100 protein-coding genes, 5 tRNA genes and 2 pseudogenes (2 of these 107 cut by a window edge) are annotated in these 113,768 nt (G+C 71.6%); 34 read left to right on the top strand and 73 right to left on the bottom strand.

The features are described 5' to 3' along the window. On the top strand, positions 1–2,998 hold the 3' portion of the coding sequence (locus AC07CM_RS26580; RefSeq protein ID WP_478878942.1) for a tetratricopeptide repeat protein. Its footprint begins 35 nt before the window's first position; the window shows 2,998 of its 3,033 coding nt (coding positions 36–3,033); the start codon falls outside the window, past its left edge; its stop codon occupies positions 2,996–2,998. A gap of 6 nt (positions 2,999–3,004) precedes the next feature. On the opposite strand, the gene AC07CM_RS26575 is transcribed toward AC07CM_RS26580, so the two are convergent. Next, positions 3,005–4,732 (bottom strand): DAK2 domain-containing protein, encoded by a 1,728-nt coding sequence (locus AC07CM_RS26575; protein ID WP_478878941.1) that lies wholly within the window; start codon positions 4,730–4,732, stop codon positions 3,005–3,007. 260 nt (positions 4,733–4,992) lie between these two features. Between AC07CM_RS26575 and rpmB the strand changes: the two genes are divergently transcribed. After that, positions 4,993–5,178 carry a 50S ribosomal protein L28 gene (gene rpmB, locus AC07CM_RS26570; protein WP_009190838.1) on the top strand — a complete coding sequence of 62 codons (186 nt, stop codon included), beginning with the start codon at positions 4,993–4,995 and terminating at the stop codon, positions 5,176–5,178. A gap of 88 nt (positions 5,179–5,266) precedes the next feature. Here rpmB and thiD read toward each other — a convergent pair whose 3' ends face one another. Together thiD and AC07CM_RS26560 are read right to left on the bottom strand one after the other, a co-directional pair. Then, positions 5,267–6,052 carry a bifunctional hydroxymethylpyrimidine kinase/phosphomethylpyrimidine kinase gene (gene thiD / locus AC07CM_RS26565; protein ID WP_478878940.1) on the bottom strand — a complete coding sequence of 262 codons (786 nt, stop codon included), beginning with the start codon at positions 6,050–6,052 and terminating at the stop codon, positions 5,267–5,269. Further along, positions 6,049–7,014: a thiamine-phosphate kinase gene (locus tag AC07CM_RS26560; RefSeq protein ID WP_478878939.1), complete on the bottom strand. Its 966-nt coding sequence runs from the start codon at positions 7,012–7,014 to the stop codon at positions 6,049–6,051. Before AC07CM_RS26560 ends, thiD begins: the two co-directional genes overlap by 4 nt. A gap of 204 nt (positions 7,015–7,218) precedes the next feature. Here AC07CM_RS26560 and AC07CM_RS26555 point away from each other — a divergent pair, with 204 nt between their 5' ends. Next, on the top strand, positions 7,219–7,452 hold the full coding sequence (locus tag AC07CM_RS26555) for an Lrp/AsnC family transcriptional regulator (RefSeq protein WP_003997603.1): 234 nt from the start codon (positions 7,219–7,221) through the stop codon (positions 7,450–7,452). Positions 7,453–7,472: 20 nt separating this feature from the next. Then, positions 7,473–7,991, top strand: a complete 519-nt coding sequence (locus AC07CM_RS26550) for a DUF3515 domain-containing protein (protein ID WP_478878938.1) — start codon at positions 7,473–7,475, stop codon at positions 7,989–7,991. A gap of 27 nt (positions 7,992–8,018) precedes the next feature. Here AC07CM_RS26550 and AC07CM_RS26545 read toward each other — a convergent pair whose 3' ends face one another. From AC07CM_RS26545 to AC07CM_RS26535, 3 genes are all read right to left on the bottom strand, one after another. Then, positions 8,019–9,176, bottom strand: coding sequence for a D-alanine--D-alanine ligase family protein (locus tag AC07CM_RS26545; protein ID WP_478878937.1), 1,158 nt, complete (start codon positions 9,174–9,176; stop codon positions 8,019–8,021). Positions 9,177–9,246: 70 nt separating this feature from the next. Beyond that, complete coding sequence (locus tag AC07CM_RS26540; RefSeq protein ID WP_478878936.1) at positions 9,247–10,257, bottom strand: NAD(P)H-dependent glycerol-3-phosphate dehydrogenase; 1,011 nt, start codon at positions 10,255–10,257, stop codon at positions 9,247–9,249. Further along, a complete protein-coding gene (locus AC07CM_RS26535; protein ID WP_478878935.1) occupies positions 10,254–11,102 on the bottom strand; it encodes a lysophospholipid acyltransferase family protein in 849 nt (282 codons plus the stop codon). Before AC07CM_RS26535 ends, AC07CM_RS26540 begins: the two co-directional genes overlap by 4 nt. A gap of 199 nt (positions 11,103–11,301) precedes the next feature. Here AC07CM_RS26535 and cofC point away from each other — a divergent pair, with 199 nt between their 5' ends. Next, positions 11,302–11,940, top strand: coding sequence for a 2-phospho-L-lactate guanylyltransferase (cofC, locus tag AC07CM_RS26530; RefSeq protein ID WP_478878934.1), 639 nt, complete (start codon positions 11,302–11,304; stop codon positions 11,938–11,940). Between the two features lie 147 nt (positions 11,941–12,087). Beyond that, the gene (locus AC07CM_RS26525) at positions 12,088–12,291 is read left to right on the top strand and encodes a hypothetical protein (RefSeq protein WP_478878933.1); all 204 of its coding nucleotides are present in this window, start codon (positions 12,088–12,090) and stop codon (positions 12,289–12,291) included. A gap of 71 nt (positions 12,292–12,362) precedes the next feature. On the opposite strand, the gene AC07CM_RS26520 is transcribed toward AC07CM_RS26525, so the two are convergent. The 4 genes from AC07CM_RS26520 to leuC all read right to left on the bottom strand — a co-directional run bounded on the left by AC07CM_RS26520 (position 12,363) and on the right by leuC (position 15,669). Further along, complete coding sequence (locus AC07CM_RS26520; protein WP_478878932.1) at positions 12,363–13,013, bottom strand: HU family DNA-binding protein; 651 nt, start codon at positions 13,011–13,013, stop codon at positions 12,363–12,365. 136 nt (positions 13,014–13,149) lie between these two features. Then, positions 13,150–13,380, bottom strand: a complete 231-nt coding sequence (locus AC07CM_RS26515) for an SCO5555 family protein (RefSeq protein ID WP_478878931.1) — start codon at positions 13,378–13,380, stop codon at positions 13,150–13,152. 265 nt (positions 13,381–13,645) lie between these two features. Beyond that, entirely contained in the window at positions 13,646–14,239 is a 594-nt protein-coding gene (gene leuD, locus AC07CM_RS26510) for a 3-isopropylmalate dehydratase small subunit (protein ID WP_478878930.1), read from the bottom strand. Positions 14,240–14,244: 5 nt separating this feature from the next. Continuing rightward, complete coding sequence (gene leuC / locus AC07CM_RS26505; protein ID WP_478878929.1) at positions 14,245–15,669, bottom strand: 3-isopropylmalate dehydratase large subunit; 1,425 nt, start codon at positions 15,667–15,669, stop codon at positions 14,245–14,247. 189 nt (positions 15,670–15,858) lie between these two features. Between leuC and ndgR the strand changes: the two genes are divergently transcribed. Then, positions 15,859–16,575 carry an IclR family transcriptional regulator NdgR gene (gene ndgR, locus AC07CM_RS26500; protein ID WP_009320373.1) on the top strand — a complete coding sequence of 239 codons (717 nt, stop codon included), beginning with the start codon at positions 15,859–15,861 and terminating at the stop codon, positions 16,573–16,575. Between the two features lie 78 nt (positions 16,576–16,653). On the opposite strand, the gene AC07CM_RS26495 is transcribed toward ndgR, so the two are convergent. Beyond that, positions 16,654–17,163 carry a DUF4188 domain-containing protein gene (locus AC07CM_RS26495; protein ID WP_478878928.1) on the bottom strand — a complete coding sequence of 170 codons (510 nt, stop codon included), beginning with the start codon at positions 17,161–17,163 and terminating at the stop codon, positions 16,654–16,656. A gap of 83 nt (positions 17,164–17,246) precedes the next feature. Between AC07CM_RS26495 and AC07CM_RS26490 the strand changes: the two genes are divergently transcribed. Then, positions 17,247–17,891 (top strand): MerR family transcriptional regulator, encoded by a 645-nt coding sequence (locus AC07CM_RS26490; RefSeq protein WP_478878927.1) that lies wholly within the window; start codon positions 17,247–17,249, stop codon positions 17,889–17,891. A gap of 53 nt (positions 17,892–17,944) precedes the next feature. Here AC07CM_RS26490 and AC07CM_RS26485 read toward each other — a convergent pair. The 9 genes from AC07CM_RS26485 to AC07CM_RS26445 form a co-directional block, all read right to left on the bottom strand. Continuing rightward, positions 17,945–18,017: transfer RNA gene (locus tag AC07CM_RS26485), tRNA-Glu, on the bottom strand. Positions 18,018–18,045: 28 nt separating this feature from the next. Next, positions 18,046–18,117, bottom strand: a tRNA-Gln gene (locus AC07CM_RS26480). A 21-nt stretch (positions 18,118–18,138) separates the two neighbouring features. After that, positions 18,139–18,211 (bottom strand) — tRNA-Glu (locus AC07CM_RS26475). 29 nt (positions 18,212–18,240) lie between these two features. Then, positions 18,241–18,313 (bottom strand) — tRNA-Glu (locus AC07CM_RS26470). A 21-nt stretch (positions 18,314–18,334) separates the two neighbouring features. After that, positions 18,335–18,406 (bottom strand) — tRNA-Gln (locus AC07CM_RS26465). Positions 18,407–18,497: 91 nt separating this feature from the next. Then, the gene (locus tag AC07CM_RS26460; RefSeq protein ID WP_478878926.1) at positions 18,498–19,229 is read right to left on the bottom strand and encodes an HAD family hydrolase; all 732 of its coding nucleotides are present in this window, start codon (positions 19,227–19,229) and stop codon (positions 18,498–18,500) included. A gap of 146 nt (positions 19,230–19,375) precedes the next feature. After that, positions 19,376–20,860 carry a glutamate--tRNA ligase gene (gene gltX, locus AC07CM_RS26455; RefSeq protein ID WP_478878925.1) on the bottom strand — a complete coding sequence of 495 codons (1,485 nt, stop codon included), beginning with the start codon at positions 20,858–20,860 and terminating at the stop codon, positions 19,376–19,378. Further along, complete coding sequence (locus AC07CM_RS26450) at positions 20,853–21,638, bottom strand: fumarylacetoacetate hydrolase family protein (protein WP_478878924.1); 786 nt, start codon at positions 21,636–21,638, stop codon at positions 20,853–20,855. Before AC07CM_RS26450 ends, gltX begins: the two co-directional genes overlap by 8 nt. A gap of 275 nt (positions 21,639–21,913) precedes the next feature. Continuing rightward, positions 21,914–22,108 (bottom strand): hypothetical protein, encoded by a 195-nt coding sequence (locus AC07CM_RS26445; RefSeq protein WP_478878923.1) that lies wholly within the window; start codon positions 22,106–22,108, stop codon positions 21,914–21,916. A 573-nt stretch (positions 22,109–22,681) separates the two neighbouring features. Here AC07CM_RS26445 and AC07CM_RS26440 point away from each other — a divergent pair. From AC07CM_RS26440 to AC07CM_RS26405, 8 genes are all read left to right on the top strand, one after another. Then, positions 22,682–26,329 (top strand): sensor histidine kinase, encoded by a 3,648-nt coding sequence (locus tag AC07CM_RS26440; RefSeq protein ID WP_478878922.1) that lies wholly within the window; start codon positions 22,682–22,684, stop codon positions 26,327–26,329. Between the two features lie 9 nt (positions 26,330–26,338). After that, positions 26,339–26,752, top strand: coding sequence for a roadblock/LC7 domain-containing protein (locus AC07CM_RS26435; RefSeq protein ID WP_121890767.1), 414 nt, complete (start codon positions 26,339–26,341; stop codon positions 26,750–26,752). Positions 26,753–26,863: 111 nt separating this feature from the next. Next, positions 26,864–27,262, top strand: coding sequence for a DUF742 domain-containing protein (locus AC07CM_RS26430; RefSeq protein ID WP_009190816.1), 399 nt, complete (start codon positions 26,864–26,866; stop codon positions 27,260–27,262). After that, complete coding sequence (locus AC07CM_RS26425) at positions 27,243–27,818, top strand: GTP-binding protein (RefSeq protein WP_100828422.1); 576 nt, start codon at positions 27,243–27,245, stop codon at positions 27,816–27,818. Before AC07CM_RS26430 ends, AC07CM_RS26425 begins: the two co-directional genes overlap by 20 nt. 380 nt (positions 27,819–28,198) lie before the next feature. Further along, on the top strand, positions 28,199–31,459 hold the full coding sequence (locus AC07CM_RS26420) for a nitrate- and nitrite sensing domain-containing protein (RefSeq protein ID WP_478878921.1): 3,261 nt from the start codon (positions 28,199–28,201) through the stop codon (positions 31,457–31,459). 10 nt (positions 31,460–31,469) lie between these two features. Next, on the top strand, positions 31,470–31,883 hold the full coding sequence (locus AC07CM_RS26415; RefSeq protein WP_003993185.1) for a roadblock/LC7 domain-containing protein: 414 nt from the start codon (positions 31,470–31,472) through the stop codon (positions 31,881–31,883). Between the two features lie 94 nt (positions 31,884–31,977). Continuing rightward, positions 31,978–32,547: a DUF742 domain-containing protein gene (locus tag AC07CM_RS26410; RefSeq protein WP_478878920.1), complete on the top strand. Its 570-nt coding sequence runs from the start codon at positions 31,978–31,980 to the stop codon at positions 32,545–32,547. Further along, complete coding sequence (locus tag AC07CM_RS26405) at positions 32,528–33,109, top strand: GTP-binding protein (RefSeq protein ID WP_009314218.1); 582 nt, start codon at positions 32,528–32,530, stop codon at positions 33,107–33,109. Before AC07CM_RS26410 ends, AC07CM_RS26405 begins: the two co-directional genes overlap by 20 nt. A 226-nt stretch (positions 33,110–33,335) precedes the next feature. On the opposite strand, the gene AC07CM_RS26400 is transcribed toward AC07CM_RS26405, so the two are convergent. The 4 genes from AC07CM_RS26400 to AC07CM_RS26385 form a co-directional block, all read right to left on the bottom strand. Beyond that, on the bottom strand, positions 33,336–33,521 hold the full coding sequence (locus tag AC07CM_RS26400; RefSeq protein ID WP_391325896.1) for an acyl-CoA carboxylase subunit epsilon: 186 nt from the start codon (positions 33,519–33,521) through the stop codon (positions 33,336–33,338). Between the two features lie 57 nt (positions 33,522–33,578). Further along, on the bottom strand, positions 33,579–35,174 hold the full coding sequence (locus tag AC07CM_RS26395; protein WP_478878919.1) for an acyl-CoA carboxylase subunit beta: 1,596 nt from the start codon (positions 35,172–35,174) through the stop codon (positions 33,579–33,581). A 154-nt stretch (positions 35,175–35,328) separates the two neighbouring features. After that, entirely contained in the window at positions 35,329–37,647 is a 2,319-nt protein-coding gene (locus tag AC07CM_RS26390) for a polysaccharide lyase 8 family protein (RefSeq protein WP_478878918.1), read from the bottom strand. A gap of 22 nt (positions 37,648–37,669) precedes the next feature. Then, positions 37,670–38,167: a hypothetical protein gene (locus tag AC07CM_RS26385; RefSeq protein ID WP_478878982.1), complete on the bottom strand. Its 498-nt coding sequence runs from the start codon at positions 38,165–38,167 to the stop codon at positions 37,670–37,672. 275 nt (positions 38,168–38,442) lie between these two features. Here AC07CM_RS26385 and AC07CM_RS26380 point away from each other — a divergent pair, with 275 nt between their 5' ends. After that, the gene (locus AC07CM_RS26380; protein WP_478878917.1) at positions 38,443–39,051 is read left to right on the top strand and encodes a YceI family protein; all 609 of its coding nucleotides are present in this window, start codon (positions 38,443–38,445) and stop codon (positions 39,049–39,051) included. Positions 39,052–39,292: 241 nt separating this feature from the next. Further along, positions 39,293–39,505 (top strand): hypothetical protein, encoded by a 213-nt coding sequence (locus tag AC07CM_RS26375; RefSeq protein WP_478878916.1) that lies wholly within the window; start codon positions 39,293–39,295, stop codon positions 39,503–39,505. Positions 39,506–39,530: 25 nt separating this feature from the next. On the opposite strand, the gene AC07CM_RS26370 is transcribed toward AC07CM_RS26375, so the two are convergent. Both AC07CM_RS26370 and AC07CM_RS26365 read right to left on the bottom strand, forming a co-directional pair. After that, a complete protein-coding gene (locus tag AC07CM_RS26370; RefSeq protein ID WP_478878915.1) occupies positions 39,531–40,898 on the bottom strand; it encodes a hypothetical protein in 1,368 nt (455 codons plus the stop codon). 60 nt (positions 40,899–40,958) lie between these two features. Next, positions 40,959–43,973, bottom strand: coding sequence for a glycoside hydrolase family 3 protein (locus tag AC07CM_RS26365; protein ID WP_478878914.1), 3,015 nt, complete (start codon positions 43,971–43,973; stop codon positions 40,959–40,961). 178 nt (positions 43,974–44,151) lie between these two features. On the opposite strand from AC07CM_RS26365, the gene AC07CM_RS26360 reads away from it, so the two are divergent. Further along, on the top strand, positions 44,152–46,020 hold the full coding sequence (locus AC07CM_RS26360) for a ricin-type beta-trefoil lectin domain protein (RefSeq protein ID WP_478878913.1): 1,869 nt from the start codon (positions 44,152–44,154) through the stop codon (positions 46,018–46,020). Between the two features lie 118 nt (positions 46,021–46,138). After that, positions 46,139–46,741, top strand: coding sequence for a GOLPH3/VPS74 family protein (locus AC07CM_RS26355; RefSeq protein WP_478878912.1), 603 nt, complete (start codon positions 46,139–46,141; stop codon positions 46,739–46,741). Between the two features lie 79 nt (positions 46,742–46,820). Here the strand turns inward: AC07CM_RS26355 and cimA are convergent, their stop codons facing one another. The 5 genes from cimA to ureA all read right to left on the bottom strand — a co-directional run bounded on the left by cimA (position 46,821) and on the right by ureA (position 52,837). Continuing rightward, positions 46,821–48,431: a citramalate synthase gene (gene cimA / locus AC07CM_RS26350; protein ID WP_478878911.1), complete on the bottom strand. Its 1,611-nt coding sequence runs from the start codon at positions 48,429–48,431 to the stop codon at positions 46,821–46,823. A gap of 301 nt (positions 48,432–48,732) precedes the next feature. Further along, entirely contained in the window at positions 48,733–49,350 is a 618-nt protein-coding gene (locus tag AC07CM_RS26345) for a TetR/AcrR family transcriptional regulator (RefSeq protein ID WP_478878910.1), read from the bottom strand. Between the two features lie 18 nt (positions 49,351–49,368). Beyond that, complete coding sequence (locus tag AC07CM_RS26340) at positions 49,369–50,409, bottom strand: agmatine deiminase family protein (protein WP_478878909.1); 1,041 nt, start codon at positions 50,407–50,409, stop codon at positions 49,369–49,371. An 11-nt stretch (positions 50,410–50,420) separates the two neighbouring features. Next, positions 50,421–52,145 carry an urease subunit alpha gene (locus AC07CM_RS26335; RefSeq protein ID WP_478878908.1) on the bottom strand — a complete coding sequence of 575 codons (1,725 nt, stop codon included), beginning with the start codon at positions 52,143–52,145 and terminating at the stop codon, positions 50,421–50,423. After that, positions 52,142–52,837, bottom strand: coding sequence for an urease subunit gamma (ureA, locus tag AC07CM_RS26330; RefSeq protein ID WP_478878907.1), 696 nt, complete (start codon positions 52,835–52,837; stop codon positions 52,142–52,144). Before ureA ends, AC07CM_RS26335 begins: the two co-directional genes overlap by 4 nt. 145 nt (positions 52,838–52,982) lie before the next feature. Here ureA and AC07CM_RS26325 point away from each other — a divergent pair, with 145 nt between their 5' ends. Further along, a complete protein-coding gene (locus tag AC07CM_RS26325; RefSeq protein WP_478878906.1) occupies positions 52,983–54,425 on the top strand; it encodes a cytosine permease in 1,443 nt (480 codons plus the stop codon). A gap of 57 nt (positions 54,426–54,482) precedes the next feature. Here the strand turns inward: AC07CM_RS26325 and AC07CM_RS26320 are convergent, their stop codons facing one another. Next, positions 54,483–55,571: a branched-chain amino acid aminotransferase gene (locus AC07CM_RS26320; RefSeq protein WP_478878905.1), complete on the bottom strand. Its 1,089-nt coding sequence runs from the start codon at positions 55,569–55,571 to the stop codon at positions 54,483–54,485. A gap of 248 nt (positions 55,572–55,819) precedes the next feature. Next, positions 55,820–56,863 (bottom strand): 3-isopropylmalate dehydrogenase, encoded by a 1,044-nt coding sequence (locus tag AC07CM_RS26315; protein ID WP_478878904.1) that lies wholly within the window; start codon positions 56,861–56,863, stop codon positions 55,820–55,822. A gap of 143 nt (positions 56,864–57,006) precedes the next feature. On the opposite strand from AC07CM_RS26315, the gene AC07CM_RS26310 reads away from it, so the two are divergent. Beyond that, a complete protein-coding gene (locus tag AC07CM_RS26310) occupies positions 57,007–58,560 on the top strand; it encodes a purple acid phosphatase family protein (protein ID WP_478878903.1) in 1,554 nt (517 codons plus the stop codon). An 80-nt stretch (positions 58,561–58,640) separates the two neighbouring features. Here the strand turns inward: AC07CM_RS26310 and AC07CM_RS26305 are convergent, their stop codons facing one another. The 6 genes and pseudogenes from AC07CM_RS26305 to AC07CM_RS26280 all read right to left on the bottom strand — a co-directional run bounded on the left by AC07CM_RS26305 (position 58,641) and on the right by AC07CM_RS26280 (position 63,223). After that, the gene (locus AC07CM_RS26305) at positions 58,641–58,772 is read right to left on the bottom strand and encodes a hypothetical protein (protein ID WP_153545374.1); all 132 of its coding nucleotides are present in this window, start codon (positions 58,770–58,772) and stop codon (positions 58,641–58,643) included. Between the two features lie 226 nt (positions 58,773–58,998). Then, positions 58,999–59,145 (bottom strand): annotated as a pseudogene (locus AC07CM_RS26300) (LysR family transcriptional regulator); the annotation flags it as partial. Beyond that, entirely contained in the window at positions 59,129–59,671 is a 543-nt protein-coding gene (locus AC07CM_RS26295) for a GNAT family N-acetyltransferase (RefSeq protein WP_478878902.1), read from the bottom strand. The gene AC07CM_RS26295 and the pseudogene AC07CM_RS26300, both read right to left, overlap by 17 nt. After that, the gene (locus AC07CM_RS26290) at positions 59,668–60,516 is read right to left on the bottom strand and encodes an alpha/beta fold hydrolase (RefSeq protein WP_478878901.1); all 849 of its coding nucleotides are present in this window, start codon (positions 60,514–60,516) and stop codon (positions 59,668–59,670) included. The genes AC07CM_RS26295 and AC07CM_RS26290 overlap by 4 nt, the downstream gene beginning before the upstream one ends. 109 nt (positions 60,517–60,625) lie before the next feature. Next, complete coding sequence (gene pruA, locus AC07CM_RS26285; RefSeq protein ID WP_478878900.1) at positions 60,626–62,257, bottom strand: L-glutamate gamma-semialdehyde dehydrogenase; 1,632 nt, start codon at positions 62,255–62,257, stop codon at positions 60,626–60,628. Positions 62,258–62,296: 39 nt separating this feature from the next. Continuing rightward, positions 62,297–63,223, bottom strand: coding sequence for a proline dehydrogenase family protein (locus AC07CM_RS26280; protein WP_478878899.1), 927 nt, complete (start codon positions 63,221–63,223; stop codon positions 62,297–62,299). Between the two features lie 182 nt (positions 63,224–63,405). Between AC07CM_RS26280 and AC07CM_RS26275 the strand changes: the two genes are divergently transcribed. Further along, positions 63,406–64,611, top strand: coding sequence for a PucR family transcriptional regulator (locus AC07CM_RS26275; protein ID WP_478878898.1), 1,206 nt, complete (start codon positions 63,406–63,408; stop codon positions 64,609–64,611). A gap of 3 nt (positions 64,612–64,614) precedes the next feature. Here AC07CM_RS26275 and AC07CM_RS26270 read toward each other — a convergent pair whose 3' ends face one another. Next, on the bottom strand, positions 64,615–65,190 hold the full coding sequence (locus tag AC07CM_RS26270) for a TetR/AcrR family transcriptional regulator (RefSeq protein WP_478878897.1): 576 nt from the start codon (positions 65,188–65,190) through the stop codon (positions 64,615–64,617). Between the two features lie 111 nt (positions 65,191–65,301). On the opposite strand from AC07CM_RS26270, the gene AC07CM_RS26265 reads away from it, so the two are divergent. After that, complete coding sequence (locus AC07CM_RS26265) at positions 65,302–66,834, top strand: MFS transporter (protein WP_478878896.1); 1,533 nt, start codon at positions 65,302–65,304, stop codon at positions 66,832–66,834. Positions 66,835–66,893: 59 nt separating this feature from the next. Here AC07CM_RS26265 and serA read toward each other — a convergent pair whose 3' ends face one another. The 6 genes and pseudogenes from serA to AC07CM_RS26235 all read right to left on the bottom strand — a co-directional run bounded on the left by serA (position 66,894) and on the right by AC07CM_RS26235 (position 76,943). Then, positions 66,894–68,495 (bottom strand): phosphoglycerate dehydrogenase, encoded by a 1,602-nt coding sequence (serA, locus tag AC07CM_RS26260; protein WP_478878895.1) that lies wholly within the window; start codon positions 68,493–68,495, stop codon positions 66,894–66,896. A gap of 285 nt (positions 68,496–68,780) precedes the next feature. Next, positions 68,781–69,779, bottom strand: a complete 999-nt coding sequence (ilvC, locus tag AC07CM_RS26255) for a ketol-acid reductoisomerase (protein WP_067301141.1) — start codon at positions 69,777–69,779, stop codon at positions 68,781–68,783. Between the two features lie 112 nt (positions 69,780–69,891). Further along, positions 69,892–70,416 carry an acetolactate synthase small subunit gene (ilvN, locus tag AC07CM_RS26250; RefSeq protein ID WP_016432494.1) on the bottom strand — a complete coding sequence of 175 codons (525 nt, stop codon included), beginning with the start codon at positions 70,414–70,416 and terminating at the stop codon, positions 69,892–69,894. 20 nt (positions 70,417–70,436) lie between these two features. Next, complete coding sequence (locus tag AC07CM_RS26245; RefSeq protein ID WP_478878894.1) at positions 70,437–72,284, bottom strand: acetolactate synthase large subunit; 1,848 nt, start codon at positions 72,282–72,284, stop codon at positions 70,437–70,439. A gap of 243 nt (positions 72,285–72,527) precedes the next feature. After that, positions 72,528–75,603 (bottom strand): annotated as a pseudogene (locus AC07CM_RS26240) (putative bifunctional diguanylate cyclase/phosphodiesterase). 386 nt (positions 75,604–75,989) lie between these two features. After that, positions 75,990–76,943 carry a 2-hydroxyacid dehydrogenase gene (locus AC07CM_RS26235; RefSeq protein ID WP_478878893.1) on the bottom strand — a complete coding sequence of 318 codons (954 nt, stop codon included), beginning with the start codon at positions 76,941–76,943 and terminating at the stop codon, positions 75,990–75,992. Between the two features lie 75 nt (positions 76,944–77,018). Here AC07CM_RS26235 and AC07CM_RS26230 point away from each other — a divergent pair, with 75 nt between their 5' ends. Both AC07CM_RS26230 and AC07CM_RS26225 read left to right on the top strand, forming a co-directional pair. Continuing rightward, positions 77,019–78,017 (top strand): aldo/keto reductase, encoded by a 999-nt coding sequence (locus tag AC07CM_RS26230; RefSeq protein ID WP_478878892.1) that lies wholly within the window; start codon positions 77,019–77,021, stop codon positions 78,015–78,017. Positions 78,018–78,102: 85 nt separating this feature from the next. Beyond that, positions 78,103–79,260: a PQQ-dependent sugar dehydrogenase gene (locus tag AC07CM_RS26225; RefSeq protein WP_478878891.1), complete on the top strand. Its 1,158-nt coding sequence runs from the start codon at positions 78,103–78,105 to the stop codon at positions 79,258–79,260. 10 nt (positions 79,261–79,270) lie between these two features. On the opposite strand, the gene AC07CM_RS26220 is transcribed toward AC07CM_RS26225, so the two are convergent. The 7 genes from AC07CM_RS26220 to AC07CM_RS26190 form a co-directional block, all read right to left on the bottom strand. Beyond that, positions 79,271–79,465: a DUF6191 domain-containing protein gene (locus AC07CM_RS26220; protein ID WP_478878890.1), complete on the bottom strand. Its 195-nt coding sequence runs from the start codon at positions 79,463–79,465 to the stop codon at positions 79,271–79,273. Between the two features lie 38 nt (positions 79,466–79,503). Further along, on the bottom strand, positions 79,504–82,548 hold the full coding sequence (locus AC07CM_RS26215) for a helix-turn-helix transcriptional regulator (protein WP_478878889.1): 3,045 nt from the start codon (positions 82,546–82,548) through the stop codon (positions 79,504–79,506). 158 nt (positions 82,549–82,706) lie between these two features. Then, on the bottom strand, positions 82,707–82,898 hold the full coding sequence (locus AC07CM_RS26210; RefSeq protein WP_478878888.1) for a hypothetical protein: 192 nt from the start codon (positions 82,896–82,898) through the stop codon (positions 82,707–82,709). Positions 82,899–83,095: 197 nt separating this feature from the next. Beyond that, on the bottom strand, positions 83,096–83,662 hold the full coding sequence (locus AC07CM_RS26205) for a hypothetical protein (RefSeq protein ID WP_478878887.1): 567 nt from the start codon (positions 83,660–83,662) through the stop codon (positions 83,096–83,098). Between the two features lie 35 nt (positions 83,663–83,697). Then, positions 83,698–84,273, bottom strand: coding sequence for a GNAT family N-acetyltransferase (locus tag AC07CM_RS26200; RefSeq protein WP_478878886.1), 576 nt, complete (start codon positions 84,271–84,273; stop codon positions 83,698–83,700). Continuing rightward, the gene (locus AC07CM_RS26195; RefSeq protein ID WP_478878885.1) at positions 84,251–86,482 is read right to left on the bottom strand and encodes an MMPL family transporter; all 2,232 of its coding nucleotides are present in this window, start codon (positions 86,480–86,482) and stop codon (positions 84,251–84,253) included. Before AC07CM_RS26195 ends, AC07CM_RS26200 begins: the two co-directional genes overlap by 23 nt. Before the next feature lie 203 nt (positions 86,483–86,685). Then, a complete protein-coding gene (locus AC07CM_RS26190) occupies positions 86,686–87,048 on the bottom strand; it encodes a hypothetical protein (protein ID WP_478878884.1) in 363 nt (120 codons plus the stop codon). Positions 87,049–87,231: 183 nt separating this feature from the next. Here AC07CM_RS26190 and AC07CM_RS26185 point away from each other — a divergent pair, with 183 nt between their 5' ends. After that, positions 87,232–88,056 (top strand): methyltransferase domain-containing protein, encoded by an 825-nt coding sequence (locus AC07CM_RS26185; RefSeq protein WP_478878883.1) that lies wholly within the window; start codon positions 87,232–87,234, stop codon positions 88,054–88,056. 52 nt (positions 88,057–88,108) lie between these two features. Here AC07CM_RS26185 and gatB read toward each other — a convergent pair whose 3' ends face one another. The 6 genes from gatB to AC07CM_RS26155 all read right to left on the bottom strand — a co-directional run bounded on the left by gatB (position 88,109) and on the right by AC07CM_RS26155 (position 92,727). After that, a complete protein-coding gene (gatB, locus tag AC07CM_RS26180; RefSeq protein WP_478878882.1) occupies positions 88,109–89,623 on the bottom strand; it encodes an Asp-tRNA(Asn)/Glu-tRNA(Gln) amidotransferase subunit GatB in 1,515 nt (504 codons plus the stop codon). Between the two features lie 16 nt (positions 89,624–89,639). Continuing rightward, positions 89,640–89,879: a hypothetical protein gene (locus AC07CM_RS26175; protein ID WP_020942391.1), complete on the bottom strand. Its 240-nt coding sequence runs from the start codon at positions 89,877–89,879 to the stop codon at positions 89,640–89,642. Continuing rightward, entirely contained in the window at positions 89,876–91,381 is a 1,506-nt protein-coding gene (gene gatA, locus AC07CM_RS26170) for an Asp-tRNA(Asn)/Glu-tRNA(Gln) amidotransferase subunit GatA (protein ID WP_478878981.1), read from the bottom strand. Before gatA ends, AC07CM_RS26175 begins: the two co-directional genes overlap by 4 nt. After that, a complete protein-coding gene (gatC, locus tag AC07CM_RS26165) occupies positions 91,378–91,674 on the bottom strand; it encodes an Asp-tRNA(Asn)/Glu-tRNA(Gln) amidotransferase subunit GatC (RefSeq protein ID WP_351335407.1) in 297 nt (98 codons plus the stop codon). Before gatC ends, gatA begins: the two co-directional genes overlap by 4 nt. Positions 91,675–91,834: 160 nt before the next feature. Beyond that, positions 91,835–92,329, bottom strand: coding sequence for a cupin domain-containing protein (locus AC07CM_RS26160; protein ID WP_478878881.1), 495 nt, complete (start codon positions 92,327–92,329; stop codon positions 91,835–91,837). Between the two features lie 26 nt (positions 92,330–92,355). Then, a complete protein-coding gene (locus tag AC07CM_RS26155; protein ID WP_478878880.1) occupies positions 92,356–92,727 on the bottom strand; it encodes a DUF4267 domain-containing protein in 372 nt (123 codons plus the stop codon). An 86-nt stretch (positions 92,728–92,813) separates the two neighbouring features. Between AC07CM_RS26155 and AC07CM_RS26150 the strand changes: the two genes are divergently transcribed. Further along, the gene (locus tag AC07CM_RS26150; RefSeq protein ID WP_478878879.1) at positions 92,814–93,392 is read left to right on the top strand and encodes a TetR/AcrR family transcriptional regulator; all 579 of its coding nucleotides are present in this window, start codon (positions 92,814–92,816) and stop codon (positions 93,390–93,392) included. Positions 93,393–93,479: 87 nt separating this feature from the next. Here the strand turns inward: AC07CM_RS26150 and AC07CM_RS26145 are convergent, their stop codons facing one another. From AC07CM_RS26145 to AC07CM_RS26125, 5 genes are all read right to left on the bottom strand, one after another. Next, the gene (locus tag AC07CM_RS26145; RefSeq protein ID WP_478878878.1) at positions 93,480–95,726 is read right to left on the bottom strand and encodes a putative bifunctional diguanylate cyclase/phosphodiesterase; all 2,247 of its coding nucleotides are present in this window, start codon (positions 95,724–95,726) and stop codon (positions 93,480–93,482) included. 260 nt (positions 95,727–95,986) lie between these two features. Continuing rightward, positions 95,987–98,182 carry an NAD-dependent DNA ligase LigA gene (ligA, locus tag AC07CM_RS26140; protein WP_478878877.1) on the bottom strand — a complete coding sequence of 732 codons (2,196 nt, stop codon included), beginning with the start codon at positions 98,180–98,182 and terminating at the stop codon, positions 95,987–95,989. A 15-nt stretch (positions 98,183–98,197) separates the two neighbouring features. Further along, the gene (locus AC07CM_RS26135) at positions 98,198–99,205 is read right to left on the bottom strand and encodes a methionine synthase (protein WP_478878876.1); all 1,008 of its coding nucleotides are present in this window, start codon (positions 99,203–99,205) and stop codon (positions 98,198–98,200) included. 54 nt (positions 99,206–99,259) lie between these two features. After that, a complete protein-coding gene (locus AC07CM_RS26130) occupies positions 99,260–99,958 on the bottom strand; it encodes an SDR family oxidoreductase (RefSeq protein ID WP_478878875.1) in 699 nt (232 codons plus the stop codon). Positions 99,959–99,965: 7 nt separating this feature from the next. Next, positions 99,966–100,505 carry an LOG family protein gene (locus AC07CM_RS26125; protein WP_478878874.1) on the bottom strand — a complete coding sequence of 180 codons (540 nt, stop codon included), beginning with the start codon at positions 100,503–100,505 and terminating at the stop codon, positions 99,966–99,968. Between the two features lie 51 nt (positions 100,506–100,556). Between AC07CM_RS26125 and AC07CM_RS26120 the strand changes: the two genes are divergently transcribed. Both AC07CM_RS26120 and AC07CM_RS26115 read left to right on the top strand, forming a co-directional pair. Beyond that, positions 100,557–100,880 (top strand): DUF427 domain-containing protein, encoded by a 324-nt coding sequence (locus AC07CM_RS26120; RefSeq protein WP_478878873.1) that lies wholly within the window; start codon positions 100,557–100,559, stop codon positions 100,878–100,880. Between the two features lie 37 nt (positions 100,881–100,917). Next, positions 100,918–101,700 carry an alpha/beta fold hydrolase gene (locus tag AC07CM_RS26115; protein WP_478878872.1) on the top strand — a complete coding sequence of 261 codons (783 nt, stop codon included), beginning with the start codon at positions 100,918–100,920 and terminating at the stop codon, positions 101,698–101,700. A gap of 3 nt (positions 101,701–101,703) precedes the next feature. On the opposite strand, the gene mnmA is transcribed toward AC07CM_RS26115, so the two are convergent. Then, entirely contained in the window at positions 101,704–102,831 is a 1,128-nt protein-coding gene (gene mnmA / locus AC07CM_RS26110; protein ID WP_478878871.1) for a tRNA 2-thiouridine(34) synthase MnmA, read from the bottom strand. A 60-nt stretch (positions 102,832–102,891) separates the two neighbouring features. On the opposite strand from mnmA, the gene AC07CM_RS26105 reads away from it, so the two are divergent. Beyond that, positions 102,892–103,560, top strand: a complete 669-nt coding sequence (locus tag AC07CM_RS26105) for an N-acetylmuramoyl-L-alanine amidase (protein WP_478878870.1) — start codon at positions 102,892–102,894, stop codon at positions 103,558–103,560. 89 nt (positions 103,561–103,649) lie between these two features. Here AC07CM_RS26105 and AC07CM_RS26100 read toward each other — a convergent pair whose 3' ends face one another. The 3 genes from AC07CM_RS26100 to AC07CM_RS26090 all read right to left on the bottom strand — a co-directional run bounded on the left by AC07CM_RS26100 (position 103,650) and on the right by AC07CM_RS26090 (position 105,671). Beyond that, complete coding sequence (locus AC07CM_RS26100) at positions 103,650–104,819, bottom strand: cysteine desulfurase family protein (protein WP_478878869.1); 1,170 nt, start codon at positions 104,817–104,819, stop codon at positions 103,650–103,652. Positions 104,820–105,197: 378 nt separating this feature from the next. Continuing rightward, positions 105,198–105,473, bottom strand: a complete 276-nt coding sequence (locus AC07CM_RS26095; RefSeq protein ID WP_478878868.1) for a DUF4190 domain-containing protein — start codon at positions 105,471–105,473, stop codon at positions 105,198–105,200. A gap of 30 nt (positions 105,474–105,503) precedes the next feature. After that, entirely contained in the window at positions 105,504–105,671 is a 168-nt protein-coding gene (locus tag AC07CM_RS26090) for a hypothetical protein (RefSeq protein WP_478878867.1), read from the bottom strand. Positions 105,672–105,827: 156 nt separating this feature from the next. Here AC07CM_RS26090 and AC07CM_RS26085 point away from each other — a divergent pair, with 156 nt between their 5' ends. After that, positions 105,828–106,454 (top strand): TetR family transcriptional regulator, encoded by a 627-nt coding sequence (locus AC07CM_RS26085; RefSeq protein WP_478878866.1) that lies wholly within the window; start codon positions 105,828–105,830, stop codon positions 106,452–106,454. Positions 106,455–106,938: 484 nt separating this feature from the next. Here the strand turns inward: AC07CM_RS26085 and AC07CM_RS26080 are convergent, their stop codons facing one another. Continuing rightward, positions 106,939–107,919, bottom strand: a complete 981-nt coding sequence (locus AC07CM_RS26080) for a helix-turn-helix transcriptional regulator (RefSeq protein ID WP_478878865.1) — start codon at positions 107,917–107,919, stop codon at positions 106,939–106,941. Positions 107,920–108,021: 102 nt separating this feature from the next. Between AC07CM_RS26080 and AC07CM_RS26075 the strand changes: the two genes are divergently transcribed. After that, positions 108,022–108,621, top strand: a complete 600-nt coding sequence (locus AC07CM_RS26075; RefSeq protein ID WP_478878864.1) for a TIGR03086 family metal-binding protein — start codon at positions 108,022–108,024, stop codon at positions 108,619–108,621. A gap of 312 nt (positions 108,622–108,933) precedes the next feature. Here AC07CM_RS26075 and AC07CM_RS26070 read toward each other — a convergent pair whose 3' ends face one another. Continuing rightward, a complete protein-coding gene (locus AC07CM_RS26070) occupies positions 108,934–109,794 on the bottom strand; it encodes a thioesterase family protein (RefSeq protein ID WP_478878863.1) in 861 nt (286 codons plus the stop codon). A gap of 175 nt (positions 109,795–109,969) precedes the next feature. Here AC07CM_RS26070 and AC07CM_RS26065 point away from each other — a divergent pair, with 175 nt between their 5' ends. Then, complete coding sequence (locus AC07CM_RS26065) at positions 109,970–111,229, top strand: alpha/beta hydrolase (RefSeq protein WP_478878862.1); 1,260 nt, start codon at positions 109,970–109,972, stop codon at positions 111,227–111,229. On the opposite strand, the gene AC07CM_RS26060 is transcribed toward AC07CM_RS26065, so the two are convergent. The 3 genes from AC07CM_RS26060 to AC07CM_RS26050 all read right to left on the bottom strand — a co-directional run. Next, positions 111,138–111,797, bottom strand: a complete 660-nt coding sequence (locus AC07CM_RS26060; RefSeq protein ID WP_478878861.1) for a trimeric intracellular cation channel family protein — start codon at positions 111,795–111,797, stop codon at positions 111,138–111,140. The two genes, AC07CM_RS26065 and AC07CM_RS26060, sit on opposite strands and share 92 nt — an antisense overlap. Positions 111,798–111,844: 47 nt before the next feature. After that, a complete protein-coding gene (locus AC07CM_RS26055) occupies positions 111,845–113,236 on the bottom strand; it encodes a M1 family metallopeptidase (protein WP_478878860.1) in 1,392 nt (463 codons plus the stop codon). 100 nt (positions 113,237–113,336) lie between these two features. Further along, on the bottom strand, positions 113,337–113,768 hold the 3' end of the coding sequence (locus tag AC07CM_RS26050; RefSeq protein ID WP_478878859.1) for an ABC transporter ATP-binding protein. 1,008 nt of this gene lie beyond the right edge of the window; the window shows 432 of its 1,440 coding nt (coding positions 1,009–1,440); its start codon lies off the right edge, out of view; its stop codon occupies positions 113,337–113,339.

The following is a 113,768-nucleotide window of genomic DNA, read 5'->3' as shown; positions in this document are numbered from 1 at the left end:
GATCACCGACTTCGACGCGCTGCGCAGGGCGATGGCGGAGAACTCCGAGCAGCCGGAGGGCCCGGCACGCAACGCGCGCGCGGAGCGGCTGCTCGCCGAGGCCGAGAAGCTGAACGTCCCGCTCGCCGTGATCGAGGCGCTCGGGCACCAGCTGAAGGTCTACAACTACAGCTCCGAGAAGGACCGGATGTTCGTCCCGTTCGCGCGGCTGCTGCGCCTGTGGGACGAGCGGCCGGAGGACTTCGACGAGTACGAGGCGCACTCGCTGCACTGGGTCTTCAAATGGGTGTCGGCGGGCATGCTGGACCAGCCGCACATCCCGCTCGCCTCGATCGAGAAGTGGCTCGGCGAGATGGAGCACCGCTACCGGCTCGCGGGGCATTCGGAACGGGCCGTGCGCAGCGCGGAGTTCAGTGTGGCCGCGCACGTCGGGGACCTGGCGCGGGCCGAGCGGGCGTATGCCGCCTGGCTGGCCGCGGACCGCGACCGGATGGCCGACTGCCACGCCTGCGAGCTGCACGGGCAGGGCTTCTGGCAGGCCGAACGCGGCCGGGACGAGGAGGCGCTGCGGCTGTGGGGGCCGGTGCTCGAGGGCGAGTACAGCTGTGCGCACGAGCCGCACACGGTCCTCGCCTCCTCACTGGCCCCGCTGCTGCGCCTGGGCCGCCTGGACGAGGCCCGCGCCCACCATCTGCGCGGTTTCCGTCTCGTGCGCCCCATGGAGAGCATGCGGGGCGCCTACGCGGACCACGTGGAGTTCTGCGCGCTGACCGGGAACGAGGCGCGAGGTCTGGAACTGCTCGCCGAGCGGCCGGCGTACTTCACGGACACCGGGCATCCGCGCAGCCGGCTGGACTTCCTGGCCGTGGTGACGCTGCTGATGGACCGGCTGACCGGGCTGGGCCTCGGCGAGCGACGGGTGCCGGGCCCCGCGGGGCGGTCGTGGACGGCGCGGGAACTGGCCACCCACGCGCGCGCGGAGGCCCTGGAACTGGCCGAGCGGTTCGACCTGCGCAACGGCACGCCGCACGTCGGCGACCGTGCCCGCGCGCGCATGGACCGGTCTCCCCTGGTGGAACGGCTGCCGCTCGGCGTCCGCACGGTGCGTTCCGCGCCGGCGCCCTCGGTCACGCCCCCGGCGTCCGAGGCTCCCGGGACTCCGGCAGATCCCGAGACCCCCGAGGCTCCCGGCCGGCCGGACCTGACGGCACTGATCGCCGAGGCACGCCGGCTGTCCGACACCCTGCGTCCGCAGGCCCTGGAGGCCTGGGCGGCGGTCGCGCGGGCCGCCGAGGGCGTCGAACTGGACCCGCTCGACCGCGCGGAGATCGCCGACCACGAGGCGATGGCCCGCGGTCCCGAGGGCATCGACCTGTTCGAGCGGGCCGCGGCGCTGTACGCGGAGGCGGGCGACCCCGGGGAGGCGCTGGCGGCACGCGCGCGTGGCGCGTACGTACGCGCGCTGACGGGCGAGGTCGACGCGGCGCTGACGGCGGTCACCGGCCTGTACGACGAGGCGCTCGCGCTGTACGCCGGGGGGTCCACCGGAGTACGGCAGACGGCGTCGGTGGTGATGAGCCGGGCACGGATCCTCATGCGGCGGGTGCACGAGGAGACGCCGGGCGCGGAGGATCCCACGACGGCCGGGCCCGGCGTCACGGTCCCCGGCGGGGCGCCCGCGGATGCAGAGCAGGCCGTGCGGGAGGTGCTGGCGCTCGTCGACGGGCGCGCGGGCGACGACGTGCGGCCGGCGGCGCGGGCCGCCGAGGCGCGGGCGATGCTCGCCGAGCTGGCCGAGCGGTCCGGGCAGGGCCGGCGGGCGGCACGGCGGTTCCGGCAGGCCGCCGCCGAGTACGTGGGCGCCGGACTGCCGTGGTTCGCGGTGGAGTACGAGGTCCGGGCCGCGGCGCTGGCGCACGACCTCGGCGACTTCGCCGAGGCCGAACATGCGCTGCGGGCCGCCCTGGAGCACGGCGCGCCCTATGTGGAGCCGGCCGGCCGGGCCCAGCTGCATCTGCAGCTCGCCGAGGTGGTCGGCGGCCGGGGCGAGGCCGGCGAGGCGGCCGAGCACGCGCTGGAGGCCGCGCACTGGGCCGACGAGGCGGGCGAGAGCGCGACGCTGGGCGCCTGGGCGCGGCAGTCGCTGGGCGGCTTGCTGCTGCGCCAGGGGCGGTACGCGGAGGCCGCCGAGGTGCTGGAGTCGGCGCTGCCGGACCTGTCCGCCGAGACGCACGGCGACGGGTCCGTCGTACAGGCGCAGTGGTGGCTCGGCGACTGTCTGAGCGAGCTGGGTGAGCACCGGGCCGCCGCCGAACACCGGCTGCGGGCCGCCGAGATCGCCCGGCACTGGCCCGAGCAGCAGGACCACGCGACGCTCGCCCACCTCGCCGCCGAGTCCCTGAGCAACGCGGGTCTGCTCGACGAGGCGGACCGGGCCTACGCGCGCGCGGGCGAGTTGTGGCGGGCGCTGGGCAATCCGCACTTCCTCGTCCGCTCGCTGCGCGCCCGGGCCTGGCTCGCGCTGCGCGGGGAGTCCGGGGCGGAGGGCGCACGGGAGCTGATGGCGGACGCGGTGGGTGCCTGCGAGCGTGCGCTGGAGGCCGCGGCGGACCCGGCGGCGCGGGACCAGCTCGTCGCCGAACTCGGCAACACCCACCGCCAGTTCGGTGACCTGCTGGCCCGCTCGGCGGCCGAGGGGGCGGAGAACTCCGAGGACGACGACCGGGTGATCCAGGGCGCGTTCGAGGCCGCTCTGACCCAGATGGACCGTGCCGCCGAGCTGTTCGGCACGCTCGGCGCGGAGGGGCTGCACAGCCGTACCGGCGCCGAACTCGCCGCGGGCTGGCTGGAGGCCGACCTCGGCCGCCCCGACGCGGCGACGGCACGCGCGCGTGGCGTGCTCGCGGCCTACGGGGGTGCCGACGGGACGGACGAGACCGTCCGGGCGCGGCGGGCGGAGGCGGATCAGATGCTCGAGCCGGACCGGCCGGTGGAATGACCGAGGTCACTCCACGCCGATGAGCAGCAGTGCTCCTTGGCGGCCGCCCCGGTACACCACCGTGTCCACCGCGAGGTAGGACTCGCGCACGCGTGCCTCCAGGTGGTCGGCGACGCCCCCGGGCGCCTCGTCGCCGACGACGAGGGTGACCAGTTCGCCGCCGGCCTGGAGCATGCGGTCCAGGACGGTCTCGGCGGTGGCGGTGACGTCGGGGCCGATCACCGCCACGTCCCCGTCGATCAGGCCCAGCACGTCCCCGGCCTGGCAGATGCCGGCCGTGGTCCAGGACTGGCGTTCCGCGACGACGACCTCGGCGTACCGGGTGGCGCCCGCCGCCGAGGTCATCTGGACGACGTCCTCGTCGAACCGGCGGTCGGGCTCGTGCACGGCGAGCGCGGCGATGCCCTGGACCGCCGAGCGGGTCGGGATCAGGGCCACCCGGATGCCCTCGGCGCGGGCCTGCTCGGCCGCGGCGGCGGCCGTGTGGCGCAGCTCGGCGTCGTTGGGCAGCAGCACGACCTCGCGCGCGTGGGCGCGCCGTACGGCCTGGACCAGCTCACCGCTGGCGGGCGGCTCCCCGGGGCGCGCGAGGACGGCGGTCGCGCCGGCCTCGGTGTACAGCCCGGCCAGGCCCTCGCCGGGCACGACGGCGACGACGGCCCGCTGGGCGCGCTCGCGCGGCGGCCGTTCGCCGCCGGTGTGGACGTCACCGACGCCGAAGTGCGTGATCCGGATCCGGTGGGGCCGCCCGGCCTCGACGCCCGCCTCCACGGCGGCGCCCGCGTCGTCGACGTGCACATGGACGTTCCACAGTCCGTCGCCGCCGACCACGACGAGGGAGTCCCCGAGGGCGTCGAGCCGCTCGCGCAGCCGGGCCACGGCCTCGTCGCCGGACTCCAGGAGATAGATCACCTCGTAGGCGGGGCCTCCGACCTCGGCGCCCTCGGCGCACAGGTCTGCCTCGGAAACGGCCTCCGCGCGCGCGTGCGCGTCGGAAACGGCTCCGGAGACGGCTTCCGGCGCCTTCGGGGCCTCGCGCACCGCGTCCCGTACCGCCTCGCGCGCCGGCTCCCGCAGCGCCTCCCCCGTGAACGCCTCCACCAGCGCCCCCAGCACCGCCACGAGCCCGCTGCCGCCCGCGTCGACCACACCGGCCCGCTCCAGCACGGCCAGTTGTCCCGGGGTCGCCGCCAGCGCCTCCCTGGCCCCCTCGTAGGCGGCCCGCGCGACGGACCCGCAGTCGCCCTCGGCCGTCTCGGCGGCCTCCGCCGCGGCGGAGGCGACCGTCAGCACCGTGCCCTCGACCGGGTGGGCCACGGCCTCGCGGGCGGAGTCGGCGGCGTGCCGCAGGGCCAGGCGCAGCCCCGCGCCGTCGGTGTGGGCGGCGTCGTCCGCCCGTGCCTCGGCCAGCACCTGGGCCATGCCCCGCAGCAGCTGGGCGAGGATCGTCCCGGAGTTGCCCCGGGCCCCTATGAGCGCCCCGTGGGCCATCGCGCGCACGGCGTCCGCGAGAGAGGGCTCCTGCGTGCCCGTCCCGTACCCGGCGAAGACGGCCTCCACGGCGGTCGCCGCGGATTCGAGGGTGAGGTAGAGATTCGTCCCGGTGTCGCCGTCGGCCACGGGATAGACGTTGATCGCGTCGATCTCCTCGCGCGCCCGCCCCAGTGCCCGCAGCGCCAGACCGCACCAGGTGCGCACCGCGAGAGCATCGAGTGTCTGCGGCACCTGCGCCACCTGCGCCTCCCTGAGCTGCTTGGACGTCGGACGCAGCGTAGACCCCGGAGCGGTGTCCTCCGGAAGAGGGCCGGGAGCGGACCCCTGAGCTGCCATGGTAGTTTCGTTGTACGGACGCAGTCGTTGTATGCTGCTCCGGTTGCCCGATCCCGATCGGGCCATTCCCCCTGGCAACGCCACTCAAGATCTCAGGTCTTAGGATCTCGATCCCGGCATGCCGGGATCAACCGTAAGTGCATCTGAAGTCTTTGGAGTGACCCGTGGCTGCCAACTGCGACGTCTGCGGCAAGGGGCCGGGCTTCGGCAACAACATCTCGTTTTCGCACCGCCGTACGTCCCGCCGCTGGAACCCGAACATCCAGCGTGTGCGTACCGTGGTCGGCGGGACGCCGAAGCGCGTGAACGCTTGCACCTCGTGCATCAAGGCCGGCAAGGTCTCGCGCTGACGCATCAGCTGAGCGCGCGGCCACTGCCTGGTCCGCTGCACTGAGCCGGTCCACCTGCGGGTGGGCCGGCTTTTTGCCGTACCCGGGCTCAGGCCCGGAACCGCCACCCGTGGTCCACCGGCCCGATCCCCGCGCCCAGCGCGAACCCGGCCGCGATCGCCCCGGTGACGTACTCCTTGGCCTGCGTGACCGCCTCCGGCACGGTCAGCCCCTTCGCCAGCCCGGAGGCGATCGCGGACGCCAGCGTGCAGCCCGTGCCGTGGGTGTGCCGGTTGTCGAGGCGGGGCGCACGCAGGAGGTACTCGTCGTGACCGTCCGTGAGCAGGTCCACGGCGGCCCCGGACAGATGGCCGCCCTTGATCAGCGCCCAGCGCGGCCCGTACTCCAGCACGGCCGCCGCGGCCCGTCGTAGATCGTCCTCGGACTCGACCCGTACCCCCGTGAGTTGGGCCACCTCGTCCAGGTTGGGGGTCGCCACGGTCGCCACCGGCAGCAGCTTCGTGCGCACCGAGTCCAGCGCGGAGGCGGCGAGCAGCGGGTCGCCGTGCTTGGAGACGCCCACCGGGTCCACCACGGCGGGTGCGTCCGTACCGGAGATCAACTCGGCGACCGCCTCGACCAGTTCGGCCGAGGCCAGCATGCCGGTCTTCACGGCCTGTACGCCGATGTCGTCGACCACGCTGCGGTACTGGGCCCGTACGGCCTCCACCGGCAGTTCCCAGGCGCCCTGCACGCCCACCGAGTTCTGCGCGGTCACGGCCGTGATCACGCTCATCCCGTGCACGCCGAGCGCGAGCATCGTCTTCAGGTCGGCCTGGATGCCCGCCCCACCGCCGGAGTCCGAGCCCGCCACCGTGAGCACCCGGGGGATCATGACTCGATGTCCCCGAAGTGGTCCCAGCCGCCCTTGCTGGTCCAGGGCGCACCGTCGACGGTCACCTGGGGCAGCGCCGAGGGGTTGAGGACCTCGCCGATGACCTTCCAGCGGGCCGGCAGCTTGGCGTCCGGCGGGAAGGTCGCCACGATCGCGTGGTCCTCTCCCCCGGTCAGCACCCACTGCAGCGGGTCGACGCCGACGGCCTGCCCGATGTCGTTCATCTGCGTCGGGATGTCGATCGCGCCGGAGCGGATGTCGATGCGGACCTTGCTGGCCTCGGCGATGTGCCCGAGGTCGGCGATCAGGCCGTCGCTCACGTCGCACATCGCGGTCGCGCCGAGCGCGGCGGCGGCCGGGCCCGCGTGGTACGGCGGTTCGGGGCGCCGGTGGGCCTCCACGAAGGCGCGCGGGGAGCGGAAGCCGCGGGAGAGCACCGCGAAGCCGGCCGCGGACCAGCCCAGCCAGCCCGTGACGGCGACAAGGTCGCCGGGCTGCGCGCCCGCCCGGGTCACCGGCTCCTGGTTGCGCAGGTCGCCGAGCGCGGTGATCGACACCATGATCGTGTCGCCGCGTACGACGTCACCGCCGACCACGGAGGCTCCCGCGACCTGGCACTCGTCGCGCAGTCCGTCCATCAGCTCGCTGGGCCAGGTGACCGGGAGTTCGGCCGGGACGACCAGACCGAGCAGCAGCGCGGTCGGCACGGCGCCCATCGCGGCGATGTCCGCGAGGTTCTGCGCCGCCGCCTTGCGCCCGACGTCGTAGGCCGTGGACCAGTCGCGGCGGAAGTGCCGCCCCTCCAGCAGGATGTCGGTGCTCGCCACCACCCGGCGGTCGGGCGCGGCGACCACCGCGGCGTCGTCACCGGGGCCGACCCGGACCACCGGGGTGGTGGTGAGACGGGAGGTCAGCTCCCTGATGAGCCCGAACTCACCTAGCTCACCCACTGTGCCCTTCATTGCCTCAAGCCCCTTCTGTGCCTGTCCGTGCCCGGTCGCGCGTCATCAGTGTCCCCGATACCGTCTAGGTGACCGTCAACTTCTGTCGTGCCTGCACCCTGGCGCGCAAGCCCGGTTCCCGCAGGTCTCCCCGCGGGGAGCGGCAACGCGATACCGTGGCGTTCCTTTTCCCCACATGATCCTCGTGGCCGCCCTGGAGGTTCCGTGGTACAGGCGTACATCCTGATCCAGACGGAGGTCGGCAAGGCGTCGACCGTCGCCGAGACGATCAGCAAGATCCCTGGAGTGATCCAGGCCGAGGACGTGACGGGACCGTACGACGTCATCGTGCGCGCCCAGGCCGACACGGTGGACGACCTCGGACGCATGGTGGTCGCGAAGGTCCAGCAAGTGGACGGCATCACCCGCACCCTGACCTGTCCGGTCGTGCATCTGTAGCCCCCGTCTACCCTTGGCCGGTGAACATCTTCCGCCACCGGCCCCTCGGCCTGCTCGCGCCCGCGCTCCTGATCGCGGTCGCGGGCTGCTCCTCAGCAGACGACAGCGCCACGGTGGCGGTTCCCAGCCCCGACGCGAGGACGGCGAAGGTGTGCCGGGATCTGCACCGGGTGCTGCCCGAGAAGCTGGACGGACGTGGCCGCGCCGACCCCGAGCCCCGGTCCGCCTACACGGCGGGCTGGGGAAGCCCGGCGATCATACTGCGCTGCGGTGTCGCACGGCCGCCGAAGATGGTCGATCCGAAGGTGGCCGAGGGCGGGGACCCCGACGCCGTGGCGGGCGGGGTGAACGGCGTCGACTGGCTGATGGAGAAGCAGGACGACGGCACCTGGCGGTTCACCACGGCGAACCGCGCGGCCTACGTGCAGGTGAGCCTGCCGAAGGGGATGTCCGGGCAGGAGGAGGGCACCTCGGTGCTCACCGGACTCGCGGCCTCCGTCAAGAAGGCGATCCCCGAGGGGATCGCCTCCATGCGATGACGGTGGTACGCCCCTGCCTCCCGGCGTCTAGCGCAGGCCCGTCGAGCGGCGCAGCGCGGCCTGCACCAGCCGGTCGATCAGCTCCGGGTAGCTGACGCCGGTGGCCTGCCACATCTGCGGGTACATCGAGATCGGCGTGAAGCCGGGCAGGGTGTTGATCTCGTTGATCACGAACTCGCCGTCCTCGGTGAGGAAGAAGTCCGCGCGGACCAGGCCCTCGCAGGAGGCCGCCTCGAAGGCGTCGACCGCGAGCCGCCGCACCTCGGCGGTCTCCTCGTCGGTCAGCGGGGCCGGAACGATGCCGGGCGTGGAGTCGATGTACTTGGCCTCGAAGTCGTAGTACGCGTGCGCGTCCGGCGGCGGGATCTCGGCCGGGACGGAGGCCCGCGGGCCGTCCTCGAACTCCAGGACGCCGCACTCGATCTCGCGGCCGCGCACCGCGGCCTCCACCAGGATCTTCGGGTCGTGGCGCTGGGCCTCGGCGATCGCCTCGTCCAGACCGGAGAGGTCGTCGACCTTGGTGATGCCGATCGACGAACCCGCGCGCGCGGGCTTCACGAACAGCGGCCAGCCGTGCTCGCCGGCGAAGTCGACGATCTTCCGGCGGGCGGCGGACTCGTCCCGCTCCCACTCGCGGGGCCGGATCACCACGTACGGGCCCACCTTGAGCCCGAAGGAGGTGAACACCCGCTTCATGTACTCCTTGTCCTGGCCGACGGCCGAGGCGAGCACGCCCGAGCCCACGTACGGCACCCCGGACAGCTCCAGGAGGCCCTGGAGGGTGCCGTCCTCGCCGTACGGGCCGTGCAGCACCGGGAAGACCACGTCGACCTCGCCGAGCGCCTTGGGCACGGCGCCGGGCTCGCTGTAGACGACCTCGCGGTTGGCGGGGTCGACGGGGAGCACCACGCCGCCCTCGGTGGACTCCGCCAGGTCCGCGACCTCGGGGGTACGCCGGTCGGTGATGCCCATCCGCTCCGGCTCGTCGGCCGTCAGGGCCCAACGGCCGTCCCGGGTGATGCCGATCGGCAGGACGTCGTACCTGGTCCGGTCGATGGCCTTGAGGACGGCGCCGGCGGTGACCACGGAGATCCCGTGTTCGGAGCTGCGGCCGCCGAACACGACGGCCACGCGCGGCTTGCGGAACGGCTGCTCAGGGCTCTGGGGGAGGTTCTCGGTGCTCATATCGCGTTGAGAGTACCCGTTGGTAGAGCCCGGATACAGCGTCGCCGGGCCGCCGAAAGAAGGGCGTCGCTCAGCGTCGCTCGGCCTTCGCGCTGCGCGACATCAGCTCCTTGAGAGCGACCACCGGCGGCTTGCCCTCGTGCACGATGTCCACGACCGTCTCGGCGATGGGCATCTCGACACCGTGCCGGCGGGCCAGATCGGCCACGGACTCGCAGGACTTGACGCCCTCGGCGGTCTGCTTGGTGACGGCGATGGTCTCCTCGAGGGTCATGCCCTTGCCGAGGTTGGTGCCGAAGGTGTGGTTGCGGGACAGCGGCGAGGAACAGGTGGCCACCAGGTCGCCGAGGCCCGCGAGTCCGGAGAAGGTCAGCGGGTCGGCGCCGAGCGCCATGCCGAGCCGGGTGGTCTCGGCCAGGCCCCGGGTGATTAGCGAGCCCTTGGCGTTGTCCCCGAGGCCCATGCCGTCCGCGATGCCGACCGCGAGGCCGATGACGTTCTTGACCGCGCCGCCGAGTTCGCAGCCGACGACGTCGGTGTTCGTGTACGGCCGGAAGTACGGCGTGTGGCAGGCGGCCTGGAGGCGCTGGGCGACCGTCTCGTCGGTGCAGGCCACCACGGCGGCGGCGGGCATGCGGGCGGCGATCTCCCGGGCCAGGTTGGGTCCGGTGACGACGGCGATGCGGTCGGCGCCGACCTTGGCGACGTCGTCGATCACCTCGCTCATGCGCATGGTGGAGCCGAGTTCGACGCCCTTCATCAGGGAGACGAGGACGGTGCCGGGCGCGAGCAGCGGGACCCACTCGGCGAGGTTGGCGCGCAGGGTCTGGGAGGGGACGGCGAGGACGGTGAAGTCCGCGTCGCGCAGGGCCTCGGCGGCGTCCGCGGTGGCGCGCAGGCTCTCCGGGAGTTCGACCCCGGGCAGGTAGTCGGGGTTCGTCCGCGTGGAGTTGACCGCCTCGGCCAGCTCGGGGCGGCGCGCCCACAGGGTGACCTCGCAGCCCGCGTCGGCGAGGACCATGCCGAAGGCGGTGCCCCAGGAGCCGGTGCCCATGACGGCCGCCCGGACAGGCTTGCTCACTTGCCGCTCTCCTCTTCCGCGCCGCTGTGGGAGACCTCGGTGCCGGCCGGCGCGGTCTCCGGCTCGGCGAGCGGGTCCTCCTCGCCCGGCTGCGAGATCCCCCGGCCGGTCTGCGCACGGGTCTTGCGGCGCTGCTCGATCCGCTCGCGGCGCGGGTCGTAGGGGGTCTCGGGCGCCTTCTCGCCGCGGATCTCCTCCAGCTGGCGGGTGACGGCCGCCATGATGACCTCGGTGGCCTCCCGCAGGAGGTCGGCGGTCATCTCCTTGTCGTAGAAGCGGGAGAGGTCCACGGGCGGGCCCGCGAGGACCTGGTGGGTCTTGCGCGGGAAGAGGTGGGGCTTCTTCGCGTAGGGCGGCAGCAGTTCGTTGCAGCCCCACTGGGCGACCGGGATCACCGGGCACTTGGTCTGCAGGGCGACCCGGGCCGCGCCGGTCTTGGCGGTCATGGGCCAGCCGTCCGGGTCGCGGGTGAGAGTGCCCTCGGGGTAGAAGGCGACGCACTCGCCGCGCTCCACGGCGTCGATCGCGGCGCGGAAGGCGCTGAGCGCGTCCGTGCTCTCGCGGTAGACCGGGATCTGCCCGGTGCCGCGCATCGCGGCACCGACGAATCCCTTCTTGAAAAGTCCGCTCTTCGCCAGGAATCGCGGAACCCGTCCGGTGTTGTACTGATAGTGCGCGTACGCGAAGGGGTCCACGTGGGAATTGTGGTTCACCGCGGTGATAAATCCACCGTCGGCCGGAATGTTCTCCATTCCACGCCAGTCCCGCTTGATCAGAACCACCAGCGGCGGTTTGCAGAGGACCGCTGCGAAGCGGTACCAGAACCCGATTCTGCGGCGGGACACGCGGACACCTTCCTCTAGGACTTGCTCCGGGCCCGGGGGCCGCACAAGTGTCGCCCCGGACCGCCGGTCTGTCGAGAACACCGTACGCCCGACCGTCACCCGGCACCGCGCCGGCAGGGAGCTTCGCACGCCTCCCCGATCCCGCCGGGGCGGCCGCCCCGGGTGACAATGACCGCGACTAGAGAGGGGCGGTACGCCGGTGCAGTGGACCTTGGTCATCCCCCTGAAGCCCCTGGCGCGGGCCAAGAGCAGGCTCTCGGACACCGCCGCCGACGGGGTGCGTCCGGGGCTGGCCCTCGCGTTCGCGCAGGACACGGTGGCCGCGGCGCTGGCCTGCCCGGCCGTGACGGATGTGGCGGTCGTCACGGACGACGCCGTGGCCGGCCGGGAACTGGCGGCCCTGGGCGCCCGGATCGTCCCCGACGTTCCGGGCAGCGGCCTCAACGCCGCTCTCACGCACGGGGCGGGCGTCGTACGGGAAACCAGCCCCCGCGCCGCCGTCGCGGCGCTGAACGCCGATCTTCCGGCCCTTCGCCCGCTGGAATTGTCCCGGGTGCTGAACGCGGCAGCCGAATTCCCGCGTGCTTTTCTCGCGGACGCGGCCGCACTGGGCACGACCCTGCTGGCCGCTGTCCCGGACCAGGAATTGCACCCGTCGTTCGGCGTCGATTCCCGGGCCCGGCACCGCGCCCGCGGTGCCACGGAACTCCGGCTCACCGAGGTCGATTCGGTAAGGCAGGACGTGGACACCGGCGACGACCTGCGCGCGGCCCTGGCGCTGGGGGTCGGACGGTACACGGCGGCGGTGTCGGCGGGGTTGCTGATTCCGGGTTCCTGAGGCACCCGGTGCGGGCCGGACCGACGGAACTGCAGCCCCCGAGGCGCGGGGAACCGCGCGACCAGCCACGACGCACCCGCACCCGGCAGCCGTTCGGCGAACACGACGGCGCGACCCCGCACCCCGGCGGGCATTAGGCTGGCCGTCATGCAGGCGACCGCATACACGTACGACCCCGACACCCGCAGCGGGCAGGTGCTGCTCGACGACGGCACCCCGGTGCCCTTCGACGCGGCGGCTTTCGACGCGGGCGGGCTGCGGCTGCTGCGGCCCGGGCAGCGGGTGCGGGTCGAGACGGAGGGTGCCGCCGAGGCCCTGCGGATCACCCTGGTGACGCTGCAGACGTTCTGACGTTCCCCGGAAAACGCCGCGGGCCGGGCTCCCCAGGGGAGTCCGGCCCGGCGTGAATGCCCTGAGCGACCTTACGACGTCGCCTTGCGGGCGGTGGCCTTCTTGGCGGTGGTCTTGCGGGCCGCCGACTTCTTGGCCGGGGCCTTCTTCGCGGTGACCTTCTTCGCCGGGGCCTTCTTGGCCGTCGCCTTCTTGGCGGTGGTCTTCTTCGCGGCGGTGGTCTTGGCGGTCGCCGTGGTCTTCTTGGCGGTCGCCTTCTTCGCCGTGGCCTTCTTCGCGGCGGCCGTGGTCTTCTTGGCCGGAGCCGCCTTCTTCGCCGTGACCTTCTTCGCGGCGGCCTTGGTCGTCTTCTTCGCCGCGGCCTTCTTGACCGTCGCGGCAGCACTGCCGGTCAGGCTGCCCTTGGGCGCCTTCTTGACCGACACCTCACCACCGCGCGGCAGCTTCTTCGACCCGCTCACCAGGTCCTTGAAGCCCTGGCCGGCACGGAAGCGCGGCACGGAGGTCTTCTTGACCCGAACCCGCTCGCCCGTCTGAGGGTTGCGGGCGTAGCGGGCGGGGCGGTCCACCTTCTCGAAGGACCCGAAGCCGGTGACCGAGACCCGCTCGCCCGCGACGACCGCGCGGACGATGGCGTCCAGGACATGATCGACAGCCTCGGCGGCCTGCTGGCGGCCGCCCACCTTCTCGGCAATCGCTTCTACGAGCTGCGCCTTGTTCACGTCTTCCCCTTCGGAGACATCGCCAGAACGAAAGTGTTCAAGCTTTTTCGCACGTTAGGCAGATATATACCGCAAATCAAACACGAAACGGGCTTATCACCCTTGTGCCGCAACGGACTCGGTTGTCCCGGGCTGTTCAGCGGTCCTCTTCGGGGATCCGACCCTCGTCGAGGTCCTTGGTGAACCGCTCGAGCCGCCGTGCCGCGCCGGCGAGATCGTGCTTGGCCGCGGCCGTAATGACCAGCAGCTTCCGGGTCAGCGCCATCCGTACGCCCTCCGGGACTTGCAGTGCGCGCACCCTCGAGTGCGCTTCCTTGAGCTGGTTCGCGACCGCCGTATAGAGCTCGAGTTGGCCGTCGTGTCCCATGCACAGATTGTGCCATCTGGGGCGAGTTGTCGCCTGCGCAGGGTGCAACTGCCGCCTCGGACAGTCGTCCCGGCCGTTTCGGACGCCTCGGCCCCACTGATCGCTTACCCGGCCAACCACCCTCCTAACGTGGGAAGTTGAGTGAGCCGCCGGACGGGTACGGGGCCGTTCGGGTGCAGACATGGCTGTACCCCCAATCGTGGCGATCGGGGGTACAGAGGGGGTGTTGCGATGACCGAAACTCGACTTGTCCGGTCGCCCGGGCTCAGATCTGGAGCGTGCGCGGCTTGTAGGCGGGCCGCTTGCCCTCGTAGGCGGCGATGTCGGCCTCGTTCTGGAGGGTGATGGAGATGTCGTCCAGGCCGTTCAGCAGCCGCCAGCGGGAGTTCTCGTCCAGCTCGAAGGAGGCGGTGATGCCCTCGGCGCGAACCTCACGAGCCTCAAGGTCCACAGTGACCTCAGCAGTGGGGTCCGCCTCGGTCAGCTCCCACAGCGCGTCCACGACCTTCTGGTCGAGAACCACGGTGAGCAGGCCGTTCTTCAGCGAGTTGCCCCGGAAGATGTCCGCGAAGCGGGAGGAGATCACGGCCTTGAAGCCGTAGTTCTGCAGCGCCCAGACGGCGTGCTCGCGGGAGGAGCCGGTGCCGAAGTCGGGACCCGCGACCAGGACGGTGGCGCCCTGCCGCTCGGGCCGGTTGAGGACGAAGGACCCGTCCTTGCGCCAGGCCTCGAACAGACCGTCCTCGAAGCCGTCCCGGGTCACCTTCTTGAGCCAGTGAGCAGGGATGATCTGGTCGGTGTCGACGTTGCTGCGGCGCAGCGGGACGGCCCGGCCGGTGTGCGTGGTGAAGGCTTCCATGATTCTCAGACTCCAGCGGGCGCGGGGGCGTCGGACAGATCGGCGGGCGAGGCCAGGTGGCCCAGGACGGCGGTCGCGGCCGCGACCTGCGGCGACACCAGGTGGGTACGGCCGCCCTTGCCCTGCCGGCCCTCGAAGTTGCGGTTGGAGGTGGAGGCGGAACGCTCGCCCGGGGCGAGCTGGTCGGGGTTCATGCCGAGGCACATCGAGCAGCCCGCGTGCCGCCATTCGGCGCCGGCCTCCTTGAAGACCACGTCCAGGCCCTCGGAGACGGCCTGCAGACCGACCCGCGCGGAGCCCGGGACGACCAGCATCCGTACGCCGTCGGCGACTTTGCGGTCGCGCAGCAGGTCCGCGGCGGCACGCAGGTCCTCGATACGGCCGTTGGTGCAGGAGCCTACGAAGACGGTGTCCACCTTGATGGAGCGCAGCGGCTGACCGGCCTCCAACCCCATGTATTCCAGGGCCTTTTCGGCGGTCAGACGCTCCGAAGCGTCTTCGTACGAAGCCGGGTCGGGGACGGACGCCGAAAGCGGCGCGCCCTGGCCGGGGTTGGTGCCCCAGGTGACGAACGGCGACAGCGCGTCGGCGTCGATGACGACCTCGGCGTCGAAGACGGCGTCCTCGTCCGTCTTCAGGGTCTTCCAGTACTCGACCGCCGCGTCCCAGTCGGCGCCCTCGGGGGCGTGCGGACGGCCCTTGAGGTACTCGAAGGTGGTCTCGTCGGGGGCGATCATGCCCGCGCGGGCACCGGCCTCGATCGACATGTTGCAGATGGTCATCCGGGCCTCCATCGAGAGCTTCTCGATGGCGGAGCCGCGGTACTCCAGGATGTAGCCCTGGCCGCCGCCGGTGCCGATCTTCGCGATGATCGCCAGGATCAGGTCCTTGGCGGTGACACCGTCGGGCAGCTCGCCCTCGACCGTGATGGCCATGGTCTTGGGGCGGGCCAGCGGCAGCGTCTGGGTGGCCAGCACGTGCTCCACCTGGGAGGTGCCGATGCCGAACGCCAGCGCGCCGAAGGCACCGTGCGTGGAGGTGTGCGAGTCGCCGCAGACGACGGTCGTGCCGGGCTGGGTCAGACCCAGCTGCGGACCCACGACGTGCACGACGCCCTGCTCGACGTCGCCCAGCGGGTGCAGGCGCACACCGAACTCGGCGCAGTTCTTGCGCAGCGTCTCCAGCTGGGCGCGGGAGACCGGGTCGGCGATGGGCTTGTCGATGTCGAGGGTCGGGGTGTTGTGGTCCTCGGTCGCGATGGTGAGGTCGAGGCGGCGCACCTTGCGACCGCCGAGCCGCAGACCGTCGAACGCCTGCGGGCTGGTCACCTCGTGCAGCAGGTGCAGATCGATGAAGAGGAGGTCGGGCTCGCCCTCGGCGCGCCGGACGACGTGGTCGTCCCAGACCTTCTCCGCGAGTGTCCTACCCATCGCTTTCCCTCCGGCCGGCAAAGGTGCGCCGGCCCAACTAGAGATCTTGAGGAGGCGACTGCCCGCGCCCCAGATACGGGCGTCCGCCGCCGGGCCCGTTTGGTCCGTGGGCCGTTGTGTCTTCAAGGGTGTCGCAGTCCACGGAAAATTGAACTTGCGTTTCACAGAGTGAGACGCGAGTATCGTTGCATGGACAACAGTAGCGGCGTCGGCGTTCTGGACAAGGCGGCACTCGTCCTGAGCGCTCTGGAGTCCGGTCCGGCCACCCTCGCGGGTCTGGTCGGGGCGACCGGACTGGCACGACCCACGGCTCACCGCCTGGCCGTGGCTTTGGAACACCACCGGATGGTGGCACGCGACATGCAGGGCCGGTTCATCCTCGGCCCGCGTCTCGCGGAACTGGCGGCGGCGGCCGGCGAGGACCGCCTGCTCGCCACGGCGGGCCCCGTGCTCACCCACCTCCGCGATGTCACCGGCGAGAGCGCACAGCTCTACCGTCGCCAGGGTGACATGCGGATCTGCGTGGCCGCGGCGGAACGCCTGTCCGGCCTGCGCGACACGGTCCCGGTCGGCTCCACGCTGACCATGAAGGCCGGCTCCTCGGCGCAGATCCTGATGGCCTGGGAGGAGCCCGAGCGACTGCACCGCGGACTGCAGGGCGCACGCTTCACGGCGACGGCCCTGTCGGGCGTACGGCGGCGCGGCTGGGCCCAGTCCATCGGCGAGCGCGAGCCGGGCGTCGCGTCCGTCTCGGCGCCCGTACGCGGCCCCTCCAACCGCGTGGTGGCCGCCGTGTCCGTCTCCGGCCCCATCGAGCGCCTGACCCGCCACCCGGGCCGCATGCACGCCCAGGCGGTCATCGACGCCGCGGCCCGCCTCTCGGAGGCCCTGCGCCGCTCGGGCTGAGCGCCCGGACACCACCGACGTCACAGTGGAGGGCCTGCCTCAACGCCGCGGCAGGCCCTCCACTGTCCCCCGTCCCCGTCAGACGGTCTCCTGCGAGGCCGGCGCCTTCTGCGCCCGGTACGCGAACCGGTCCTTGGCGTACCGTCCACGCCTCTCCAACGGCACCTGGCCGTGCGCGGCCGCGAGGCCGAACGCCGGCATGTCCCCGTAGATCGCCTCGTAGGACCCCTCCGGCACGACGTACGCCTCGTGCCAGATCCCGACCTGCCCGCGCAGCTTCCCGGCGCGCTCCTTGCGGTTGAGCCGCGCCCAGGCCTTGTGGTGGAAGGCGTCCGGCGCGCTCGCGTAGGCGTAGAGCTTCTCCTTGGACTCCCAGTACTGCACGACGTAGTAGGTCCGCGGTGACGCGGTCAGCAGGACCCGGCTGCGCAGGCCCCGCGCGGGATCCTTCTCCAGCTCCCGCAGCATGCGGAGCATCGCGAGCATCACCGGCAGCCACACGTGAACGGCCCAGAAGCGGTTGATGCGCATGCCGATCAACAGGACGACGACCTCGCCCTTCGCGTCAGCGGTCGTACGGGACACCATGGCCTCGTCCCCCTCATTGGCGAGCGGTGCTATCCGATGGGTGATGATTGGATAGTGGCACTTCCCAAGGAGAGGCACAAGGGATGCGGCTGTCGGAGCTGAGCAAGCACAGCGGTGTGTCCACCGCGACGATCAAGTACTACCTGCGTGAAGGCCTGTTGCCGCCGGGCCGCCAGATCAACGCCACGACGGCCGAGTACGACGAGGAGCACGTGCGCCGGCTGCGGCTGGTACGGGCGATGATCCAGGTGGGCGGGGTGCCGGTGGCGAAGGTGCGCGAGGTGCTCGGGCACGTGGACGACGACTCCCTGGGCCGCTCGATCCGCCTGGGCGCGGCGCTGTGGGCACTGCCGCAGGTGCCGGAACCGGACGAGGACGACGAGTACGTCCGGGCCGCGCACCAGGAGGTCGCCACGCTCCTGGACCGGCTCGGCTGGCAGAACGCCAAGCAGCTCACGTCCGTCTCCCCCGCGTACCGCTCGCTGGTGGTGGCGGTGGCGGCGTTCCGCCGGCTCGGCTACGACTGGGGGGCCGAACAGCTCGCGCCGTACGCGGAGTTGATGCACCGGACAGCCGTCCTCGACCTGGACAACATGGAGACGCACCCGTCGGGGGCGGAGCGGATCGAGTTCGCGGTTCTGGGGGCGATCCTCAACGAGCCGTTGCTGCAGGCGCTGCACCGGCTGGCCCAGGAGGAGGAGACGACCCGGCGGTACGGCTTCGAGTAGCCGCCGCCGGGCACGGCGAAGGCCCTCCGCCTGAGCGAAGGGCCTTCGTCTTGTACCCCCGACCGGATTCGAACCGGCGCTACCGCCTTGAGAGGGCGGCGTGCTAGGCCGCTACACAACGGGGGCGTGGACTCTGCGTTTCCGCAGGTCCGAGCTGGTCTACCTGGACTCGAACCAAGACTAACTGAACCAGAATCAGTCGTGCTGCCAATTACACCATAGACCAATGATGGTTTAGACCAGTCAGTACCCCCGACCGGATTCGAACCGGCGCTACCGCCTTGAGAGGGCGGCGTGCTAGGCCGCTACACAACGGGGGCCCTAGCGATCCCGAGCTGATCGAGATCAGTACCCCCGACCGGATTCGAACCGGCGCTACTGCCTTGAGAGGGCAGCGTGCTAGGCCGCTACACAACGGGGGCTTTGCAGATGAGCTCTGCGAGCTGGCCTACCTGGACTCGAACCAAGACTAACTGAACCAGAATCAGTCGTGCTGCCAATTACACCATAGGCCACTGGAACTCAAGCCCCTGAGGGGATCTCGTTCTAGTTCGCTCCTCCGGTTCCTGGCCTTTCGGCCCGCTCCCCGGCGACGCAGGAAGAACATTACCCGAAGGTGGACGGGGCTCCAAAACGAGTATCCGAGCGCACGAGCGCGGGGAGTTCGGCGAGGGTCGAGATCCGGTGCGCCATCGCGTCGTCCGCGCCCCGCGCGTACACCCCGCCGCGGTCGATCCACACGGACAGCAGCCCGGCCTCGGCGGCCCCCCGTCCGTCGATCTCCGGATGGTCGCCGACGTACGCCACCTCGTGCGGCGGCAGGGCGAGTGCCTCGCAGGCCGCGAGGAACGCCCCTGGTTCCGGCTTGGAGACACCCAGCTCTGCGGCGCACAGCACGTTCTCGAAGCGGTCCAGGAGACCCAGGGTGCGCAGCTTGTGCTCCTGGACCGTGAGGCTGGAGTTGGACAGCACCGCGTGGCGGTGGCTCGTGGCCAGGGCGTCCAGGGCGGGCAGCACGTCCGGGAAGAGCGCCCAGGCGGCCTCGTAGTGGCCGATGTAACGCCGGAACCAGGCGTCGGCCTCGGTGTCGGACAGCTCCGCGTCCAGGAAGGCCCGCACCCGGTCGCGCCGCTGCCCCTCGAAGGAGACCTCCCCCGCCGAGAAGCGCGCCCACTGCCGGTCGGTGATCTCCCGCCACCGCACGAGGGCCTGCTCCGCGCTCGCGTACCCGGCGAGCAACCCCTCCACGGCCAGATGGGCACGCATGCCCTCGCGGTCCGCGCTCGTGTAGTCGAAGAGGGTGTCGTCCACGTCCCAGACCACGGCCCGAATGCTCATGGTCCGAAGGTAACGCCGGGACGGGGCGCGCGTACCGGTTTCCGCGGCCGGGGGCCGGGCGGATGTGACGAGTCCGACGCACGGTGACGGGACGGCGAGGGGCGGCACCCTGGATTCCGGATGCCGCCCCTCGTGAGTGGTGTTCGTTACGCCGCGAGCTGGCCCAGCGCCGCGTCGATCCGTGCCAGCGTCTTCTCCTTGCCCAGGATCTCCAGGGACTCGAAGAGCGGCAGGCCGACCGTGCGGCCGGTGACGGCCACGCGGACCGGGGCCTGGGCCTTGCCGAGCTTGAGGCCGTGGACCTCGCCGGCGGCCAGGACGGCCTCCTTGAGGGACTCGGCGGAGGTCCAGTCCGCCGACTCCAGCTTCTCGCGGGCCGTGCGGAGCAGGGCGTCGGAGCCCTCCTTCATCGCCTTGGTCCACGAGGCCTCGTCGGCGACCGGCTCCGGCAGGAACAGGAAGTCGACGTTCTCGGTGATCTCGGAGAGGACCTTCAGACGGGTCTGGGCGTGCGGGGCGATCGCCTGCCACTGTGCCTCGTCGAAGTCCTCCGGCGCCCACGTGGCGAACGGGGCCTTCAGCCACGGCCGGCAGCGCTCCGTGAAGTCCTTCACCTCGAGCAGGCGGATGTGGTCGGCGTTGATCGCCTCGCACTTCTTCAGGTCGAAGCGCGCCGGGTTGGGGTTCACGTCGGCGATGTCGAAGGCGGCGACCATCTCGTCGATCGAGAAGATGTCCTTGTCGGCCGAGAGCGACCAGCCGAGCAGGGACAGGTAGTTGAGCAGGCCCTCGGGCAGGAAGCCGCGCTCGCGGTAGAGGTTGAGGGACGACTGCGGGTCGCGCTTGGAGAGCTTCTTGTTGCCCTCGCCCATCACGTACGGCAGGTGGCCGAACTCCGGGACCTGCTTGGCGATGCCCAGCTCGATCAGCGCCTTGTACAGGGCGATCTGCCGCGGGGTGGAGGAGAGCAGGTCCTCGCCGCGCAGGACGTGGGTGATCTCCATCAGCGCGTCGTCGACCGGGTTCACCAGCGTGTACAGCGGGGCGCCGTTGGCCCGGACGATGCCGTAGTCCGGCACGTTCTCCGGGGTGAAGGTCAGCTCGCCGCGGACGAGGTCCGTGAAGGTGATCGTCTCGTCGGGCATGCGGAACCGGACGATCGGCGTACGGCCCTGGGCCCGGTACTCCTCGACCTGCTCGGCGGTCAGGTCGCGGCAGTGGCCGTCGTAGCCGGAGGGCCGGCCGGCGGCCCGGGCGGCCTCGCGGCGGGTGTCCAGCTCCTCCTGGGAGCAGTAGCAGTGGTACGCGTGGCCGGCGTCGAGGAGCTTCTGCGCGACCTCCTTGTAGAGGTCCATGCGCTGCGACTGGCGGTAGGGCGCGTGCGGACCGCCGATCTCGGGTCCCTCGTCCCAGTCGAAGCCCAGCCAGCGCATCGCGTCGAGCAGCTGGTTGTACGACTCCTCCGAGTCGCGGGCCGCGTCGGTGTCCTCGATGCGGAAGACCAGAGTGCCCTGGTGGTGCCGGGCGAACGCCCAGTTGAACAGGGCGGTGCGGACCAGGCCCACGTGGGGGTTACCGGTGGGCGAGGGGCAGAAACGGACGCGTACGGGGGAACCGGATGCGCTAGCCACGCTTGACAACCTTGTTGGTGAGAGTGCCGATGCCTTCGATGGTGACGGCGACCTCGTCGCCGACGTTCAGGGGGCCGACCCCCGCGGGGGTGCCGGTGAGGATCACGTCGCCGGGGAGCAGGGTCATGGCCTCGGAGAGGTTGACGACCAGGTCCTCGATGGGATGGATCATCTCGCTCGTACGGCCGAGCTGGCGCTGTTCGCCGTTGACCGTGAGCTGGAGGGTCAGGTCGTTCGCGCGTTCGAGGTCCAGGTCCGTCTCCACCCAGGGGCCCAGCGGGCAGGAGGTGTCGAAGCCCTTGGCCCGGGCCCACTGCTTCTCGCGCTTCTGCACGTCGCGGGCGGTGACGTCGTTGGCGCAGGTGTAGCCGAAGATCACGTCCTTGACGCGCTCGCGCGGGACCTCGCGGCACATGCGGCCGATGACGACGGCCAGCTCGGCCTCGTGGTGCAGTTCCTGCGAGAAGGGCGGGTACTGGATCTCGTCGCCGGGACCGATCACCGAGGTGGACGGCTTGAAGAAGGCGAACGGGGCGTCGGGTACCTCGTTGCCCAGCTCCTTGGCGTGGTCGGCGTAGTTGCGCCCGAACGCCACGACCTTGTTGGGCAGGACCGGAGGGAGCAGCCTGACCTTGCTCAGCGGCACCTTCGTCCCGGACAGCTCGTAGTCCGCGAACGGGATGCCCTTGATGATGTCGAGGACGAGTTCGTCCTGCTTGTCGCCCTCGACCGCGCCGAAGGCGACGTTCCCGTCGATGGAGAACCTGGCGATGCGCACGGGATCCGCGCCCCTCACTGAGAACCGGCGTACTGACGCCCCAGGTTAACCGGTCGGGCCGCCCGGTGTTCGGGCAGTGCGGCGTGGCGACCGGGGCTTTTCCGCGCCGGAAACCGCCGTGACGGGAATTTGGATTCCGGGATTCCCACCTCCCGGGGCGTCCGGCACGATCACCCGGGCGCGACCCCGCGGGCACAAAAAGTGAGCGCGGCCGGGAAGATCGCCGCGGGAGCGTGATCTCCGGGCCGCGCCCGACGGGTGCGGTGCCCGCTCGGCTACGCGCCGGCCTCTGCCACCACGCCGACCGGGACGTCCATCAGGACCGTGCGCCTCGGGTTGGCCGTCTGGGCGGGAAGGTCGGCGGAGTGCTCCGGCAGCTCGGGCATCTGCAGTTCCTCGGCGTCCTCGAGGTGCGCCAGGGTCGTGCGCCGCGGGTTGGCTATCGTGCCGAACATCATCGTCGTCTTCACCGTCGTCGTCCTGTGGCCTCGTGTGGAGTGGGGTTGGCAGAGTCGGTCGTCCTGTAAAGCGTCAGGCTAAACATGTGATTCCCCGGCACGGCCGTGAACTCCCCATGATCTGCGTGTGAGTTTCCTCACGAATCCAGGGGCAAACCGGTCAATTCCGGCCTACAACCCTCTCCAACGAAACGGACATTGGCCCCCTGAAGCCACCATTCCGCTCCTGATCATGCCGACTGGGACACCTGGCGCTCGGCGGCGACTCGCAGAGCTATGCCCGTTTCGTTGGGAATCGCCCCGCACATTCGGTGACGCTGGACCCACGGGGCGTCACGGAGGTCACAGCTCGGGACACGGCCCTTGTTGGAGATCCTGCACTGTGCTGGAATTCCACGGACCGCCGCGGGATCGAGCCGGCGCGCAGGGGGCGCAACGCAGCGCCGAGTGGCGGCGAGATAGGGGGGAACCTGCGCCGGTCACTCAAGACCACCCGGGGGGCGTATTCAGGGCGCTCTCCAAGACGCCGACACCGTGTCCCTCCGTTCGCGCGGAGGGGTGCCTGGTCCAGAGGTTGCGACGCTAGTGCAGGGACGTTTCAAGAGGGATGGCAGCGCTTCGGCGGAGCCGGAGGCGCACGGCGGGACCGACCGCGGTTCCTCGCCCCAGCACGCCCAGAACCCGAACCCGGCCACGTCCGGAGACGGCGGTGAGCGCCCCGGGCACCCCGGCGCGTCCGCCTCGACGGGCCCGGCGGGCCTCACGGGCTCCAAGGCGAAGACCCCGAACCCCACTCCGCCGGTGAAGCCCGCCAAGGCCCCCACCGGCCCCGGATCGCGCATGGCCCTGCGCAACTGGCGCATCTCCACGCGCCTGGTGTCGCTGCTCGCGCTTCCGGTGGTCGCGGCGACCTCGCTGGGCGCGCTGCGCATCGACCAGAACATCACCGACATCCAGCAGCTCGACAACATGAAGCTGCTGACGGAGATGACCAAGCAGGCCACCGAGCTGGCGCAGCAGCTCCAGGACGAGCGCGACCAGTCCGCCGGCCCCCTGGCACACGGCGGCACGGACGACTTCACGGTCAAGGGTCTGCAGGAGAAGACCGACCGGGCCCGCGAGAACTTCCTCAACGCCTCCGAGCAGATCGACGAGGCCAGCAAGAACGGCAACCTCCAGGGTGTCCGCGACACCCTGGTGAGCCTCGCCAACCAGCTGGACGACCTGGCCAAGATCCGCCGGTCCGCCTACCAGTCGAAGAACAACTCGACGCAGACGGTCGAGGCCTACCACCGGCTGATCACCCAGCTGATCGACCTCTCCCAGTCCATGGCGGAGGCGTCCAGCAACCCGGAGATGATCTCCCGCACCCGTGCCCTGGCGGCCTTCTCCAGCGCCAAGGAGTACGCCTCCGTGCAGCGCGCCGTCATCGCCGCGGCCCTGACCTCCAGCAACACCACCAAGGGCAACCTCGCCGACAACGACCGCCTCTACGGCGCGTCGGCGTACCAGAGCGAAAACTCCGAGATCGCGATCTTCCGGAAGATCTACAGCGCCCAGAACCCGGACGAACTCCTCAAGCCGATCGAGGAGAACAACCCGACGATCCAGTCCGCCGACCTGTACGCCAAGCGGACCTTCGAGTCCCGCGACGGCCTCGAGGGCCTGCCGCCGCGCTCGTACCGCGACTGGGTGGACGACAGCTCGAGCAAGATCGAGCAGATGAAGAAGATCGAGCACACGCTGCTCGAGGACATGGAGCAGAAGGCCCGCGAGCTGCGCAGCGCCTCCGAGCGCGACGCGATCATCTCCGGTGTGCTGATCCTGATCGTGCTCGGCATCTCGCTCGTCGGCGCGTTCGTCGTGGCCCGGTCCATGATCCGCTCGCTGCGCCGCCTGCAGGAGACCGCGACCAAGGTCGCCCAGGACCGTCTGCCCGAGCTGGTCAAGCAGCTGTCCGAGTCCGACCCGCAGGACGTCGACACGTCCGTGGAGTCGGTCGGTGTGCACTCCCGGGACGAGATCGGCCAGGTGGCCGCGGCCTTCGACGACGTGCACCGCGAGGCGGTCCGCCTCGCCGCCGAGCAGGCCCTCCTCCGGGGCAACGTCAACGCGATGTTCACCAACCTCTCGCGCCGTTCCCAGGGTCTGATCCAGCGCCAGCTGTCGCTGATCTCCGAACTGGAGTCCCGCGAGGCCGACCCGGACCAGCTGTCCTCCCTCTTCAAGCTCGACCACCTCGCGACGCGTATGCGCCGTAACGGTGAGAACCTCCTCGTCCTCGCGGGTGAGGAGCCCGGCCGCCGGTGGACCCGTCCGGTCCCGCTGGTCGACGTGCTCCGTGCCGCCGCGTCCGAGGTGGAGCAGTACGAGCGCATCGAGCTGGCCGCCGTGCCGACCACCGAGGTCGCCGGCCGCGTCGTCAACGACCTCGTGCACCTCCTCGCCGAGCTGCTCGAGAACGCCACCTCGTTCTCCTCGCCGCAGACCAAGGTCAAGGTCACCGGTCACGCGCTGCCCGACGGCCGCGTGCTGATCGAGATCCACGACACCGGTATCGGCCTCTCCCCCGAGGACCTCGCGGCGATCAACGAGCGGCTCGCCTCGCCGCCCACCGTGGACGTCTCGGTGTCCCGCCGCATGGGTCTGTTCGTGGTCGGTCGTCTGTCGCAGCGCCACGGCATCCGCATCCAGCTCCGCCCGTCCGACTCCGGTGGTACGACCGCGCTGGTCATGCTCCCCGTCGACGTCGCCCAGGGTGGCAAGAAGCCCGCTCCGGGCAAGCCCGGCGCGCCCGTGCCGACCGGTGGTCCGGCCGCCGCGCAGGCCGCGGCCGGCGCGGCGGCCGCCCGCCGCAACAACGGCGGCAGCGGCCCGGGCGGCGCCCTCGGCGGTGCGCCGACCGGTGGTGGACGCCTCGGCGCCGGCCCCGGCCCGCGCGGCCAGGTCGGCTCCGCCCAGGGTCCCCGGGCCGCGCTGCCCGGTGCCGGCCAGGGCGGCCGTCCCGGTGCGCCGGGTGGAGCGCGTGGTCCGCAGGGTCCCGGTGCCCCGCAGCAGGGCCGGCCGGCCCCGGCGGGTGCGGGCGGCTTCGGCGGTCAGGCTCCGGGTGGCACGCAGGGCCTGCAGGCCACGGGTGCCGGCACTCCACAGCAGGACGCCTTCGGCGGTCGCGGCACGGTTCCGCCGCGTGGCGGTCCGCGGGCCGAACTGCCCGGCGGCGGCAACCAGCCCTCGCGCCCGGACTGGAGCGCCGGCGCCCAGGCCCCGCTCTCCCGCGCCTCGCAGGACGCCCCGCGGGGCCATGACGAGCAGGACCCGGCGCACACCGCGCGCATGCCGCGCGTCGACGACCGGCAGGGGCCGGGCTCGACCGCGGAGATGCCCCGCATCGACGCCCAGGGTCCGTCCGCCACGGGCGAGTTCCCGCGTCCCGACCTCGGCGTCGGCGGCTCCACGGGCCAGTTCGCGCGGCCCGGTGCCCCGCAGCAGACCGGCCAGTTCGGCCAGCAGGGCGGCAGCGGTCAGTTCGTCCGCTCCGACGTCTACGGCTCGGGGGCCGGGCAGCAGGACCCACAGAGCACGGGTCAGTTCGCCGCACCGCAGGCCTACGACGCCGGCTTCAACGGCAGCTCCACCGGACAGCACGCGCTGCCCGGCCGGCCGGGCCAGGGCCCGGCGAACACCGGTCCGTTCGAGCGCCCGCAGCCGGGCGGCCGCGGCGACTTCGCCGCCCCGCGCCCGCCGGCCCAGCAGCAGCGTCCGGTCCGGCAGGAGCCGGAGGCGCTGCCGCCGGCCACCAGCCCGGGTGACGGCCGTACCCCGCTGTACGACACGCTGGAGACCAACTGGTTCCACAGCCAGCAGGAACGGCAGCCGGAGAACACCCCGGCACCGGCACCCCAGCAGGCGCCCGCTCCCCAGCGTCCGGCCCCCGCCACCAGCTCCTGGCGCACCTCGCCCAACGACGAACTCGTCCGTCAGGCGGAGCGCGTACGGCAGCCCGCGGCGGGCGGCGTCACCACCTCCGGCCTGCCGCGCCGGGTGCCCCGGGCGAACCTCGTCCCGGGCACGGCTCAGCAGCAACAGCACCAAGCGGGTCCGCAGGTCTCGCGTGCGCCTGACGACGTACGCGGCCGGCTGACCAATCTCCGTCGGGGCATCGCGCAGGGTCGCCAGGCCGGTACCGGCCAGACCGGCAGCTTCCCGAGCCCCACTCACCAGCAGGAGCGTTAGTTGAGTCCGATGAGCCAGGCGGCACAGAACCTGAACTGGTTGATCACCAACTTCGTGGACAACACCCCCGGGGTGTCGCACACGGTGGTGGTCTCCGCCGACGGCCTTCTGCTGGCGATGTCCGAAGGCTTCCCGCGTGACCGCGCCGACCAGCTGGCGGCCGTCGCGTCCGGGTTGACCTCCCTCACGGCCGGGGCCTCCCGGATCTTCGAGGGTGGCGACGTGGCGCAGACGGTCGTCGAGATGGAGCGCGGCTTCCTCTTCCTGATGTCCATCTCGGACGGGTCGTCCCTCGCGGTCCTGGCCCACCCCGAGTGCGACATCGGTCTCGTCGGCTACGAGATGGCACTGCTCGTCGACCGCGCGGGTGCGGTACTCACCCCGGATCTGCGCGCCGAACTCCAGGGCAGTCTGCTCCACTGATCCGCTCCGGCACCACCCATCACACGAAAACACCGTCCGGCCGCCACAATCCCCCCACCGGCCCCGTCAGACGGCACGACTGACCGACTTGCTGTCCCGCCCGGAGGATTCATGACCCCGCCCACCGCCCATCATGATCCGTACGCCGAGCCGTACGGGGACGAGGGCGACCAGCCGCTGGTGAGGCCGTACGCGATGACCGGCGGCCGGACCCGGCCGCGGTACCAGCTGGCCATCGAGGCACTGATCAGCACCACGGCCGACCCGGCAGCGCTCATGGGGCTGCTCCCGGAGCACCAGCGCATCTGCCACCTGTGCCGGGAGGTCAAGTCGGTCGCGGAGGTCTCCGCGCTGCTGGCCATGCCGCTCGGTGTGGCCCGGATCCTGGTCGCCGACCTCGCCGAGGCCGGCCTGGTCGCCATCCACCAGCCGGGTGGCGACGAGAACAACGGCGGCGCTCCGGACGTGACGCTGCTCGAAAGGGTGCTCAGTGGACTTCGCAAGCTCTGACGCGGGCCGGGCCACCACCTCCGCGAAGATCGTGGTGGCGGGCGGCTTCGGCGTGGGCAAGACCACGTTCGTGGGCGCCGTCTCGGAGATCAACCCGCTGCGCACGGAGGCCGTCATGACGTCCGCGTCGGCGGGCATCGACGACCTCACCCACACCGGGGACAAGACCACGACGACCGTGGCGATGGACTTCGGCCGCATCACCCTGGACCAGGACCTGATCCTGTACCTCTTCGGTACGCCGGGCCAGGACCGCTTCTGGTTCATGTGGGACGACCTGGTCCGCGGTGCGATCGGCGCGGTGGTGCTCGTGGACACCCGGCGCCTCGCCGACTGCTTCCCGGCCGTGGACTACTTCGAGAACAGCGGTCTGCCGTTCGTCATCGCCCTCAACGGCTTCGACGGCCAGCAGCCGTACGCGCCCGAAGAGGTGCGCGAGGCCCTGCAGATAGGCCCCGACGCCCCGATCATCACGACGGACGCCCGCCACCGCGCGGACGCCAAGTCGGCGCTGATCACGCTGGTGGAGCACGCCCTCATGGCTCGTCTGAGGTAGCACCCAAGTTCGACATGCCGTACGGCAGTTGCCGTACACCGCTCGGAGCCGGCTGTGGCCTTTGACACGGTCGGCTCCGGTGTTCATAACAGTTCGGCAGAGGAATCGCCGGGCTTCACCACGCGACGCGGTCGAGCGGTGCCGCTGCGCTCACAAACGCCCCGCCTTTTGGCGGGGCTCGCTCTTTATGACCGTTTTATCTAGGGCACCCACGAGGGCTCCTCGCGGGTTTCCACTGTTTGGAAGAGCACCGGATGACGTGCTGGAATGCCTGAACTGCCCAATAGTCAAAGACGTACCCAGTAGTGGTCTGTGGCGAACCGGGCTCTGAGAGACTGCGGCACGACGAAGGTGCCGACCGCCGAGAGGTTGTTGGTCGAGTGAGGCGAAGCAAGAACGGTCCCGAGCCGTCGGCGCGGGGCAACTTCACCCCGCCGCCGCGCGCTGCGGCGCCCACCCCTGTGTCCGGTCCGGAGCCGGCGGCCGCACCCGCGAAGAGCGGCGGCCGTTTCTCCCCGCGCAACTGGCGGGTGCCGACCCGGCTGAACGCGATTCTGCTCATACCCGTGGCGGTGGGTCTCGTCATGGGCGGCTTCCAGGTGAAGAGCTCCATCGACACCTGGCAGGAGGCCCGGGACGCGGAGAACACCGCCCGCCTGGTGCGCGCCGCCCTCACCTACGCCGACGCCCTCGAGAACGAGCGTGACGTCACGGCCGCGCCGATCCTGCTGGGCGACGACAAGGAAACGGTCACCGCCGCCCGCAAGGCCACGGACCAGGCCGCCGACGGCTTCGACCAGGCCGCGCAGAGCATGCCGGACAAGTCCGGTCTGAAGCGCCGTCTGCAGCTGTTCCGCAAGGCGGAGCCCAAGCTGCAGACGCTGCGCCAGGTCGCCTACACCTCCAAGGTGCACGGTGTGCAGACCGAGGAGGGCTACGTCGAGGTCAGCCACCCCCTGATGGAGTTCGCCAACGAACTCGGTCTGGGCACCGGCAACATCACCTCCTACGGCCGTACCGTCTACGCCATCTCGCTCACCAAGGCGGCACTGTCGCTGGAGCGGTCGATCGGCACGCACCTGCTGGTCAAGCCGGGTCCGGACGACCCCAACCTGGCGACGCAGCGCGTCTCCCTGTCCTCGTACGCCTACCTGGAGCGCATCGCCCTGGAGGAGTACCTCGGCGGTGGCACCGACGAGGACGCGCAGAAGCTGACCGACGCGCAGCAGAAGATGAAGACGGACGGCGCCGCGCTGGTCGCGGAGCAGAAGCAGCAGAACCCGAAGTACATCGCGCCGCCGGCCAAGCCCGAGACACTGGTCGGGGCGCTGGTGACGCTCAAGGACACCAGCCCGCTCACGCGTCAGGCGCTCGCCACCAAGGGCATCACCGCCCAGAACTGGTTCGCGGTCAACACGCTCAAGTACAAGGCCTACCGCCAGATCGAGTCGGACCTCGCCGACAAGGCGGTGAACGAGGCCTCGGGCATCGCCGACGACGCCAAGACCTCCGCGATCATCACCGGTGCCGTCGTCGTGGTCGCCCTGCTGTTCGCCTTCATCCTGGCCGGTGCCGTGGCCCGCCAGATGAGCCGCTCGATGCGCCAGCTGCGCAACGCCGCCTTCGGCATCGCCGAGCAGCGTCTGCCGATGCTGGTCGACCAGCTCTCCCGCACCGACCCGGGCCGCGTCGACACCCGCGTCGCACCGATCCCGATCAACTCCACGGACGAGATCGGCGAGGTCGCCCGCGCCTTCGACCAGGTCCACCGCGAGGCCGTCCGGCTCGCCGCCGAACAGGCCCTGCTGCGGGGCAACATCAACGCGATCTTCACGAACCTCTCGCGCCGCAACCAGTCGCTGATCGAGGGCCAGCTGACCCTGATCACCGACCTGGAGAACAACGAGGCCGACCCGGACCAGCTGGAGAACCTCTTCCGCCTGGACCACCTCGCGACCCGTATGCGCCGCAACGGCGAGAACCTCCTGGTCCTCGCCGGCGAGGAACCCGGCCGCCGCTGGGACCAGCCGGTCCCGCTGGTCGACGTCCTGCGCGCCGCCTCCTCCGAGGTGGAGCAGTACGAGCGCATCGAGCTGTCCGGCGTCCCGGAGGCCGAGATCCACGGCCGCGCGGTCACCGACCTCGTGCACCTGCTGGCCGAGCTGCTGGAGAACGCCACCACGTTCTCCTCCCCGCAGACCAAGGTCCGGGTCACCGCGACCCGTCTGCCCGACGGCCGCGTCATGATCGAGATCCATGACAAGGGCATCGGCCTGACGGCCGAGGACTTCGCGGACATCAACCACAAGCTGGCCAACCCGCCGACCGTGGACGCCGCGATCTCCCAGCGCATGGGCCTGTTCGTGGTCGGCCGGCTGTCCGACCGGCACGGCATCCGCGTCCAGCTGCGCCCCTCGGGCGAGCAGGCGGGCACGACCTCCCTGGTCATGCTGCCGGACGCGATCACGCACGGTGGTGGCGCCGAGACGCCGCTGGACCGCGAGGAGTTCACGGTCTCCCAGATCATCCCGGATCAGCAGTTCCAGGGTGAGAGCTTCGGCCAGGTGGCGCCCATGCGCACCGCCGCCGAGCTGGGCTTCGACGACAGCCGGTACTCGGACGTCCCCGACGACATCCGCGGGCTGGACCCCGTGGGCCGCTCCCTGATGCGCGAGGGGCGCCGTGCGGCCCTGGAGGCCCAGAGCCACGGCCAGCCGCAGCAGGAGACCGACGAGCAGGCCGCGTTCCGGGACGAGTTCGACGGACGCCAGGCCTACGACGGCAGCGGCACGGGCTACACCGAGCAGCCCGGGTACCAGCAGCAGACGTACCAGGAGCAGACGTACGAGGAGCAGCAGCACACCTCGTACGAGGAGCCGTACGAGAAGTCGTACGACGAGCAGTACTACGCGCCGAACGGCGACCTGTCGCAGGGCGACGGGTTCGCCCCGAACGGCGGCGGCTACCCCGAGCCCGCGTATGCGGAACCGGCCCAGGAGGAGCCCGCGCCCGCGCACGGCTCCGCGTCCGGCGGATTCGGCTCCTACGAGAGCCAGTCCTACCAGGACGACTGGCCGCAGCAGGACGGCTACCAGAACGGCTACCCGGCTCATTACGCTCCGGAAACGGAATCCCCGCAGGCCGCTGACGGGAGTGAGCGGAACCGCGTAGGCTTCGACCGTCCGGGAACGGCCTCTCCCGCCGCCCACGGGCTGACCGACGCCGGGCTGCCCCGCCGTGGATCGACGGGGAACGGCTCCAGCGGTTCGAGTGCCTCGAACGGCACGGCGCGCGTGCAGCAGGAAGCGCCGGCTCCCGCAGCGGGCAACTCCGGGTTCAACGGCGACAGCGGCTGGCGTTCGGCCAACGACGAGCGCTGGCAGCAGGCCTCGCAGCTCCGGAAGCCCAAGGCAGGCGGAGTGACCGCTTCCGGCCTGCCGCGGCGGGTACCCAAGGCCAACCTGGTCGAGGGCACCGCCGAGAGCACCCCTCAGGGAGGCCCACAGGTCTCCCGCGCCCCGGAGGACGTCCGGGGCAGGCTGAGCAACCTGCGTCGAGGCGTCCAGCGCGGACGCAGCGCAGGCAGTGAAACGAACGGCCAGGGCTTCGGTCCTGACAGCACCTACAACCAGGAGCGTTAGTGTGAGCCCGATGAGCCAGGCGGCACAGAACCTGAACTGGTTGATCACCAACTTCGTGGACAACACCCCGGGGGTGTCCCACACGGTGGTGGTCTCCGCCGACGGACTCCTTCTGGCGATGTCCGAAGGCTTCCCCCGCGACCGCGCCGACCAGCTCGCGGCCGTCGCATCCGGTCTGACGTCGCTGACGGCAGGCGCCTCCCGGATCTTCGAAGGGGGCGCAGTGAACCAGACGGTTGTGGAGATGGAGCGGGGATTCCTGTTCATCATGTCCGTATCTGACGGTTCGTCGCTGGCGGTGCTGGCCCACCCGGAGGCGGACATCGGCCTCATCGGGTACGAGATGGCCCTTCTTGTGGACCGCGCGGGCACGGTCCTCACCCCGGATCTGCGTGCAGAACTCCAGGGAAGCCTTCTCAACTAACAGACGAACGGTGCGTATACGCGTCCCGGGGCCGTAAGGTTTCGGGACGCGGCTCCACACGGATGGGTGCCCGGCACGGTCGGAGGAGGAGAAAGTGGCAACACCCCCAGGCGGTTCGCATTCGGGCAACTGGTCGTACGGCCCTGCCCAGGGCCAGGGCGACGGATCGGCGAACCGGTACAACTTCCCCTCCGCCCCCAGCCACCGGCAGCCGTACGCGCCGCAGGGCCCCGGCCCGTCGCCGTACGACCAGCCGTCGGCCCCGCGCATCCAGCCGGTGCAGCCGCAGCGCCGCCCCGAGCCGGCGCCCGCGACCGCATCGAACAACCCCCTGGTGCGTCCATACGCCATGACCGGCGGCCGGACCCGCCCGCGCTACCAGCTCGCCATCGAGGCACTGGTGCACACCACCGCCGCTCCGCACCAGATGCAGGGCCAGCTGCCCGAGCATCAGCGGATCTGCAACCTGTGCCGGGAGATCAAGTCGGTGGCCGAGGTCTCGGCCCTGCTCACGATCCCCCTCGGCGTGGCCAGGATTCTCGTCGCCGACTTGGCGGAGGCGGGCCTGGTCGCCATCCATCAGCCCGGCGGCGACGAGAACGCCGGTGGCCAGCCAGACGTGACACTGCTCGAAAGGGTGCTCAGTGGACTTCGCAAGCTCTAGCGGCGGTCCTTCCCGCTCCACCACCTCCGCGAAGATCGTGGTGGCGGGCGGCTTCGGCGTGGGCAAGACCACGTTCGTCGGCGCCGTCTCGGAGATCAACCCGCTGCGCACAGAGGCCGTCATGACGTCCGCGTCGGCCGGTATCGACGACCTCACCCACACCGGAGACAAGACCACCACCACGGTGGCGATGGACTTCGGCCGTATCACCCTGGACCAGGACCTGATCCTGTACCTCTTCGGTACGCCGGGCCAGGACCGCTTCTGGTTCATGTGGGACGACCTGGTCCGCGGTGCGATCGGCGCGATCGTCCTGGTCGACACCCGGCGCCTCGCCGACTGCTTCCCCGCGGTCGACTACTTCGAGAACAGCGGGCTCCCCTTCGTCATCGCCCTCAACGGCTTCGACGGCCAGCAGCCGTACAACCCCGACGAGGTGCGCGAGGCCCTGCAGATCGGCCCCGACACCCCGATCATCACGACGGACGCCCGCCACCGCGCGGACGCCAAGTCGGCGCTGATCACGCTCGTGGAGCACGCCCTGATGGCCCGCCTGCGCTAGCGCTGCCGCTCCGGACGCCCTGAAGCCCCTGTCCTTCTCCGTGAGAGAGACAGGGGCTTCGTCATGCGCGCGTCGCCGTCCGCGGCACACGTCGTGGCCGGACGCGCCCCGCGGCGGAGCCGCCGGCCGATTTCGGCCGCGCCCCCTGCGCCGCGCCCCGTACACAGCAGGAAGGGGCCCCTCCATGGTGGAGGGGCCCCTTCGAAAACCCTGGTGAGCGGCGCGCCTAGTGCCAGCTGTGCGGGGCGCGGAAGCCGGGCTCGCGCTCCAGGCGGCGCCAGCCTGCCTTCGGGCGGCCTCGGTGGGCCGGGGCGGCCGGCTGGGCGGCCGCGCGGGCCAGGAGGACGGCCGTGATGGCGGCGACTTCCTCGGGCTCGGCGTGGCCCTTCTCGACGCGGATGTCAGTGTTCATGGATGTCAGTCTCCGTGAGAGAGAGGTCCGCGGGATTGCCGCGGCGGGTCCGCTCGGTTACTGCGGGGGGTTGCCGTGCTTACGGGAGGGCAGGTCGGCGTGCTTGGACTGCAGCATCGCCAGGGACTTGACCAGGACCTCGCGGGTCTCGGCGGGGTCGATGACGTCGTCCACCAGGCCGCGCTCGGCCGCGTAGTACGGGTGCATCAGCTCGGCCTTGTACTCCTTGACCATCTTCTGCCGCATCGCCTCGGGGTCCTCGGCCTCGGCGATCTGGCGGCGGAAGATGACGTTGGCCGCGCCCTCCGCGCCCATCACGGCGATCTCGTTCGTCGGCCACGCGTAGGTGAGGTCGGCGCCGATCGACTGGGAGTCCATGACGATGTAGGCACCTCCGTACGCCTTGCGCAGGATCAGCGAGATCCTCGGCACGGTCGCGTTGCAGTAGGCGTAGAGGAGCTTGGCGCCGTGACGGATGATTCCGCCGTGCTCCTGGTCGACACCGGGGAGGAACCCCGGCACGTCCAGGAAGGTGATGATCGGGACATTGAAAGCGTCACACATCTGGACAAAGCGCGCAGCTTTTTCGCTCGCCTCGATGTCCAGCACACCGGCCAGGACCTGGGGCTGGTTGGCGATGATGCCGACGACCTGACCGTCCAGCCGGGCCAGCGCGCAGATGATGTTGCGGGCCCAGCGCTCGTGGACCTCGAGGTACTCGCCGTCGTCGACGATCTCCTCGATGACCTTGGCCATGTCGTACGGCCGGTTGCCGTCGGCCGGCACGAGGTCGAGGAGGACGTCGCTGCGGCGGTCCACCGGGTCGGACGCGTCCACCCGCGGGGGGTTCTCGCGGTTGTTCTGCGGGAGCAGCGAGAGGAGGTAGCGCACCTCGGCGATGCAGGTCTCCTCGTCGTCGTACGCGAAGTGGCAGACACCGGAGGTCTCCGCGTGGACGTCGGCGCCGCCGAGCCCGTTCTGGGTGATCTCCTCGCCGGTGACCGCCTTGACCACGTCCGGGCCGGTGATGAACATCTGCGAGGTCTCGCGGACCATGAAGACGAAGTCCGTCAGGGCGGGGCTGTAGGCCGCGCCGCCCGCGCACGGGCCGAGCATCACGGAGATCTGCGGGATGACACCCGAGGCCTTCGTGTTCCGCTGGAAGATGCCGCCGTAGCCGGCGAGGGCGCTGACGCCCTCCTGGATCCGGGCGCCCGCGCCGTCGTTCAGGGAGACCAGGGGCGCACCGGCCGCGATGGCCATGTCCATGATCTTGTGGATCTTGGTGGCGTGGGCCTCGCCCAGCGCGCCGCCGAAGATCCGGAAGTCGTGGGCGTAGACGAAGACCGTGCGGCCCTCGACCGTGCCCCAGCCGGTGATGACACCGTCGGTGTACGGCTTCTTCGCCTCCAGGCCGAAACCGGTCGCCCGGTGCCGGCGCAGCTGCTCGACCTCCTGGAAGGATCCCGGGTCCAGGAGCAGCTCGATGCGCTCCCGCGCCGTCAGCTTGCCCTTGGCGTGCTGCGCCTCGGTCGCCTTCTCGCTGGGGCCCGCCACGGCCTGCGCACGGATCTCGTGCAGCTCGGCGACCCGCCCGCGCGCGTCCGTCGGCTCGCCCGTCGGCTCACCCGTCGTCTCTTCCAAAACGGTCATGTAGCGACCTTACGAAGGACACCAAGGAAAGCGAGCCGTCGACTCCGTACAGTCTCCAGGCCGTTTTCCTGGTACCACCGAACAGAACCGGAGCGGCATGCAGCCGTTCCGACTGCTCAGGGGGCGTCGGCGTTGTGGGGAGGCCACAAAGACGTCACCGGAGAGCCACCTGACATTCGTGGGTGGCACATGCCATCCCTGGAGTGACACGGAGCCTCAGACGGCGGTCCGCCGAAAGGACCTCGACGGTGTCGTCGGCCCGGACGACCGAGCGCACGGGACGGTCCCAGACGATCTCCAGCGGCTCGCCCGTGCGGGGCGGCTCGCTCACGCACAGGGTAGCCGTGCGGCCCCGGCGCCGGACCAGCACGCTCGCGCCCGCCGAGGCGGTCAGGCCCCCCACCGTACCGGCTTCCCAGAAGGTGGCGGCGGTCAGACCCGGACCGGGTACGGCGACCGCCTGGCGGCGGGCGTCGTTGGCGAGGACGCGCAGCCAGTGCCGGTCGGCGGCCCGGGCCGCGACCTCGCCGCGGGAGGCGCCGGGCAGCAGGACGTAGACGTAGTCGGCGTCGGCCGGGTCGGTGCCGTGGTCGAGCCAGAGGGTCTGCCAGCGGCGGGTGCGCCGTTCGGCCGTACTGGTGGTGTTGATGTCGGACCAGGCGCCGGTGCGGTCCTCGCGCAGGGTGCGCAGCTCGCCGCCGCAGGGCAGGATCCAGCCGCCGTGGCCCTCCAGATGCGCCCAGCCGGGTCCGCGCGCGAGAGTCCGGGCGCCCCTCTCACCGAGGTTGCGGTTGTCCACGACCGTCTCGACCGGGACGCCGTCGGCGCAGGTGATCCCGGCGCCGAGGCAGACGACCGCGTCGGCGAGGAAGAACCAGGACTTGCGGGCTTCGAGCGTCGACTCCAGACCCTTCAGATGCTGGCCCACGGCCGCGTACTCCCCGTCGCTCGCGCCGCCGACCCAGCGGACGTCCGGCTTGGGGGCGCCCCACTCGCCGCCGGCCCGGTCGGCCAGGCGCCTGGTGGAGACCGTGGTGCCGGGCAGGCGGTACCAGTCCACGGTCGGCCAGTACCAGTCCGTGTACTGGTCGCCGGAGCCCGCCGGCCACCACGAGAGCATGCCCGAGCCGGTGTGCCAGCCGCGCGGGTTCTCGCCGTTGCCGCACTCGTAGTGCGCGATGCGGTCGCCGGCCATGGAGAGTGCGGCGGTGAAGCGGGGGCGGCGGTGGACGGCCCGGTCCATGGCCGGGAAGAGGCGGTGGCCGACGGGCTCGGGGCTCGCGGGTACGGACGAGCCGGCGACCGTGTGCAGCCGGGCGAGGTCGGCGACCCCGAACTGACCGGCCGTCAGGATCGGCGTCACGGTGTCCCGTTCGATCCAGCCCTTGATCCGGCCGTACCAGCGCCGCCGCTCCTCTTCGCTCGCGCCGCCCGCCAGCAGGGCGACGGCCGCGATCAGGGCCTGACCGTGGTAGTGGTCGCTGCGCATGAGGTGCAGGTCGTCGCCGAGCAGGTAACCGCGGCTGATGGCACGGCCGTTGACGCAGTCCATCACCAACCCGTCGTGGATCAGCGGCGCGTAGGCGTGCTCGACGCTGTCCAGGGCGTTCTGCCGGGCGGGGTCGGTGATCTCCCACGGTGACCCGGCGAGCAGGGCGAACAGCCGCCCGAGGCCGTCGAGCAGGACCTGGCCGTAGGTGCCGGAGTAGGCGACCCAGGTGTGCTGGACGAAGGAGCCGTCGGCATGGAGGCCGTCGCCGTGGGTGACGTACGGGAAGACCGGCGAGAGGGCGTCCCGGGCGAGCGCGACGCGGTCGCCCGCCCGGCCGAGGATGCCGCGCAGGGCGACGGAGCGGCACAGGTCGACGCGATTGGCGCCGGTGGAGGTGCCGGAGTAGTCGGTGAGCATCGCGTCCGGGATGAAGTGGTCGACGGCCGCACAGGCACCCGCGACGCGGGCCGCGCCGAGGTGGTCGTACAGGGCGGCCGTGATGTCCATCAGGAGCCGGGGGCTGCCGATCTGCCACTCCCACCAGTTGCCGTAGCGGGTGGTGGCCGGGTTGTAGACGCCGGCGGAGAGGTGGTCGAGGCCCCTGAGCACGTCGGCGAGGAGGCCGTCGTCGCCGGTGGAGCCGGTGCCGGGCTGGACGTACGCCTGGGCCATGGTCCACAGGCGGCCGTAGCTGAAGGTGATACCGGAGGGCGGGTCGAAGGGCAGGCCCGGCCAGAGGGAGCCGGTGGCGGGTGCCATCGCGGCCCGGAAGTCCCGCGCCATCGAACCGAGTTGGGCGAGCCGGGAGGCGTACGGCTCGGCGGCCGGGTCGTATCCGGTGCCGAGGGCGATGTCGAGCCAGCGGCCGCGCAGGGTGTCGCAGTGGTCGGCCGTGGGAGCCGCGTGGGCCCGGGAGGCCAGGCCTGCGAAGAGGGCGGCGGCCAGCAGGAGCACGCGCCGTGTCGGTCCGGTCGCACCCATGTCGCTGGTCACCGCCCCCGGCTCAGCAGCCGCCGCAGTTGTAGTACAGGACGTCCCAGTGGTTGCCCTCGTCGGCATAGATGTTGCCGGAGCCGGACTGGTACTGGGGGGCGCCGTCGCCGCGCAGGCCGATGTAGGTGAAGTTGTTCTTGATGTACGAGGTGACGCAGGTGTTCTTGCCGTAGTCGAGCTTGTAGCCGTTCCAGTGGGAGTAGGTGCCGGAGGCGTGGCCGGTCTCGGTGCCGCCGGTGATGTTGAGGGCGCAGCCGCCGGCCCGCTTCAGGGTCTGGGCGCCCTGCGCGGTGGCGAGGTTGAGCTGCTCGAACGACGTACAGGTGGGGTTGTTGCGGTCGGAGCAGTTGCCCGAGGACGACCAGGTGATGCCGACGTTGCGGAACATCTGGGTGGCGGTCGCATGGCTGATCTTGGTGACGGCGAAGGCGTCGGTGGCGGTGCCGACGACGGCGACGCCCGGGGCGACGACGAGGGCGAGGGCGGTCAGGGCGGAGCGGACCTTCATGACCTTGCTGGCCTTCATGGGGACCCTTCCTGCGAATGGCCGTGCTTCTGTGGGTCGGCTGTGCAGGTGGTGCAAGCAGATGGTGCCCGAGTTCTACGCGCGTCCGAAAGAGGGCGTACACCGACACCGAGTGCGACGATGGCAATACGTTCCGGATGATGTTGAAAACTGAACGGAATGGGTCTACCGTCGGAGTCGTTAAGTTCGTTGAACGTTCAACCGAGTACCGTCGCGGCTTCGGCACCGAAGCCGCACCCGTCCCCAAGGAGCACGTCATGGGCATCTTCGGCCGCAAGGAAAGCACCCCCGCCGCCACCCCGGCGCCGACCGCCGTCAACCCCGACCTGGCCGCGCTGACCGGCGACTACACCATCGACCCGGCGCACACCACGATCGGCTTCGTGGCCCGCCACGCGATGGTCACCAACGTCAAGGGCAGCTTCCAGGACTTCACCGGCACCCTGCACCTGGACGGCCAGGACCCCAGCCGCTCGACCGCCACCCTCGACGTCCGGATGGAGAGCATCGGCACCGGCAACGCCGACCGTGACGGTCACCTGAAGTCCTCGGACTTCTTCAAGACCGACGAGTTCCCGACGATGACCTTCCGCTCCACCAAGGCCGAGGCCCTGGGCGGCGACGACTACCGCATCACCGGCGACCTCTCCATCCTCGGCGTGACCAAGCCGCTCACCATCGACCTGGAGTTCAACGGCGCCGCCAAGGACCCGTTCGGCAACGAGCGCGTCGGTTTCGAGGGCAAGACCGAGATCCTGCGTTCCGAGTGGGGCCTGACCTGGAACGCGGCGCTGGAGACCGGCGGTGTCCTCGTCTCGGACAAGATCAAGCTGAACTTCGACATCTCGGCCATCAGGAACGCCTGAGCCCTGGCCGGTCCGGCCGGACTTCGGCCCGCCGCATCCGAGCGCACCCGCCCTCCACTCCCCCGCGGCAAAGGGAGGGCGGGCGCTCGGCGTTCCTGCGAGGATGCCTGCCATGACGCCGCCCTCGAAGCAGCACGAACAGACGGACTGGGTCCGCCTCACCTCGTACGAGAACCTGCCCGGCCGCCCTCACCCGGCCGCCGTCCTCTTCGCCTGACTGCGGGAACGCGGCATCGACTGGATGCCGTTCACGCAGGAGGAGCTTCGCATCGACCTGATGTGCCGGATCGGTGCCGACGGCCACTGGCACGGCACGCTCGGGCTGAACGTCGAAGCCTGGGCGCTGCGCCGACTCGGGCTCCATCCCGACCAGCCGGCCTCCGTCGTCGGCCCCTCCCCACCCGCCTGGTGGCATGCCGCCGGCGAGCGCTACGCCCGCCCGTACGGCCGTTGAACCGGCAGCGGGTACCAGGAAGGTGTCAGAAGCCTCCCCCGAAGTCCCCACCCCCGCCTCCGTCGCCGAAGCCCCCTCCGTCGCCGAAGCCTCCTCCGAAATCGCCAGGGTCGAAATCCGCGCCGGACATGTCGCCGCCCTCGTAGCCGCCGCTGCCGAAGTCCGCACCGCCGAAGTCGCCGTATCCGGTGCCGTAGTCGGACGCGTACGACGGCGTGGCCATCATGCTGCCCAGCAGGGTTCCGACGAGCAGACCGGGCAGGATGCCGCCGCCGAAGTAGCCGCCCGCCCAGGGGCCGTAGGCCGGGCCCGCGTCCCAGTAGGGGCGGCGGCCGTAGTCGGTGTCGACCTCCCGGATCACCGGGTCGCGGCCGTCGGCCAGGCGGGTGGCGTCCGCCGCGCAGACCGGGACCTCACGCGGGGCGCCGCCGGGCGGGGTCCAGGTGGCGTCGGTGACGGAGGGGCCGTGGCGGGGGTCGAAGAAGCAGGGCGGCCGGCGTTCCGGGAGGGGGCGGCGCTCACGGCGTGCGGCCAGCTGGGTGAGGGAGAAACGGCCGTCCTCCAGGGCCTGGGTGACCGCGCGGACGTCCTCCGGTCTGCGGGCCTCTGCCATGTACTGCTTGGCCTTCTCGTAGGCGTCCAGGGCCCGTTCGTAGTCCGCGCGCATGGCGTCGTCGGCGCCCGCCTCGGCCGGGTGGAAGTCCAGCCGGTCGAGCTCCTCGCCGAAGGCGGTGATGTCCTCGTCGACGACCACCCGCAGGCGGTCCAGGGCGGCCCGCTGCTCCTCGGCGTGGCGTCGGCGGTTGCGGCGGACCAGGGCGTACGCGCCCGCGCCGCCGGCCACCAGGACGGCGCCGACGGTGATCAGTGCCGTGCTCGACATTCCGCCGCCCGAGCCGGAGGAGCCCCAGGACGCGGGGGCGTGGCCACCCATGTTGACCAGGGCGCGGTCGGTGAAGTCGTCGAGCTGGGTCCTGGTGTCCTGGCCCTGGACGCTGCCGACGAGGTTGCGCACCGCGCTGCGCGGGAGCACCGAGGAGTCGGCGCGGGCGTCGAAGCGGTCGCCGAGACGGATGGCGTACAGGCCGGTGATGCCGGTGGCCGTGCGCAGGTCGGAGAAGAGGTTCTGTGTGGGGTAGCCGGCCGGCAGGACCGCGATGAACAGGGGTTTGTTCGCACCCTTGATCTTCTTGGCGAGCGCGTCGGCGTCGGCGGCGGGCAGCTGGGCGGAGGCCGCCGGATCGACGTAGACCGGGCTCTTGCGGAGGGCGTCGGCAATGGTGGAGACGCTGGTGGCCGCCGCCGCGCCGGGGGCCGGCGCGGTCACGAGCACGAGCGTCAGGAGGGCCAGCAGCAGTGCCGGGAGGCTTCGGGTCCGCAGGACGGCCTTCATCCTTCGAAGCTACCCGAAGCCTCCCGGATCCGGTGATGTGTGCGGGCCGGAGGGGTGGGCTCAAGCAGCCCGGTACGCCTCCGTCAGCTTCTGCACCGCCTTTCCGTAGTGGCCGGTCAGCAGGAGGTGGTCCGCGTCGGCGAAGGGCCCCGCCACCGCCTGGGTGATCCGCTGCCCCACCTCGTGCTGGACGATCAGCCGTGCCCTGGCGACCAGCTCCCGCCCGGTCCGGTCGGCGCCGGCCTTCTCGGCCGCCGTCGCCGCCAGGGCGAGCGCGCGCAGGGTCGCCGTGCCGCCCCGCGGGACCGGCGTGCGGGTGGTCAGGCCCCAGCCGTAGGGGAACTGGGGATCGTACGACGGGTCCCCCACGTTGATCGGCAGCTGCGACTCGGACCTCGGCCAGGTGACCGGCAGCTGTCCGGTGAAGGGCCGCCTGCCGTAGAGGACGTCCGCGACGCCCTCGCCCTCGGTGCCGGGCAGCCAAGAGGCCACGAGCGAGTCGATCCCGTCGAGCCGGTCGCCGATCAGCTGCGGGCGCCCGGAGACGATCAGCACGACGCACTTCATGGCCGCGCACACCTTGTCCACGGCCGCCTTGTCGGCGGCGGACAGCTGCAGGTCGTGGCCGTTGCCGACATCGCCGACGCCCTCGGCGTAGGGGGTCTCGCCGACGACGACCACACCGGCGTCGTAACCCCCGGTCGGCGCGGAGGCGTCCTTGGACCAGGTGACGTTCCCGCCCGCCTCGCGCATGCCCTGGAGGATGGTCGTACCGGGAGTGTTGTTCCCGGAGGAGCCCTGCCAGGTGACGGTCCAGCCGCCGGTCTGGTTGCCGATGTCGTCGGCGTTCGATCCGGCGACGTACACCTTCGCGCTCTTCTTCAGCGGCAGCAGCCCGCCGTCGTTCTTCAGCAGCACCTGCGACTCGGCGGCGGCCCGGCGGGCCACGGCGCGGTGGGCCGGGGAGCCGATCGCGGCGGCGCCGCCGGTGTCCGCGTAGGGGTGCTCGAACAGGCCGAGCCTGAACTTCTGGGTGAGAATCCGGGAGACCGCGTCGTCGATCCGCTTCTCGCCCACCCGGCCGGCCTTCACCTCGTCGACCAGCGTCGAGCCGAAGTCCTTGTAGGTGTACGGAACCATCATCATGTCGACACCCGCGCCGACCGCCGTGCGGACGTGGGACGCGTAGTCGCCGGGGAGCTGGTCGATGGCGTTCCAGTCGCTGATGACGAAGCCGTCGAAGCCCAGGCGGTCCTTGAGGACGCCGTTGATCATGTCGGCCCTGGCGTGCATCTTCACCGGGCCCCGCCCGTCGCCGAGCACGTCCAGGGAGGAGTACGACGGCATGACCGTGCCGATGCCCCGGTCGACGGCGGTCCGGAACGGCGCCAGGTGGATGGCCTCCAGCTGCTGCGGGGTGACCTTGGTGACGCCCTGGTCGATCTTGTAGGTGCCCGTGGTCGAGGAGCCGTACTCGGTGCCGCCGTCGCCGACGAAGTGCTTGGCGGTGGCGAGGACCTTGTCGTCGCGGCCGAGGTCCTTGCCGTTCGCGCGGCCCTGGAGGCCCTGGACGACCGTCTCCATCGACTGGACCAGCGCCGGGTCCTCGCCGAAGGACTCGTAGGAGCGGCCCCAGCGCTCGTCGCGGCTCACGCACAGGCAGGGCGCGAAGTCCCAGGGGATGCCGGTGGCCCGCACCTCGGCGGCCGTCACCGCGCCGGTGCGCTCGGCCAGCCGCGGGTCGCGGGTGGCGCCGATGCCGATGTTGTGCGGCATGATCGTGGCGCCGACCAGGTTGTTGTGGCCGTGCACGGCGTCGACGCCGTAGATCAGCGGGATCTGGAAGCGGGTGGCCCGGGCGCGCAGCTGGTAGCCGTCGATCATCTTCGCCCAGGCTTCAGGGGTGTTGGGGGTGGGCGTCGAGCCGCCGCCGGACAGGAGCGAGCCGAGGGCGTACGTCGCGATGTCGCCCCCGGTGCCCACGGCCCCGCGCTCGGCCTGGGTCATCTGGCCGGCCTTCTCCCCCAGCGACATGCGGCTCACGAGATCCGCGACCCGCTCGCGCACCGGCAACTTGGCGTTCAGGTAGGGCAGTCCGTGCGCGTCGATGACGACCTGCGGGGTCTCGGCGGGCGCCTTGGCGCCGCTCACGGTGAGCTCGAGCGGGATCGTCTCGGCGGACTCGGCCGTCTTGTCCCTGAGGGTGGGCACCTCGATGGTCCGCGTGGTGCCGGAGGCCGTACCGGCGGGGAAGGTGAGGGTGCCGGAGACGGGGGTGTAGTCCTTGCCGGGGTCCGCGGTGCCGTCGGCCGCGGTCGCGTAGGTGACGGTCACGGGATCGTCGACGGGCTGCGCGCCGGTGGTGGCGAGGGTGACCCCGACCCTGGCGGTGCCGCCCTCCTTGACGGGGTGGACGGCCGCGTCGGTGGTGACGGAGGCGTGCAGTGACTGGTCGGCCCTGCCGTACAGCTCGACGCCGTCCATGGCGAAACGGCCTTTGACGCCGACCGGGAGCGTGACCGCGTATCCCCACATCCCGGTGAGGCCGAGGACGTGGTCGATGCCGCCGACGGGCTGGTAGTCCGTGCGATAGGTGAAGTCGGTGAAGGGGATCTCGATCTGCTTCCAGCCGGTGAAGTCGTCGGTGAAGGAGGTCGTCCACAGTTCGGAGGCCTCGCCGTTCGCTCCGCCGTCCTTGATCTCGAAGGCGACCTTCTTGCCGTTGTCCTGGCCGTCCCACCAGAAGCGGATGCCCCGGTGGGCGGACCAGTCGTGGGCGGGCTCACCGGCCGCGAAGTCGTGGGTGAACCCGCCGTAGCCGCTGATGTCGTAGCTGCCGGTGAGGACCTTGGCGCCCTCGGGGGCGTCGGAACGCGCGGTCAGTTGCAGGGCGGGCGGGTCGTCGGCGTCGCTCCCCCAGGTGAAGATGCCCTCGGCGGGCTGGGAGGCGAAGGGGACCTCGCCCTCGAAGCGGTCGACGGGGACGGGGGCCGGGTCGTCGGCGGCCCTCGCGGTCGCCCACGGGAGCAGACCGGCGAGGAGTGCGGCGGAGACGAGCAGGGCGGTTCTTCGCATGGACCTTCCCTCGACTCTCATGGTTCACTCATGACTTAGCTCACGGCATGAGTTAACTGGGGGCCCACAGAACCGTCAAGACGCCACGTCAGGACGGTCCAGGGCACTGCTTCCCCCCACAGGGCACTGCTTCCCCCCACATCCGGCACGTTGGCTCTCCCCAGAAGGGCAACGCACCATGAGAAAACCCCTGCGCACGGCCCGGCTGCTGCTCGCCGGCCTGCTGACCACCGCCGGGCTCACGACCCTCGGCATGCCGTCCGCGCACGCGGCCGGTGAGCAGGTCACGGCCTGGCTCACCACAACCGACGACTCCGCCGGACGGCACGTCGTACGCGGACTGCAGGCGCAGACGCCGTTCGCCTTCCAGTCCGGGACCGGCGGCAGCGGCGAGAACATCACCGTGGACGAGAACACCCGCTACCAGACGTTCACCGGTGGCGGCGCGTCCTTCACGGACACCGCCGCCTGGCTGATGAACGGCAGCGGGGTGCTGTCGCAGAGCACGCGGGACGCGACCATGCGCAAGCTGTTCTCGCCGGCGGACGGGATCGGGCTGTCGTTCCTGCGCAACCCGATGGGCGCCTCGGACCTGGCGCGCTACGGATACACGTACGACGACGTGCCGGCGGGCCAGACCGATCCGTCGCTCTCGAAGTTCTCGATCGCGCACGACCTCGCGGACGTCGTCCCGCTGACGAAGCAGGCGCTGCAGCTGAACCCGTCCCTGACGGTGATGGCCTCGCCGTGGACGGCCCCGGCCTGGATGAAGGACAGCGGCTCCCTCAACGGCGGCTGGCTGAAGGCGGAGGACTACGGCGCGTACGCCTCCTACTTCGTGAAGTACCTCCAGGCGTACCGGGACCAGGGCGTGGACGTCTCCTACGTCACCGCGCAGAACGAGCCGACGTGCTGCTCCGGTTACCCGTCGATGAGCTGGAACGCGAGCGGGCTGGCCTACTTCACCAAGAGCGAGCTGCTGCCGAAGCTGCAGGGGGCGGGCCTGACGACGAAGGTGCTGGCGCACGACTGGAACTGGGACGTCTACGACTCGTACGCGGCCCAGACGGTGGACGACGCCGCGGTCCGCAACCACCCCAACTTCGGCGGGATCGCCTGGCACGGCTACGGCGGTGACGTCACCAGGCAGACGTCCGTGCACAACCAGTACCCGACGCTGGACGCGTTCGGCACCGAGCACTCCGGTGGCACCTGGATCGCCGACCAGCAGCGCGAGGACATGTCCAACATCATCGACTACACGCGCAACTGGGCGAAGTCGGTGACCAAGTGGTCGCTCGCGGTGGACCAGGGCATGGGCCCGCACAACGGCGGCTGCGGCACCTGCACCGGGCTGATCACCGTGCACAACGGGGACGGCGCGAGCGGGACGGTGGACTACACGGTCGAGTACTACGACATGGGGCACCTGACGAAGTTCGTCCGCCCGGGTGCCCAGCGGATCGCCTCCACGGCCTCGACGGCCGTGCCCAACGTGGCGTGGAGAAATCCGGACGGCAGCAAGGCGCTGATCGCGTACAACGACTCGTCCTCCGCGAGGTCGGTGACGATCGACTGGGGTTCGCAGCACGCCACTTACTCGCTCCCCGGCAGGACCTCGGCGACCTTCACCTGGTCCGGCACTCAGTCGGGCGGCGGCAGCCGGTCCGGATCCTTCGTGGGCCTGGCCGGCAAGTGCCTTGACGTGGCGGGAGGTTCGAGCGCGAACGGTACGGCGGTGCAGCTCTACGACTGCAACGGCAGCACGGCGCAGCAGTGGACGGTGCAGGGCGACGGGTCGGTCCGGGCACTCGGCAAGTGCCTGGACGTGGCATCGGGCTCGACGGCCGACGGGGCGAAGGTGCAGTTGTACGACTGCAACGGAACCGGTGCGCAGCAGTGGTCGTACAACGCCTCCACGGGTGATGTGGTGAACACGGCGGCCGACAAGTGCCTGGACGTCACGGACAACTCGTCGGCGAACGGGGCACGGGCCCAGATCTGGTCGTGCACCGGAGCCGCCAACCAGAAGTGGAAGCTGCAGTAGGCGGGCCGCGTCCCGCCCGCGGCTGAGCGGGGGCGGCCGCCGTGCTGCGGATCGGCTGCCCTCCGCACATGCTGGTGGTGCGGGGAGCCGCCGCCGACCGTCTGGACGGGAAGCCGACATGACCACACCACAGGATCTGTTCATCGTCAGTACGGACGTCCCCGGCGAGCGTCCGGTGGAGCAGGGCGACCTGTCGCTGGCTCTCGCGGGTGCCGAACTGATCGACCTCCTCGGCGCCCGCGCGCTCACCCTGGAGGACGATCGCATCGTGCCCGGGCCGCCGCTGACCCTGGGTGACCGGCTGCTGGACGAGGCGGGGGCGTCGCTCGCCCGGCAGGAGCCGTACGAGACGGTCGAGGACTGGCTGTGGCGCCGCGGTGAGGGACTGGCCGGGGCCTACCTCGACGTCCTCGACGCACAGGGGCAGCTCACGGGCGAGCGGCGGCACTGGCTGCCGCACCGGACGAAGACCGCCGCGGCCGTCGACACCACGGCGCGGCGCCACGCCACCGACCGGTGGGAATCCCACGAGCCGGTCCTGGCCGGCCTCGCGGCGGCCCTGGGCATCCCGGACGGCGAGCCGACCGCGGAGGGCCTCGGCGACGACGCGGTCGTCACCGTGCTGGCCGCCGTCAACCACGCGCTGACGGAGCTGGAGGGCGTACGGCAGCGGCGGCGCATCGAGAACGCCGCCTTCGACAACATCTGGCGCGCGCCCTGACCACGGGCGCCGGCCACGCGGTCATGTCCCCGGCGGGCCGGACCGCGCCCCCGGGCGGGGGCGCGGCGGCTCGTTCTCGCTACTCCGCCGGCTCCACGCCCGCGCGCAGCAGCCCGTAGGTGTACGCGTCCTCCAGGGCCTGCCAGGAGGCGGCGATGACGTTCTCCGCCACGCCGACCGTGGACCACTCGCCCGCGCCGTCGGAGGTGGAGATCAGCACCCGGGTGGTGGAGGAGGTGCCGTGCACGCCCTCCAGGATGCGGACCTTGTAGTCCACCAGGTCCAGCTTGGCGAGCTGCGGGTAGATCTTCTCCAGGGCCACGCGCAGCGCGCGGTCCAGGGCGTTGACCGGGCCGTTGCCCTCCGCGGTGGCGACGATCCGCTCGCTCTTCGCCCACAGCTTGACCGTGGCCTCGTTGGCGTGGGTGCCGTCGGGGCGGTCCTCGACGATGGCCCGCCAGGACTCGACGTCGAAGTACTTCATCGGCCTGCCCTCGACCTCGGCGCGCAGGAGCAGTTCGAAGGAGGCGTCGGCGGCCTCGTAGGTGTAGCCCTTGAGCTCGCGCTCCTTCACCCGCTCGACCACCCGGCCGACCAGCTCGCGGTCGCCGCCGAGGTCGATGCCGAGCTCCTTGCCCTTGAGCTCGACCGAGGCGCGGCCCGCCATGTCGGAGACCAGCATGCGCATGGTGTTGCCGACCAACTCGGGGTCGATGTGCTGGTAGAGGTCCGGGTCGACCTTGATCGCGGAGGCGTGCAGGCCGGCCTTGTGCGCGAAGGCCGACACGCCCACGTACGGCTGGTGGGTGGAGGGGGTGAGGTTCACCACCTCGGCGATGGCGTGGGAGATGCGGGTCATCTCGCGCAGGTGGCCGTCCGGCAGCACCTTCTTGCCGTACTTCAGCTCGAGGGCCGCGACGACCGGGAAGAGGTTGGCGTTGCCGACGCGCTCGCCGTAGCCGTTCGCCGTGCACTGCACGTGGGTGGCGCCCGCGTCCACCGCGGCGAGCGTGTTGGCGACCGCGCAGCCGGTGTCGTCCTGGGCGTGGATGCCGAGCCGGGCGCCGGTGTCGGCGAGGACCGTGGAGACGACCGCCTGGACCTGGGCGGGGAGCATGCCGCCGTTGGTGTCGCAGAGGATGACGACGTCCGCGCCGGCCTCCGAGGCCGTACGGACGACCGCCTTGGCGTACTCCGGGTCGGCGCGGTAGCCGTCGAAGAAGTGCTCGCAGTCCACGAACACCCGGCGGCCCTGTTCGCGCAGGTGGGACACGGTGTCCCGGACCATCTCCAGGTTCTCGTCCAGCGTGGTGCGCAGCGCCAGCTCCACGTGACGGTCGTGCGACTTGGCGACCAGCGTGATCACCGGGGCGCCCGACTCCAGGAGCGCCTTGACCTGCGGGTCGTCGGCGGCCTTGGCGCCGGCGCGACGGGTGGCGCCGAAGGCGACCAGCTGGGCGTGCTTGAAGTCGATCTCCGCTTGCGCGCGGGCGAAGAACTCGGTGTCCCGCGGGTTGGCGCCGGGCCAGCCGCCCTCGATGAAGCCCACGCCGAAGTCGTCCAGGTGCCGTGCGATGGCGAGCTTGTCCGCGACGGTGAGGTTGATGCCCTCGCGCTGCGCGCCGTCGCGCAGCGTGGTGTCGAAGACGTGGAACGAGTCGTCGAGCTCGCTGGTTGCCGTCTCGGTCATTGGTCTCAAGGCTCCTGATTGTGGATCTTCGGTCTTACCGGAATGACCGGCTCCACCGTCCCCCCAATATTCCCTCGCGCTCCGCCGCCGGCTGCGGATGGGCCGGAAACAGAAAAAACCCCTCGCGGGTGCGAGAGGTCTGCGCGCGGGTCGAGGACGACGGTGGCCACCCGCACCTGGTCGTACGAGGTGGTCACTGCGGACCGGCGCGCCTGCTGCCAATAATCATGGCGAACGAGAGCACGAAGGCAGTCTGGCACAGCACCGCCCCCGGTCCACCGACCGTCTCAGGATGCGGTCCTCAGGTGTCCGGAGTCAGGAGGGCCTGCGCGATGAACTCCCGAACGTGGGAGATCACTTGCGCCCGGTCGGTGCCGCGCAACCCGATGGCGACGTGGATGGAGAAGCCGTCGAGCAGCGCACGCAGCTTCGCGGCGAAGCGGTCGGCGTCGACCGGGCGGAACTCGCCGCGCGAGACTCCCTCGGCGATCAGGGCGACCAGGTCGCGGTGCCAGGCGCCCTCGATGGCGGCCTGCCGCTCGCGGGCGTCGGCGTCGGCGGCGGCGTTCTGCGAGCGGTTCCAGACCTCCAGCCACAGCGTCCAGTGCGGGTCGCGGTGGCCGTCGGGGACGTACAGGTCGACGTACCCGTCCAGGCGCTCGCGGGCGGATCCCGGCCGGGTCAGCAGCCGGCTGCGCTCGGCGCCCAGCCTGCCCTCGCTCCACTCCAGGGTCCGCAGCAGCAGTTCGTCCTTGGAGTGGAAGTAGTACAGCAGATGACCACTGCTCATCCCGACCTCGCGCCCGAGCGCGGCCATGGTGAGCTTCTCCAGACCGCGCTCGGCGATCATGCCCATGGCGGCGACGAGGACCTCCTCGCGCGGCGGCGCGTTCCTGCGCGGACGGGCCGCACCGGCCATCTGCTGCTCCTGTACGTGTCAGACCTTCGGCTGCTGCTGGGTGATGCAGTGGATGCCACCGCCACCGGAGAAGATCGTACGGGCGTCCACCAGGGTGACCGTCCGCTCCGGGAAGAGGCGGCGGAAGATGCCGGCGGCGATCTCGTCGCGCGGGTCGTCGAAGCCGCACAGGACGACCCCGCCGTTGCAGAGGTAGTGGTTGATGTAGGAGTAGTCGGCCCAGTGGCCGTCGGCCTCCAGGGCGGTCGGGGCGGGCACCTCGACCACCTCCAGGCGGCGGCCGCGCGCGTCGGTCGCCGACTTCAGGATGCCGATGACCTCCTTGGTGACCTCGTGGTCGGGGTGGGCCGGGTCCGGCTGGTGGTGGGCGACGACGACGCCGGGGCGCGCGAAGGCGGCGACGATGTCGACATGGCCGAGGGTGCCGAAGCCGTGGGGCGGGTAGTCGCCGGTCAGGCCGCGCGGCAGCCAGATCGCCTTGCTGGTGCCGAGGTGGGCGTGGATCTCGGCCTCGACCTGCTCGCGCGTCCAGTGCGGGTTGCGCTCGGGGCCCAGCTGGACCGTCTCCGTCAGCAGGACGGTGCCCTCGCCGTCGACGTGGATCGCGCCGCCCTCGTTGACCAGCTTCGAGGCGTACGTCTTCGCGCCCGCGAGGTCGGAGACATACGCGGCGATCTTGGAGTCGTGCTCCCAGCGGGCCCAGTCCTGGGCGCCCCAGCCGTTGAACGTCCAGTCCACGGCGGCCAGTTCGCCCTTGCCGTTGGTGAGGAAGGTGGGGCCGATGTCCCGCATCCAGGCGTCGTCCAGGTCGCGCTCGACGGTGTCGACACCCGGGCCGAGCAGCGTCTGGGCCTGCGCCGACTGGCCGGGGCCGCAGACGACCGTCACCGGCTCGAAGCGCAGGACGGCACGGGCGACCGACGCCCAGGCCATGCGGGAGAGGGCGAGGTCGTCCGGGTCGTCGAAGGTGGGGTTGGGGCCCGGCCACGCCATCCAGGTGCGCTCGTGCGGGGTCCACTCGGCGGGCATGCGGAAGCCGTCGGCGGCGGGGGTGGTCATGTCGCGGGTCCTTAGAGGAAGTAGAGGCGGTTGAGGGAGACGGAGTCGGCGGGCTCGGAGCGCAGCGGGTCGCCGTCGAGGGTGACCAGGCCGGTGCGCTGGTCGACGTCGACCGCTCCCACGCGGGCGTTCAGCCGCAGGTCGGCCGGGCCGATGCCCCGGGTGCCGCGCACGGCGACCCTGCGGCGGCGCGTGGGCATCGTGTCGTTGCCCTGGTCCACGGCTGCCTGGGCGACGAAGGCGACCGAGATGTCGGCGGGCGTGGTGCCGTGCGCGCCGAACTGCGGTCCGAGCACGAGGGGCTCGCAGGTGTCGGTGGCCGCGTTCGGGTCGCCGACCACGCCGTACGCCGGGAAGCCGGACTTGAGGACGAGCTGCGGCTTGGCTCCGAAGTACTCGGGGCGCCACAGCACGATGTCGGCGAGCTTGCCGGCCTCGATCGAGCCGACCTCGTGCGAAAGGCCGTGGGCGATGGCCGGGTTGATGGTCAGCTTGGCCATGTAGCGCAGGACGCGGGCGTTGTCGTCGCTCTCGCCGTCGCCCTCCATCGGGCCCAGCTCGGCCTTCATCTTGCCGGCCATGGCGAAGGTACGGCGGACCGTCTCCCCCGCGCGGCCCATGCCCTGCGCGTCGGAGGAGGTGATGCCGATCGCGCCCAGGTCGTGCAGCACGTCCTCGGCGCCCATCGTGCCTGCCCGGATCCGGTCGCGGGCCATGGCCGCGTCGCCGGGCAGGTCGGTCTTCAGGTCGTGGACGGAGACGATCATGCCGTAGTGCTCGGCGACCGCGTCCCGGCCGAAGGGCAGGGTGGGGTTGGTGGAGGACCCGATGACGTTCGGGACCCCGGCCATCTTGAGCACGTTGGGCACGTGTCCGCCGCCGCAGCCCTCGATGTGGAAGGCGTGGATCGTCCGCCCCTCGAGCACCCGCAGGGTGTCCTCGACCGACAGGCACTCGTTCAGGCCGTCGCTGTGCAGGGCGACCTGGACGTCGTGCTCCTCGGCTACGCGCAGTGCGGTGTCCAGGGCGCGGGTGTGGGCGCCCATGTCCTCGTGCACCTTGAAGCCGGAGGCGCCGCCCTCCGCCAGCGCCTCGACCAGGGGTGCCCCGTGGGACGACGAGCCCCGGCCCAGGAAGCCGATGTTGACCGGCCAGGCGTCGAAGGCGTTGAAGGCGTGTCGGAGCGCCCAGGGCGAGTTGACGCCGACGCCCCACACCGGGCCGAACTCCTGCCCGATGATCGTGGTCACGCCGGAGGCGAGGGAGGCCTCCATGATCCGCGGCGACAGCAGGTGCACGTGGGTGTCGACGGCACCGGCGGTGGCGATCAGCCCCTCGCCGGACACGATGGACGTACCGGTGCCGACGACGACGTCGACCCCGTCGAGGGTGTCCGGGTTGCCCGCCCGCCCGATGGCGCAGATCCGGCCTTCCCGGATGCCGATGGAGACCTTCCTGATCCCCTGCGCCGCGTCGATCACGACGACGTTGCTGATCACCACGTCACAGGTCTCGCGGACGGCGGCTGCCTTCAGGTGCAGCCCGTCGCGGGCGGTCTTGCCGAATCCGGCGAGGAATTCGTCGCCGTACCTCTGGGCGTCCGACTCGACCCGGATCACCAGCCCCGAGTCACCCAGCCGGACCCGGTCACCGGCCCGGGGACCGTGGGTGGCGGCGTAGGCGTGCGGGTCGACCCGCGTCGACCGGCTGACCTCGCGTCCCTTCGAGCGGCTCATCGCTCGCCTCCTTCCGGCGTGACTCCCAGATATCCGCAGGCGGCGGCCCTGCGCAGGGCCTCCGCCCGGGCCCCCGGCGCGTCCAGCGGCCCGTCGACCAGACCGGCGAAGCCGATCGCGATCCGCTCTCCGCCGATCGGCACCAGGCCGACCTCCTCGCTCTCCCCCGGCCCGAACCGCACCGAGGACCCGGCGGGTACGGCGAGCCGCATGCCGTAGGCCTTCTCCCGGACGAAGTCCAGCCGCGGGTTGGCCTCGAAGAAGTGGAAGTGGGAGGTGACGGAGACCGGCACGGTCGCGGTGTTGGTGACCGTGAGCCGGACGGCCGGCTCGGGCTCGGTGTGCTCGGGGCCGGGCAGCAGCGCGCCGGGACCCTCCGCGCCCGAGCCGGCGCCGATGGGGTCGGAGACCACCGCGAGCCGGGAGCCGTCGTCGAAGACGGCCTCGACCATCACCTCGGTGACGACGTCCGCGACACCCGGCAGCACGTCCTCGGGGCCGAGGACCGACCGGGCCGCCTCGACGGCCTGCGCGAGCCGTCTGCCGTCCCGCGCGGCCTCGCAGACGGTGTCCGCGATCAGCGCGGTGGCCTCCGGCACGTTCAGCCTGAGGCCGCGCGCCCGGCGGGCCCGGGCCAGCTCGGCGGCTCCGAACAGCAGCAGCCGGTCACGTTCCGTGGGGGTGAGTCTCACGACGCGGCACCTCCTTGCCTTCCACAGATTAGAGCATCACTCTAAACATGCTCTTCATGCAACAGAAGCATTGACCGAGACCCGCTGTTCACGTCACATTGAACGTCGCTCAAAGCATGAAGGCGGCCGTCGAAGGAGACCAGCCATGCCGATAGAACAGCGCGGTGTCGACACCATCCCGGACGAGGAGCGGACCAGCGGGCCACGGGACCTGATCTCGATCCTGCTCGGCTCCAACCTCTGCCTCGGAGTGATCATCTTCGGCTGGCTGCCGCCGTCCTTCGGGCTCGGCTGGTGGGCCTCGGTGAGCTCGATCGTGGCAGGCACCGTCGTCGGCACGCTGTTCACGGCCCCGCTCGCGCTGGTCTCCCTGCGCACCGCGACCAACCTGTCCACCTCCTCGGGCGCCCAGTTCGGCGTGCGGGGCCGGCTGGTCGGCTCGGTCGTGGGCCTGCTGCTGGCCCTCGGCTACACCGCCCTGACCGTGTGGATCGGCGGTGACGTGATGCTGAGCGTGCTCGGCCGACTGTTCGGGCTGCCCGCGGACGGGGTGTCGTACGCCGTCGTCTACGCGGTGCTCGCCGCGGCGACGGTCGCGGGCGCGGTCTACGGCTACCGGGTGCTGCTCGCCATGTCCCGGGTGCTGGCCGTCGGCATGACCGCCCTGCTGGCCCTCGGGATCCTCGCCTACGCGCCGCACTTCACCACCGCGCCGCTCCCGGACGCCGGCGGCTATCTGCTGGGTTCCTTCTGGCCGACCTGGTTCCTGGCGGCGGTGGCGGCGGGTCTGTCCGGCCCGATCGCCTTCATCACCCTGCTCGGCGACTACACCCGCTACATCTCCCCCGCCCGCCACTCCGGCCGGCGCGTGCTGCACGCCACCTGGCTGGGCCTGCTCCTGGGCCTGCTGGTGCCGCAGCTGTTCGGCACCTTCACGGCGTACGCGGCCCGCGCGGCCACCGACTACGCGGGCCCGCTCGTCTCCGCCTCCCCCACCTGGTACCTGGTCCCGCTGCTGCTGTCCGCCTCGGCGGGTTCGGTCGGCAACGCGGGCCTGATGCTGTACTCCATGGGCCTGGACCTGGACGCGATCCTGCCGCGCGCCTCCCGCGCCCGCGCCACCTACACGGTCGCCGTCGTGGCCACGGCCTGTGTCTTCGTCGGGCACTACGCCTGGAACGCGCAGTCCGCGATGACGTCCTTCGTGCTGCTGCTCACCGCCATCGGCACCCCGTGGGCGGTCATCACCCTCATCGGCTTCGCCCGCTGCCGCGGTGTGTACGACGCCGACGCCCTGCAGGTCTTCAACCGCCGCTCGCGGGGCGGGATCTACTGGTACCGGGCCGGCTGGAACCTCCGGGCCACCGTGTCCTGGGCGGCCGGCGCGGCGGTCGGCCTGCTGGCGGTGTCCCTGCCGTCGTACGAGGGCCCGCTGCTGACCCTGACCGGCGGGGTGGACTGCAGCTTCCTGCTGTCGGGCGCCGTCGGCGGTGTGGTGTACCTGCTGCTGACGCTCACCCCGGAACGCGCGAGGGCCGCCGCGGACACGGAGTCCGCGGCGGCCCTGAGCGTGCCCGCCGAGCGTTAGGACCGGTCTTCCGGATCCTGCCGGGGCTCGGGGCCGGCCTGATCCGGAAGAAGGGCACTAGCCGAGCCTGTGCATCCAGCCGTGCTCGTCCTTGGCGGTGCCGCGCTGGATGTCGAGGAGGGCCTGGCGCAGGCGCAGCGTGACCTCGCCGGGCTCTCCGCCGGACTGCTTCCATTCGGCGCTCGCGCGCTTGACCGTGCCGACCGGGGTGATCACGGCCGCGGTGCCGCAGGCGAAGACCTCGGTGAGCGTGCCGTTCTCGGAGTCGCGCTGCCACTGCTCGACGGAGACGCGGCCCTCCTCCGACTCGTAGCCGAGGTCACGGGCGACGGCCAGCAGGGAGTCACGGGTGACGCCCTCCAGGATGGAGCCGGTCAGCGTGGGCGTGACGATCCTGTCGCCGTACACGAAGTACAGGTTCATGCCGCCGAGCTCCTCGACCCACTGGTGCTCCACGGCGTCGAGGTAGCAGACCTGGTCGCAGCCCTTGGCGGCCGCCTCGGCCTGGGCGAGCAGGGAGGCGGCGTAGTTGCCGCCGGTCTTGGCGTCGCCCATGCCGCCGGGGACGGCGCGGACGCGGTCCTCGGAGACCCAGATGGAGACCGGCTTCACCCCGCCCGGGAAGTAGGCGCCGGCCGGGGAGGCGATGACGATGAACAGGTACTCGTTGGCCGGCTTGACGCCGAGGCCGACCTCCGTGGCGATCATGAACGGGCGCAGGTACAGGGACTCCTCGCCGCCGTGCGCGGGCACCCAGTCCTTGTCCTGCTGCACCAGCACGTCGCAGGCCTCGACGAACGTCTCGACCGGCAGCTCCGGCATGGCGAGGCGGCGGGCCGAGCGCTGGAAGCGCTTGGCGTTCTGGTCCGGGCGGAAGGTGGCGACCGAGCCGTCGGGCTGGCGGTAGGCCTTCAGGCCCTCGAAGATCTCCTGGGCGTAGTGCAGGACGTTGGTGGCCGGGTCGAGGGGGATCGGCGCGTACGGAACGAGCTGGCCGTCGTGCCAGCCACGGCCCTCGGTCCACTTGATCGTCACCATGTGGTCGGTGAAGTGGCGGCCGAATCCGGGGCTGGCCAGGATCGCCTCGCGCTCCGCGGCGGCGAGCGGATGGGCGGAGGGCTTGAGCTCGATCGTGGGCGTCGTCATGTGTTGTCCTTCACCGGTTGTGTAGTGACGGGCCGCGTCCACGCCCCGCGCGGCCGGTGGCCGGCCAGTGTTAGGACGTCCGAGCATTCCCCCGTGTCGCGGCTCCGCGTTCGATTATCGCCCGTGGGGCTGCGACGGAAGGAATCGGGGTGAAAGCGGCCCAGGGATGATGGTGGCACCCGGCGGCCGCATAGGAAAAGCCGCCGGGCGCGGATGCGACCCGGCGGCTTGGGCGTAACTCGGCCGGGTCAGCCGGCTACTCGCACGGCGAGGGCGTCGCCGATCTCCGAGGTGCTGCGGGCGGGCTTGCCGGCGCGCTCGGTGAGATCGGCGGCGACCGCCGCGTCGATGCGGTCGGCCTCGGTGTCGTAACCGAGGTGGCGCAGCAGCAGGCCGACGGACAGGACCGTGGCGGTGGGGTCGGCCTTGCCCTGGCCCGCGATGTCCGGGGCCGAGCCGTGCACCGGTTCGAACATGGACGGGAAGTCGCCGCTGGGGTTGATGTTGCCGGAGGCGGCCACGCCGATGCCGCCGGAGACGGCCGCGGCGAGGTCGGTGATGATGTCGCCGAAGAGGTTGTCGGTGACGATCACGTCGAACCGGGCCGGGTCGGTGACCAGGTAGATGGTCGCCGCGTCGACGTGGATGTAGTCGGTGGTGACCTCCGGGTACTCCTCGGCCACCTTGTTGAAGACGTTGGTCCACAGGTGACCGGCGAAGGTCAGCACGTTGTTCTTGTGGACCAGCGTGAGCTTCTTGCGCGGGCGGGCCTGGGCGCGCTCGAAGGCGTCGCGGACCACGCGCTCGACGCCGAAGGCCGTGTTGACGGAGACCTCGGTGGCGACCTCCTGCGGGGTGCCCTTGCGGATGGTGCCGCCGTTGCCCGTGTAGGGACCCTCGGTGCCCTCGCGGACGACGACGAAGTCGATCTCCGGCTGGCCGGCGAGCGGGGTGGCGACACCCGGGAGCAGCTTCGACGGGCGCAGGTTGACGTGGTGGTCGAAGGCGAAGCGGAGCTTGAGCAGGAAGCCGCGCTCCAGGACACCGGACGGCACGGACGGGTCGCCGATCGCGCCGAGCAGGATGACGTCGTGCCGCTTGAGCGCGTCGAGGTCGGCGTCGGTGAGGGTCTCACCCGTGGCGTGGTAGCGCTGGGCGCCGAAGTCGTACTCCTGGGTCTCCAGCTTCACATCCTGCGGCAGGACGGCGGAGAGGACCTTCAGACCCTCGGCCACGACCTCCTGGCCGATGCCGTCACCGGGGATCACTGCGAGATTGATGCTGCGAGACATGTCGGCACCCTACTCCTCGTCCCAGGGGATGACATGCCCTGTCCGCCATGCGGACACTCGGATGGCCCGCCGGCGTCATCCTGTCGGCTGGCGTTCACCCGTACGTGGCACAGGTGTTGGAGCCCCGTGGAACCTTCCCCTGCATGGACACCCCCGACGTCGGCATCCCGCGCCCGCTCGCGGAGCGGATGAGCATGGCCGAGCAGTACGAGTATCTGCGCACCCGGCTGGTCCGCCGCCGCACCCTGGTGTCGGCGGGCGTGGTGGCGGGCGGCCTGCTGACCGGCTGCTCGGCCGGCTCCGGCACGGTGGGGCACCCGGCCCCCACGGCCCCGCGGGTGTCCGGCGCGGTGGTCCGCCCCTTCGGCCGCCATCTGGCCTTCGGCACCGACCCGAGGACGCAGATGCGTGTCTCCTGGCAGGTGCCCTTCGCCGTCGGGCGGCCGTACCTGCGCGTCGGGCTGCGCCCGGACGACCTCGGTCACCGCGTCGCGGCCGAGACGCGCAACCTGCACACCCCCGGGGTGAGCGGGGTGCGGCCCGCGGTCGAGCAGTTCTACGTGCACGCGGCCCTGAACGGCCTCAGGCCGGGCACGACGTACTACTACGGCGTCGGTCACGACGGCTGGGACCCGGCCGCCCCGGCCCACCTGGCCGCCCTCGCGTCCTTCCGCACGGCGCCCGCGACCCCCGAGCGCTTCGTCTTCACGGCCTTCGGCGACCAGGGAGTGGGCCAGGCCGCGAACGCCAACGACCACCTCGTGCAGCGCCAGAACCCCGCCTTCCATCTGCACGCGGGCGACATCTGCTACGCGGACGTCAACGGTGCCGGGCAGACCTCGGACGGCTACGACCCCACGTTCTGGGACCTGTTCCTGAAGCAGAACGAGCCGGTCGCGAAGTCGGTGCCGTGGATGGTGACGACCGGCAACCACGACATGGAGGCCTGGTACTCGCCGGACGGCTACGGCGGTCAACTCGCCCGGTTCTCCCTGCCGGACAGCGGCTTCGACCCGCACGGGACGCCGGGCGCCTACGCGTTCGTCTACGGCAACACCGGCTTCGTGGCGCTGGACGCCAACGACGTGTCGTACGAGATCCAGGCCAACCACGGGCACAGCGGCGGCCGGCAGACCAAGTGGCTGGACGCGAAGCTGCGCGAGTTGCGCGCGACGCGGGGCGTGGACTTCGTGGTCGTCTTCTTCCACCACTGCGCGTACTCCACCTCGCAGCACGCCTCGGACGGCGGAGTGCGGACCGAGTGGCTGCCGCTGCTCGCCCGGCACCGGGTGGACCTGGTGATCAACGGGCACAACCACGTCTACGAGCGCACGGACGCCATCAGGGACGGGAAGGTGGGCCGGGCGGTGCCGATCGGCGGCTCGACCGACCCCGCGCGGGACGGGATCGTCTACGTCACGGCGGGTGGCGGCGGCCGGGACCTGTACGCGTTCCCCCAGGGCGTCAAGGACAGCTACGAGGGGCACGTCCGCCGGCACGACGCGGTGCGGACCTTCCACTGGACCCGGGACAAGGAGCGCGCGCCGGAGACGGCTCACTGGTCGCGGGTGCGGTACACCGGCTTCTCGCTCCTCTCGGTGGAGGCGCGGCCCGGTCCGGCCCCACGGCTCAAGGTGTCGGCGCTGGCCCAGGACGGGCGGCGGATCGACCACTTCGAGGTGCGGCGCGGAGGGTGAGGCCGCGCCGCACCCCACGGGGCTCCCCCGCTCGGGCGAAGCCGGGCGGGGGAGGGTGCGGCTCCCGGATCAGTGGCGGCTCAGTGGCCGGTCTCACCGCCGTTGTCGCGGCGGTCGAGGGCGCGCTGGAGGGCGGCGGCGGCGTTCTTGCGGTCGGACTCGCTCGTGCGGGTCACGTGGCGGACGCGGCGGCGGACGGTCGTCTCGGCCATGAGGATCGACTCCTTCGACACACGGGGGTGCGGAAAGACAGAGGGGTTACGAGACGCCGGAAGGGGCGGGGAGCACCGGCCGCAGGGGTTGCCTGCACGAAGCCCGGCTCACGACCGCCATTCGCTGGATCGAGCGAGACGTTCGGCTTCTACAAAAGTAAGGCAGTGGGCCGCACCTGTCTGCACAATTACTCGGACTTCCTACTATCTGAGACGGCGGGTCGGGTCACACCGCCGTGACCTGCGCTTTCGTCGTCCGGGGAGGGAGGGAGCGCAGTTCGCGGACAAGTGCCCGAACGGCGGTGGTCGAGGCCGGTTCGGGGGTGGTGACACAGCCGACGGAGCGGAACGGCCGGTCAGGCGATGTCGCCGTCCCGCCAGTCGAGCACCAGCTCGTGGTCCGGGTCGAGTCGCTGCCCGGCGAGGCCCGGCCACAGGTGGACGCCCCCTTCCTCCTCCGGCAGCCGGACGATCCCGTCCGGCGACAGGGCGTACACACGGCCGCCCCACCGCTGCCAGCCCCGTGCCGTGTACAGCGGGGCGCCGTCCTCGCTCGCGGAGAGCGCGCCCAGGTCGTAGGCCCGGTCGACGATCCGCTCGAGCGCCCCCATCACCCGTCCGCCGAGCCCCCTGCGGCGCACATCGGCCCGCACGGCGACGGCCTCCACGTAGCCCGTGCGCAGCCAGCGCCCCCGGTACCGTGCCCGCCGCATCACCACCGAGCCGTGCGCGGCGAGACCGGTGCCGTCGTGGACGAGGGCGTGCATGCCGCCGAGGCCGTGGTCCCAGTCCTGGTCGCCGAAGTCCCCGTCGAACGCCTCGTCCAGGAAGGCGCGGACGGCACGCAGGTCCACGGGGTCGAGGTCGGCGGTGTGGGCGGTGCGCAGCCGGAGGGTCATGGCGTCGGGTCCAGAGCGCCGGCCACCGCCTTCCGGAAGCCCTCGGGATCCTCCTCCCACGGCAGGTGCCCGGCGCCCGGCAGGATCACCCGGCGCGCCCGGGGCAGCGCCTCGGCGAGGGAGTCGACGGCGGTGCGCGGGCGGATGTCGCGGGCGCCGTCGATGATCAGCACCGGCACGTCGAGGGCCCGGCAGGCGGTGTACAGCGCGGGGGTGCCCCAGAGGCGCCGGCGTTCCTCGTCGAGTGCGGCATTGCACTCGGAGTTGATCCGGAACCACGGGTCGGCCATTCGCCCGGCGGGCGCCAGGGCCCCTTCCCGGTCCTCGAACTCGACGGACCACTGCAGAACGGCCCGCTCCCGCTCGGCGTCCCCGGCGCGGTCGGTCAACTCGCGCCAGCGCACCAGGCGTTCGGGGTGGTCGGCGAGGCGGGCGAGGAAGTTCTTCTTGAAGGCGGGGTGCCAGTCGGCGTCCGGGCCGATGCCCGTGCCGGAGACGTACACCAGCACGCTCACCCGGTCGGGGTGGGCGAGGGCGTAGCTCAGCGCCAGCTGGCCGCCCCAGGAGTGGCCGAGCAGCGCCATCCGCTCCAGCTCGAAGTGCCGTCGTACGGCGTCCAGATCGGCCACGAAGCGCTCGGTCGTCCACGGCCCGTCGCAGCGCTCCGAGCGGCCGCAGCCGCGCTGGTCCCAGCGGATCACCGGGGTGACGCCCGCGAGCAGCCCGGCCACGTCGCCGAACATGTCCCACAGGCCGGGTCCGCCGTGGCACAGCACCAGCGGGTCACCGGCGCCGCCCGAACGCCGCGCCCACAGCCGAACTCCGTCGTCCGTCGTCATCGTCATGGGATCAGTGTGGCGGGTGGCGAGTGTGGCGGGTGCCGAGTTGGGGACGGGCCGGGAAGCCTGCTCGGATGTCAGGCTTCCCGGCCCGTCGCTCGGGGGGGGCTGGGGATCAGCCCATGTGCGGGTAGGTGTAGTCGGTCGGCGGGACCAGGGTCTCCTTGATGGCCCGGGTCAGGGTCCAGCGCAGCAGGTTCTGCGGGGCGCCGGCCTTGTCGTTGGTGCCGGAGGAGCGGCCGCCGCCGAAGGGCTGCTGGCCGACGACGGCGCCGGTCGACTTGTCGTTGATGTAGAAGTTGCCGGCCGCGAAGCGGAGCTTCTCCATCGTGTACGCGGCCGCCGCACGGTCGTTGGAGATGACCGAACCGGTGAGCGCGTAGTCCGACACCGACTCCATCTGGGTCAGCATCTCGTCGTACTCGTCGTCCTCGTAGACGCGCACGGCGAGGAACGGGCCGAAGTACTCGGTGGTGAAGACCTCGTTCTCCGGGTCGCTGCACTCGACGACGGTCGGGCGGACGAAGTAGCCGACCGAGTCGTCGTAGGTGCCGCCCGCGACGATCGTGCAGCTCGGGTCCTGCTTGGCGCGGTCGATCGCGGCCTTGTTCTTGGCGAACGAACGGTCGTCGATCACGGCGCCGATGAAGTTCGACAGGTCGGTGACGTCACCCATGGTGAGGTAGTCGACCTCGGCCGCGAACTCCTCCTTGAAGCCCGAGTTCCAGATGGAGGCCGGGATGTAGGCGCGGGAGGTGGCGCTGCACTTCTGGCCCTGGTACTCGAAGGCACCCCGGGTCAGGGCGGTCTTCAGCACGGCGCGGTCGGCGCTCGGGTGGGCGACGAGGAAGTCCTTGCCGCCGGTCTCGCCGACCAGACGCGGGTAGGAGCGGTACTTCTCGATGTTGTTGCCGACCGTCTTCCACAGGTACTGGAAGGTCTTGGTCGAGCCGGTGAAGTGGATGCCCGCGAGGTCACGGTGCTCCAGGGCGACCTTGGAGACCTCGATGCCGTCACCGGTGACGAGGTTGATGACGCCCTTGGGCAGACCCGCCTCCTCCAGCAGCTGCATCAGGAGCACGGCCGCGTGGGTCTGCGTCGGGGACGGCTTCCAGACCACGACGTTGCCCATCAGCGCCGGGGCGGTGGGCAGGTTCGCCGCGATGGCGCTGAAGTTGAACGGCGTGATCGCGTAGACGAAGCCCTCGAGCGGGCGGTGGTCCATGCGGTTCCACACGCCCGGGGAGTTCGCCGGGGGCTGCTCGGCCAGGATCTGGCGGGCGTAGTGGACGTTGAACCGCCAGAAGTCGACCAGCTCGCAGGGGCTGTCGATCTCGGCCTGCTGGGCGGTCTTGGACTGGCCCAGCATGGTGGAGGCGGCGATGGTCTCGCGCCACGGGCCGGCCAGCAGCTCGGCGGCGCGCAGGATGATCGCGGCGCGGTCGTCGAAGGACATCGCTCGCCAGGCCGGCGCGGCGGCCAGGGCGGCGTCGACGGCGTCCTGGGCGTCCTGCCGGTCGGCGTGGCGCAGGGTGCCGATGACGGCCTTGTGGTTGTGCGGCTGGACCACCTGGAACGGCTCGCCGCCGCCCATCCGCTTCTCCCCACCGATGGTCATCGGCAGGTCGATCGGGTTCTCGGCCAGCTCCTTGAGCTTGGCCTCCAGCCGGGAGCGCTCGGCCGAGCCGGGGGCGTAGCCGTGCACCGGCTCGTTGACGGGGGTGGGGACCTGGGTCACAGCGTCCATGAGATCCTTGACTCCTTGTACGTGAGCGGGTGTTCGGGCTCAGCCCTTGCTGACCATCGACCGGAGGAAGAAGCGCAGGTTCGCCGGCTTCTCCGCGAGGCGGCGCATGAAGTAGCCGTACCAGTCGGTGCCGTAGGCGGTGTAGACGCGCATGCGGTGGCCCTCGGCGGCCAGTCGCAGGTGCTCGTCGCCGCGGATGCCGTAGAGCATCTGGAACTCGTACTCGTCCAGTTTGCGCCCGGCCTGGTGGGCCAGCTCCTGGGCGATCGAGATCAGGCGCGGGTCGTGGGACCCGACCATCGGGTAGCCCTCGCCCTCCATCAGCGTCTTCAGGATGCGCACGTAGGCCTTGTCGATCTCGTGCTTCTGCTGGTAGGCGACCTCGGCGGGCTCCTTGTAGGCGCCCTTGACGAGACGCACCCGGCTGCCGGACTCCGCGAGGCGACGGGCGTCGGCCTCGGTGCGGAAGAGGTAGGCCTGGATGACGCAACCGGTCTGCGGGAAGTCCCTCCGCAGCTCCTCGTGGATGGCGAACATCGAGTCCAGGGTGGTGTGGTCCTCGGCGTCGAGCGTGACGGTCGTGCCGATCGCGGCGGCGGCCTCGACGACCGGGCGGACGTTGGCGAGCGCCAGCTCGTGGCCGCCGGGGAGGGCCTGGCCGAACATCGACAGCTTGACGGACATCTCGACCCTCGGGCCGAGGTCCAGGTCCTTGAGCCGGCCGACCAGCTGCAGGTAGGCGTCCCGGGCGGCGCCGGCCTGCTCGGGGGTGGTGATGTCCTCGCCGACGACGTCCATCGTCAGCTCCAGGCCCTTGTCCGTCAGGTCCCGGACGATCGGGACGATGTCGGCCACGGTCTCACCGGGGATGAAGCGGTCGACGACCTGCTTGGTCACCGGGGCCGCCGAGATCAGGCGTCGCATCCGGTCGCTGCGCGACGCGGCGAGAATCACGGGACCCAGCACGGGGCACCTCCACAGACAAGCACCGAAACGGCCGCCACCCGACCATTCGGGTACGGCACGGAGAACCACCGTGAAACCTAAGGATCTCTCCGATCGTCGGCCATCGACAGACGTCACGCATCCGTGCACCGGATCTCAGACAGTTGTATGAAGGGTGCCGGAAATTGCGGGAGAATGCCCGGGTGGCGACCGATTACAAGGGTGACTACCAGGAGCTGGTGGACGAGATCTCGGAGCTGCTGGGCGCGCCCGCGACCCTGGAGAACCGGGACTTCGAGCTGATCGCCTTCGGCGCGTACGACAGTGAGGGCGACCTGGATCCCTCGGCGCTGGACCCGGTGCGGACCCGCTCGATCCTGACCCGGCGTTCCACGGCGGCGGTGCGGGCCTGGTTCGAGGGCTTCGGCATCACGCGCGCGACGGGACCGGTGCGGATCCCGCCGACCCCGGAGGCCGGCGTCTACCGGGGCCGGATCTGTCTGCCGGTGCGCCATCGGGGCGTGGTCCTCGGCTACGTCTGGCTCCTGGAGGACGATCCGGGTCCGACGGACGCGCAGCTGACCGCCGCCATGCGGGTGACGGGCCGGATCGGCGCGCTGCTGGCCGACGAGGCGCGGGCCGGCGCCGGGCTGGGCCGGGAGCTGCGGGCGGTGCTGACGGCGGAGCGCGGCTGGCAGCAGGACATGGCGGTGGCCGAACTGCGCACGGCCCTCGGCCCGCGCGCGGACGGCCCGCACACGCTGGTCTGTGTGGCGCCCTGGCCGTCCGCCGACCCGGAGGAGGCCCCGTCCGCCCGGACGGTCCCGCACGCCACGGCGCTGTGCACGGTGCCGTGGGGGGCCACGGCGCAGAGCCTGGCGGTGCTGGTGCGGCTGCGTTCGACGGATGTGGGGACGCCGGCGCTGACGGCGGCCTCGCGGCTGCTGAAGGAGGCGGAGGGGTCGGGCGGACGCGCCTCGCGGGGCCGGGCGGGTGCCGCCGCCGGGGTCGGGGAGCCGCGTGTCGGGCTCACCGAGCTGGGGGAGGTCTGGCAGGAGGCCGCGGCCGCGGCGCGCGCCGCGCTGGCCGAGACCCGGCTCGGGCCGGTCGCCGAGTGGGGGCGCATCGGGCCGTACCGGCTGCTGACCGCGCTGCCTCCGCAGACCGTCCACGACCCGGTGGTCGGCCCGCTCCTCTCCGCCGCCCACCAGGAGCTCGCACGCACCGCCGAGGTGTACCTCGACTGCGCGGGCCAGGCCGGCCGCACGGCCGCCGAGCTGGGCATCCACCGGCAGACGCTGTACTACCGGCTGTCCCGGGTGGAACAGCTGACGGGCCTGGACCTCGACGACGGCGAGGACCGCCTGCTGCTGCACATGACGCTGAAGAGAGCGCGCCTGCGGCGTTGAGGTTCAGCTCTTCGTGGCTGCCTCGACGACCTGGCGGAGGCCCTCGGTGAGGGCGTCGCCGTCGGGCGCGTTCTTCGGGTCGAACGCCCACTGGGCGATGAGGCCGGTCATCAGCGTCAGATAGAAGCGGCCGAGCGTGTCCGCGGTCTCGTCGGAGACCTCCTCCTCGGGCACATCCATGAGCAGCGCGACCAGCCCGCGGCCGCCCTCCCGCTGGGCGCGGGACAGGTGCTCGCGCACCACCGGCATGTCGAGGGTCATGACCTCCATGCTCAGGCGGTACACCGAGCCGGGCCCCCGCATGGTGGCGATGATGTTGGACCACACCCACCGGAAGCGCTCCAGCGAACCGGGCGCGCCCTCGATCCCGATGCCGCTTCCGTCGAAGGCGTCGGACATGTTCTCCATGAGCGCGACGTAGGCCTGCGCGAGGAGCGCGTCCTTCGAGCCGTAGTGGTAGCCGATCGAGGCCAGGTTGGTCCCGGACTCCTTCACGATGTCGCGCGCCGTCGTACGGGCGAACCCCTTCTCCAGCAGGCAGCGCTTGGCGCCTTCGAGCAGATCCTCACGGTGTCCCATGCCGATCAGGCTACCCGCCGATCCATACAGACGTCCTAGACGGCTGACTTATACATGTGTTCTATACAAGCGTTCTAGACAAGCGTTTAAGACACTCGTACAGTCACTGCCATGACGAACTCGACGAGCACGACCGTCTCCGTCGGCGCCGAGGGCGCCCCCTGCCGCGCGGGACGCCGTGAGTGGACCGCGCTCGGCGTGCTGATGCTGCCGCTGCTGCTGGTCTCCATGGACGTCTCGGTCCTGTACTTCGCGACCCCCGCGATCAGCGCCGACCTGCGGCCGAGCGGCACCCAGCAGCTGTGGATCTTCGACATCTACGGCTTCGTCCTGGCCGGCCTGCTGATGACGATGGGCTCGCTGGGCGACCGCATCGGCCGCCGCAGGCTCCTGCTGGCGGGAGCCTGCGCCTTCGGAGGCGCCTCGCTCCTCGCGGCCTACGCGAACAGCGCCGAGACCCTGATCGCGGCCCGCGCGATCCTCGGCATCGGCGGTGCGACCCTGATGCCGTCGACGATGGCCCTGCTGCGCACGATGTTCACCGACCCCGGCCAGCGGGCGAAGGCGATCGGGCTGTGGTCCGGTGTCATGACGGGCGGCATCGCCCTCGGCTCGGTGATGAGCGGCGTCCTCGTCGAGCACTTCTGGTGGGGCTCGGTCTTCCTGGTCAACCTGCCCGCGATGGCGCTGCTGCTGCTCCTCGGCCCGTTCCTGCTCCCCGAGTCGAGGAACCCGGACCCGGGCCGCTTCGACTGGCCGAGCGTCCCGCTCTCGATGGTCTCCGTGCTTCCCGTGATCTACGGCCTGAAGGAGATCCCCTCCGAGGGCTGGCACCCGCAGTACGTCGTCTCGGTGACCGTCGGTCTGCTGTTCGCCGCGCTCTTCGTCCGCCGTCAGCGCAGCGCCGCCTCGCCGCTGATCCCGCCGGCGCTGCTCCGGGGTCACGGGTTCACCCCGGCACTGGTCCTGACCCTGGTGTCCGCGTTCGGCATGATGGGTTCGGCCATCTTCACCACGCAGTACCTGCAGTCGGTCCTCGGCAAGAGCCCGCTGGAAGCCGCGTTGTGGAGCCTGCTCCCGTCGGTGCTCATCGGCGTCGCCGGACCGGTCACCGGTCAGCTCGTCGCCCGGGGCGTCAACCGCGGCCACGTCGTCGCCGCCGGGTTCGCCGTCAGCGCGGTCGGCTACGCACTGCTCGCCCTCAGCGGCACCCACTCCCTCTGGCTGGTGCTGACCGCCGCGGGCGTCCTGGCCTCGGGCGTCGTGATGGTGATGTCCCAGCTGACCGACCTGGCCATGACCACCGCCCCGGTGGAGCGGGCGGGCACCGCCTCCTCCCTGCTGGAGACGGCCACCGAGTTCGGCGGCGCGCTCGGCATGGCGGTCCTCGGCTCCATCGGTACGGCGGTCTACCGGCACGAGATGCCGTCCTCGGCCCCGGGCGAGGCCCGCGAGACCCTGGGCGGCGCCCTCGCCACGGCCGCCCGGCTGCCCGGCCGGGCCGGTGACTCCCTCCTCGCCACGGCCCGGGAGGCCTTCACCGGCGGGATGCACGGAGTGGCGATCGCCGGGACGGTGGTCCTCGCGACGGCCGCCGTGGGAGCGGCACTGACCCTGCGGAAGATCGAGGTGGGCGACGCGTAGGACACACGAAAACGCCGGACGGGCTGAGAAACCTCAGCCCGTCCGGCGTTTCGGGATGCTCAGACCAGGTTCACCGAGCGGGCGGACGTCGCCCCGATCTCCTCGGCCACCTCGGCCAGCACGCCGGGCGCGACCGTGTCGTCGACCGTGAGCACGGCCAGCGCCTCCCCGCCCACCGCCGCTCGGGCGACCTGCATGCCGGCGATGTTGATGCCCGCCTCGCCGAGGATGCGGCCGACGGTGCCGACGACACCCGGGCGGTCCTCGTAGCGCAGCACGACCATGTGCTCGGCGAGGGCGAGGTCGACGTCGTAGTCGCCGACCGCCACGATCTTCTGGACGTGCTTCGGGCCGGCCAGCGTGCCGGAGACCGACACCTCCTCGCCGTTGCCCAGCGTGCCGCGCACGGTCACCACGTTGCGGTGGTCGGCCGACTCGGAGCTGGTGGTCAGGCGCACCTCGACGCCCCGCTCCTGCGCGAACAGCGGCGCGTTGACGTACGACACCGTCTCGTCGACGACGTCCTCGAAGACACCCTTGAGCGCGGACAGCTCCAGCACCTTCACGTCGTGCTGGGTGATCTCGCCGTAGACCTCGACGTCGAGGCGGACCGCGACCTCGCCCGCGAGCGCGGTGAAGATGCGGCCGAGGCGCTCGGCGAGCGGCAGACCCGGCTTGACGTCCTCCGCGATGACACCGCCCTGGACGTTCACCGCGTCCGGCACCAGCTCACCGGCGAGCGCGAGGCGCACCGACTTGGCGACCGCGATACCGGCCTTCTCCTGCGCCTCGTCCGTGGAGGCACCGAGGTGCGGGGTGCACACGACCTGGTCCAGCTCGAACAGCGGGGAGTCGGTGCAGGGCTCCTTGGCGTACACGTCCAGGCCCGCGCCGGCGACCCGGCCCTCCTTCAGCGCCGCGTACAGCGCCGCCTCGTCGACGATGCCGCCGCGCGCCGCGTTGACGATGCGCACGCTGGGCTTGACCTTGCGCAGCGCCTCGTCGCCGATCAGGCCGAGGGTCTCGGGGGTCTTGGGCAGGTGGACGGTGATGAAGTCGGAGACCTCGAGCAGCTCGTCCAGGGACAGCACCTTGACGCCCATCTGCGCGGCCCGCGCGGGCTGTACGTAGGGGTCGTAGGCGACGACCTTCATGCCGAAGGCGGACATGCGCTGCGCGACGAGGGCACCGATGCGGCCCAGGCCCACGACGCCCAGCGTCTTCTCGGCCAGCTCCACGCCCGTGTACTTGCTGCGCTTCCACTCGCTGTTCTTCAGCGCGGCGTTGGCCTGCGGAATGTTGCGGGCGGTGGAGAGGATCAGGCCACAGGCCAGCTCGGCGGCCGTGACGATGTTGGAGGTCGGGGCGTTCACGACCATCACGCCGGCCTTGGTGGCGGCGGAGACGTCGACGTTGTCCAGGCCGACGCCGGCTCGCGCGACGACCTTGAGCTTCTTGGCGGCGGCGACGGCCTCCGCGTCGACCTTGGTGGCGGAACGGATCAGGATCGCGTCGACGTCGGCGATGGCGGGGAGCAGTTCGGCCCGGTCGGCTCCGTTGGCGTGCCGGATCTCGAAGTCCGGGCCGAGTGCGTCCACGGTCGCGGGCGACAGCTCTTCAGCGATGAGTACCGTGGCTTTTCGACTGGGGTACGAGCTCACGTGAGTCCTCACAAGTCCAATGCGGACGGCCGTCCCGACGGCCGCTGGCGGTGGAGGGGGGCTAGCCGCGGAAGACGCACGACGCTGTGGGCCTGACGCGTATGTTGTGCAGCAGTCTAGTGGCGCCGCGGTCGTCGTATTACGCCGCTGCGGAAGTATCACCCGTCCGGGGCTGGACGGGTTGGACAACGCGTGGACGACACCTTCGGATCACTCTCGACCCGGCGCCGCCCGGAGTGGCGGAAGGGGGCCGGAGCAGCTTGCCCCGACCCCCTGACGTGAGGCTTACGCCTCCTCGTTCACCCAGCTCATCAGCTTGCGCAGCTGCTTGCCGGTGGTCTCCAGCAGGTGCTCGGCGTCCTGCTGCTTGTACTCGTTGTACTTCTTCAGGCCGCCGTGGTACTCGTCCATCCAGGTCTGGGCGAAGGTGCCGTCCTGGATCTCGGCGAGGACCTGCTTCATCTCGGCCTTGGTGGCGTCGGTGATGATGCGCGGGCCGGTGACGTAGTCGCCCCACTCGGCGGTCTCGGAGACGGACCAGCGCATCTTCTCCAGGCCGCCCTCGTACATGAGGTCGACGATCAGCTTCAGCTCGTGCAGGCACTCGAAGTAGGCGATCTCCGGCTGGTAGCCCGCCTCGACCAGGGTCTCGAAGCCGGCCTTGACCAGGGCGGAGGTGCCGCCGCACAGCACGGCCTGCTCACCGAACAGGTCGGTCTCGGTCTCCTCGGTGAAGGTCGTCTTGATGACACCGGCACGGGTGCCGCCGATGGCCTTGGCGTACGACAGGGCCAGCGGGAAGGCGTTGCCGGTGGCGTCCTGCTCGACGGCGGCGATCGCGGGGACGCCGCGGCCCTCCTCGTACTGGCGGCGGACCAGGTGGCCCGGGCCCTTGGGGGCGACCAGGGCGACGTCGACGCCGGCCGGGGGCTTGATGAAGCCGAAGCGGATGTTGAAGCCGTGGGCGAAGAACAGCGCGTCGCCGTCCTTCAGGTTCGGGGCGATGGACTCCTCGTAGACCTGGGCCTGGATCGGGTCCGGGATGAGGATCATGATGACGTCGGCCTCGGCGGCGGCCTCGGCCGGGGTCACCACCCGCAGGCCCTGCTCCTCGGCCTTGGCCTTGGACTTGGAGCCCTCGTGCAGACCGACGCGGACGTCGACACCGGAGTCACGCAGCGACAGCGCGTGGGCGTGGCCCTGGCTGCCGTATCCGATGACCGCGACCTTGCGGCCCTGGATGATGGACAGGTCGGCGTCAGCGTCGTAGAACAGCTCGGCCACTTTGGGTTCTCTCCTTGGTGTGCAGGTTGTGCGTCCCACCGTATGCCGGTGGGAGGACGGGAAGTCTCGGGGTCTCGGCATACGGGCGGCACGGGACCGCCCGTACTCAGCCTTACGCGGATCGGTCGAGAGCGCGCAGCGAGCGGTCCGTGATCGAGCGGGCGCCGCGGCCGATCGCGATGGTGCCGGACTGGACCAGCTCCTTGATGCCGTACGGCTCCAGCATCTTGAGCATGGCGGACAGCTTCTCGCTGGACCCGGTGGCCTCGATCGTGACGGCCTCCGGGGAGACGTCGACCGTCTTGGCGCGGAACAGCTGGACGATCTCCACGATCTGGGAGCGGGTCTCGTTGTCGGCGCGCACCTTCACCAGAACGAGTTCGCGCTGAACCGCCTGGCCGGGCTCCAGCTCCACGATCTTCAGCACGTTGACCAGCTTGTTGAGCTGCTTGGTGACCTGTTCCAGCGGCAGGTCCTCGACACCCACCACGATGGTGATGCGGGAGATGTCGGGGTGCTCGGTGACGCCGACCGCGAGCGAGTCGATGTTGAAGCCGCGGCGGGAGAAGAGGGCGGCGATCCGGGCCAGGATGCCCGGCGTGTTCTCCACCAGGACGGAGAGCGTGTGCTTGGACATTTCTCGTTCGTCTCTCTCGCTCAGTCGTCTTCGTTGTCGCCGAAGTCGGGGCGGACGTCCCGGGCGGCCATGATCTCGTCGTTGGAGGTGCCGGCGGCGACCATCGGCCACACCATCGCGTCCTCGTGGACGATGAAGTCGATGACGACCGGGCGGTCGTTGATGGAGTTCGCCTCTTCGATGACCTTGTCCAGGTCCTCCGGGCGCTCGCAGCGCAGGCCCACGCAGCCCATCGCCTCCGACAGCTTCACGAAGTCCGGCACGCGCGTGCCCTTGGCCTGCGGGTTGATGTCGTCCGGGCCGCTGTGCAGCACGGTGTTGGAGTAGCGCTGGTTGTAGAAGAGGGTCTGCCACTGGCGGACCATCCCGAGGGCGCCGTTGTTGATGATGGCGACCTTGATCGGGATGTTGTTCAGGGCGCAGGTGGTCAGTTCCTGATTGGTCATCTGGAAGCAGCCGTCGCCGTCGATCGCCCAGACGGTGCGCTCCGGCCGCCCGGCCTTGGCGCCCATGGCGGCCGGGACCGCGTAGCCCATCGTTCCGGCGCCGCCGGAGTTCAGCCAGGTGGCCGGCTGCTCGTACTGAATGAAGTGCGCGGACCACATCTGGTGCTGGCCGACGCCCGCCGCGAAGATCGTGCCCTCCGGGGCGAGCCGGCCGATGCGCTCGATGACCTGCTGCGGGGAGAGCGAGCCGTCCTCGGGCTGGTCGTAGCCGAGCGGGTAGGTCTCACGCCAGCGGTTGAGGTCGCTCCACCAGGCCGTGTAGTCGCCCTTGTGGCCCTCGCTGTGCTCCTTCTGCACGGCCTGGACCAGGTCGGCGATGACCTCGCGGGCGTCCCCGACGATCGGCACGTCGGCGGCGCGGTTCTTGCCGATCTCGGCCGGGTCGATGTCGGCGTGGACGATCTTGGCGTACGGGGCGAAGCTGTCCAGCTTGCCGGTGACGCGGTCGTCGAAGCGGGCTCCGAGGGCGACGATCAGGTCGGCCTTCTGCAGCGCGGTGACGGCGGTGACCGCACCGTGCATGCCCGGCATTCCCACGTGCAGCGGGTGGCTGTCGGGAAATGCGCCGAGCGCCATCAGGGTGGTGGTGACGGGCGCTCCGGTGAGTTCGGCGAGGACCTTCAGTTCGGCGGTGGCCTGCGCCTTGATGACGCCGCCGCCGACGTAGAGGACGGGCCGCTTGGCGGCCGTGATCAGCTTGGCGGCCTCGCGGATCTGCTTGGCGTGCGGCTTGGTCACCGGGCGGTAGCCGGGCAGGTCCATGGTGGGCGGCCAGGAGAAGGTGGTCTTCGCCTGGAGGGCGTCCTTGGCGATGTCGACCAGGACCGGGCCGGGGCGGCCGGTGGAGGCGATGTGGAACGCCTGCGCGATCACCCGGGGGATGTCCTCGGCCTTGGTGACCAGGAAGTTGTGCTTGGTGACGGGCATCGTGATGCCGACGATGTCCGCCTCCTGGAAGGCGTCCGTACCGATCGCCTTGGAAGCGACCTGGCCGGTGATCGCCACGAGCGGCACCGAGTCCATGTGCGCGTCGGCGATGGGCGTGACCAGGTTGGTGGCGCCCGGGCCCGAGGTGGCCATGCAGACGCCGACCTTGCCGGTGGCCTGCGCGTAGCCGGTGGCCGCGTGGCCGGCGCCCTGCTCGTGGCGGACCAGCACGTGGCGGACCCGGGTGGAGTCCATCAGCGGGTCGTACGCCGGAAGGATGGCGCCGCCGGGAATGCCGAATACCGTCTCAGCGCCGACCTCCTCGAGGGAGCGGATGAGGGACTGCGCACCCGTGACGTGCTCGACGGGGGCGGACTGCTGTCCTCCGGATCGGGGCCGGGGCTGCGGATGGGCCCCGGTGGCCTGCTCGGTCATCGGCATTCTCTTCTCGATGCTGAGGGTTTTTGCGAGGTTTGGGCGGAGTTCAAGAGCTGCACGAAAGGCGCTCGTGCAACAAAAAACCCCTCGTGCCGAAAGGCAAGCGAGGGGAGCGCGTCGGTGAGGTCGCTGGGGATTCCGGATCGTCCTCCGGTGGGTCCCAGCTCAGCCGACGCGCTGTCCAAGTACGAGAATTCGGGTGCGCATGGCACTGACCCTCCCCCCGGCACGCACCACGTGTCAAGTGGGTGGGACGGGAGTCTCAGTATGTGAACGAAGGGCACTGCCACCTCCGACGACGGCGGACACCCCTTTGGTGTACACCCCCGCGCCTCGTTCCACAGCTCGTTCACCTCCCGGGGGCCACGGTCGCCTTCGGCTCTCGCGCGCCGCCCGCGAACGCCGGCTCCGCCGGTGCGTGCGGCACCGGATAATGGCCGGATGCGAGCGCCCGGCGCAGCCGGTACTCGTCCAGCGGTCCCGCGAACGCCATCCCCTGCCCATGGGTGCAGCCCATCGCGCGCAGCGCGACGACCTGCTCCGGCAGGTCCACGCCCTCGGCCACGGACTGGAGGCCGAGGTCGCCGGCGATCCGCAGCAGCCCGCTGGTGATCTTGTGCAGCCGCGCGGACTCCACCACGCCCTCGACCAGGCCGCGGTCGAGCTTGAGGACGTCCACCGGCAGCCTTCTCAGGGCCGTGATCGCCGCGTAGCCGCTGCCGAAGCCGTCGAGCGCGATCCGCACCCCGAGCCGGCTGAGCGCGGTCAGACGCCGCTCCAGCTCGTCCAGCGAGGCCCTCGAGTCGGCGTCGGCCAGCTCGACGACCAGGGCGCCGGGCGGCAGCCCGTGCCGGGTCAGCAGCGCCTCCACGGAGCCGAGCGGCGTCGAGCGGTCCAGCAGCCGCCGGGCGCTCATCCGGACGCACACCGGCACCACGTTCCCGGTGGCGGCCCGCTCGGCGGCCTGCTCCACGGCCTCCCGCAGGATCCAGCGGTCCAGCTCCGCGGTCTTGTCGCCGTCCTCGGCCACCCGCAGGAACTCGGCCGGGGTGAACAGCACCCCCTGGGAGGAGCGCCAGCGGGCCTGTGCCGAGACCGTCGTGATCCGGCCGTTCTCCAGGCAGACCACCGGCTGGTGCAGCAGCGCGAACTCGCCGTCGTGCAGCGCGGCACGCAGCCGGGTGGCCAGCTCCGCCTTGCGTACGACGTCCTGCTGCATCTGCGGCTTGTACAGCTCGACGCGGCCCTTCCCGGCCGATTTCGCGCGGTACATCGCGAGGTCGGCGTTGCGCAGCAACTCGCCCGCGCCGAGGCCCGGTTCCGCGAAGGCGACGCCGATGGAGGCGTTGACCCGGACATCGTTGCCGTCGATGGCGTACGGATGGGAGAGGGTCACCCTGAGGCGGTCGGCGAGCTCCAGGATGTTCCGCTCCCGGGCGGCACGGTCGCGGGTGCCGTCCCCGACGATCAGGGCCGCGAACTCGTCGCCGCCCAGCCGGGACGCGGTGTCCCCGTGCCGGACCGCCTCCTGGAGTCTGCGGGCGGCCTGGACGAGCAGCTGGTCCCCGGCCTGGTGCCCGATCGTGTCGTTGACGGCCTTGAAGCCGTCCAGGTCGATGAAGAGCACGGCCGTGCCGCGCAGGGCGGCGCCCCGGTCGGTGGCACGGCGGCCGGACAGGGCCTGCTGGACGCGCTGGGTGAACAGCGCGCGGTTGGGCAGGTCGGTGAGCGGGTCGTGCTCGGCGTTGTGCTGCAGCTGGGCCTGCAGTCGCACCCTCTCGGTCACGTCCCGGCTGTTGAAGATCAGGCCGCCGTGGTGGCGGTTGACGGTGGACTCCACGTTGAGCCAGCCGCCCTCGCCCGAGCGGAAGCGGCACTCGATGCGGGTGGTGGGTTCCGCGAGCGGGCTGGCGGCGAGGAAGCGGCGCACCTCGTGCACCACGCAGCCCAGGTCCTCCGGGTGGATGAGAGCGGCCAGCTCGGTGCCCACCAGTTCCTCGGCGGGCCGTCCGTAGACCCCGGCTGCGGCCGGGGAGACGTACCGCAGGATGCCGTTGGGCGCGGCGATCATGATGACGTCGCTGGAGCCCTGCACCAGGGAGCGGAAGTGGTTCTCCTTCTGGGCCAGTTCCTGGGTGAGGGTGATGTTGTCCAGGAGCATGATGCCCTGGCGCATGACGAGCGCCAGCACGACGGCCCCCGCGGTGATCAGCACCACGTGATCGGGCCTGCGGCCGTTGAGGACGTTGTAGAGGATGCCCAGGGTGCACACGGCGGCGGCGAGGTACGGGGTGAGCGCGGCGAGGGAACCGGTGAGCGGCCGTCCGGCCGGGTACCGGGCGTGGTCACCGCCCGGTGCGGGGGCGGGCGCGTACGGGTGGCCCGTGCCTCGCTGTCCGGGCACGTGCTCGTGGACCACGCGCGTGTGCCCGTCCGGTACCCGCCGCTCGCCGTCCTGCCCGGCGGGGCGCCGGGGTGCGGCCCAGGGGGCGTAGGCGAGCAGCAGCGAACCGGCGAACCAGCCCGCGTCCAGCAGTTGCCCGGAGTGGTAGCTGCTGTGCAGCAGCGGCGAGGTGAACAGCGCGTCGCACATCACGGTCAGGGCGAGCGCGCCGATCGCCGTGTTGACCGCCGTGCGGTTGCCCGGGGAGCGGCGGAAGTGCAGCGCGAGCACCATGCTGACGAGCGCGATGTCGAGCAGCGGGTACGCCAGGGACAGCGCGGTGTGCGCGACGCTCGGTCCGTCGAACCGGGCCGCCTGGGCGAGCGCCAGGCTCCAGGAAAGGGTGACCAGCGAGCCGCCGATCAGCCAGGCGTCCAGCGCCAGGCAGATCCAGCCCGCCCGTGTCACCGGCCGTTTGGCGAGGACCAGCAGGCCCACGATGGCCGGGGGCGCGAAGCACAGGAAGAACAGGTCGGCGTAGCTCGGGCTCGGCACCTGCCGGTCCAGCACGACCTCGTACCACCCCCAGACCGCGTTGCCCAGGGACGCCATCGCCGAGGAGAGCGCGAACAGCAGCCAGGCCGACCGGAAGCGCACCCGTGGGTCACGGGCGTAGAGGAAACAGGACACGGCGGCGGTGCCCGCCGCCGCGCTCAGCCCGAAGTCGCCCATGATCAGCGCGATGACCTGCGAGCCCCAGTCGAACGTGGACCCGATGGCGTACGCACCGCAGACCAGGGCGAGGACGAGCTGGGGAACCAGACGCGCTCCGTCGCCGACGGCCGGCGGACGGGGCGGCAGCGGGGCCCCCGGCGGGTGCGGTGCGCGCAGCGCCGCGTCGAGGGCGGTCGTCACGGAGGGCGGCGCGTTCACCGGGGCCTCCCGTTCCGTGCCGCCCCCGGGTCGCGTGGGTCCCGGTGCGCCGGGTGCCTCCGGCGGCTGCCCGGCCTGCGGTGGTGGCTGTGATGGCTGTGTTGGCTTGTGTGGTGGCCGCGTCTGCGCGTGGCAGTGCGCCAGGGTCGCCGCCGGCGGCTCCGCCGCGTCGGATCGCTCGTCCATAGGCCGTGCATCGCCCGTCGCCCCCCTCACAAAATCTGAAATGTCCATCCCCGGCGCCGAACGGTCAGCGGCGCAGCCCCTGTCGGGACGATACACCAGGATCGTCACTCAGGGACATAGCTTCTCTACGCTCCGTGACGATCACCGTCAAGGCGGACACGCCCCGCGTCCGGAGAGTTGCGGAGGGTGCCGGAGCCCGACTACTCCCCCGTGGTGAGGATCACGTTCCGCAGGGGCTCCTGGTTCACGAAGCGGTGCAACTGGTCCACGAGCAGCCGTTTGGCACGCGGCAGGAAGGCCGAGCTGGGCCCGCCCACATGCGGGCTGATGAGTACGCCGGGCGCCTGCCACAAGGGGTGTCCGGGCGGCAGCGGCTCGGGATCCGTCACGTCCAGGGCCGCCGTGATGCGCCCGGTCTCCAGCTCCGCGAGCAGCGCCTTCGTGTCGACGACCGGCCCCCGGGCGACGTTGACGAGCAGCGCCCCGTCCTTCATCCGGCCGAGGAATTCGGTGTCGACCAGCCCTCGCGTCTCCTCCGTCAAGGGCGTGGAGAGGATCACGACATCGGCTTCCGGAAGCACTGAGGGCAATTCGGTGAGCGGATGCACGGGACCGCGCGCCGTGGTGCGCCGGGAGCGCGCGACGCGCGCCACCCGCGCCACCTCAAAGGGCACGAGCCGGTCCTCGATGGCGGCGCCGATGGAGCCGTAGCCGACGATGAGGACGTTCTTGTCGGCCAGGGAGGGATGGAACCCGCTCTCCCAGTGCCCCTCCCCCTGCGCCCGGACGAACTCGGGGATGCCGCGCAGGGAGGCGAGGGTCAGGGTGAGGGCGAGTTCGGCCGTGCTCGCCTCGTGCACACCGCGCGCGTTGCACAGCCGCACGCCCGGCACGATGGACGACATCCGGGCGGTGATGTCGTCGACACCCGCCGTGAGCGTCTGGATGACCTGGACATGGGTCAGGTGCTCCAGCGGGCGCACCTTGACCGGCCATCGCTTCATGTACGGCACCACGTACACGACGCAGTCCGCCGGGTCGCCGGGAAACTCCTGTTCGCCGTCCTCGCCGCCGTCCCAGAACAGATACCGGGGCCCCTCCGGCAGCCCCTCGATCTCCTCCGGCGCGATGGGAAGCCATACCTCAGCACTCATGACAGGAGGCTATGTCAGGCGTACGGGTGTGCAGAGGTTAGGTTGGGGGGCCGGACGAGGGAGGTTCACGAGCAGGTGGAGCGCAGGACGATCGGCGCGGGGGCGCTCGCGGTGGGGGCCGTCGGACTCGGGTGCATGCCGATGAGCTGGGCGTACAGCGGCTCGCGGCAGCGGGGTGACGCGTCGCTCAGAGCCGTGCACCGGGCGCTCGACCTGGGCACGACCCTGCTGGACACGGCGGACATGTACGGCCCGTTCACCAACGAGCTGCTGCTGGGGCGGGTACTGAAGGAGCGGCGCTCGGACGCCTTCGTGTCGACCAAGGCGGGGCTGCTCGTGGGCGAGCAGCACATCGTGGCCAACGGCCGCCCGGGGTATGTGAGACGGGCCTGTGACGCCTCGCTGCGGCGCCTGCAGACGGACGTGATCGACCTGTACCAGCTGCACCGCGCGGACCCCGAGGTCCCGGTGGAGGAGACCTGGGGCGCGATGGCCGAGCTGGTGCGGGCCGGGAAGGTGCGGGCGCTCGGCCTGTGCGCGGTGGGCGCACGCGGTGGCCGCCGCTCCGGTTCCCGGCTGCACGACACCACGCTGCGCCAGTTGCAGCGGGTCCAGCAGGTGTTCCCGGTGACCGCGGTGCAGGCGGAGCTGTCCGTGTGGTCGCCGGAGGCGCTGAACGCGCTGCTGCCCTGGTGCGAGGCGCGCGGCGTGGGCCTCCTGGCGGCGATGCCCCTGGGCAACGGCTTCCTGACCGGGACGCTCACCCCGGGCGAGGGGTTCGAGCCGGACGACGTCCGCGCCCGCCACCCCCGCTTCACGGCCGAGATGATGGCGGCCAACCAGCCGATCGTCGCGGGGCTGCGCCGGATCGCCCGCCGGCACGGCGAGAACGTCACCGCGGCCCAGGTGGCCCTCGCCTGGGTGCTCGCCCAGGGCCGTCATGTGATCGCGCTGCCCGGCACCAAGCAGGAGCGCTGGGCCGAGGAGAACGCGGCGGCGGCCGCGCTGCGGCTGACCGCAGAGGACCTGGCGGAGGTGTCCCGGCTGCCGGCGGCCCAGGGCTCCTGGGACTGAGCGACTTTCCGTGGACCGGGAACCCGGGCGCGGTGTTCGGTGTAGAGAGGAGGAAGTCGCCCCTTGACGCCGCCTCGAAGGGACCATGATCGTGCCACGTCGAGTTGTGACGGCCGTGCTGGCCGCGACCGCGCTCCTGCTGACGGCGGGCTGCTCCTCCGGCGGCGATGGCGCGCCCGCCGGTCACGGGGGTACGACGTCACCGGGTGCCGGCTCCTCCGCCCGGGCCACCGAGTCCGCCCCCGCGGCCAAGGGCTCGGTGAAGGTGCTGCGCACGGTGGCCGAGGGCCTGAAGACGCCCTGGGGCCTGGCTCCGATTCCCGGCGGCGGCCTGCTGGTCTCCTCCCGTGACGAGGGCACGATCACCCGGATCGACGAGAGGACGGGCCGGAAGACCGAGCTCGGCAGGGTCTCCGGGGTCTCCCCGGCCGGCGAGGGCGGCCTGCTGGGCATCGCCCTGTCGCCCGACTACGCCTCGGACCACATGATCTACGCCTACTTCACCTCGGCCTCGGACAACCGCATCGTCCGGATGCTGTACGACGAGCACAAGCCGGCCGGCGAGCAACTGGGCGCTCCCGACACGGTGTTCAAGGGCATCCCCAAGGGACTCATCCACAACGGCGGCCGGATCGCCTTCGGCCCGGACCGGATGCTCTACGCGGGCACCGGCGAGAGCGGCGACCGCAGCCTGGCCCAGGACAGGAAGTCGCTGGGCGGCAAGATCCTCCGGCTGACCCCGGAGGGTGAGCCCGCCCCGGGCAACCCGTTCCCGGGCTCCCCCGTGTACTCGTACGGCCACCGGAACGTCCAGGGCCTGGCCTGGGACGCCAAACAGCGCCTGTTCGCCTCGGAGTTCGGCCAGGACACCTGGGACGAGCTGAACGCGATCAAGCCGGGCGGCAACTACGGCTGGCCGGACGCCGAGGGCACGTCGTCCGACACCCGCTTCCGCAACCCGCTGGCCCAGTGGCACACCGACGACGCCTCCCCCAGCGGCATCGCCCATGTCGACGGTGTGATCTGGATGGCGGCCCTGAAGGGCGAGCGCCTGTGGCGCGTCCCGCTGCGCGGCACCGCGGCCTCGGCGCCCCCGCAGGCCTTCCTCACCGGCGAGTACGGCCGCCTGCGCACGGTGGTCGCGGCGGGCGGCGACAAGGTGTGGCTGGTGACGAGCAACACGGACGGCCGCGGTACGCCGAAGAAGGGCGACGACCGGGTGCTGGAGGTGGAGGTGAAGTAGCCCTGGCGGATCACTCCTCGCCGCGATCCGCTGCGCCGGACGTCCGCTCGGGCCGGCGTACGACGACCTTTCCCGAGGCGAGGTCTATGGGCCCGCGGGCCGGATCGCTGTCTCCGACGTCCTCCCGGGTCAGTTCCAGCCGTTTCTCCTCGTCGTGGGTGTGCTTGCGGCTGGGCGCGAACAGTTCCTCGAACGCGTTGAACACGGCGTCTCCCCCCCTGCCGGTTTCCTCCAGCGTACGTGTCACCCCGCCGTCGGGGCAGCGATCGTGTCGGCCGGGAACAGCCCCAGCCGATGCGCCACCGCCGCCGCCTCGCCCCTGCCCGAGACGCCCAGCTTGGACAGGATGTTGGAGACGTGGACGCTCGCCGTCTTCGGTGAGATGAAGAGTTCCTCGGCTATCTGGCGGTTGGTGCGGCCGGCCGACACCAGGCGGAGGACGTCCCGTTCCCGGCTGGTGAGGCCGAGGGCCTGCGCCGGGTCGGCCGGGGCGAGCGTGTGGCGCGGGGAGCCGGTGAGGGTGAGGCGGGCGCGCTGGGCGAGCCGGGCGACCGCGTCGGCGAGCGGGCGGGCGCCGAGGTGGTCGGCGACCGCTCCGGCCAGCCTCAGCAGTTCCACGGCGCGGTCGCGCTCGTCCTCGCCGCCCTGGGTGAGCAGGGCCTGGGCGAGGCGGTGCCGGACGCGTGCGAGGTCGTAGGGGCGGTCCAGGCACTCGAACGCGGCGACCACCCGGGACCAGACCTCGACGGTGTCCCGGCCCTCGGCACGGCTCAGTTCGGCGCGGATCCAGTGGTCGTGGGCCTGCCACAGGGGCGCGCCCGCGGTGAGTCCTCTGCCGGCCTCGCTCAGGCGGTCGAGGACCTCGGCGCGACCGGCCGCGGCGGCGGGCAGGGCGCGGGCGTCGGCCTCGGCGGTGGCGGCGGCCAGCAGCAGGGGCCAGGCGTAGCGCTGGGTGCCGGGCGGGAAGCCCGCGTCCAGGGCCGCGCGCAGTTCGGCGCGGGCGTCGAGGATGCGGCCCTCCGCGGCGGCGACCCCGATGGCGACGCGGGCCACGCGCAGGGACTGCTGGGGCATGGGGTCCTGGGCACCGTAGCGGGCGCCGGCGGTGGCCAGGTGACGGCCCGCTTCGGCGAGGTCGCCCCGGGCGAGCGCGAGATGGGCGAGGCGCAGGGCGCCCGAGCCCTGGGGCTTGGCGCTGTGTCCCACGCGAAGCGCGTTGACCGCGGCGTCGGCGGCCTCGGTCCACTGGCCGAGCGAGTACAGCGAGTCGGAGAGGTTGCCCCACACCCATGCCTCGGTTTCCAGCAGTCCGAACCTGCGGGTGAAGGCCGTTCCCTCGCGCAGCAGGGGCACGGCCTCCCGGGAGCGGCCGACCGCCTGCAGTGCGGACGGCAGGTTCACGAACGTACGGCCCGCCACGCTCCGTACGCCTTCGCGCAGTGCGTCCTCCTTGACCCGGGACATCTCCGCGAGCCCGGCCTCGATGTCGCCGGCGTCGACCATGAGGCCGCCGAGGGTGAGGCGGGCGTTGAGCTCGATCTCGCGGGCCCGCACCATGCGGGCGTACTCGACGGCCCGCTCGGCGGCCGCGAAGGCCTCGGGACCCGGCCGGTGCAGCATGGACCAGCCGGCGGCCTCCGCCAGCACCTCGGCGTGCACCTCCGACGGCGGCAGGCCGCGCACCAGGTCCTGCGCGGTGGCCAGTTCCCGCCATCCGTCGCCGCGGGACAGAGCCTGGACGACGCGGGAGCGCTGCACCCAGAACCACGCGGCGCGCAGCGGGTCGGGCTCGTCCTCCAGCAGCCGCAGGGCGCGCTTGACGATCTTCAGGGCGCTTTCGCGTTCCCCGCCGAAGCGGCCGGCGACCGCCGCCTCCGCCATCAGGTCGAGGTAGCGCAGCGGGGTGGTCGCGGGGTCGCAGCCGCACGGAGGGTAGACGTCGGTGCAGTCGACCGGGCGCAGGGCGGCGCGGACCTCCTCGGGAGCGGTGTCCCACAGCTCCATCGCCCGCTCCAGGAGCCGCAGTTGCTCGGTGTAGGCGTGCCTGCGGCGGGCCACCACGGAGGCGTCCAGGACCGCGGGCAGGGCCCGGGCGGCGTCGTGCGCGTGGTACCAGTAGCTGGCCAGGCGCATCACGCGCTCGTCGGCGGGGACGAGGGCGGGGTCCGCCTCGAGCGCCTCGGCGTAGCGGCGGTTGAGGCGGGAGCGTTCGCCGGGCAGCAGGTCGTCGGCGACGGCCTCGCGGACCAGGGCGTGCCGGAAGCGGTAGCCGTCGCCGTCCGGGGTCACCGTGAGCATGTTGGCGCCCACGGCGGCCCGCAGCGCCTCGATGAGATCGTCCTCGGCGAGCCGGGCGACGGCGGCGATCAGCCGGTACTCCACGGTGGAGCCGCCCTCGGCGACGATCCGGGCGACCCGCTGGGTGCTCTCGGGCAGCGCCTCGACGCGGACCAGGAGCAGGTCGCGCAGGGAGTCGGTGAGGCCGGTGCAGCAGCCCTCGCAGGCGGCGACGGCGAGTTCCTCGACGAAGAAGGCGTTGCCGTCGGAGCGTTCGAAGATCTCGTCGACCTGGGCGGGGTCGGGTTCGGTGGCGAGGATGCCGGCGATCTGGCGGGCTACCTCCTCGCGGGTGAAACGGTCGAGTTCGAGGCGGCGGACGGTGCGCAGCCGGTCGAGTTCGGCGAGCAGGGGGCGCAGTGGATGGCGGCGGTGGATGTCGTCGGCGCGGTAGGTGGCCAGGACCAGGAGGCGGCCGGTGCGCAGGGTGCGGAAGAGATAGGCGAGGAGGTGCCGGGTGGAGGCGTCGGCCCAGTGCAGGTCCTCCAGGACGAGCACGACAGTGTGCTCGGCGGCGACCCGCTCCAGCAGCCGGGCGGTGAGTTCGAACAGGCGGGCCATGCCCTGCTCCTCGTGGCGGCCGGCGCCGGCCTCCCCCAGTTCGGGCAGCAGCCGGGCCAGTTCCTCCTCCTGTCCGGCGCCGGCGGTGGCGAACTCCTCGGGGAGGGCGTCGCGCAGGGCGCGCAGCGCGGTGGAGAAGGGCGCGAAGGGCAGTCCGTCGGCGCCGATCTCCACACAGCCGCCCACCGCGACGACGGCGGCCCGGCGGCAGGCGGCCGTGGCGAACTCCTCGACGAGGCGGGTCTTGCCGACCCCTGCCTCACCGCCGAGCAGCAGCGCCTGGGGCTCGCCCGCGGCGGCACGGGCGAGCGCGTCGTTCAGGGTGTCCAACTCGCCGGTGCGGCCGACGAACACGGGACTGACGGACCTGGTCTCCACGGGCCCGAGCATCGCACGAGGCCCGGACGGTGGGGCACCCGTTTTCCACAGGTCCGGTGCGATGGTCGTACCGACAGCCGGCAGGGTCGTACGACGCTCGGGAAGAGTCGTACGACCCTGGGCGGAAGGGCGGCCGACCCCCGTGCGGCCGCCCTCCACGGGTCCGGCGCTCACGCGGTGCGCGGGAGCCGGTGCCGGCGGGGGCGGTCGGTATGGGTCTCGGCACCCGAGGTGCTGTGCCGGGCCGCCTCCTCGCGGCGGGCGGCGCGGCCGGTGCGTGCGACCTCGCGGGCCAGGCGCTCCTGTGCGGCCTCGCGGCGCAGTTCGGCGGAACGCAGCCGGTGCAGTTCGAGCTCGTACATGACGTGTCCTTCGGAAGAGGTGGTGTCGTGCTTCGCTTTTCGCGATGCCTCCACCTTCGTCTCCCAGGGGGGTGCGCCACATCGGGAGAGTTCCGCATCTTCCGCGGGGCGGCGGGCCCCGGACACGCATAAGGGGCCTCAGGGAACTCCGTAAGGTACTCACGGATTCCCTAAGGCCCCCACGGACCTGCGGTTTCTCAGCCGGTCGAGGGCAGGGCGAGCAGCGCGTCCGAGTACTTGAGGACGGCCAGGAGCAGGCCGACGACGCCGAGCGAGACACCCGCCCAGGCGACCGACCTGATCCAGGCGGCCTGCGGGCGCCCGGGCGCGCCGAACGCGGGCCGCACGAGCACGACCACGCCGGTGATCAGCGCGCTCAGCGCGAACAGGCCGGCCCACAGGGCGGTGGTGTGCCAGGCGTCGCCGTAGACCTCCTTGATCTGCTGGGCGACGCTCGCGCCGGACGAGGTCTGCAGTTGCCCGACGAGGGTCTCGCGGGCGGCGGCGACCGTGCCTATCCAGCCGCCGCTGAGCGAGACCACGCCCAGCGCGGCGGAGACGACGGCAGCCGCCCCCTGGCCGACCCCGGAGGGGGACTTCTCCGGGCTCTCCGGCATCTCCGGGCTCTCCTGGGCTGCCTCGGGTTCGCCGCTCTCTCCGGCCGGTTCCGCGCCCTCGGCTTCGGTCCCGGCCTCGGCCGCCGCCTCCTCCTGCGGGGCCCGCTCGTCGTCGGTCTTGGTCACGTCGACTGTCTTCGTTGCCATGCTTGGCACCGTACGGACGCTGTCTGAGAGGTCTCTTAATGATCGTTGTGCGCGCCGCGCGCGCGTGCCGCGCGCCAGTCCGGGGCCAGCACCGCCCAGATCTCGGTGTCCGTGCGCACGCCCCGGTGCGGGTAGTTCTCCCGGAGCACGCCCTCCCGGACCATGCCGAGGCGCCGCGCCACGTTGAGGCTGCCCTCGTTCGCGGAGGAGGCGTGCCACTCCACCCGGTGCATGCCGCGCGCCTCGAACGCCCAGTCCAGCAGCACCCGCATGCCGCGCGTGACGAGGCCGCGCCCGGCCGCGGCGGGCTCCAGCCAGCAGCCGGCCTCGCAGACCCCGCTCGGGGTGTCCCAGACGCGGAACAGCAGACCGCCGACCAGCTTCCCGTCGAGCCAGATGCCGTGCAGGCCGCCCGCGTCGGCGGCGCGCTTGTCCGCGTACGACCGGATCCAGGCGCGGGCGCCGTCCAGGTCGGTCACCACGTCCGGCAGGCCGATGTGCAGGCCGATGAACTCGCGTCCCCGGTCGATGTTGGCGAGCACTTCCTCCGCGTGCCAGACCTCCAGTGGCCGCAGTTCGGCGCCCTCGTCACCCAGGGATATCGCGTACATCGCGCAGCCGCTCCTCTCGCAGTTCCTCCACCGGGACCCTGCTGAGCCTCTCATGGGCGGCGCGGCACTCCGGCGGCTCGATGCTGATGCGCGGCAGCCGGCGCTCCAGCCAGCCGGGCAGCCACCAGTTGGCGGCGCCGAGCAGATGCATCAGGGCGGGCACGAGCAGCGTGCGCAGCACGAAGGCGTCGAGGGCGACGGCGGCGGCGAGCGCGATGCCGAACATGGCGATCACCCGGTCGCCGCTGAGGACGAAGGCGAGGAAGACCGAGATCATGATGACCGCGGCGGAGTTGATCACCCGGCTGGTCTCGGCGAGGCCGACGCGCACGGCCCGCCGGTTGTCGCCGGTCTCCAGCCACTCCTCGTACATCCGGCTGACGAGGAAGACCTGGTAGTCCATGGAGAGACCGAAGAGCACCGATACCATGATCACGGGCAGGAACGGCTCGATGGGGCCCTCCCGGCCGAGGCCGAGCGGTTCGCTGCCCCAGCCCCACTGGAAGACGGCGACGACGATGCCGAAGGCGGCGGCCACGGCTGCGATGTTCATCGCGGCGGCCTTCAGCGGGATGCCGAGCGAGCGGAAGGCGACCAGCAGCAGGAGACAGCCGAGTCCGATGACCACGCCGACGAACAGCGGGAGTTTGCCGACGATCACGTCCGCGAAGTCGTCGTAGCTCGCCGTCACTCCGCCGACGTGCACGTCGAGGGAGGTGCCGGTCTCCGCGCGCGGGAGCACCCGGGTGCGCAGCCGGTCGACGAGGTCGCTGGTGCGCTGCGACTGCGGCGCGGAGTCGGGGACGACCGTGAGGTACGCCGTGGCACCGGCGGAGTCGTACGTCACCGGGGTGACCGAGGCGACGCCGCGGGTGGCGCGCAGGGTGGTGTCGAGGCTGTCCAGGGCGAGCTTGTCGTCGCCGCCGTCCACGCGGGTCACCAGCGTCAGCGGGCCGTTCACCCCGGGTCCGAAGCCCTGCGCGAGGAGGTCGTAGGCCTGCCGGGTGGTCGACGAGCGGGGGTCGTTGCCCTGGTCGGAGGTGCCGAGGTGGAGGGAGAGCGTGGGCAGCGCGAGCAGGGCGACGACGGCCACGGCGAGGGAGCCGAGCAGCTTGGGCCGGCGTTCGACGAACGCGGACCAGCGGGCGGCGAGACCGGTGGGCAGCTCCGGCTGCGGTCCGTGCTCGGCGAGGCGGCGCCGCTCGCGCCGGCTGAGCGCGCGCGGTCCGATGCAGGACAGCAGGGCGGGCAGCAGCGTGACGGAGGCGGCGACGGTGAGCACGACCGTCAACGACGCGGCGACGGCCACTCCGTTGAGGAAGCCCAGACGCAGTATCAGCATGCCCAGCAGGGCGATGCACACCGTCGCACCCGCGAAGACGACCGCGCGTCCGGTGGTGGACACCGCGTTCACGGCGGCCTCGGTGACACTCAGGCCGCGTTTCAGGCCGCGCCGGTGTCTGGTCACTATGAACAAGGCGTAGTCGATGCCGACGCCGAGGCCGATCAGCATGCCGAGCATCGGCGCGAAGTCGGCGACGGTCAGGACGTGCCCGAGCAGCCCGATCCCGGCGTACGCCGTGCCCACGCCGATCAGCGCGGTGGCGATCGGCAGCAGGGAGGCGGCCGGTGAGCCGAAGGCGAGGAACAGCACGACGGCCGCGACGACCACTCCGACCACCTCGGCGGTGTGCCCGCGCCCGGACTCGGTGAGCCCGATGGCGCTGCCGCCCAGCTCCACCCGCAGCCCGTCCCGCTCGGCGTCCTTGGCGGTGCTCACGACGGCCTCGGCCTCGGCCTTCGTGATGTGCCCGGACTGCTTCGCGAAGGTGACGGTGGCGTAGGCCGTATGGCCGTCGGCGCTGATCCGGTGGGCGCCCTGACGGCCGTACGGTCCGGCCACCGAGGCCACCGCCGGCAGGTCGGCGATCCGGGCGAGGGCGCGGGTCATGGTCCGTTTGACGCCGTGTGCGCGAACGGTGCCGTCGGTGGTGTGCCAGACCACGGTGTCGCTGTCGCCGCCCAGGCCCGGGAAACCGTCCTTGAGCAGCTGGGTCGCGCTTCCCGACTCGGTTCCGGGGACCTGGTAGTCGTTCGAGTACGCCGAACCGGCCACGGACGCCGCCGCGGTGACCCCGCCGAAGGCGAGGAGCCACAGCAGGACGGCGAGCAGGCGGTGCCGGACACACCAACGGGCGAGGGCTGCCACGGACGTGCTCCCAGAGGACGATTTGTGCATCTTTGGCCGGGAACCATCGTCCATAAACTGAACAGCCCGCAAAGAACCTATGAGCAAACGCAGGACACTCTCGCAGGCGAAAGTGGTTGTTTGCCGCGTTCACGGGCTTTTTCACGGGAGTGGGAGGGACGTCACAGGACAGTTCCGTGAACTCTGTCGTCCCGGCGGGCACTTCAGTCGAACTGGTCTCCGAGGGCCATGACCATCGTTCCGGCGATCAGCAGCCACAGGGCCCGGCGAGTGCGGCCCCTGGCGCCGAGAACCGCCGCGAGAGCGCACACGGCGGCGCCGAGGGCGTAGGCGGCGGGCACGAGCGCCGGGGCTGCCCCGGTGAGCCGGAGCAGCGCGGCGGCCAGCCCGGCGAGGCTCAGCAGTCCCCCGCCGCCGGCGGCGGACCACCGGGCCCGCCGGGCCTCCCCGGCCTGCTCCTCGATGTCCTCCCCGGCTTCGGCCGTCTCCGGCTCGGCCGTGTCGGGCTCGGCCGTGTCGGGCTCGGCTATGTCGGGCTCGATGCCGGAATCGGTACGTCCGCTCATGGCGGTCGAGCGTAGTACCCGCCGCCCGGGAATTCGGGTGCGGGCGGCGTCGGCACGCGCTAGCCTCCCGCCGTCCGTCCCCGGCACATCGCCGCCGACCGAAGCAGGTGCGTTTTTTGACGGTCCGACCGAGCTCCCACACATCCCTCTTCCGTACGAAGGAACCAAGGAGCCCGTTCACCGATGTCCGACATCACCCCAAGGACCCAGGACACCTCACCGGCTGACCGCCTCACCCACCCGCGCTACCCCCGCAGCAGCCGCTACGACGCCCGCTGGACCATCGAGAACCAGATGGGCCCGCACGCGCTGTGGCTGCTGGAGTGGCTGGCGCCCGCACTCGGACTCGACCGGATGCCGCCCGGCGCCCGGGTGCTCGACCTCGGCTGCGGACGCGCCATGACCTCCGTCTTCCTGGCCCGGGAGTACGGCGTCCAGGTCGTCGCCGCCGACCTGTGGGTGAAGCCCGGCGACAACGCCGTCCGCATCGCCGAGGCGGGCGTCACCGACCGGGTGGTGCCCGTGTTCGCCGAGGCGCACGACCTGCCGTTCGCGGAAGGCGGCTTCGACGCGATCGTCTCCGTCGACGCCTACCAGTACTTCGGCACCGCCGACCTGTATCTGCCCACCCTCATCCGGCTGCTGCGGCCGGGCGGGCGGATCGGGGTCGTCGTGCCGTCGGTGCGGGAGGAGATCGAGGGGGCCGAGCCGCCGGCGCACCTCGCGCCCCACTGGGACCCGGGGTTCTGGGCGTTCCACTCTCCCGCCTGGTGGCGGCGGAACTGGACGCGCACGGGGGCGGTGACCGTCGAGACGGCCGACTGGCTGGAGGACGGCTGGCGCGACTGGCTGCTGTGGAGCGAGGTGTGCGCCGAGGAGAGCCCGAGCGAGTTCATGGCCGGGTTGGCACGCGACTCGGTGGACCTGCTCCGGGCCGACGAGGGCCGGCTGCTCGGGTTCGCCCGGGTCGTGGGACGGCGTGGCCAGGCGCTGGAGAGAAGGCCGTAGGCAGCCGTACGGCCCCGGAGGGGATGCCTCCGGGGCCGTACGGGAGCGGGGCTCAGCCCTCGCTCACGCCCAGCTTCTCCAGGATCAGCTCCTTGACGCGGGCCGCGTCGGCCTGACCCCGGGTCGCCTTCATGACCGCGCCGACCAGGGCGCCGGCCGCGGCCACCTTGCCACCGCGGATCTTGTCCGCGATGCCCGGGTTGCCGGCGATGGCCTCGTCGACGGCCGTACCCAGCGCCGAGTCGTCGGAGACGACCTTCAGACCGCGCTTGTCGACGACCTCGTCCGGGGTGCCCTCGCCCGCGAGGACGCCCTCGATGACCTGGCGGGCCAGCTTGTCGTTGAGGTCACCCTTCGCGACGAGCTCGGTGACCCGGGCGACCTGCTCCGGAGTGATCGCCAGTTCGTCCAGCGCCTTGCCCGACTCGTTGGCGCTGCGCGCCAGTTCGCCCATCCACCACTTGCGGGCGGAGGCCGCGTCGGCACCGGCGTCGATCGTGGCGACGATCGGGTCCAGCGCACCGGCGTTGAGGATCGCCTGCATGTCGGTGGCCGAAATGCCCCACTCCGCGAGAAGGCGGGTGCGGCGGGCCAGCGGCATCTCGGGCAGGGCGGTGCGGATCTGCTCGACCCAGTCGCGCGAGGGCGCCACGGGGACGAGGTCGGGCTCCGGGAAGTACCGGTAGTCCTCGGCCTCCTCCTTCACGCGGCCCGAGGTCGTGGACCCGGTTTCCTCGTGGAAGTGGCGGGTCTCCTGGATGATCGTGCCGCCCGAGGACAGCACGGCCGCGTGCCGCTGGATCTCGAAGCGGGCCGCCCGCTCGACGGAACGCAGCGAGTTGACGTTCTTGGTCTCGCTCCGCGTGCCGAACTTCTCGCTGCCCCTGGGCATCAGCGACAGGTTGACGTCGCAGCGCATCTGGCCCATCTCCATGCGAGCCTCGGACACGCCGAGGGCACGGATGACCTCGCGCAGCTCACGGACGTACGCCTTCGCCACCTCGGGGGCGCGCTCGCCGGCGCCGACGATCGGCTTGGTGACGATCTCGATGAGCGGGATGCCCGCGCGGTTGTAGTCCAGCAGCGAGTGGGACGCGCCGTGGATGCGGCCGGTGGCGCCGCCGACGTGCGTCGACTTGCCGGTGTCCTCCTCCATGTGGGCGCGCTCGATCTCCACGCGGAAGGTCTCGCCGTCCTCCAGCTGCACGTCGAGGAAGCCGTTGAAGGCGATCGGCTCGTCGTACTGGGAGGTCTGGAAGTTCTTCGGCATGTCCGGATAGAAGTAGTTCTTCCGGGCGAAGCGGCACCACTCGGCGATCTCGCAGTTCAGCGCGAGACCGATCTTGATCGCGGACTCGACGCCGGTCGCGTTGACGACCGGGAGCGCGCCCGGCAGGCCGAGGCAGACGGGGCAGGTCTGGGTGTTCGGGTCGGCACCCAGCGCGGTCGAACAGCCGCAGAACATCTTGGTGTTGGTGCCGAGTTCGACATGGACCTCGAGGCCCATGACGGGGTCGTACGACGCCAGCGCGTCCTCGTACGACACCAGGTCGGTCGTGGTGGTCACGGTGAAAACTTCCCTCTCAGCCCAGCAGGACGTCGTCGTCGCCCAGCCGCTTCAGCTCGCGGTAGAGGATGGCGAGGCCGGTGACGATCGCGACGGCGGACACGGTGGCGTCGATCAGCCGCAGCGTGTCGTGCTCGGCGCGCGCCTTCTTGATCTGCTTGGCCACACCGAACGCGCCGAACGCGGTCCCGGCCATCGACAGGTACGTGCCGGACTTCGACTTCTTGAAGCCCTTGGCCTTGTTCAGTGCACTCACAGAGACGGAGCCTCCTCGATCAGCGGGTGCCCCCACTTTTCCACGAAGGCGGCCTCGACGGCGGCGCCCACCTTGTACAGCCGGTCGTCCTTCATCACCGGGGCGATGATCTGCAGACCGACCGGGAGGTTGTCCTCCGGGGCGAGACCGCAGGGCAGGGACATGGCCGCGTTGCCCGCCAGGTTGGTCGGGATGGTGCACAGGTCCGCGAGGTACATCGCCATCGGGTCGTCGGCGCGCTCGCCGATCGCGAAGGCGGTGGTCGGGGTCGTCGGGGAGACGATCACGTCGACCTGCTCGAACGCCTTGTCGAAGTCCTGCTTGATCAGCGTGCGGACCTTCTGGGCGCTGCCGTAGTACGCGTCGTAGTAGCCGGAGCTCAGGGCGTACGTGCCGAGCATGATGCGGCGCTTGACCTCGGCGCCGAAGCCCGCCTCACGGGTGAGGGAGGTGACCTCCTCGGCCGAGTGGCCGCCGTCGTCGCCGGTCCGCAGGCCGTAGCGCAGGCCGTCGAAGCGGGCGAGGTTGGAGGAGCACTCGGACGGCGCGATCAGGTAGTACGCCGACAGCGCGAGGTCGAAGGACGGGCAGTCCAGCTCCACGATCTCGGCGCCCAGCCCCTTCAGCAGGGCGACCGACTCGTCGAAGCGCTGGATGACGCCGGCCTGGTAGCCCTCGCCGCGGAACTGCTTGACCACGCCGACCCGCATGCCCTCGACGCCGCCGTTGCGCGCGGCCTCGACCACCGGCGGGACCGGGGCGTCGATGGAGGTGGAGTCGAGCGGGTCGTGCCCGGCGATGACCTCGTGCAGGAGGGCCGCGTCCAGGACCGTACGGGCGCAGGGGCCGCCCTGGTCGAGGGAGGACGAGAACGCCACCATGCCGAAGCGGGAGACCGCGCCGTACGTCGGCTTCACGCCGACGGTGCCGGTGACGGCGGCCGGCTGGCGGATGGAGCCGCCGGTGTCGGTGCCGATGGCGAGCGGGGCCTGGAAGGAGGCGAGCGCGGCGGACGAACCGCCACCGGAGCCGCCGGGGATCTTGGTGAGGTCCCAGGGGTTGCCGGTCGGGCCGTAGGCGCTGTTCTCCGTGGAGGAGCCCATGGCGAACTCGTCCATGTTGGTCTTGCCGAGGATGACGACGTCGGCGGCCTTCAGCCGCTTGGTGAGCGTCGCGTCGTAGGGCGGGATCCAGCCCTCGAGGATCTTCGAGCCGACGGTCGTCGGCACGCCCTCGGTGGTGAAGATGTCCTTGAGCGCGAGCGGGACGCCGGCCAGCGGGCCGAGCTTCTCGCCGCGGGCCCGCTTCTCGTCCACGGCGCGCGCCTGGGCGAGGGCGCCCTCGCGGTCGACGTGCAGGAAGGCGTGCACCTTCTCGTCGACGGCCTCGATGCGGGCGAGGTGGGCCTCGGTGACCTCGACGGCCGTCAGCTCGCCGGAGGCGATCTTCTCGGCGGTCTGCGCCGCCGTGAGCTTGATGATGTTGCTGTCCGTCATGGTCAGTCCTCCCCCAGGATCTGCGGCACCTTGAAACGCTGCTGCTCCTGGGCGGGGGCGCCGGAGAGCGCCTGCTCGGGGGTGAGCGAGGGACGGACCTCGTCCTGCCGCATGACGTTCGTCAGCGGGAGCGGGTGCGAGGTCGGCGGTACGTCTTGGTCGGCGACCTCGCTGACGCGTGCGACCGCGCCGATGATGTCGTCCAGCTGTCCCGCGAAGTGGTCGAGTTCTTCGGGCTTCAGCTCCAGACGCGCCAGCCGGGCGAGGTGGGCGACCTCCTCGCGCGTGATGCCAGGCATGCAGCGATCCTCTGGGGTGAGAGTTTGTGGTTCGGGCTGGGGCTGGTCGTCCCGTGCCCGTCGTCCGCCCGACGGGCGACAGGCGGGAACGGGACGACCAGCCCCAATCCTATGGGGCGGGCCCCGGTGACCGTGAAACGGTTTGCCGGGGCCCTGGGCCTCAGCCGCGCCGGGCGTCCCACGCCTCGCTCTTCAGGAAGTGGTTGTCGTACAGCTCCTGCACCTCCAGAAGGCTTTCCGGGGTGGCCTCGCCGAGGGCGATGCGCTGCAGGTGGCGGAAGTACTCGAAGCGCTCGACACCCGGGGTGAGGACGATGAGCAGGTCGGCGTCGGCGCCGGGCACGGCGGCGAAGGCGTGCGGTTTGCCGGGCGGTACGACGACGAGGTCACCGGGGCCGGCGGTGACGACGTCGTCACCGGAGAGGATGTCGGCGGCGCCGTCGAGCAGGAAGAACATCTCGGCGGAGTTGTCGTGCCAGTGCGGCTTGGCGCCGTCGGCACCCGCCGTCAGGGTGACGCGCTGCGTGGACAGCGCGCCTCCGGTCCGGCTGCTGTCGGCCAGCAGGCGCACGGTGGTGGGCGCGCGGCCGACGACTTCGGCCTCGGCATCCCGGACGATCACGGTCTCGTCGAACTTCGGTACGAAAAGCGACATGGTTCGTCTCCCCCGGTGAGTTGTCGTCAGACCGCGAAGAGCAGTCCGGCACTGATGAGTACAACGATCGCGGTGGCGAAGTGGATCCCGAAAGCGACCGCTCGTGTCCCGCCGTTCCGCAGGACTGTCAGCGTGTCGCCGAGCGGCACGAGCGCCACGCACAGCATGAACCAGGCCTCGGCGTGGGCGCCGGCGAACGCCAGCAGGGCCAGGCCCATCAGGCCGAAGGTTCCGTCCCTGACGCCCTTGACCGACAGGTAGGCGCCGGCGTCGCCGCCGGGGTCGGCCGGAGAGCCGTAGCCGGTGGCCGCGGGGCCGGGCTGGAGCAGGAACCGGTAACCGAGGAACACGCAGAACAGATCGAGCACGACGGCCAGGGTGTAGGCGGTGACGGTCATTCTTCTCTCCTCGCTAGCAATGCTAGGTACAGGAGCGAAGCTAGCAGATCGGCGACAGGAACGCTAGCGATGCTAGAATGACGGTCATGTCGATCCAGACGCGCCGGGAGCGCGAACGAGCGGAACGCGAGCGGCTGATCGTCACGGCCGCACGGGAGCTGGCCGAGGCGGAGGGCTGGGACGCGGTGACCACGCGCCGGCTGGCCGCCGAGATCGAGTACAGCCAGCCGGTTCTCTACAGCCACTTCAAGGGCAAGGACGCGATCATGGCCGCGGTCGCGGTGCAGGGCTGCGCGGACCTGGCCGTGGAGCTGCGGGCGGCGCGCTCGGCGGCACGGGGTGTGCGGGAGTCGCTGGCGGCGGTGGCGGAGACGTACACGTCCTTCGCCCGGCGCCGACCCGCCCTGTACGACGCGATGTTCACCCACCTGGTGGACCTGCCGTTCGCGACGGAGGAGGCACCGGCGCCGCTGCGGGAGGCGTTCGGCGAGCTGCTGGGCGCGGTGGAGCCGACCGCGGCCGAGGGCGAGGACCCCGGCCTGCTGACGGAGACGTTCTGGGCGAGCCTGCACGGCCTGGCGACACTGATGAGAAGCGGCAGGCTCCCGGAGCACGCCCACGAGGCCCGGCTGGCCCTGCTGATCGGACACTTCACGGGCGGCTGACCACGCGGCCGCCGACGGCGACGAGCCCCCGCGGGGAAGGGCCACGATCCGGCCGACGAAAACCAGCGGGCAGGCGGGAGAAAAGAACTACTCGGCGGCCGGCAGCGCCGCTCGTGGGCGTTGCCAGCCGCGGGAGCCCCGCGCCAGCAGCCACGCCGTCGTCTCCTCGGGCGGCATCGCCGCGGCGACCAGCCAGCCCTGCACCGCGTCACAGCCGAGGTCCCGCAGCCGCTCCCAGGTCTCATCGTCCTCCACGCCCTCGGCGACGACGAGCAGCCCCAGCGAGTGCGCCAGGTCGACCGTGCAGCGCACGATCTCCGCGTCCTCGGTGTCCACGGCCAGCCGGGCCACGAAGGACCGGTCGATCTTCAGCTCGCTCACCGGCAGCCTGCGCAGGTGCACCAGCGAGGAGTACCCGGTGCCGAAGTCGTCCAGGGACATCTTCACGCCGTGCCCGGTGAGCCCGGCGAGGGTGTCGGCGGCCCGCTGCGGATCCTCCAGCAGCACGTGCTCGGTTATCTCCAGTTGGAGCGCTCCCGCGGGGACGCCGTGCCGCGCCAGCCGGGCGGCGACGGAGCCGGCGAAGCCGGGCGTGTGGACGTCGCGCGGGGAGACGTTCACGGCCACCGGCACCCGCAGCCCCTGCGCCCGCCACCGCGCCACCTGTCCGAGCGCGGTCTCCAGGACGTACTCCGTCAGATGGGGCATCAGCCCCGAGGACTCGGCTATCGCTATGAACTCGTCCGGCGGAACCTTCCCGCGCTCCGGATGCACCCACCGCACCAGCGCCTCGAGCCCGGCGACCTGCCCGTCGAAGCGGACCTTCGGCTGGTAGTGCAGCTGCACCTCATGCGCGTCCAGAGCCCGGCGCAGATCACCCAGCAGGCCCAGCCGGTCCGGGGTGTTGGAGTCCCGCTTGGACTCGTAGACCTCGACGCCCGTACGGTCCCGCTTCGCCTGGTACATCGCCACGTCGGCCCGCCGCAGCAGCCCCTCGGCGTCCAGCGCGTGGTCGGGGAAGACGGCGACGCCCGCGCTGGCCTCCAGCACGAGGGTGAGCCCGTCGAGGTCGAGCGGGGAGCTGAGGGCGGCGACGAGGCCGCGGGCGACACGCGTGGCCGACGTGGTGGAGTCGGCGACGGGCAGTAAGACGGCGAACTCGTCGCCGCCGAGCCGGGCGGCCTCCGCGCCGCGCGGCAGGGCGATCCGCAGCCGGTCGGCGATCTGCAGCAGCAGCCGGTCACCGGCGAGATGACCGAGGGTGTCGTTCACCGACCGGAAACGATCGAGGTCGATCAGCATGAGGGCGGCCCGCGCGCCGATCCGCTCGGCGTCGTCGAGGGCCGTCCATATTCGCTCCAGCAGCCACTGCCGGTTGGGCAGTCCGGTCAGCGGGTCGCGCAACTGCTCCTCGGCGCGGGCCCGGGCCATCCACAGCGTGGAGTCGAGGGCGATCAGCGGGATGGCGAACAGCGGGAGCAGGATCGGCTGGGCGTCGGCGACCACGCACACCAGCGGTGCGATGCCGAGCAGGGCGACGGCGACCAGACCCTGTCGGACCAGGGCACTGCGGGCGATGGTGGGCACTCCGCCGCCGCGCGGTGCGTGCAGGTACCACAGCAGGCCGCGGCTGACCGCGAGGTAGCCGGCCGCGACGAGCACGACCTCGGGCACGGTGGCGATGCCCCAACTGTCGGGCCGCCAGGGCTCCTCGACGCTCGGGACCCGCCCGAAGGAGCCGAGCACCAGGGCGCCGGCGCCGATCCCGAGGATGTCCACGGCACCGTGCAGCACGCCCTGCCGCCAGCGGTGCCGCCTGGCTATGCCGACCAGGACGACGACGGTGAGGCTGACCATTCCGGCGGGCACCCAGCCGTACAGCAGCAGGACGGCGAGGGTGAGGGCCGCGCCGGAGCCCGTGCCGCCCCACCAGCGGGCGCGGCCGAGCATCACGAGGTGGCCGACGATGATGCCGGTGAGCACGGCCAGCGACCAGCCGAGCGTGTCGCACGGGAAGAGGGCGTGGTTGCCGGTGAAGGCACGGTAGAAGCCGACGCCCAGGGCGAGTCCGGCGGCGGCCACGACGGCTGCGGGCAGGGCGGGCCAGGACGGCTGCCGTTCGGTGTCGGCGTCGGCACCGGGCAGCACGGAGGCGGGCTCGATGGCCAGCGGGATCGGCGGGTGTGCCTCGGCGGTGGTGCCCGGTCCGGCCGGGCGCACCCGGGCGCCCGCGCGCTCCGCGCCCCGCCCGGTCCACCGGCTCCCCCGCCACGCGACCGCGCGGCGGCGCAGACGCAGCCATGAGTCCAGGGCGGCGCTCTCGGTCGGTTCCATTCCCGTCCCTCTCACAGCCGGCGGTGCCCACGCCACGCGGCCCGATGCCCGACAACCATCAGCGGCTCCGCGTCGAAGAAACCTTCCCCGTGGCCCTCCACGGGCAGGGGGATGCCCCAACCGCAGCTGGGCACGGCAGGCGCACACCTCAACAGTAGGCCGCGGAAGGCTTCCTCGGGCAGCGGTCGTCGACGGTTGCCCGAATGCGCCCGGGCCACCCGTATGCAACTGATATGCGCCGAACGGGTGGCCTTCAACCGCTACTCCCCGGTCGGAAGCGCGACTTCGGCCGCGGCCTCGGGTCCCTGCTCCAAAAGGACGCTGAAACCGTCCTCGTTCAGAACGGGAACCTTGAGCTGCATCGCCTTGTCGTACTTCGATCCCGGATTGTCGCCCACCACCACGAACGCGGTCTTCTTCGAAACCGAACCGGTCACCTTGGCACCGCGGGTCTGCAGCGCCTCCTTGGCGCCGTCCCGGGTGAAGTTCTCCAGGGTGCCGGTGACGACGACGGTGAGCCCCTCCAGCGGGCGCGGCCCCTCGTCCTCGCCCGATGCCTGGTCCTCCAGCGGGACTCCGGCGGTCTTCCACTTGCGGACGATCTCGCGGTGCCAGTCCTCGGCGAACCACTCCTTGAGGGCGGTGGCGATGATGGGGCCGACGCCGTCCGTGGTGGCCAGCTCTTCCTGCGTGGCCTGTTCGATGCGGTCGATGGAACGGAACTCGCGCGCGAGGGCCTGCGCCGCCACCGGGCCGACGTGCCGGATGGAGAGCCCGTTCAGGAAGCGGGCGAGCGGACGCGTCTTCGCCGCCTCGATGTTCTCCAGCAGCGCGAGGGTGTTCTTCTTCGGCTCGCCCTTCTGGTTGGCGAAGACCGTGACGACCTTCTCCTCGCCCGTCCTGGGGTCCCGCTTGGGCAGGCCGCTGTCCGGGTCGAGGACATAGGCCTTGATGGGCAGCAGCTTCTCCACCGTCAGGTCGAACAGGTCGCCCTCGTCCACCAGCGGCGGGCCGGCAGGCTCCAGCGGACGGGTGAGCGCGGCGGCGGCCACCGCGCCGAAGTGCTCGATGTCCAGGCATTCCCGGCCCGCGAGGTAGGAGACGCGCTCGCGCAACTGGGCCGGGCAGGTGCGGGCGTTCGGGCAGCGGAGGTCGATGTCGCCCTCCTTCATGGGCCGCAGCGCCGTCCCGCACTCGGGGCACTCGCTCGGCATCACGAACTCCCGCTCGCCGCCGTCCCGCAGGTCGACCACCGGGCCGAGGATCTCCGGGATGACGTCACCGGCCTTGCGGATGACCACGGTGTCGCCGATGAGCACGCCCTTGGCCTTGACGACCTCCTGGTTGTGCAGGGTGGCGAACTCGACCTCGCTGCCCGCGACCGTGACCGGTTCGACCTGGGCGTACGGCGTGACGCGGCCGGTGCGGCCGACGCCCACCTTGATGTCGATGAGCTTGGTGTTGACCTCTTCCGGCGCGTACTTGTAGGCGATCGCCCAGCGCGGGGCGCGCGCGGTGGAGCCGAGGCGGCCCTGGAGGCGGATCTCGTCGAGCTTGACGACGACGCCGTCGATCTCGTGCTCCACGGAGTGGCGGTTCTCGCCGTAGTGGGCGATGAAGGCGCGCACGCCGTCGAGGTCGTCGACCACGCGGTTGTGCCGGGAGGTGGGCAGGCCCCAGGTCTTCAGCAGGTCGTACGCCTGGGAGAGGCGGGTCATGCCCGAGAAGCCCTCCAGGGCGCCGATGCCGTGGACCACCATGTGCAGCGGGCGGGTGGCGGTGACGCGCGGGTCCTTCTGGCGCAGTGAACCGGCGGCGGCGTTGCGCGGGTTGGCGAAGGGCTTGTCACCGGCCGCGACCAGGCGTTCGTTGAGCTCGAGGAACTTCTCCATCGGGAAGTAGACCTCGCCGCGGATCTCCACCAGGTCGGGTACCTCGTCGCCCTCGAGGCGGTCCGGGATCTCCGCGATCGTCCTGACGTTCGGGGTGATGTCCTCGCCGGTGCGGCCGTCGCCGCGGGTCGCCGCGCGGGTGAGGCGGCCGTTCTCGTAGGTGAGGTTGACCGCGAGGCCGTCGACCTTCAGCTCGCACAGGAAGTGGTACTCCTGGTCGCCCAGTTCGCGCGCGATGCGGTCGGCCCAGGCGGCGAGTTCGTCGTCGTTGAAGGTGTTGTCGAGCGAGAGCATCCGCTGGCGGTGCTCGACCGCGGTGAACTCCGTCGCGTACGACCCCGCGACCTTCTGGGTGGGCGAGTCCGGGGTGCGCAGCTCGGGGTACTCCGCCTCCAGCGCCTCCAGAGTCTTCAGGAGCCTGTCGAACTCCGCGTCGCTGATGACGGGAGCGTCCTTCACGTAGTACCGGAAGCGGTGCTCCTCGACCTGCTCCGCGAGCTGGGCGTGCTTGTCGCGGGCCTCGGCGGGCACCGCCGTCGTCTCCGCTTGCTTGTCGCCGGCCACCGTGTTGTCCTCCCGTTACTCTGGGTTGTCCGCGAGTGATCTCGCCGCCCGGACGCAGTGGGCGAGCACCTGGCGCGCCCAGGCGGGGGAAGCGCCCGCGAGACCGCATGCCGGGGTGACCGTGACCGCCTCCGCGAGCAGCCCGGGACGCAGCCCCAGCCTGCGCCACAGCGTCCTGACACCCATGACGCTACCGGCAGGGTCTGACAATGGGCCGTCCGTGCCCGGCACGACACCTGCGAACAGCCGGGTCCCGCCCTCCACGGCCTCGCCGAGGGCGTCGTCGTCACGTTCGGTGAGGAGCGACATGTCGAAGGAGACGGCGGCAGCGCCCGCCCGGCGCAGCAGGGCGAACGGGACGTCGGGGGCGCAGGAGTGGACCACGACGGGTCCGCCGCCGTGCACTGCGACGACGTCCCGGAGCGTGGCCTCGACCACCTGCCGGTCCACGGCCCGGTGCGTGCGGTAGCCGCTGGCGGTCCGCACCTGCCCGCGCAGCACGGCGGTGAGCGAGGGCTCGTCGAGCTGCAGGACGAGCCGGGCGCCGGGGACGCGGCGCCGGACCTCGGCGAGGTGCTGCCGCAGGCCCTCCCCCAGCGAGGCGGCCAGGTCGCGGCAGGCACCGGCGTCCGACAGGGCCGCCTCGCCGTTCTTCAGCTCCAGGGCGGCGGCCAGCGTCCACGGGCCGACGGCCTGCACCTTGAGGTCGCCCTCGTAGCCCTGGGTGAACTCCTCCAGCGCGTCGAGGTCCTCACCCAGCCAGGAACGGGCCCGCTTGGTGTCCCGCCCCGGACGGTCGCCGATCCGCCAGCCGCTGGGCTCCACGCGCGCGTACAGCTCGACCAGCATGCCCGCGGTCCGGCCGATCATGTCGGCGCCGGGTCCCCGCGCGGGCAGTTCGGCGAGGAACGGGAAGTCCTCGAAGCTGCCGGTGACGGTCTTGGCGGCCTCCCGGGCGTCGCCGCCGGGCATGGAGCCGATGCCGGTGGCGGGGCCGAAGGTGAACTGGCTGTTCTCACTCACCACCGCAGGGTATGCCGTGCGGCGCACCAGGGGCTCCGCCCCCTGGTGCCCGGTTCAGCGGCCCGGCCGCACCGTCAGGTCGTTGACCTCGGCGTCCTTCGGCAGGTCCAGGGCCATGAGGATCGTCGTGGCCACCGACTCGGGGTCGATCCACCGGCCCGGGTCGTACTCCTTGCCCTCCTGCTGGTGGACCTTGGCCTGCATGGGGCTGGCGGTGCGGCCGGGGTAGACGGAGGTGACGCGGACGCCGTTGCCGTGCTCCTCGTGGCGCAGGGAGTCGGCCAGGGCCTTCAGGCCGTGCTTGGAGGCGGCGTAGGCGGACCAGCCGGCGTGGGCGTCGAGTCCGGCGCCGGAGTTGACGAAGATCACATGACCGCGGGCGGTGCGCAGCTGGGGCAGGAAGTGCCGGGTCAGCTCGGCCGGGGCGATCAGGTTGACGTTGAGCTGCCGGTGCCAGGACTTGGGGGTCAGCTCGCCGACCTCGCCGAGGTCCACGACACCGGCGATGTGCAGGAGCGAGTCGACCCGGTCCGGCAGCGTCTGGTGGGAGAAGGCCCAGGAGAGCCTGTCGGGGTCCGCGAGGTCGCCCACCAGGGTGCGCGCCCCCGGGAACTCGGCGGCCAGCTCCTTCGCTCGGCCCGCGTCGCGCGCGTGCAGGACGAGTTCGTCGCCGCGCGCGTGCAGCCGGCGGGCGACGGCCGCGCCGATGCCGGAACCGGCCCCGGTGATCACATGAGTTGCCATGCCCGCCATGCTCGCATCACCGGATGCCCAGCGACTCCTCCAGGTAGGCCAGCGCGCCGACCGGCTCCGCGGCGAAGAACACCAGCTCGGACAGGGGGCGGGGCAGGAAGCCCTCCTCCTCCATGCGGCGGAACTGCTCCTCGAGGCCGTCGTAGAAGCCGGCAGTGTTCAGCAGCACCACCGGCTTCTCGGTCCGGCCGTGCTTCTTCAGCTCCAGGATCTCGGTGGCCTCGTCCAGCGTCCCCGTGCCGCCCACCATGATGACCACGGCGTCGGCCTTCTCCAGCAGCAGCTTCTTGCGTTCGGCGAGGTCGGCGGCGATGACCATCTCGTCGGCACCGGGCCGCGCCTTCGCCGACAGGAACTCCACCGAGACGCCGAGCAGCCTGCCGCCCGCCTCGTGCACACCGTCGGCGACGACCTTCATCAGTCCGACGTTGGAGCCGCCCCACACCAGGGTGTGGCCGCCCTTGCCGAGCAGTTCCGCGAACTCGCGCGCGGGACGGGTGTAGCGCTCGTCGAGGTCGGCGGCGGAGAGGAAGACGCAGATGTTCATGTCCCCCACCGTACGTGGGAAGAAGTACGGCCCCGCCGGCGCTGTCCTGGTATGGCTCAAGGACACACGATCACCATCGAGAAGGGCGAGCAGCACGTGCGCGTGGTGCACGGCGACCAGGTGCTCGCGGAGACCGACCGTCCCCTCGTGCTGCGCGAGACGGGCTGTCCGGCGCGGTACTACATCCCCGCCGAGGACGTCCGCCTCGAACTGCTCACGCCCTCCGACACGCACACCGTCTGCCCGTTCAAGGGCACCGCTTCCTACTGGTCGCTGCCGGACGCGCCCGACCTGGTGTGGGCCTATCCGGATCCGAAGCCGGACGTGGCCGAGATCAAGGATCACCTCTGCTTCTACGAGGTCGACGTGTCGTGACCGCTTAATTCCCTGCCGTACGGCAGTCTGCGACGGCATGGACAAGAAGACGACTTCCCGCGACGGAACCTCCCTCGCGTACCAAGTGACCGGCCAGGGGCCGACCGTGATCCTGGTGAGCGGCGCTATGTCCACCGGCGGCACCATGGCGCCCCTGGCGCACCGGCTGGCGGACCGCTGCACCGCCGTCGTGTACGACCGCCGGGGCCGCGGCGGGAGCGGGGACACGGCGCCCTACGCGGTGGAGCGCGAGGTCGAGGACCTGGCGGCGCTGGTCGACGCGGTGGGCGGTGAGGTGGTGCTGTTCGGCGTGTCCTCGGGTGGCGCGCTGGTGCTCGAGGCGGCCGCGAGCGGGCTGCCGGCCCGTCAGGTGGCCGTGTACGAGGTGCCTTTCGCCGACCGTCTGGAGAGCGGCGCCGAACGCGAGGCCGCGTACAAGGAGAACCTGAACACGGCCCTGAGGGAGGGCCGGCACGGGGACGCCGTCGAGCTGTTCCTGCGGCTGACGGGCCTCGGCGAGGAGATGATCCGGGGCGCCCGCCAGTCACCGATGTGGGCCGGGATGGAGGCGGTCGCGCCGAGTCTGGCGTACGACGACGCGGTCATGGGCGACGGCCTGCTGCCCGGGGACCGGCTCGCCGCGATCTCCGTGCCGGTGCTGTCCGTGGCGGGCGGGGCGAGCCCGGAGTGGATGCGGCAGGCGGGCAGGGCGGTCGCCGCGGCGGTGCCCCAGGGCACGTACCTCGAGCTGGAGGGCCAGACCCACATGGTGGAACCGGCCGTCCTCGCCCCCGTGCTCGCGGACTTCTGCGCGGAGTAGGCCCTACACCGGCGCTGCCGTGGCCCGCGTCGTCGCGATCGTCGCCGAGCCGACCACGCGCGTGCCGTCGTACAGGACGATCGCCTGGCCGGGGGCGACGCCGCGGACCGGCTCGGTGAAGCGGACGCGCAGTTCTCCGTCGACCAGTTCCGCGGCGACCTCGGTCTCGCCGCCGTGGGCGCGGAGCTGGGCGGTGTAGGTGCCCGGGCCGGCCGGGGCGGTGCCGCACCAGCGCGGCTTGATCGCGGTCAGCGCGCTGACGTCCAGGGCGGCGGCCGGGCCGACGGTCACCGTGTTGTTCACCGGGGAGATGTCGAGGACGTAGCGGGGCTTGCCGTCCGGGGCCGGGTTGCCGATCCTCAGCCCCTTGCGCTGGCCGATGGTGAAGCCGTACGCGCCGTCGTGCGTGCCCAGCTTGGCGCCGGACTCGTCTACGATGTCGCCCTCCGCCTTGCCGAGCCGCCCGGCCAGGAAGCCCTGGGTGTCGCCGTCGGCGATGAAGCAGATGTCGTGCGAGTCCGGCTTCTTGGCCACCGCCAGGCCCCGGCGCTCGGCCTCGGCGCGGATCTCCTCCTTGGTGGTGACCGTGTCGCCGAGCGGGAACATCGCGTGGGCGAGCTGCTTGTCGTCCAGGACGCCGAGCACGTACGACTGGTCCTTGGCCATGTCGGAGGCGCGGTGCAGCTCGCGCGAGCCGTCCTCCCCGACGATCACCTTCGCGTAGTGACCGGTGCACACCGCGTCGAAGCCGAGGGCCAGGGCCTTGTCCAGCAGCGCGGCGAACTTGATCTTCTCGTTGCAGCGCAGGCAGGGGTTGGGGGTGCGGCCGGCCTCGTACTCGGCGATGAAGTCCTCGACGACGTCCTCGCGGAAGCGGTCGGCGAGGTCCCACACGTAGAACGGGATGCCGATGACGTCGGCGGCGCGACGGGCGTCCCGCGAGTCCTCGATGGTGCAACAGCCCCGCGCGCCGGTGCGGAAGGATTGGGGGTTCGCGGAGAGCGCGAGATGGACGCCGGTGACGTCGTGGCCGGCTTCCGCGGCGCGCGCGGCGGCGACGGCGGAGTCGACCCCGCCGGACATGGCGGCGAGGACGCGGAGGAGGCGGGGGCGCTGCGGGGTGTCAGTCATAGCCCTTCCAGGATACGGGGGCGCGGGAACCGGAGCCGCCGGATATCCGTTGGTGATCACGTGGGGGCGACGACAGAGGTGACAGCGGGCGACGGGGACCGGCGGCTGGGGCGGCGGGCCCTGCTCGTCGGCGGGCTCGCGGCCGCTGTGGGCACGGCCGTGCTGGCCCGCGAGGAGCTGTCCCACCTGTGGTGGCGGCTGCCCGGGATGGAGAAGCCGCGGGTGGCGGGGGCGGTCGACTTCCGGGGCGCGCGCTGGGTGGCGGCCTCTCCGGCGAACTACCGGCGCGCGGACCGGCCGGACGACTACACGGTCGACCGGGTGGTCATCCATGTCACGCAGGGCGGCTACGAGTCGGCGGTGAAGGCCTTCCAGGACCCGTCGCACGCCGCCGCCGCGCACTACATCGTGCGCAGGGACGGTCGGATCACCCAGCTGATACGCGAGCTGGACGTGGCCTTCCACGCGGGCAACCGCGCGTACAACGAGCGCAGTGTCGGCATCGAGCACGAGGGCTTCGTGGAGGACGCCTCCTCCTTCACGGACGCGATGTACGCGGCCTCGGCCCGGCTGACGGCGGCGATATGCGGGCGCTACGGCATACCCGCCGACCGGGAGCACGTCATCGGGCACGTGGAGGTGCCCGGGACGGACCACACGGATCCGGGGCGGTTCTGGGACTGGGAGCGGTATCTGCGGCTGGTCCGCGCCGAGCGTGCCAGGCCGTAGCGGGCGGGTCAGGGCCTTTCCTCCGGATCAGGCCGACTCGGAGCGACGGCGCCTTCTGTCCGACCCCGGCAGGATCCGAAAGGGAGGCCCTAGGTCAGGCCCGCCGCGCGGGCCCGCTCCACGGCCGGTCCGATCGCCTGGGCGACGGCCTCGACGTCCGCCTCCGTGGAGGTGTGGCCGAGGGAGAAGCGCAGGGTGCCGCGTGCCAGGTCCGGGTCGGTGCCGGTGGCGAGCAGGACGTGGCTGGGCTGGGCGACCCCCGCCGTGCAGGCGGAGCCGGTGGAGCACTCGATGCCCTGGGCGTCCAGCAGGAGCAGCAGGGAGTCGCCCTCGCAGCCGGGGAAGGTGAAGTGCGCGTTGGCAGGGAGGCGGCCCCCCGGCGCCGGGTCACCGCCGAGGATCGCGTCCGGGACGGCCTTGCGGACGGCGTCGACCAGCTGGTCGCGCAGGGCGCCGATCTCGCGGGCGAACCACTCGCGCTGCTCGGCGGCGAGCCGGCCGGCCACGGCGAAGGAGGCGACGGCGGGGACGTCGAGAGTGCCGGAGCGGACGTGGCGTTCCTGGCCGCCGCCGTGCAGGACGGGTACGGGGGTGTACTCGCGGCCGAGGATCAGCGCGCCGATGCCGTACGGGCCGCCGATCTTGTGGCCGGAGACGGTCATCGCGGCGAGGCCGGAGGCGCCGAAGTCGACCGGGACCTGACCGAAGGCCTGGACCGCGTCGGCGTGCAGCGGGATGCCGAACTCCGTCGTCACGTCGGCGAGTTCACGGACCGGCATGACCGTGCCGATCTCGTTGTTGGCCCACATCACGGTGGCCAGGGCGACGTCGTCGGGGTTGCGGGCGACGGCCTCGCGCAGCGCGTCGGGATGGACGCGGCCGTGGGAGTCGACGGGGAGGTACTCGACGGTGGCGCCCTCGTGTTCACCGAGCCAGTGCACGGCGTCGAGTACGGCGTGGTGCTCGACGGGGCTGGCCAGGATGCGGGTGCGGGAGGGGTCGGCGTCGTGACGGGACCAGTACAGGCCCTTCACCGCGAGGTTGTCGGCCTCGGTGCCGCCCGAGGTGAGAACGACCTCGCTGGGTCGGGCGCCCAGCGACTCGGCAAGGGCTTCGCGGGACTCCTCGACCGTGCGGCGGGCCCGGCGGCCGGAGGCGTGCAGGGAGGACGCGTTGCCGGTGATGCTCAGCTGGGCGGTCAGCGCCTCCGCCGCCTCCGGGAGCATCGGGGTCGTCGCGGCGTGGTCGAGGTAAGCCATGGTGAGGCCGATTCTACGGTGCCCTTGCGGGCTGCCTCCGCGGTGAGTACCCGGGGTTGGGGCGACGTGCCTGTTTGCCGTCGGCCGACTACGGCTCACCTCCGTTGCGGCGTGCGGCTGCGCCCTGCGGCCGGCCTTGGTGGCAACGTGCCCGGCACGGCGTGCGGCTGCGCCTTGCGCCGACCGCACCCGGCCCAGGTGGCGGCGCGCCCGGCGCTGTCGGCCGTGCCCACCCGTTCCGCCCGGCGGAGCGATCGCCCGCGGCGGCAGCGGTGATGACGGTGGTCGGCGGCGGCCCGTCTCGCATGGGCGGGCGGGTGCCTGCCGTCGTAGCCGGAGTGGGGCGGCTCTGCCCCGTCGTCCTCGGGGCCGGGCTCGTCACAGGCTCCAGGACACCGTGTTGGAGACTTCCATGGCGATCAGCAGAACCGCCAGGTCGGCCACGCCCAGGGTCAGGCCGAGGTATGCGCGGCCTCGGCGGGACGTCCCGCGCCACAGGGCGACGGCGGCGAGGACGATGGCGATCGGGCCGAGGAAGATGTTGAGGACCAGCAGGCCGAGGAGGCCGAGGATGAAGGACGCCACGGCCATGCCGTCGGCGTCACGCGGGCGTGTGTCGGTGGTACGGCTCGTGGCCGGTGCGGTGAGTTGCATGGTGCCCCTCCTGGAGGTCGTTGCGGACGGTCAGTCGGCCGAGGTCTGGCGACGGCGGCCGTGACGCTCGCGGATCGCGAAGATGCCGAGCCAGACGGCGATGACGGCGGCCACGACGGCGGTGACGGTCAGCGGTGCGTGAGCGACGGTGCCCAGCACGACACCGAGCAGCATGAGTGCGGCGACGAGGAACAGCATGGGATCAGATCCCCCCTCCGGGTTGCCTCGTGTTGGCCTCTGTTTTGGCCTCTGTGAAATTTCGGTGAACAGTTGTAGTAACACTTGTTCACTGACTTGGAGTCTAGCGCGTCGCACGGCTTTTCAATTCCAGAGAACAGTTGTTAACTGGATGACATGAGTCACACCCTCGGCATCCGGCAGGCCCAGAAGCAGAAGACCCGGCAGGCGTTCCTGGACGCGGCGCTCGCGCTGCTGGAGGAGCAGAGTCTGAGCAGCCTCGGTCTGCGCGAGGTCACCCGCGCCGTGGGCGTCGCCCCGACGGCCTTCTACCGGCACTTCCGCTCCACCGCCGACCTCGGTGTGGCCTTGGTCGACGAGGCGCTGGGCAGCCTTCACCCGATGGTGCGGACGACGGTGTCCACGGCGGGCGACAGCCAGGAACGCATCACACGTGCCATCGAACTGATCGCCCGTCACGTGGACGCGTACCCCGCCCATGTCCGTTTTATCGCCCGTGAGCGACATGGCGGAGTTCAGCCGGTGCGGGAGGCCATCCGGGACCAACTGGCCCGGTTCGCCGACGAGGTGAAGGCCGAGCTGGCCAAGGACCCGCAGGCCGAGGGCTGGCCCGACGACGACCTGCTGATGCTCGCGCACCTCTACGTCGACCAGATGCTCATCACGGCCTCCCTGTTCCTGGAGGCGCTGGAGGCGCCCGAGGACGAGCGGGAGCGCGTCACCCAGCTCGCCATCCGGCAGATGCGGCTCATCAGCATCGGCCGCCGGCACTGGCTGGACTGACGCGCTCCCCGTCCGTCCTGACGCTCCTTTTCGGTCAGCCCTGCCGGGCCTGACCCTGACCACCCGTCTGCCCCGTCGCCCGACCCTGGCCTCGGCCCCCGTCCGGCCCGACACAGCCGCCACCGGGACCGCCCTGGCCGCCGCCGGGCGCCCCGCTGGGCATGCCCGAGGGCGCGCCCGACGGCCGGCCCGTGGGTCGGCATGCCGGAGGGGGTCTGACAGGCCTGCTGCCGGCCGGAGTCACCGCTGGTCGAGGAGGACGAGTCGCCCGAGCCGCACGCGGTCAGCAGCAGCGGGGACAGCGCCGGCAGGGCGACGGCGGGGACGAGGCGTGCACGCTTCATGAGAGACAGCTCCACGGAAGATGAGGGAGTCCTGAGGCGGGCGCTGAATCAGCGGCGCTCAGGGCGTTCTTGGGCACCTCCTGTCCCCGGACTGTCAATCAGGTAAAGCACATCCCAAGTACCGCCGCTCACCTGCGACTTCAGCCGCCGCCACGGCTCGCCCCCTGGTACAGGGCCGTGACAGAGCGGACGGCTCTCACCAGCTCCGCGCGCGCCTCGGGCGGATCGAGGATCTCCACCTGGTCGGAGAAAGCGAGCAGTTGGCGCACCGCGCGCAGCACCGGGTAGGACAACCGGGCGGTGACCCAGTCGTCCTCCCCGTCGTCGTCGGGGAGTTCGGTGAGCTGTGCGACGGCCATGCGCTGGAACATGTCGAGGCGCTCGCGCCGCACCCGCACCGTGACGTCGATGCCGTCCTCGGGCCGCTCCTCCACCTGGCGGCGCAGCACCTCCCAGACGTCGGCGAGTTCGACGCCGGGCCGGCGTCGCACGGGATCCTCGAGCAGCCGTGCCGAGCGCACCCGGTCGGCGCGGAACAGCCGCGGTGCGCCGCGCCGGTCGGCGACCAGGTACCAGACCCCGGCCTTGGCGACCAGGCCGTACGGGTCCACGGTGTATGTCCGCGGCTCCCGCTCCCCGCTGTGCCGGTAGCGCAGTCTCAGCCGCCGGTCGGTGAACACCGCGTCCTGCAGCACCTCCAGGTCGACGGCCTGCTGCGGGCCGCTCCTCCAGCGGGTGGCGTCGACCAGGACGCGGCGGCTGGTGACCTCGGCGGCGGGCCGGTGCGGTGCCGGCAGGGCCGCCATCACCTTGCGCAGGGCCGAGCCGAGCGCCGCGTCGAGACCGAGCGCGGCATGGGCACCCTGGGCGGCCAGGATGAACAGGGCGCGGGACTCGTCGGCGGTCAGGCCGGTGACGTCCGTGCGGAATCCGGCGAGGAGTTCGATGCCGCCGTGCCTGCCGCGCTCGGCGTACACGGGCACGCCGGAGGCCGACAGCGCCTCGATGTCCCGGTAGATGGTGCGCACGGAGACCTCGAGCCGGTCGGCGAGTTCGTGTGCGGGGACGCGGCCCCGGGTCTGCAGGAGGAGCAGGATCGACAGCAGCCGGTCGGACTTCACGCCCCCAGAATCGCGCCGCTGCGGATCCCGCGCAAATGTTGACGGAATCTGTCAGGTTTTCCGCGCATCCTCTCCGTACCGACCAAGGGAGAGGCACACACCATGACCACCACCGGATACACCGACCCGCGCCCCGTATACACCCGCGCCACCGAGCAGGCGGCCGCGCTCATCAGGACGGTGCGTCCCGAGCAGCTCGACGGCCCGACGCCCTGTACCGAGTTCGACGTACGGGCCCTGCTCAGCCACGTCGTCGGCGGCACCCTGCGGATCGCCGTGGTGGGCGAGGGCGGCGACGGACTGGCGGTGCGCCCGTTCACCGAGGGCGTCGCGGACGACGGCTGGGCGGCGGCCTACGACGAGGTGCGCGTGCGCGTCCTGAAGGCGTGGGAGTCCGACGAGCGGATGACGGCCCCGGTGCGGGTGCCGTGGGGCGAGGTGCCCGGGCACGCGGCGCTTTCGGGATACGTCATGGAGATCGTGACGCACACCTGGGACCTCGCCGAGGCGCTCGGTCACCCGCACGAACTCGACCCTGAGCTGGGCGAGTTCGCCCTCGACACCGCCCGCCGGGTGCTGCCGGACTCCCGCCCCCGCGACGCGGAGACCCCCTTCGAGGCCCGCCGCGAGGCCGCCGAGGGAGCCGGAGTCTACGACCGCCTGGCAGCCTGGATGGGCCGCGCACCCCTCACCCGAGCCTGAGGCACGCCACCCGGGCGGGCACCCGGGCCGGCGGCGATCAGTTCCTCGCCGGGGCGCACCCGGGCGTCGGCGCCCGGCTCGGATGCCGGCGCGTGGGCCCCCGGCCCCGCCCGACGCCGCATCCCCGCCCCCGACCTCGCCGAAGGCTTCCGCCCGGTCGCCCCCCGGCACACACCGCAGCCGAGCCCGACGCATGCCGTTCGGTGCCGCGGCCGGGCCGTCCGCCCTCACCGGAGGCGCCGGCGCGGCCGCCCCCGTCCCGCCCCGCCCGGAGCCACAGCCCCAGCGGCCGACCGCGCCGGAGGCCTCCGCTCAGCTCAGCCTGACGCGGGCGAGCTGTCGGGACTGGGCCACCAGGCGGTTCTCGCCGTCCCAGACCTCGGCGTCCTCCTCGAGGAAGCCACCGGCCAGGTTGCGGGTGGTGATCGACACGCGCAACGGGCCGGGGGCCGGGCGGTGGCGTACGTGGACGGTGAGTTCGACCGTGGGCACCCAGCCCTTGAGGCCGATCTCGAAGGCGGTGGGCGGCAGGGCGTCCACCGCGAGGAGGAGGGAGAGCGGGTCTGCGTCGCGGCCGTCGGCGAGGCCGAACCACGCGCGCATCTCGCCCTTGCCCGAGGGCGCGCCGAGCGCCCAGCCGAGGGTGGCGGGATCCAGCTTGAGCATCAGCCGGTCGGTGATGGCCGAGCTGCCCGGCACCGGGGCGGGCGAGTCGTCCGGGCCGAAGCACTGCTCCAGCGGTGGGATCGCGGGCGGAACCGCCGTCGTACGGACGTCGTCGGGGAGGTCGGAGAGGTCGCCGTAGGAGGCGAGGACGCGGATGCGCTCGACCTCGTTGCCCTCGTCGTCGTACTGGAAGAGCGCGGCCTGGCCGGTGGAGAGGGTGCGGCCGGTGCGGACCGTCTCCGTGCGCACGACCGCCGGGCCCGGCTGGGACGCGGTCAGGTAGTGCGCGGAGATGGTGAAGGGGTCCGGGTGCGGGAGGGTGTCCGCGAGGGCCCGGCCGAGAACGGCCAGCAGATAGCCGCCGTTGACGGCGTTGATGATGGTCCAGCCGGCGGAGAGGTCGATGTCGTAGACCCCGGGCTCGCGCCGGGTGACCGCGGTGTCGCGGTCGAACTCGCTGTCGCCGATCACGGCACGTCCGACGCGTGCGGTAGCTGCTTCTGGCATGAGTGAACGGTACAACAGGAAATTACTAAGCGGTAGCTTTCTATGTTGCGGCAGGATGACGGGATCCGGACACCCGGACGACCGGATCCCACCCCCGGGTGAGATCCCGGCAATTTCTAGGTAAGTGTCCGGACACGTCCACAACCCCCGTCCCACGTTTCCCCTCTATGGGGACATGAGCCTCACCGGGACTCCGTTCCTCTACACGACGACCGTGCTGGCGGTCGTCGCCCTCATACTGCCGCTCGCGCTCTGGTCTCGGATGCGGGGGCCCAGGCCCCTGCGCGCCGTCGCCCGGGTGCTGATGCTGCTGTTCGCCCAGGGCACGGCCGTCACGCTGGTCTTCGTGCTGGTCAACAACCAGAACAACCTGTACGACAACTGGGCCGACCTGCTCGGCACCGGCAACCACGTCCAGCAGGCCGCCGACCTCGGCCGGGACGGCACCGGCGGGATAGCGCTGAAGCGGTTGCCCAAGGTCAGGCAGGTCTTCAGGGCGGCCGACGGGCCCGGTATGCGCGCGGCCGGCGGGGTGCGCGTCACCCAGCTCAGGGGCCGGGTCTCCGGAGTGAACGCCGAGGTCTATGTCTGGCTGCCGCCCCAGTACGACGATCCGGCCTACCGTGGCAAGAAGTTCCCGGTGGTGGAACTGCTCCCCGGCTACCCGGGCTCGGCGAAGGCCTGGTTCGGGTCGCTGAAGGCGCACGAGCAGCTGCTGCCGCTGATGAGGAGCGGCCGGGTGGCGCCCTTCATCCTGGTCGCGCCGCGCACCAACCTGCTGGCCGGCGTGGACACCGGCTGCGCCAACATCCCCGGCCAGGTCAACGCCGACAGCTGGCTCAGCATCGACGTGCCGAAGATGGTCACGGACAACTTCCGGGCCCAGCCGGCGCCGCGGGGCTGGGCGGTGGCCGGGTACTCCGCGGGCGCGCACTGCGCCGTCAAGCTCGCCGTGGCACACCCGGACAGGTACCGGGCCGCGGTGAGCATGTCCGGCTACAACGACCCGATCGGCGAGCGCAACTCGCTCGCCTCCCAGAACCCCGCGCTGCGCGCCGAGAACAATCCCTATCTGCTGCTGAGGAAGGCGGCCGTACCGCCCCGCATCGCGATGTACATCTCCGGCGAGTCCGGTGACGGCTACCAGGCGGGCGTGGCGCTGGAGTCCGTCGCCAAGGCACCGACGACCGTGCACGTGGTGTTCCTGCCGCGCAGCGCGGGCGGCCACACCATGGCGCTGTGGCGGCCGCAGGTACCGACGGTGTTCCGCTGGCTGACCCTGCAGATGGGCCAGAACCACGCCCGGGGCGAGGACCGGTCGCTCACCGGGACCCTCGCCGGGGCTACTCCTCGGTCACCGTCGACCGGCGGTTCCACGCACGCGGCGCTCGCCAGTGGAACTTCATCGCCAGCAGGCGCAGGACGAAGGCGGTGACGACCGCGAGCCCGCTGGTGAGCGAGGTCAGGGCGTCGTAGTGGATGCACAGCACCACCATGGTGGCGCCGACGATCGCCGGGACCGCGTACAGGTCGCGGTCCCAGCGCAGCAGCGACGGCACCTCGTTGGCGAGCACGTCCCGGATCACGCCACCGCCGACCGCGGTGGCGAGGCCCAGGGTCGCGGACGCGGTGAGGTTGAGGCCGTAGCTGTACGCCTTCGTCGTACCGCTGACGCAGAACAGGCCGAGGCCGGCCGCGTCGAAGACCAGGACGCCCGTCTGGATCCGCTCCACGTGCGGGTGCAGGAAGAACACCACCAGCGTGGCCAGCAGGGGGGTGAGGAAGTACCCGAGGTCCGTGAAGGCGGCCGGCGGTACGGCCCCGATGACCAGGTCGCGGAACAGTCCCCCGCCCAGCGCGGTGGCCTCGGCGAGCACGGCGATGCCGAACACGTCGAAGTTCTTCCGGATGGCGAGCAGGGCGCCGGAGATCGCGAACACGAAGATGCCGATGACATCGAGCGTGTGCTGGACGGAGGGACTGAAGAGTTGTTGCAGCTGCACCCTGCCATTCTCGCCTGTCAGAGTGCGTGAACCTTACAAAGCCAGGCTCACAGGGACGGTTTCCCTGTTGTGAAGAGCCAGTTGTCGAACAGGTCGTCCAGCCGCTGTCCGCTGATCCGCTCGGCGAGGCGGATGAAGTCGGCGGTGTCCGCGTTGCCGTAGCGGTGGAGCCTGGTCCAGGTGGGCAGCAGCCTGAAGAACGCCTTGTCGCCGATCCGCTCCCGCAGAGCCTGGAGTGCCATCGCGCCGCGCTGGTAGACGGCGGAGGCGAACATCGTGTCGCGCTGCGGGTCGGCCACCTCGATCTGCCAGAAGGAGGAGTCGGCGGGGCGGGCGTCGTAGGCGGCGAGGAAGGAGTCGTGGGCCGTGCGGGTGCCCTGGTGTTCGGCCCACAGCCACTGGGCGTAGGTGGCGAAGCCCTCGTTGAGCCAGATGTCCTTCCACCGGGCCACGCTCACCGAGTCGCCGAACCACTGGTGGGCCAGCTCGTGCACGATGGTCGACTCGTTGCGCACGGCCGAGTAGGCGGGCTTGCTCTGCACCTCGAGCGAGAACCCGGCCTCGGGCATGTCGTCGACGATGGCGCCGGTCTCCTCGAAGGGGTACGGGCCGAAGACCCGCGACCAGTAGTCGGTGGCGGCGGCGGTGACGGCGTACACGTCGACGCCGTTGCCGTTCTTCAGCACGGGGTCGACGGCGACGTAGATCGGGATGCCGCCCGGGGTGCGGCCGGTGCGCACGTCGAACTTCCCGATGGTGGCGGTGGCGAGGTAGGTGGCCATCGGCCGGCTCTCCCGCCAGTGCGTGTACGTCGAGCCGCCCCGGTCGAACGTCGACACGAGCCGGCCGTTGGAGACGCCGGTCAGGCCCTTGGGCGCCTTGATCCGGATGTCGTAGGTGGCCTTGTCGGCGGGGTGGTCGCTGGACGGGAACCAGGTGGAGGCGGCGTTGGGCTCGCAGGCGACGAAGACACCGTCACCGGTCTTCATCCAGCCGTACTTGGAGCCGAAGACGATGGGGCCGCCGAGGGCCTCGGGTATGCCGCCGTAGGTCACGGTGACCGTGAAGTCGCGGCCCCTGGGCAGGGTGCGGCGCGGGGTGACGGTGACCTCGTCGCCGTCCCGGGTGAACCCGGCGCGTCTGCCGTTGACCTCGACCTTCGTGATCTCCAGCTGCTGCAGGTCGAGGTCGAAGGAGGAGAGGTTCTGGGTGGCGCGCGCCGTGAGGGTCGTACGGCCGTCCAGGCGGCCGGTGTCCGGGGCGTAGGCGATGTCCAGCGTGTAGTGGCGGGCGTCGAAGCCGCCGTTGCCGAGCTGCGGGAAGTAGGGGTCACCGATGCCGGGTGCGCCTGCGGTGGGGGCGGGTGCGGCGGCGATGACGAGGTAGGAGGCCGCCGCGGTGGCGAGGGCCGCTAAACGTGCCGAACGGGAGAGTGCCATGAGTCGTCCCTTTCGAGCGTGTACCGATCAGTGGTCGGACACGGACGACTCTGCACTCTCCCGTCCAGGCATGTACATGACTTTGCCCAGTTGTCATGTGCTACTTGTCGGTTGACTCCTGGGAGTCGTCGGCGGGCGCCTTGCCGGCGGGCTCCTCGGCGGGAGCGTCGGCCTCGGGCGCGGCCTTCCCGGTCGAGGTCTTCGCACCCGGACCGGTCTTGGCGCCGGACTCCGCCGCGGCTTCGGAAGCGGCCGCCTCCTCGGCGACCGACTCGTCCTCGGCAGCCGCGGTGTCCTCGGAAACAGGCGTCTCGTCAGCAGCCGTCTCCTCGGCAGCCCTCTCCTCGGAAACAGCCGTCTCCTCGGCAGCCACCGTCTTCTCCGCCACGGGTTCCTTCTCCGCCGAACCGCCGGAGACGACCGCGTCCGGGACCAGCTCCGACGCCTTCTTCGCGGCCGACAGCAGGACCGTGTCCTGCGGTGCCTGGTCGGCGAAGTTCTCCGGGTGGTGGCAGGCGACCCGCTGACCCGG

The organism is Streptomyces sp. NPDC044061 (assembly GCF_056434305.1).
This window is presented reverse-complemented; position numbering and strand designations above follow the sequence as displayed.

Bases quoted from the DNA above. Each gene is read 5' to 3' on its own strand.
- AC07CM_RS26290 (WP_478878901.1), bottom strand. From the start codon at position 60,516: ATGACGATGACGACGGACGACGGAGTTCGGCTGTGGGCGCGGCGTTCG.
- AC07CM_RS26200 (WP_478878886.1), bottom strand. From the start codon at position 84,273: ATGTACGCGATATCCCTGGGTGACGAGGGCGCCGAACTGCGGCCACTG.
- AC07CM_RS26055 (WP_478878860.1), bottom strand. From the start codon at position 113,236: ATGGCACTCTCCCGTTCGGCACGTTTAGCGGCCCTCGCCACCGCGGCG.
- AC07CM_RS26130 (WP_478878875.1), bottom strand. From the start codon at position 99,958: ATGGCGGGCATGGCAACTCATGTGATCACCGGGGCCGGTTCCGGCATC.
- AC07CM_RS26545 (WP_478878937.1), bottom strand. From the start codon at position 9,176: ATGAGCACCGAGAACCTCCCCCAGAGCCCTGAGCAGCCGTTCCGCAAG.
- AC07CM_RS26115 (WP_478878872.1), top strand. From the start codon at position 100,918: ATGGACAAGAAGACGACTTCCCGCGACGGAACCTCCCTCGCGTACCAA.
- AC07CM_RS26265 (WP_478878896.1), top strand. From the start codon at position 65,302: ATGACGAACTCGACGAGCACGACCGTCTCCGTCGGCGCCGAGGGCGCC.
- AC07CM_RS26335 (WP_478878908.1), bottom strand. From the start codon at position 52,145: ATGAGCCGCTCGAAGGGACGCGAGGTCAGCCGGTCGACGCGGGTCGAC.
- AC07CM_RS26525 (WP_478878933.1), top strand. From the start codon at position 12,088: ATGCAGGCGACCGCATACACGTACGACCCCGACACCCGCAGCGGGCAG.
- AC07CM_RS26235 (WP_478878893.1), bottom strand. From the start codon at position 76,943: ATGAGTGCTGAGGTATGGCTTCCCATCGCGCCGGAGGAGATCGAGGGG.
- ilvN (WP_016432494.1), bottom strand. From the start codon at position 70,416: ATGTCCAAGCACACGCTCTCCGTCCTGGTGGAGAACACGCCGGGCATC.
- AC07CM_RS26150 (WP_478878879.1), top strand. From the start codon at position 92,814: ATGTCGATCCAGACGCGCCGGGAGCGCGAACGAGCGGAACGCGAGCGG.
- AC07CM_RS26120 (WP_478878873.1), top strand. From the start codon at position 100,557: ATGGCTCAAGGACACACGATCACCATCGAGAAGGGCGAGCAGCACGTG.
- AC07CM_RS26145 (WP_478878878.1), bottom strand. From the start codon at position 95,726: ATGGAACCGACCGAGAGCGCCGCCCTGGACTCATGGCTGCGTCTGCGC.
- AC07CM_RS26560 (WP_478878939.1), bottom strand. From the start codon at position 7,014: ATGAAGGGCACAGTGGGTGAGCTAGGTGAGTTCGGGCTCATCAGGGAG.
- AC07CM_RS26375 (WP_478878916.1), top strand. From the start codon at position 39,293: ATGCCGTTCACGCAGGAGGAGCTTCGCATCGACCTGATGTGCCGGATC.
- mnmA (WP_478878871.1), bottom strand. From the start codon at position 102,831: ATGACTGACACCCCGCAGCGCCCCCGCCTCCTCCGCGTCCTCGCCGCC.
- AC07CM_RS26100 (WP_478878869.1), bottom strand. From the start codon at position 104,819: ATGGCTTACCTCGACCACGCCGCGACGACCCCGATGCTCCCGGAGGCG.
- AC07CM_RS26205 (WP_478878887.1), bottom strand. From the start codon at position 83,662: ATGGCAACGAAGACAGTCGACGTGACCAAGACCGACGACGAGCGGGCC.
- AC07CM_RS26365 (WP_478878914.1), bottom strand. From the start codon at position 43,973: ATGCGAAGAACCGCCCTGCTCGTCTCCGCCGCACTCCTCGCCGGTCTG.
- thiD (WP_478878940.1), bottom strand. From the start codon at position 6,052: ATGATCCCCCGGGTGCTCACGGTGGCGGGCTCGGACTCCGGCGGTGGG.
- AC07CM_RS26515 (WP_478878931.1), bottom strand. From the start codon at position 13,380: ATGGGACACGACGGCCAACTCGAGCTCTATACGGCGGTCGCGAACCAG.
- AC07CM_RS26360 (WP_478878913.1), top strand. From the start codon at position 44,152: ATGAGAAAACCCCTGCGCACGGCCCGGCTGCTGCTCGCCGGCCTGCTG.
- AC07CM_RS26400 (WP_391325896.1), bottom strand. From the start codon at position 33,521: ATGAACACTGACATCCGCGTCGAGAAGGGCCACGCCGAGCCCGAGGAA.
- AC07CM_RS26460 (WP_478878926.1), bottom strand. From the start codon at position 19,229: ATGAGCATTCGGGCCGTGGTCTGGGACGTGGACGACACCCTCTTCGAC.
- pruA (WP_478878900.1), bottom strand. From the start codon at position 62,257: ATGGACGCTGTGACCCAGGTCCCCACCCCCGTCAACGAGCCGGTGCAC.
- AC07CM_RS26075 (WP_478878864.1), top strand. From the start codon at position 108,022: ATGACCACCACCGGATACACCGACCCGCGCCCCGTATACACCCGCGCC.
- AC07CM_RS26370 (WP_478878915.1), bottom strand. From the start codon at position 40,898: ATGAAGGCCGTCCTGCGGACCCGAAGCCTCCCGGCACTGCTGCTGGCC.
- AC07CM_RS26385 (WP_478878982.1), bottom strand. From the start codon at position 38,167: ATGAAGGTCCGCTCCGCCCTGACCGCCCTCGCCCTCGTCGTCGCCCCG.
- AC07CM_RS26490 (WP_478878927.1), top strand. From the start codon at position 17,247: ATGCGGCTGTCGGAGCTGAGCAAGCACAGCGGTGTGTCCACCGCGACG.
- AC07CM_RS26085 (WP_478878866.1), top strand. From the start codon at position 105,828: ATGAGTCACACCCTCGGCATCCGGCAGGCCCAGAAGCAGAAGACCCGG.
- AC07CM_RS26390 (WP_478878918.1), bottom strand. From the start codon at position 37,647: ATGGGTGCGACCGGACCGACACGGCGCGTGCTCCTGCTGGCCGCCGCC.
- AC07CM_RS26065 (WP_478878862.1), top strand. From the start codon at position 109,970: ATGAGCCTCACCGGGACTCCGTTCCTCTACACGACGACCGTGCTGGCG.
- AC07CM_RS26325 (WP_478878906.1), top strand. From the start codon at position 52,983: ATGCCGATAGAACAGCGCGGTGTCGACACCATCCCGGACGAGGAGCGG.
- AC07CM_RS26495 (WP_478878928.1), bottom strand. From the start codon at position 17,163: ATGGTGTCCCGTACGACCGCTGACGCGAAGGGCGAGGTCGTCGTCCTG.
- AC07CM_RS26345 (WP_478878910.1), bottom strand. From the start codon at position 49,350: ATGGCCGGTGCGGCCCGTCCGCGCAGGAACGCGCCGCCGCGCGAGGAG.
- AC07CM_RS26395 (WP_478878919.1), bottom strand. From the start codon at position 35,174: ATGACCGTTTTGGAAGAGACGACGGGTGAGCCGACGGGCGAGCCGACG.
- ndgR (WP_009320373.1), top strand. From the start codon at position 15,859: ATGGACAACAGTAGCGGCGTCGGCGTTCTGGACAAGGCGGCACTCGTC.
- AC07CM_RS26215 (WP_478878889.1), bottom strand. From the start codon at position 82,548: ATGCTCGGGCCCGTGGAGACCAGGTCCGTCAGTCCCGTGTTCGTCGGC.
- AC07CM_RS26225 (WP_478878891.1), top strand. From the start codon at position 78,103: ATGATCGTGCCACGTCGAGTTGTGACGGCCGTGCTGGCCGCGACCGCG.
- AC07CM_RS26210 (WP_478878888.1), bottom strand. From the start codon at position 82,898: ATGTACGAGCTCGAACTGCACCGGCTGCGTTCCGCCGAACTGCGCCGC.
- AC07CM_RS26125 (WP_478878874.1), bottom strand. From the start codon at position 100,505: ATGAACATCTGCGTCTTCCTCTCCGCCGCCGACCTCGACGAGCGCTAC.
- AC07CM_RS26155 (WP_478878880.1), bottom strand. From the start codon at position 92,727: ATGACCGTCACCGCCTACACCCTGGCCGTCGTGCTCGATCTGTTCTGC.
- AC07CM_RS26430 (WP_009190816.1), top strand. From the start codon at position 26,864: ATGACCCCGCCCACCGCCCATCATGATCCGTACGCCGAGCCGTACGGG.
- AC07CM_RS26305 (WP_153545374.1), bottom strand. From the start codon at position 58,772: ATGGCCGAGACGACCGTCCGCCGCCGCGTCCGCCACGTGACCCGCACG.
- AC07CM_RS26415 (WP_003993185.1), top strand. From the start codon at position 31,470: ATGAGCCAGGCGGCACAGAACCTGAACTGGTTGATCACCAACTTCGTG.
- AC07CM_RS26270 (WP_478878897.1), bottom strand. From the start codon at position 65,190: ATGGGACACCGTGAGGATCTGCTCGAAGGCGCCAAGCGCTGCCTGCTG.
- AC07CM_RS26320 (WP_478878905.1), bottom strand. From the start codon at position 55,571: ATGACGACGCCCACGATCGAGCTCAAGCCCTCCGCCCATCCGCTCGCC.
- gatC (WP_351335407.1), bottom strand. From the start codon at position 91,674: ATGCCTGGCATCACGCGCGAGGAGGTCGCCCACCTCGCCCGGCTGGCG.
- AC07CM_RS26095 (WP_478878868.1), bottom strand. From the start codon at position 105,473: ATGCAACTCACCGCACCGGCCACGAGCCGTACCACCGACACACGCCCG.
- cimA (WP_478878911.1), bottom strand. From the start codon at position 48,431: ATGACCGAGACGGCAACCAGCGAGCTCGACGACTCGTTCCACGTCTTC.
- AC07CM_RS26340 (WP_478878909.1), bottom strand. From the start codon at position 50,409: ATGACCACCCCCGCCGCCGACGGCTTCCGCATGCCCGCCGAGTGGACC.
- AC07CM_RS26295 (WP_478878902.1), bottom strand. From the start codon at position 59,671: ATGACCCTCCGGCTGCGCACCGCCCACACCGCCGACCTCGACCCCGTG.
- AC07CM_RS26355 (WP_478878912.1), top strand. From the start codon at position 46,139: ATGACCACACCACAGGATCTGTTCATCGTCAGTACGGACGTCCCCGGC.
- AC07CM_RS26070 (WP_478878863.1), bottom strand. From the start codon at position 109,794: ATGCCAGAAGCAGCTACCGCACGCGTCGGACGTGCCGTGATCGGCGAC.
- AC07CM_RS26315 (WP_478878904.1), bottom strand. From the start codon at position 56,863: ATGTCTCGCAGCATCAATCTCGCAGTGATCCCCGGTGACGGCATCGGC.
- leuD (WP_478878930.1), bottom strand. From the start codon at position 14,239: ATGGAAGCCTTCACCACGCACACCGGCCGGGCCGTCCCGCTGCGCCGC.
- leuC (WP_478878929.1), bottom strand. From the start codon at position 15,669: ATGGGTAGGACACTCGCGGAGAAGGTCTGGGACGACCACGTCGTCCGG.
- AC07CM_RS26160 (WP_478878881.1), bottom strand. From the start codon at position 92,329: ATGTCGCTTTTCGTACCGAAGTTCGACGAGACCGTGATCGTCCGGGAT.
- AC07CM_RS26435 (WP_121890767.1), top strand. From the start codon at position 26,339: ATGAGCCAGGCGGCACAGAACCTGAACTGGTTGATCACCAACTTCGTG.
- AC07CM_RS26310 (WP_478878903.1), top strand. From the start codon at position 57,007: ATGGACACCCCCGACGTCGGCATCCCGCGCCCGCTCGCGGAGCGGATG.
- AC07CM_RS26090 (WP_478878867.1), bottom strand. From the start codon at position 105,671: ATGCTGTTCCTCGTCGCCGCACTCATGCTGCTCGGTGTCGTGCTGGGC.
- AC07CM_RS26190 (WP_478878884.1), bottom strand. From the start codon at position 87,048: ATGAGCGGACGTACCGATTCCGGCATCGAGCCCGACATAGCCGAGCCC.
- AC07CM_RS26380 (WP_478878917.1), top strand. From the start codon at position 38,443: ATGGGCATCTTCGGCCGCAAGGAAAGCACCCCCGCCGCCACCCCGGCG.
- AC07CM_RS26245 (WP_478878894.1), bottom strand. From the start codon at position 72,284: ATGACCGAGCAGGCCACCGGGGCCCATCCGCAGCCCCGGCCCCGATCC.
- AC07CM_RS26185 (WP_478878883.1), top strand. From the start codon at position 87,232: ATGTCCGACATCACCCCAAGGACCCAGGACACCTCACCGGCTGACCGC.